Consider the following 111598-nt stretch of genomic DNA (forward strand, 5'->3'; position numbering starts at 1 on the left):
TTGCAAAAGCGTGGAAAACGTACCATGAAACGCTGGGAAATGGGCAAAGATGTTGAATCTTATAGACGTACCGTTGATACTACAGGCATTAAGACAGCTCTATATGCTAAAGGTAAATCAACGAAGAATGACGGCCCTCGGGTTACTTTTGCGGATGTAGAATGGTCGAAAGCGAAAGGTGATCCGGTTGATAAACCTTTAGGAGACATCTATGTTGCTGACCCTGAAGCGCTACATCAATGGGGGTATGACGGAGGAACAAGACATAGAAAAGGATTCTATGACGGCCAGGAAGGTGACCCAGCCACCCTGTTGTTAAATGCATGGAAAGAACTACAAAAACAAAAAGATGCGGTTTATACGTATGATTTTAATGTTTTGCTATTAGAAAAGCTAACGGGGTACTCTCATGAAAAAGTTAGGCTGGGTGATACAAATGCAGCTATTAATCACCGGGTACATCCGAAAAGCGAAGTAGAAACATCAGTAATTGAATTCAGGCAAAACCTGAACGATGAAACCTTATCAGAGGTCACACTTGGTGCTTTTAGACGACAATTCGATACTAATTCCAGGGTACGAAATGTAGAAAAAGGCTACAACCGAAATAAAGGTAAATGGGATGAAAAGGAAACGCCAGAAGGAGCACAATCAAAAGCTGACCAGGCACTTGCCACTGCACGGGAAGAAATTGATGCAGCTGAACAACGAATTAGTCAAGCGGAAACGGACATTTCAAGCGCTCAATCCATCATAGACGAGGTTACAAGCGAAGATTCATCCGGACAGCATGTACTTAATGGAACACTTATAACGAATGAAATCATTGCTGAAAATGCTACTTTGACTGGAACACTTACAGGAAGTAACGCAACTATACTGAATTTAACTACCGATAACATGACCGCCAAAAATGCAACCATACAAGACGCTACTATTACAGGAGACTTTGTGAGCGGTAGTATAAATATAGGAGAAGATGCCACGGTAGGTCAAAACCTTACAATAGGAAATAATGAAAGTACAGGTTCTTGGTACAGCGCTAGTTACCTTAGTTTTGGCGACTATGCGAATATATACGCATCAAGTACAGGTGACATGAGTTTTAACGCAGATAGTTTAAACATATATTCCAACGATATAGTATTACCCCAAATTGTCGAATCATATCCAAATGGAACTGATTTCAACGGAGGTTTTTTCTTTAGTCAAATATCCTTTCAAGGGATAGATAATAACAACAGAATTTACACAGATACAGCCGACAACCAAAGAATGAAATTAGAAACTGACGATACAACTAATAAGACTCAAATATGGGTAGACCCTGCAAGAACCAATGTTTATTTTCTTGTTAACGATATTGTGAACCACACTTTCTATGGCAGCGGTAATAAGGATGGTGGTTCAATAGAGATAGACGGAATTCGTTACGGTATGTCACCTATTGATTCACCGCAGACACTTATATTTGACTTAATTACAGACATTCAAGTAAACGGGGAGACAAAGATTTACTTAGATTCAATCTTATCAAAAGCACTAGAAAACTTTGCTGTATTTCCTAATAACCCAGATGTCAAAGTGATTCAAAAAGGTACAGATTACTTTGTTGTGGATGGAATCGGGTTAGCTGATTTTCAAGTCATAGGTAATAGGATAGGATTTGAAGATGCTTACTTCACAAACCTAACTAAAATGTCAGAAGATTTACAAGCAAAGGAGAGCTTAAATGGTTAATGATTTAGAGTATAAGTTCAGCAAGCCTAAATTAATTGAAATGTCTGAGATTGATAGTGGTGGATGCTTTTTACGAACTGTTCTCATCGAACAAAATCATCCTAATGCAGCTGCATTAATCAAAGGTAAACCACCAGATACATTAAACAATCCCAGATGGATAAATGGTCAATGGAAGGAGGGTTGATATAATGGAAGCCGAAAAAGTATTAAAGTATATGCGAGCTCAAATTGCGACTTTATCGCAACAAAACGCTATTGCAAATGCACAACTAGAAGAAAAAGAAGCCGAAGTCAAAAAACTGAAAGAAGAAAACCGCAAATTGAGAGAGTCTGAGAGCGCCGAATAAGGCGTTATTTTTATGTCTAAGAAAGGAGATTTATTTTAATGGAAAATTTTTTCAAAACAATAGTAGCAGTAGGTGGGGCGGCTGCCTCATTCTTATTTGGGGGTTGGTCGTCCTTGTTAAGTATCCTATTAGCATTTGTATTTATTGATTATGTGTCAGGATTTATTGCAGCTGGTGTAGACGGAAAATTAAATAGTCACGTTGGATGGATAGGGATTGCTAAAAAGGTAGCAATCTTTTTTATTGTTGCTGTAGCTCACATGGTTGATGTGGCTTTAGGTGGAGATACACATATGGTTAGAGATGCTGCAATTTTCTTTTATTTAGCCAATGAAGTTCTTTCAATTACAGAAAACGTGGGGCGTATTGGCATCCCTATTCCAAATAAGCTTTTAGATACTGTGGAGGTTCTTAGAGGAAAAGGTGATAAGTAATGGAACACTTCAAACAAATTCCTAAGTTTAAAAATCTACGAGGGGAAACGGCTCACGATGGTTGGTATAATGTCTATCCACTTACAGTAAAGACAGATATAGCTATCCATCATTCACTAACCGAAGAAGGTGACTCATTCTCATTCGCACGTTACCACGTGTATACGAAGAAGTGGCCAGAGGTCGCTTATCACTTTGTCATTCTTAAAGACGGTACTGTGGAATGGAATCATGATCTCGGGGTACTAAGTTATCATGTGGGCGATTCAAACTATCGTGCGGTTGGTATTTGCCTGGTCGGTGACTTTAGAACTGAAGAACCAACTCAAGCACAAAAAGAATCATTGTACAACCTGCATGAAGCGCTCAAAAAGGACCTTCCAAACTATAAACGCACCAGGGGCCATGATGAATTTCCGGGGTATGCTTGGAAAGCATGCCCTGAGTTTGATTATAAAAAAGTCATCAGTGGTGAATTTAAAAAGGATGGTGATTTAACCGTGTCTCAATACGAAGAGTTAAAGGCAGAGATTAATGAGTTGAAAAAGGCTCTACCTAATACTAAAGCTAAAGAGCCTGGAGACTCCCACAAAGATAGCTGGAAGTGGTTAGAGGATACCGGAATCACGACAGGTGTACGTCCTAAAGACCATTTAACTCGTGAACAGTTTGCAACGCTTCTCCATAATTATTACCAGAAAAACGAAAAGTTACCTGGCTGGATGTATGATGCCATTGTTAAAGTGTTTGACGGGATTGCAGATCAACTAGAAAAGCCGGATGAGTGGAAAGAGCGTATCAAAAACCACGATGTTAGTGTACCTGAATTGCTGGGAATGTTTTTCCTTGCATACCTGAATGATAAGAAATAAGCAAAAGCCTCACCTTAATCGGTGGGGCTTTTTTTATTCCTCATAAAAATTTTCTTCACTCAATTCATATCTATCCTCGTTTATGTATCTGCGGACAGAAAATAAGTATTCTTGCAGCTCCTTATCCCTAATTTTTTTTACTTCACTTTGAAAGTAATAGGAGTATGTGCAGTTTTCAAAGTCAAAGATCAAAATTTCAATATCGTTGTATTTCCTTTCAGTCGAAATGAGCTTATATCTTGGGTGAAAAGGTGGCGACTCCCATGTCATTTTTCATCATCCTCGTATAGATCATCTAAACTAACTACAACTTCTTTCTCCAGCAGCTTTTTTAACTCCACAACCTTTACAAATGGTATTGGCGTTTCTTCATTCATCCATCTCCGAAATGTAGCCTGAGAAGCGTTTAGTCTCGTAGCAATGTGCATCTTTTTGAATCCACTCTGATCTATCAACTCATTGACCTTCTGAGCATTAAATCGAATTCCCATAACATCACCTATATAATCTTTTCCACTCACTTACGAAAACTCCTTCAATCAAAAATGAGCGTTAAAATGTGCAAATATGGAATATTGTCTATCCGGCATACATAGGTATTTATTACAATCGCAATAAAGGAGGGTTGGTATTATTGCATCAGCAATAAAATTCGTATGTGTTTTATTACATCTGAAATAAAAAGGAGGAATCGAATTGATTCTAGGCATTGATGCTGGGAACCACAGAGTTAAAGCTTCTGGTCCATTTGGAGTGAGGTCTTTTTATTCAAACATCTGCGATTGGTTTGAACGTGAAGTAGATGAACAATTTGGAGCCGATGATATGGAATTTGAATATGAAGGGAGGAAGGGGTTTGCTGGCTCTATTGCCATGTATGAGGATGAATTTGGCGGCGGTAACATGATGGGAGATACTAAAGCCCACGAAGATGCGATTATAAGGATTCTCTTAGCTGTGCACCGTTATTGCCCTAACTATGAAGATATCTACCTGGTAACAGGACAGCCGATTAAAAAACATAAAGAACAAGAAAAGCGATTTATCAAAGAAGCTCTTTTAGGATCCAGAAAAATAACTGTAAATCATGAAGTCAAGCAGTTTAATATTCAAGGTGTAGAAGTGGCTCCAGAAGGTTCAGCTGCAATTTGGGCTAAACCTACAAATGGATTAGTAAGGGTGTTAGACGTTGGGAGTGGTACCGTTAACGCAGCCACTCTTCAGGATATGAGACATATTAACACTCAAAGCGATACGTTTCATTTTGGTGTAGAAACAGTACGGAATAAAGACTATGGAGCCATGGCCAGGGGTATCATTAAGAACCTCTCTAAAAAGTGGAATAGGGATGATGTTGTATATATTGTAGGTGGAATAGCAAAGTTGATCGCACCATTCATTCAAAGATACTTCCCTAATGCTGTTGTTCTCCAGCCTGAAATCCAAAAAGCAAACAGACTAACACTGGTAGAGCCTGTATTTTCAAATGCGGTGGCGTTTAACGAGTTAGCCATAAGGAAGTTTTCAGCATGAGAAAGTGTAAGACTGCAAGCTTTGATTTAGAAGATAAGTATGAAACGGATTTGCTTGAGTTTGCGGAAGACCAGGGGAAGTTTAGCAAGTATGTAAAGCGCCTTATTGCTGCAGATAAAGAAAAGAATAGCCAACCTACCGTCATTCAAACTCAGAATCATATCCAGGAACCACAAGAACCAGAAACTGAAGGGGATGTAGACAGCTTTTTCTAGTCCCCCTCTTCCCCACCTGCAGGAATCTATAAGTCTGGGACTCTTGTACTGAGTCCTAGGGATAAATTGATAAAATGGAGGTTTCATAGATGAATAGAGTGGGTGAGCTGAGAAAAATTCGAAGTGATAAAAAACAGGACATCAAACCCCACATTCCGTTTTCTTTGTATGATCTAATTGATCGACTATCCTATATCACTCGAAAGCCGATAAAAGATATTGGTGAGCTTTTATGTATCAAAGGCTTAGATTCATCATTTGTATTAGATAGCTTGTCCTTGTATTTTACGAGGGACTATTCCAGCCAGGGTACCATTTATATAGCTCAATCAGACGATAGCTCCAGGCGAATAAAAATCAAAGCGAAAAAGAGACGTATCAGCCTACGATTTAACCCACATGATCATAACCGACTCATCAACCTATCACACGCCCTGGGATTAACAGTCGCTTCTACAACATCATTGCTCCTCATTTATGCTGCTACAGATATTCACATCATTCAAAATATTGTTCAATCTGAAGGTCATTTAGGTAACAACCGGGTAAAAGAAGCACGTTATGTACTTAAGAAAGCAAAGAAGGGAGTGTGGAAGTATGAAGCAACCCGATAAAGAGTATGCAGCTGGAGCATTTTCAGCTTTATTAGTGATCGGTGGGATTATTTTTTCCTTGTACATTTAAAGTAGGATTTTACCAAAATGTGTAGAATAATGTTAGGTGTGAATAAATAAATATAGGGGGAATCAATTTGAATAAGGAAAAGGCGATGTACTATTTTAAATCAAAATGGGTATGGGCTATTGCTGGGGCTTTTCTTTTAATCGTTATTAGCTCTTCATTCTTTTATCTACAAGGAAAATCAGTAAGTGTCGCGAAAGTTGATGAAAAAATGGTTACTTATGACGAGCTTGTTGAAGAAATTGATATTAAACAATCCAAGTTAAATGCTATAGAAACAACTATCGACGAAAAAACCAAGGAAAGAGATCAAATTTCAGATGAACTTGAAGACAATCAAGAAAAATATGATCGCTTGAATAAAATAGCCAAAAATGAAGAAGAAATCCAAACAAAAATTGAAGAAAAGAAAGATGAACTAACTCAATTAAAAGCTGATATTGTCTCGAACAAGAATAAACTACAAGAATTACAGGGAGGTGTAGAAGAAGCTAAAGGTGAACCAATCAAATTAGGTGCTGGACATTATACAGTTGGAGATGATCTTCCGCCTGGAAGATATAAAATTGAACCTACCCAAGGATCTGGTAATGTATTTATTGACGGTTGGGATGGTTCTTCCAAATTATCAGAAACACTAGGACCAAACCCTGATTATCATATACCTAGTTATGTATTCAATGCAGAAGTTGATGATACTATGGAAATTAATGTACCAGTTAAATTTACGCCGGTAGAATAAATTAAAAAAGGCAGCAATCTTTAATGAGTTAGCTGCCTTTTTATGTCCCTTCATAACTCTGAGAGGCAGACAGGAAGGCACGAAAGGTGTATGCGGAATTACCCATAAATCCCCGATAGCGATAGATCCTCACAGTGGTATGTTTTTCTTCCCGACTACATCTCCCAATAACCCTACATGCGCATGGATTGCCCATTCTCACATTGCACGTATTCATCCATTGGATAAAGGAAGAACAGTCATTGAATTTAAAACAGGACAGGAGATTATTGTTGCTGTATCCCACGGCTCTATGATGAATCAGATTCAGCGTACAGCTCAGTTTCGTTATAAGCTGACCGAGCGTTTGCATTATAAACGGAATAGTGATCATGAGCAGGTGGCTGAGCCTTTTATTTAAGAAACAAGACAGGCCCTGCAGATGCAAGGGCCTGTTTCAGCTAATCCTATTATGTTCCATTTCGCCTGGTGTGCATGGCCCGATACATCAGTTCATATAATAGATTCTGCACTTTTTTCCGTATGGCCGGGTTAAAATAGCGTTTTTCTTCTTCATAGCCATTTCCCAGAAACAGATAAGTGGAAAAGGTATCATTCTTCTGTATAAAGATGACCTGGAGATTTTTCTGCTTCATTTGTTTTTGCAGGTTTTTACGCTCCATACGTGCTTCGTGCTCCATCCTTCTTAACAGTTCTACATAAGGTTCTTTTATTTTAAAATTTCCCGATTCAACGTTCTTAATATCCTGCTCCAATACGACAATGGACATGGTAAGAAATAAAAACCTGGATGCCGTTTTAAACTCTTCCTCATTTAGATATCTCATTTTTCGTTCCCCCACAACCATAATCGAACATTTGTTCTTATGATTATTATATACAATGATCGGCCATTTTAAAACTAAAAAAATTTGGGAACAATAAAAAAGAAATGCAACTAAAATAAAAAAATTCCGAATTATGTGGGCAAAAAGGTCGTTTTTCTTTAAAATGAAAGATATAATAAAAGAATAGGCGACATGTTAGGAGCAGAATGATGATATTTAGTATTGAAAATTTTGATGATATACAGAATATGTTTGAAAATAATACATTTGATGAGTTCATAAAGAAGCTGCTGGAAACGTATGAAAGCTTTGGGCCTTTACCCGGGCTGATTCTTCCTATGCTGGAGGCCCTGTTGCCCTTTTTGCCATTGTTTGTTTTTGTGCTGGCCAATTCTATGGCTTACGGCCTTTTCAAAGGTTTTCTTCTATCATGGATTGGATCAGTAATGGGAGCCATTATTGTCTTTCTGATTATTCGAAAGCTGGGAAATACAAGACCTTTAAAATTTATTCAGAAAAACAAACAGGTGAAAAGAGTGATGCATTGGCTTGAACGACATGGCTTCGGTCCGTTATTTTTACTGCTATGCTTTCCGTTTTCACCCTCATCGGTTATTAATGTCGTTGCAGGTCTATCCAGAATACACTTTCAACAGTTTGTATTAGCCGTTATCATGGGTAAGGCTGTCATGATTTTTACCATTTCGTATGTTGGAGAAAGTATTACATCGTTTGCTCAGCAGCCTGTTAAAACGATTATTGTTGGTGTCTGTATTGCCCTTTTCTGGATTATCGGAAAAATCGTTGAACGAAAGCTGCAAAAGAAATCAGAAGAAGAAGAGGAAGTCATTAAACTTAGCGATCAGACAAATCGTAAGCAGGATGAAGATCCCTCTTCCAAGGCTTCAAAACAAGCCTATAAATAGCGTTTTTCATCTGTGCTGTGACTGATTTTCACACATGGCTATCGCTTTAAAAGGATGAGGCAGTAGAGGTTCCTATCCATTATGATAGGAGGCTACATCCACTGCCTGATCCTTTTTTAGTGTATGGGTGATGAATGCCAATCCGGCAAATACTGTCACAATCCCCAGTATCATCTCCTGAAAAGGTATAAAGGCTGCACAGACACTCCCGATACTTGCCCCAGTTAACAGCGTAAAGGAATATAAAGAAATTGCCCGCCCTTTAGCTTCACCTGCAAATCGTCCGACTAACAGAATCACCATAGGAATGGTCAGGGAAGTGGAACCAATCATACAAATGGACGCGATGATTAAGGTCCATTCATGTAAATAGAAAATCGGGAACAGAAATCCTGCTGACATGAGTAAAAGGTTTGTGACCAGAACAGATACAGGTCCAAATCGTACCTCCAGCCGGCTGGCAAAAAAGGCTGGAATGATTCCGATAAGCCCAATAAAGCGAAAGGTCTGCAAGGAGAACGGGAAGGTTTCATTTCCTGTTGCAAGAAAAATCTCAAATCCACCATAGAAGAGCATAACGGTAAACAGCAGAAAAAATGTAGTGAAATATAATTTTCTAAGGGTCTGATGTCGAATAAGTGTTACAATATGAAGGAGGAGATGGTTCCGGCCACTCTTCCTTTTTTTGGAATACTTTAATGTGATCAAAAGTAAGATAAAACAAGTGAAATAGATCCCGCTAAAGGCGTAAAATAGAGTATGGAATGAAAATGAAAAAACGAAAAAGGCTGATAAAATCTGTCCGAAAATCCCGGCGAACAGAAATCCTGTATTAATTAAAGCAATGGAGATCGTCTGGGTTTTTCCTTCGAAGTTTCTGAAAACATAGCTGAAAGCAGCTGGGGCAAAGCTTGCAGCTAGAATTCCCTGTAAAGCTCTTGCCGCCAAAAAGAAAGAATAGGTGGGAGCAAATGGGATGATAAGAGTAAGAATACTTAAGATCAGCATTCCATAGGTGAGAATCTTTTTTTCATCATATCGGTCAGCAAGGATTCCGAAAGTCAGCAGACCCCATGCATAGAAAAAAATAAAACAGAAGCTGGCCATAGAGGTGGCTTCTAATGAAATGAAATAAGTATCAGCCAGGTAAGCTTGAATAGGAAGCATTGTATAGAGGTTGCTTGCAATAAAAATGCCAGCAACAATAAGTACAGTGCCAGCCGCTCCTGGTTGTTTCAGCATTGGCATCACCCCTGTCATTCTAAAATATAGTAACTAGCCTATGCAGGTGATGCCGGATTGGTTAAGGGAAGGGAGGAGCAAACATGACATTACAATTCATATTAGGCCGAGCAGGTACGGAAAAGAGCCAGCATACATTGGACAGCATTCAAAAACAGTTGAACGATTCTCCTCATGGACCTCCTATTCTATATATTGTTCCGGAGCAAATGACCTTTGATCAGGAATATGCTCTTCTCAAACAGAGCGGGATACAGGGCTCCATCAGGGCTCAGGTGTTCAGTTTTTCAAGGCTTGCCTGGAGGGTCTTTCAGGAAACCGGTGGAGGAATTAAAAAATTTATTACTTCAACGGGTGTTCAGATGATGCTCCGGAAAATTACCGAGGAGCGCAAGGGTGACTGGAAGGTATTCCAGAAAGCGATTGAAAAGCAGGGATTTATGGAACAGCTTGAGGGAATGATTACGGAATTCAAGCGTTACAGGGTTTCACCAGATGAATTAGTGGATCTCACGGAGCAGATGAACGAGTTTAAACATTCCTATCCTGGTGAGAAGACACTGCAGTATAAGCTGGAGGATCTTGCTTATATTTATGAACAATTGACAGAAGCATTAAAAGAGCACTATATGGATAGCGAAGATCAATTGCAGCTGCTGGCAGAAAAAATAGGGGAAGCAGATTTTCTGGAAGGAGCAGATATTTACCTGGATGGCTTCTACCGCTTCACCCCACAAGAGCTGTACGTTCTGGAAGCACTCATGAATAAAGCAAATCAAGTGACGATTTCTCTGACCGTAGATGAAACGCCAACGGGTGAACCAGAAGAGCTGGACTTATTTTACCAGACGAAAAGGACCTATGAACAAATTCGGGAAATGGCCCGGCAAAATCAAATTCAGGTAAAAGAGCCATTCTGGTTACAGCCTGAAGAGGAGAGGTTCCTGGATCGCCCGTACTTTGCCCATTTAGAGCGTTATTTTGATGAGCATCCGGTTGCCCCTTATCAGGAGCAGGTACCGATAAAGCTGGCCCAGGCTGTTCATCCGAGAGCAGAGGTGGAAGGGGTTGCCCAGGAAATTCTTCATTTAGTTCGTGACGAGGGCTTCCGCTATCGTGAATTAGCCATTCTTATAAGAGATGCTGATATTTACCATGATTTAATTCAAACCATTTTTTCAGATTATGGTATTCCGGTGTTTCTTGATGAAAAACGGACGATGCTGAATCATCCATTGGTGGAACTTATCCGTTCGGCATTAGATATGGTTGAGGGACAATGGCGTTATGATGCGCTGTTTCGTGTGTTAAAAACCGACTTTATCCCATCAACCGATCAGAAGACGCCGTTATCCCAGGAGAATATTGACGAGCTGGAAAATTACGTTCTGGAATATGGCATTCGTAATCGTAACCGCTGGCTGGAGGAAAATGATTGGATTTATCAGAAGTTCCGCGGCTTTGATTCTAAGAGAAAGACGGATGAAGAGAAAGAAAAAGAGCAGCGGATTAATCGGCTTCGTAAACAGGTAACCGCATCTCTCGCCTCTTTTGATGAACAAATCCGTTCCCGCCGTACTGTGAAAGAACGATGTATGGCTATTTTTCAATGGCTTGAGGATATTGGGGTACCGGAGACACTGGAAGCCTGGCGCAATGAGTATGATGAGAAGGGGCAAATTGAACGGGCACGTGAACAGGAGCAGGTGTGGGACGCTGTCGTTCAACTGCTGGATGAAATGGTGGAAATGATTGGGGACGAGGAGATGAGTCTCTCCATTTTCCGGACGACACTTGAAACCGGATTTGAGTCCTTAAGCTTTGCGCACGTTCCGCCGAGCATGGATCACGTGATCGTAGGGGATGTGGATCGGTCCAGAATTTCCAACGTTAAGGGCGCCTTCCTTTTAGGGGTTAATGAAGGAACTTGGCCTCTAAAGCCTGCAGGAGAAGGAATGATTTCGGAAGAGGAACGGGATTTGTTGTCTGAACATGGATTAGCCTTGGCTGAGAGCAGTTCCAGACAATTATTGGATGACCGTTTTTATGTTTATGTAGCGTTTACCGCACCAAGAGACTATTTGTGGGTCAGCTATCCTTTAAGTAATGAAGAAGGGAAGACAAAAACCCCTTCCCAGCTGATAAGCCGGATGAAGGAAATGTTCCCGGAAGCAGAAGAGAGATTGCTTTTGGAAGATGAAGACGAAGAAGATCCGATGCGGTTTTTAACGGTTCCGGAAAAAACCCGGGCTGTTTTAACATCACAGCTGGCGCGATATTTACGGGGCTATCCAATTCAGGATGTATTTTGGGAGGCTTATCATTGGTTTGTCGTAAATCATCCGAAGATCAGCAGCTCCCGCAAGGTTTTCCTGAGTCTGTTTTATGAAAATAAGCCTGTGAAGCTCTCTAAAGAAACGGCTCAGAAGCTGTATCCTGAACGGGTAAATACCAGTGTATCCCGTATTGAATCCTTTTATCGCTGTGAATATCAGCATTTTGCTCAATATGCGTTAGGACTGCAGGAGCGATCGGTATATAAGCTGGATGCTCCGGATATCGGTCAGCTCTTTCATGAAGCGCTAAAGCAAATCACCGACTGGATCATTCAGGAGGGCAGAAGCTACCGGGACTTATCTCCGGACGAGGCGGCAGCCTATGCAAGGCGGGCGGTTCAAAAGCTTTCGCCGATCTTGCAGCATCAGATTCTATTCAGTTCAAACCGTTATCAGTATATTTTGCGTAAGCTCGAAAAGGTCATTGGCAGAGCCGCAAATATTCTGGCTGAGCAGGCGAAACGGAGTGAATTCTCACCGGCTGGCATTGAGCTTGGCTTTGGTCCCAAAGAGAAGCTTCCACCTATGAATCTGCCACTTCCGGATGGCTATGAGCTTGTCCTTCGGGGCCGAATTGACCGGGTGGACCGGGCTGATATAGGGGATGACCTGTACTTACGAATTGTCGACTATAAATCAAGTGCCAAAGACTTGAATTTAGAAGAAGTGTATTATGGTTTATCCCTGCAGATGCTCGCCTATTTGGATGTCGTTTTAAGCAATGCAGAACAATGGCTTGGAAAGGGTGCGAATCCTGCCGGTGTGTTATATTTCCACGTTCACGATCCCATTATTTCGGATCCCGCTTCTTTAAATAGAGACACGATAGAAGCAGAAATCTTTAAAGACTTTAAAATGAAGGGGTTGTTGCTGGAGGATGAGCAGGTGGTCCAGCAAATGGACCTGGACCTTTCTACAGGTTCAAGTCCTGTTGTCCCGGCCGGCCTGAAAAAGGATGGTACCTTCCAGAAGTATTCTAAGACATTAAATCACGCTCTTTTTGACCGGTTAAGGACCTATGTTAGATCACTGTTAACACAGGCCGGAACGACGATGACCAGCGGAGAAATCCATTTAAATCCATTCCAGGATGAACAGAAGGTCGCCTGCAGTGTGTGCCCATTCCGGTCGGTTTGCCAGTTTGATGCAACCCTGGAAGAGAACAATTATCGCATTCTGAAAAAGCAGGACCAGGATGACATTTTGGCTGAGATGGAACAACGAGAGGAGGACCAGTAGATGAAGTGGACAGAGGATCAGGAACGGGCGATTTATACAGATGGGACGGATATCCTTGTTGCTGCGGCAGCAGGGTCCGGGAAAACGGCTGTATTAGTCGAGCGGATTATTCAGAAGCTGCTCAACCAGGATCATCCGGTCAATATCGATGAACTATTGGTCGTCACCTTCACAAATGCAGCTGCCCAGGAAATGAAAAACCGGGTTGGGGAGGCGCTTGAGTCCGCATTAAAGGAACATCCTAATTCCAACCATTTAAAGAAACAATTATCCCTGCTGCAGCGGGCACAGATTTCAACCCTGCATTCGTTCTGCTTAAATATTGTCCGTAAATACAGCTATCAACTGGATATCGATCCAAATTTCCGGCTGGCAGATGATCTGGAGGCTGACCTTATACGCCAGGAGGTTTTAGAGGATCTGTTTGAGGAATGGTATGGAAAAGAAGGAGAAGAGCAGGAAAAGTTTTTTGCCCTTGTAGACCGGTTTTCCAGTGACCGCAGTGATGTGGAAATTGAGTCGCTGGTCACAAAGCTTTATGATTTTGCCAGACAAAATCCGTCACCTGAAAACTGGCTGATGGATAAGATGGACATGTATCAGGTAACAGAGGATACAACTCTGGAGGATTTTGACTGGATGAAACTGATTAAGTCCGAAATCGAACAGCAATTGAATGCCATGTTCAAGGAAACCGATTTAGCTTTAAAACTCACCAGGGATAACGATGGACCTTATCACTATGCAGAGGTCATTGATGCTGACCGTGAAAAAATTCAGGAGGCAAAAGCCCGTATTCATGCTCCATGGGAAGAGCTGCAGCAGTTTTTCCAGGAGAACGGAAAATTTCAGGCTCTGTCACGTAAAAAAGTGGTTTGTGATGAAGAGAAAAAGAAAAAGGTTCAATCCTATCGTAAGAGCTACAAAAAACGATTTGAGGATTTGCAGAAAAAATGGTTTTCCCGCAGCCGGGAGTCCTATTTGAAGGACCTGCAGGAGCTCTATCCGGTTATGAAGCAATTGGCGGCCTTAGTACTGGACTTTCACCACCGTTTTCAGGCTCGTAAAAAGGAGCAGGCCCTTGTTGACTTCGCTGATTTAGAACACTTTGCCCTGCAGATTTTAATGGAGAAATCCGAGGAAAGTCAGACTGAACCCTCTGAAATTGCCACACAGTATCAGCGACAGTTTCGGGAGATTTTAATCGATGAATATCAGGATACCAACCACGTTCAGGAAATGATTTTGAAGATGATTACCGCTGGAGAGGATGCCGGCAAGCGGTTTATGGTTGGAGATGTGAAGCAGAGTATTTACCGGTTCCGTCATGCGGAGCCAAGTCTGTTTATTTCCAAATATAAAACATTTGCTGAACAGGATAATGAGAATGTTCGAATTGATTTATCCCGTAACTTCAGAAGCCGCTGGGAGGTCCTATCGGCGACAAACTTTATTTTCCGACAGATATTAGATGAGGAAGCAGGCGAGATTAATTACGACCGGGAAGCTGAATTGATTTACAGTAATAAAATCTATGACGAGCTGATTTCCAACGACACAGACAGTGAGCTTTTGCTGGTGGATAATGCGGATTGGGATGAAGCCCCGCCGGAACCGGAGGGAGAAGAGGATTTCCGCGATTTAAAGAAAGCGCAGATTGAAGCACGAGCTTATGCAGAAAAAATTAAGGAATGGATTGGTGCCGGCGAAAGCTCACCCATGCAGGTAGTCGACAAACAGACGGAAAAGCTTCGCAGCATACAATATCGGGATATCGTGATTTTGATGAGATCCATGTCCTGGGCACCAACAGTTGTTGAAGAATTAAAACAGCAGGGGATTCCGGTTTATGCCGAGCTTTCTTCCGGCTATTTTGAAGCAATTGAAGTCAAAATTATGCTTAGTCTGTTAAAAGTGATCGATAACCCGCAGCAGGACATCCCGCTAGCTTCTGTTTTACGTTCACCGATTGTAGGACTGAATGAGGAAGCTCTTGCGCAGATTCGTTTGGCAGCCCCAAAGGATAGCTATTACAAAGCGTTAAAAGCCTATGTAAAAACAGCAAATGGAGAAACAGCAGAAGCCGCCCAACAGTTTTTAGAACAGCTTACAAATTGGCGTCAGCTTTCCAGACAAGGGGCGCTGTCAGAACTGATCTGGCAAATCTACCGGGAAACGGGATACTATGATTTTGTCGGGGGAATCCCGGGCGGAAAACAACGGCAGGCCAATCTCCGTGCCTTATATGACCGTGCGCGCAGCTATGAAACCACCTCATTCCGGGGCTTGTTCCGCTTCCTCCGCTTTATTGAACGGATGGAAGAACGAGGGGAAGATCTTGGAGCTGCCCGGGCATTGGGAGAACAGGAAGATGTCGTCCGCATTATGACCATTCACAAAAGCAAAGGCCTGGAATTCCCGGCTGTTATTGTGGGTGCCATGGACAAAATGTTTAATGAACAGGACTTGAAAGCCAAGTATCTGCTTCACAAAGATTACGGAATGGGCATGAAATATATTGATCCCGACAAGCGGATTATGTATACAACCTTGCCCTATAATGCCTTGAAAATAGCTATGCGCCGGGAAATGATTGCTGAGGAAATGCGGGTATTATATGTGGCTTTAACCCGGGCGAAGGAAAAGCTTGTCATGGTTGGGAATGTAAAAGATCTGGCAAAACGAAAAGAAAAATGGCAAACCATTGCCGAAGAACAGGAATGGGTATTGCCCCCTTATTTCCGCCTGGAGTCTACCAATTACTTAGACTGGGTGGCTCCCGCCTTAATTCGTCATCAGTCGGGGGGTCCATTGCGTGGTGAGGATGAGACACCTTCTGCTATCCCTGAAGAGATTTGGCAGGATGAATCAAGCTGGAGAATTACGATTCATCATGCCAGTGAGTACGCCAATCCGGAAACCATTACAAAGGATCGTGAGGATCATTTGAAGAAGTCCGTCATGGATTGGGAGCCGTTGGATGATCAGCGAGGCAGCTTATATGACGAAGTAGAACGCAGGCTAACCTTTTCGTATCCTTATGAGAAAGCAGCCTACCATCGGGCAAAACAGTCGGTAACAGAGTTAAAGCGTCAGCGGGAAATGAAGGATGAATACAGCGGCGATACTCTGGTCCGGAGTTTTCAGCACCAGCGTCCAATCATGAAACGCCCGCGCTTTATGCAGGAAAAGAAAACCTTGACCGCAGCTGAAAAGGGAAGTGCCATGCATACGGTCATGCAGCACCTTCCATTTGATAAAGCATTATCTGAAGAGGAAATCGAAACGTATGTACAGAGCTTTGTTTCAAAAGAGCTTCTGACAGAAGAGGAAGCACAGGTCATTGATCTAAAGGCCATTGCTTATTTCTATCAAACCGAAATTGGTCAGAAATTGATTGAATCCAGTAATGTTGTACGGGAAATTCCCTTTAGTCTTGGCTTGCCGGCCGAAGAAGTGTATGCGGATTGGAAGAATAGTGAAGAGCAAGGGGAAAAGGTTCTACTGCAGGGGGTTATCGACTGCCTGGTTCAGGATGATGACGGCTGGATTCTGTTAGATTATAAAACCGACCAGCTGCCAGAGGAGTTAAGCGAAAAGGATAAGGAGAACTATAGAAAGAGATATCGGCTTCAGTTACAGATGTATCGCCAGGCAGTGGAGCAAATCTGGAATCAGCCTGTGAAGGGAGCCTATCTTTACTTCTTTGATCAGGCTCTGCTGCTTGAGGTTGATTAAAGAGAGTTGTAATGAATATATTGTATTGAAGCCCAAATCGTTGGTGATTTGGGCTTTATTTTTAGCTTCACTTTTAAAAACAACAAAAAGAAAATATCGATAAGCTCTTAGGGAATGATTGATTAAAATAGGACTATTTTTGAACCCAAAGCCCCCCTAATAATTATAAAAACAAATCTTAACATCCAAAAAATGTATTAACAATTTAATCCAACTATGCTACTATCATAATAAATAAATGTATGAACGAGTTGTTGCTACAACAATTTGGCCTTATGTATATCATTACTCTAGAGCTAGGTATGAGTCATGGACTAGCGGAGAGATCATAGGTGATAGTGGAAGGGTTTGGGGATGGGATCAAACGGAAGCTAGAAGCGGATATGCTCCGACTAACTTCTATACAGCACATACTTATTGGGGGCGTTAACAATAAAGAGATAGAGATAATCAGTTTTGATTATCTCTATTCTTCTTTATTAATTTAAATATGATTAACAAAAAGTTAATGAAACTAAACGTTCAATATATTATTTATCTATTCTTTATAAATGTGTTTTGTGCCGGAGCATTTTGGGTGCTATCATATTTAGATTACATAAATATGGTGAATAACGGTTATATAAATGAAGATTCGATTATGTTTACTGTAGAGGAATCCTTATCAATTGAGAAAACGGATAGCCAATATATATTATTTCAATTCAATTCAGAATCCTCTAATTTAAAGCACGTTTATTTGAGTGATGATGTCCAACTTCCACGTATTAATTTCCTTGCCTCATATAATTTAGATTTAAATAATTCTAACATTGCTGTGATTGGAAATACAGTAGATAAAAATGTGGTCCCATCAGATTACACAATTATTGGATATTTCAATCATCCAAATTCATATCAATTAATTGACGATGTGTGGCTAATTTCAAACCAAGAATCAGTTAAACTAAATAATGGTAGAGAGTTTATATTTTCTACTCCAAATCCAAATACAAACAAGACTTTAGAGGAAGCTATAAATATAGATTCGTACACAGAAATGAAACGTGAATTATTCGGTACTTATTCGAAGCGTTCAAATCAAATGATCATTATTGGGTTAAAAACAGCTATACTATTTATGGTTATAATATTTCTTGTAATTAGTACAAACTGGTTAATGAATGAAAAATATCTCATAAAAATACTGTTCTTATCAGGTATTTCAAACTACACGATTTATTACACGATATAAAAACATAAGTTGATTCCTTATGTTTTTATATCGCTTCTTTTACTAAGTATTGCATCCTTATACAATCATTTTATGAGTGAGTTTTGGTCAGATGTTTGGTTATCAAATTTCATTATTTTAATCATTGGGTTTATTGTTTATTTATGTATAACTAGCATAATCATAGTTTTCTATTATACGGCAGGAAAAGGCGGGAAATAGTTTTGAAAACCTTACAAGTTCTTTGGAAGCAAAACCGTTTTTTAAATTTATTATATATTCTGGTTTGCATTGGTTTCTTCTCTTTAATCTATGTTTTAATTATTAATTTAAATCATGCAAACATAGAGTCAAAGACTGCCAGAAATTTTGAAGGAAAAAATATATATCAAATATCTGATAATTTAATGGGCGAGAGGGAATCTGATTTTTTTTTAGAAGATAGAGGATATAACCTATTGTTTAACTTTTCTAAATCATTATCTACTTACTCAGGTTTAATCTACTATTCTGCCAAATTACAACCAATGGGTGTGGAAAATTTTCAAGGAACTCAACAGTTCGTTCCTTATTATAAAAGAGGGCAATCTAACCTTTCTAATAAGAAATATACTATGGTTTTGACTATTCAAGCTAATCAAAATGTATTTGAACTTAATAATTTAAAAGTCCATAGAGGTCGGCTCTTTAAAAAAAAACGAATATACGTATGAGACAAATAACACTACAATACCAGTTATTTTAGGAAGTGACTATTCTGGGATATATCAATTAGGGGATAAGCTGGATCTTTTTTTATATAATAAAAGTTTCAGAGGAGAGGTAGTTGGATTCTTGGCTCCTTCTCAAGTAATTATGGGTATGAGTGAACCAGAAGTCCATTTAGACAAATATATAATGATGCCTGCCTTAAATTTTACTGATGAAGCTGTAAAGGAGTTATTACAGGATCCTTCAAATGAATTGTTTGTAAGGGCTACACTTTTTTCCAGGGTAAATAGCCTTCTAATTACTGAAAATTCTCCTCTGGAAACAAAAAAGTTGTTGGATAAGATATCAACTAATACTGAATTTTATGATTATGAAATTATTGGAGCAGATGGTGTCACTATGGATGTCTTAGTTAATATGACTGAAGCTAATCTATATTTAATCATTATCCTTATCTTTTTATTATTTTTCGTTACATTGTGTACTTTAATTTATGTGTTAAAGCTAAAGGTTAGAAAAAATATTGATACCTACACTGTTTTTCTAATTAGTGGTGCTAATATTTTGGATATAACGAAACTTATTCGAAACGAGTTTATACTCTTGACCTTCGTTGGAATAGTTATCCCTATAATCCCTTTTTCCTTCCTTACTGGAGGTTCCTTTCCGTTGCTGCTCCTTTATTCATTTGTTTGCCTTATTGTTGGTTTTACTATTACTTTTATGGGCTCGATGTATATGAATAAAATTTTCAAAAATATTGATATAGTTCAACAGTTGAAGAGGTGGTAATGTGTCTCATATTTCCATGAAAAGTGTAAGTAAGTCCTTTAACCGTTCATTTATATTCCAAAATGTTGATTTGACTGTAGATGCAGGACAAATGATAGCCATAATAGGGAAAAGTGGTGTTGGAAAAAGTACACTACTAAATAATGGCAGGTTTAGAACCATTATCTACAGGTATGTACTATCTTGATAATTTTAAAATGGATGAAAGGAATTTAAATCAACTTTCAAGAATAAGAGGTGAAAAAATTGGCTATGTATCACAATTTAGCCCAATGATTCCTAAACTCACAGTTTTTGAAAACATTTGTATACCGCATTTCTTTAAAAAAAAGGATGAAATAAAATCATATACGGAGAGGATAAAATTTTTAAGTAATAAGTTTGAAATTTATCATCTTCTGGATAAAAGGATAGAAAAGTTATCTGGAGGGGAACTGCAACGAGTAGGTATTGCACGATCTTTGGTCAATAAACCTGAAATTATCATTGCTGATGAACCTACGGGGTCTTTAGATGATGAAACAGCAATAAGTATATTAAATTACTTTCAGGAAATGAAATCATTAGGATTGGTGATTATATTAGCAACTCATAATAATATGGTAGCAGAACAATGTGATAGCATATATCAATTAAAAAGTGAGGGTTTATTTATCACGCATTAAACTGGCCGAAATCCCCTTACTGATGGAATTTTCATCTAATAGTTCTGAAGAAAAAAGCGAAAGAGGCTAAGCAATGCCCTTCCGCTTTTCTATTGTCCAGCTATGGCTCCTAACCGGTCGCCTTCGCTTTTCTACGCATTCCCAACGTTGCCCTGGTCCTGTACGTCTGGGTCGAATGGGTTGGTTGAGCTTAGGCCGTTGTTGGTGACGATGAAGTCGCCTGTGTTAAGGGCACCGGAGCCTGCGTTGGTTTTTGAGGAAGACTTTGGTGCTAAATAGAAGGCATCCCCAAAATTGACGACGCCCCCACCTACACTGTTTATTTTAATGGGTCCAACCATAGAAGGCATTAGACAACACCTGCTTTTTTCGGTTTTATCACGCGTTAACTGGCCGTAATACCCCCACTTCAAGTCTTAAGGGTAACCCAACAAGACTAAGTGGGAGATAAACGGTCAGTAAATTCCTGATAAGTTCAACTAACCATCAGTAGGGAATAGAGAAAACCTCCCACTGATGAAAGTTTCCCTCTATCTGCTGATTGTGAACGTATAGCAAGGAGAACTGGGAATTTTAATGGCTTTTATGCCACTGTGCTTACATGATTATTATATGAACTATACCGGAAATGGTTCTATTCGTTTTCATCAATATCCTGATTTTGTTCCATTCCATCCTCATTTTCATCCGCTAAAATCCGAAAATGCTTTAATCTTGCTTTTGCATCAATCTCTTTTAAGCTTCCTACCTGCATGATTGAGGACCCCGTGATCCCTTCAATGTCTATAGAATGAACATGAATATCGCGGTTTTTGTGGTGGCGGTGCTGCTGAATGGAAACGTCTTCTCTAATTTCCGGAAAAGGCCGGGAAAAGAAGGGGAAATCGGAAAAAGGAAAATCGCCTGTATCGAAAAACGCACCTTCCTTTTGTACAGCTAATGCCCGAATATAAGGATCGGCTTTTATGGCATCACCGATTTGAATGGAGGATGCATAGGCAGTTGAATTAATATACATATGCTGTACCTTAGCATTTCGTTTCATCAATTAGTCACCCCTGCCTGCCCCAAATGGAACAATGGAGCCGAAAATGTAAGATTCGGGTGGCGTATCAAACATGGAAGAAAGCTTAATCGTTTCATTATCGCCAATTAAGAATACGGATGATGATGAAACCCCTGTAATGTGGACATGCCCTACATCAAGTCCCCAGTTGTGTACGGTAAAGTTCATGATGGACCTCCTTTTTCATGATCACCATTGATAAATTTTTGAATCGAATGAAGCATTTCATGTTTTACTTCTTCGATAATCTGTTCTTTTGTATGCTGATTAAGTAAACCGTTCTGATTTTCGGCATGTGAACGGATATGATACTGGATTCGCTCTGGCAGCTGCTTATAGACGTCCTGAATAATCATTTTTTCAAATCCTGGTGGAAAGGATTTTTCTGCTTGTTGAGCGAACTGGTTTACTTTAGATGGTAATTCTTGATTCATAAAGGGCTGCAGCTGCTGCATAATGTCCCGGACGAGTGGCTGGTCACCGCTGGAAGAGCTGGTCTGCTGTTGCTGCTGATTGTCTGGAATGGAAAGGTCTTCTGTGGAGGATAAACCTTCAGGGGACAGTCCAATATTTAACGTTCCTTCTAAGGTTTCAATTTTCAGCTGATCGAATTTGTACTCGATTTTTTCAATATTTGTGGAAGGTTTATCCTGTACAGACTGCAGCTGACTTTCCAGGTGCTGAACTTGTTTTTCCAGCTGCTTCATTTTCTTATCCAATGTGGCTAAATATTGCTGCCAGTCATAATAGTGCATAAGCCCTTCCCTCCTGAAATGGGCGAATATCTAAAGCATCGTATGCATGTTCCTGAATTTTTGTGCATCAGGAAGGAGGAGCCAGTGGAACAAAGGGCTGGTATTCCATACTTTCGCCGATAGGTTCGGCTTCTTCTGCAGGCTGTTCATAACCTCCTGTATTGTATAAATTCGACAGTCCCTGAATCGTTCCGGAGCTTCCAATCTGCAGAACAGACGAATTCGTCACTGAGCCCACTCGGAAAAAGCGAATGGATATATTCTGATAAATTGTACAGCTCATCAATATCACCTCTTAAGCATTACCCATGATGGTCTGATCCATAGTATCTGAATCGGTTACGTACGTATACGATTGATCTAATGAAAGGGTTAATCCGTCCCCTGTATTAAAGGATCCTCCACCAGCGAAGGTTTTCGCAGAGCTTACCGGAGACATGGCATAGACATCGCCAATATGAAAAATGCTGGAGGAGCCGACACTGTTTACCTTTACTGCTCCGACAAATGCAGGCATAACCATCGCCTCCTTTTGTGGTAATGTATGTATATATAAAGGTATTTGTTCGCGGTTATTATTTGATTTGACTGAATAAGGAGAGGAGATTAAATATGCCTTCACCAATGAAACGTTCCCAGCGCCTGCCTTGGATTGACGGAGCACGGGGCTTTGCTTTATTTGGGATTTTAATGGTTAATGTTCCAGCTTTTAACGCGCCATTCTTTCTTTATGGCGGGGAAGAACAGTACTGGAGTGGATCTGTAAACCATGGGTTACAAGATTTTATTGATATCTTCTTTCAAGCGAGCTTTTATCCGTTATTCTCCCTTTTGTTTGGTTTCGGTGTGCAGATGATGTGGGAACGACTCCAAAATAATAAAGTACTGGTCAGACGATTGTTTATTTTACTGGCATTCGGGCTCATTCATGCTTTTCTTATATGGCATGGGGATATTCTATTAAGCTACGCAGGCGTTGGCTTTTTACTCTTTTTCTTTTTTCATCAACAGCCCCGGGTTCTTTCAAGATGGTTCTGGGGACTGCTTATGATTCCCGGTGTTTTGTATACCTGGTTTCTGTATATGTCGAGGGAGTATTTGGGATGGGTGAACAGAGAAGCCATTACAAATGCTTTTAATGGTTATACAAGCGATTCCTATATAACCATTGTGACGCAAAATTTTCAGGACTGGATGTATGCAAACAGCGGTTTTCTTGGACTGCTATTTTTAATCATCTCTTTATTACCGATGTTTTTAATCGGAATGCTCTTGATGAAGAAAAGATGGCTGCATGATGTGGATACTTTTCACCCCATAGTAAGAAGAATTCTGTATGTGTCATTGGCCATTTTTCTTATATTTAAGGCAGGCCCTTATCTGGCGGGGAATCCGGAGTGGCTAAGTTTTATCCAGGATCATATCGGGGGAGCGGCTTCCAGTATTTTTTATCTTACCGCCATTACGCTGTTGTTTCAGCATCAAAAATGGGGTAGGCGACTTCAGTTTTTAACGTATGCAGGTAAAATGTCTCTGACGAATTATCTGAGTCAATCGATCCTATGCTTTCTATTATTCTACGGACCAGGCTTCAATTTGTATGGGAAAGTAAGTCCGATTTGGAGTGTCGCTATTGTTTTCGCGATTTACAGTTTCCAGGCTTTCTTTAGCAAATGGTGGCTGGCACGCTTTTATTTTGGTCCTCTTGAATGGATTTGGCGTTCCTTAACTTACATGAAAAAGCAGCCCATGCGGAGAAGAAAGGAGACAGCATTTTGACACCTTTTACTGAAAAAGTCATAACGATTATACAGGACATCCCTGAAGGAAAGGTGATGACATACGGACAAATCGCAGCTCTTGCAGGAAGCCCCAGAGCAGCACGACAGGTCGTTCGCATTCTTCACTCCATGAGCAAAAAATATCAGCTGCCATGGCATCGGGTGATCAATGCCAGAGGTCAGGTTGCTATAAAAGGGGAAGAAGCATTTTTTGATCAGGTAACGAGCCTGCGTGCTGAAGGTGTGGAAGTAAGTGATGCTGGAAAGGTTGACCTTGAAATATATCAGCTTGTAAACCACTAAGCATGATCTTATTAGCCTCATTCAAAATCTTTTGTAAATAAACAGGGAATCATGCTCTTTTATAGAAATAGATAACTCAATGAAAAAAACGATTAATTTTTTTAAGGAGGCGAATCCTTAAGTGGAAAAAGACAGTTCTATCGCTATTAAGGGTGTGAAGGAAATAAAACCGGAAATGTGGGCTTTGGAGATTTATTCTGAATGGTCCGAAACCGAGGATTAGGTGTACTTATGTGATCCGATTTATTAATTATACTTGATTTGAAAATTAACAATTGCAGAATAGTGATGTTATTACATAAAAAGAATCGCCTGGAAAAATATCAGTATGAATGTTTTGGAATATGGGAGGAACGAATCCCTATGAAAATCTTTCGCGAGCGGTTATCTGATGAGGAACTAAGTATTTTAAAAGGAATGATAGGACTGGAACTGAATGGAATTTTAAGTCCAAAAGTTGATACTAAATATGGAAGTCAAACATACACACTTGATGATTCAGCCTCTTTTAGTCTTAATCAATTACAGAAGAAGTCCTATGTGATTTTTACCAATCACCATAAGGAAACAGATATGGGGGATGATTATTGGAAGTTATCCGTAGAGGAACTTAAACATCCTAAAAATATTGGATATGAGAATGATGAATATGGCTATGGATACGCACTAACAGGAAATTTTGCCGGTATTCATATTTGGTCAACAATAAATAAGATTGAAATTTATACGGTTGATTTATCTGAATATGAAGAAAAGCTGGAATATGACGCAGTACTTGTTTTTCACTTTGAGAATGGACTGAAAATAGCGATGTCTCACCTCGTGTTTTTAATTGAAATCTCCTCTGATCCTGAAAAAATCAATCAGATGACAGAAAACTGTTCTGAAAAATTTGTGCTGGAGTAGATGGTCATTATGTAAGGTAAGAAAAAAGACGCGATAAATGTCGCGTCTTTTATAATGGCCTGGGAGGCGCAGTTGGCCAAACGGGCGGTTCGCCTTTGTTTGTACTATAAAACTTCCTTAACTTTTTCAATGGCCCAGTCCAGATCATCTTTTTCGATTGTAAGTGGTGGAGCAAAGCGAATGACATTTCCATGGGTCTCTTTACATAACAACCCTTTTTCTTTTAGTTCCTCACAGTATTTACGGGCAGGCTCATGGAGCTCTACGCCAATAAACAGCCCCTTCCCGCGAATTTCCTTAATCACTGGGTTGTCGATGCTTTCCAGTTCCTGCTTCAGATGTTTTCCTAATTCGTAGGAACGCTCAGCAAGTTTTTCTTCCTCGATAACTTTCAGTGATGCTACAGAAACCGCACAGGCAAGTGGATTTCCCCCAAACGTCGAACCGTGTGAGCCTGGATTGAATACGCCTAGTACATCCTCGTTTGCAATGACTGAAGAAATGGGGAAAACTCCGCCACCCAATGCTTTTCCTAAAATGTACACATCAGGTTCTACATCCTCCCAGTCGCAGGCAAACATCTTTCCTGTACGCCCAAGTCCTGCCTGAATTTCATCAGCCACGAATAATACATTTTCTTCTTTACACAAATCATAGGCTTCTTTAAGAAATCCTTCAGGAGGAACAACAATCCCTGCTTCTCCCTGGATAGGCTCGATTAAAAATCCAGCCGTATTTTCCGTAATAGCTTCTTTGAGAGCGTCTATGTCTCCATATGGAACGACCTTAATGCCTGGAAGTACCGGCCCAAATCCTCGTTGATACTCAGCTTCAGAGGAAAGGGAAACAGCTGTCATTGTACGACCATGGAAGTTGCCTTCACATGCGATAATTTCTGCTTGATCTTCCTCAATGCCCTTCACATCATAGCCCCAGCGACGTACAGCTTTTATTGCTGTTTCCACGGCTTCAGCTCCGGTATTCATTGGAAGGGCCATGTCTTTATTGGTCAGCTTACAGACCTTTTCCAGCCAGGGTCCAAGCTGATCATTATGAAAGGCACGGGAGGTAAGGGTGACACGATCCGCCTGGTCTTTTAACGCTTGAATAATTTTGGGATGTCTGTGTCCCTGATTCACTGCAGAATAGGCACTTAACATATCTAAGTAGCGATTACCTTCTGGATCCTCTACCCAGATTCCTTCTGCTTTAGCAGTGACAATCGGAAGTGGTGAATAGTTAGGTGCTCCATATTTTTCGGTTTGTTCAATGACATTTGTACTGGTGATCGACAAGAAAATCCCTCCAAACAAATATGTGAAATATTTTGAATATAATCATTATAACAGTTTATTCTGGATATTATAATGAATTATCTGAATTAATTAGCAGATTGGACAAAAAGATGATATGATAGACAATGAATGACTTTGTAAGGAGGAGAGAACGTGACACATTTACATATTACAGCGTGGGTTCTGGCCCTCATTTTGTTTGCGATTGTACTGGCTTTTTCCAATCAATCCGGAAAAGAAAAGCCGGCAAAAATTCTGCACATGATTTTGCGTTTGGATTATTTACTTATCCTGTATTCAGGTGGGGATTTATTCGCTAACTATGGAAGCATGAGTGGAGAATTAATCATTAAGGCTATTGCCGGATTATGGGTGATCATTGCAATGGAGGTCATTGCGGTGAGGAAACAAAAAGGCGGGGCAACAAAATCCTGGTGGACCCAGTTGGTTATTGCCTTTATCATAGCCCTTGTACTTGGCTTCGGCCGTCTTCCATATGGGGTTTCATTATTTGGGTAAAGTTTAGGAAAAGTCTATGTTTACACGAAAAAGGCTTAAATCTTTTATTGAGAGATTTAAGCCTTTTTCGTGTGTTCAAAATAGGATGCGGGTGGACTGGTAGAAAAGGTGCGTACAGACTGATTAGCAAGGAAAAATGACATGAATCAACCTTCAACAAACGGATAAAACGTGTGAAAGGACTGATTCAAACTGGAAATTAACCGATAAATACAGAAACCCGGCGTATATGAGAGCTGGCTCAACATTAATGAACGATATCAACCACAAATAGACGTGAATGATATAAAAATAGATTGATAAAATAGATAAACAGACTGATAGATTTTATAAAAAGACTTCCATCATTATAAAGGGAAACTTCCATCAGTGGGGGGATTTCAATCCCCCACTGATGGTTAGTTGAACTTATCAGGAATTTACTGGCCGTTTATCCCCCACTTATTCTTTTTGGTTTACCCTCAAGACTTGAAGTGGGGTATTACGGCCAGTTAATGCATGATAAATCCATAAAACAATCCATTCCACAGGATTATAAAATCCCATGGAATGGATTTTTTGATATTTTATCCGCTTTTCTACTGTTCAGCTCCGACTCCCAGGCCTAAGCGGTCGCCTTCGCTTTTCTACTAATGCGCGGAGGTTGTTTCTTCTTTATGTAGTTGGAAGAAAAGGTTTCGGTAGGTGGCTGCCGGGATTTCTCCTTTATTGTATTTATATTGACAGAAATCCAGCAGGCTGCTTGGTGATTCCGGCCATTCATTCTTTTCATCGTGATACTCAACGATTAAATCTTTCAGACGCATAAATAATTCCTCCCTTTGTTTCATCATGATGTTTCTTTCATCACCTTCAATTTCATATTCTATCACACAAATCGTTGATAAAAGGCGATATAAAAGAATTCATGCGTGGTAATTTCTTCAGTAAGGGAGGAAGTTTCTAACATCTTATAAAATAAGTGTTAAGAGTCATGAAGTAGGGTAGATTATTTGTAAAGATCATTTAAGAAAAATAATGCAATGGTGCCAGGTCCTGCATGGGCTCCAATCGCCGAACCAATATCACCTATAAGGATTTTTTCAGGCTGATATTTTTCTTTAATGATTGAGGCGAGCTTTTCGGCTGTTTCCAAATCGTCACCATGACTTATAGCAATAGTCTGCCGATTGATTTCATTCCCTCGTTCCTCCATCACTTCAAACATACGCTTTAAAACTTTAGCCTTTTTAGCTCCGCGTATTTTTTCCAGAGGGACGAGCTGGCCTTCTTCAACATGGAGAAGAGGCTTAATATTTAAAAGTCCTCCGAAAAAGGCAGCAGCTTTACTTACTCTTCCACCGCGCTGTAAGTATTCCAGGTTATCAACCGTAAAGATGTGCTCCATATGACTTGCATGAAACTGGACGGTTTTAATGATGTCTTCAGCAGCTTCACCATTTTCAGCCATCTGGGCGGCTTTCAGAACAACTAACCCTTGACCAAGAGATGCACATTTGGTGTCTTCAACAAAAACCTCAGCATCAGGGTGTTCTTCAAGGACTTGCTGCTGTGCAATTTTGGCACTTTGAAAGGTTCCTGAAAGCTCTGATGAAAAGCCAACATACACAACAGGCTGGCTTTGTTCAACATAGGAAGAAAACACTTGAAGAAAGTTTTCGGGAGAGGCCTGTGATGTTTTAGGTACCGCACCTTTTTTCATGGCATCATACACCGTTTTTGACTCAATGTCTTTCACATCACGGTAATCCTGATCATTTACATGGACGGTTAACGGCACCATATCAATATCATAATCTTTATAATAGTCATTTGGTAAATCACAAGAAGAATCTGTAATAATTTTCACGTTCATATTTTCACCCACTATATTTTATGGTATTATTTGTACCTTAGTGTATATTGGAAACGGCCATTCGTCAATGTATATCGTACAAATTCGTGTTCATTCTATTCCTTTTAAAAAAAAACAGAATGATTCACTAGATAGACGATAGCTATGAATGCTGGAAGAGAGGTGAAGACGTTGTTCATATTTGAAGCGAAACGTTTTATTATTGTTATTATCGGAGCCTTATTAAATGCTCTTTCCTTAAATTTATTTTTAATTGAGGCCAATGTTTACGCCAGTGGCTTTACTGGATTTGCCCAAATATTATCCAGTGTGTTTAAAGATTTTATAGGGTTTGATATTTCAACCGGTATTCTTTTATTCCTGTTAAATATCCCAGTGACCATTCTGGGCTGGTTTAAAGTAGGAAGAGGCTTCACTGTATACAGTGCCATTTCTGTGGCCTGTACGACATTCTTTCTGGAAATTATCCCGCTGCAGAACCTTGCTGACGATATTCTGCTTAATGCTGTATTTGGAGGGATTCTGGCAGCAATAGGTATTGGGATTACTCTTAAATGGGGAGCCTCAACTGGAGGAATGGACGTCATTGCCATGATTCTTTCCAAGATGAAGGATCGGCCAATAGGTGTGTATTTCCTAATCATGAACGGGTTTATTATTTTAATGGCAGGTTATCTCTATGATCCGGAAAAAGCACTTTATACATTAGTTACTCTGTATGTCACCACCAGATTTATTGATGCCATTCATACGCGTCACGAAAAGCTTACAGCCATGATTATTACGACTAAGGCTGATGAACTTGAAAAGGCCATCCATGCGAAAATGGTGCGGGGGATTACAACGCTTCCTGCCAAAGGAGCTTTTACAAAAGAGGATAAGAATATGCTCATCATGGTTATTACGCGCTATGAGTTGTATGATCTGGAAAATATTATTCGCGATGTGGATCCAAATGCGTTTACCAATATTGTTCAGACAACGGGGATATTCGGATTTTTCAGGAAAGAAGATGAAAAGGTCGTATAAATCTGTAACGCTTTTGGATGAAGTTCGTCTATTTATGTAACAGACAGTCTTCCAAAAAGGCAGGTTTTTTATGTGAAAAAATATTTAATCGTGACATCACTCATTATGCTTCTGGTTGTTCTTTTTGGGTGCGGTACATCCGGTTCGGTAGATGAGGGTGACCAGACTCAGGCTGACCCTTTACCAGCTGATCAGGATAAACAGAAGAATGAGGGAGATGGGTTAGCATTGTTAAAACAGTTGGCGTATGAAGTGACATCAGAAAAATCGGACGATCAAATAACCTTTCAGATGGAATTGACCAATCCCACGGACGAGCAGGTGAAGATTTCTTTTCCATCAGGCCAGCAATATGAAATTATCATAAAATCTAAAAAATCAGATGAGGTTGTGTACCGTTATTCAGAAGGCAGAATGTTTACACAAGCCATCGTTGATTATGAGATCGAGCCGGGAGAAACCAAAACCTGGGAACAGGCATGGGACTTTAAGGAAGCAGAACCTGGAGACTATACAGCAACGGTTATGCTGCTCCCTGAACCTGTCCATCAGCCTTCTAATGAGAACAATCCCTTCGTTAAGCAAGTGTCGTTGTCTATTGATGGTGAAAAATAATGGTAAGAAATGAAAAAGGAGAGCCACCTACTTTGGCATCTCCTTTTTTTATTTTCTGTCTGCTACAATGAAACTTTTTTGTGTTAAAATAGGTAAGAATGTTTTGAAAATTTGTTCGAGATAGAAAGTAGGAGATTTTACAATGAACGCTTTAAGGCAAAAACTATTCTGGATCATCCCCGTACTCATCATACTTACCGGTTTTGTTTTATTATTTGTAACGAATCTGCAACGTTTTACTGCCCCGCCTGCAGAAGGATGGAGCAGAGGGCTTGAGGTAGCTAAAATGGATGGCTTTCATGATCCACAGGTTGAGGCAGACAAAAATGGAACGGACCTTTATTTTCTTCGTAATGGATCGATTCATCACGTGAGCTATGACGCTGACTTTTCAAAAAAGGGAGAAAACGTCATCCCTGTTGATCGTGAACGTGTGGATAGCTTTTATGTACATGGGGATCACGTCTATTATTTTGATGAAGGCTCGATTATAAATGGAAATACAGGTGAAGTAATAGATGAGGCAGAAATATTCCACAGAGGTGAGGATGGTGTCATTTATTACTCACAGGGACAAAATGTTTTTCAGTTCAATCTAAAGACGGAAGAGAAGAAGAAAATCTTTTCGTCATCCCATCCATTTGAAGAAATCCAGGTATCAGGGCCTTATGTTCTGGTATATACAAGTGATTTAAATAAAGGAATCTTATCTATTTTTAAGTATCAGGAGCAGGAAAAATCCTATACAGAGTTTACTCAAACTACTGTCAATGTGGGTATGAGTAACAGGATGAATGAAATCGTATTTTCTGCCGGGAAGGACAAGCTTCATCTGGCTGTCTCTGCTGAAACGCAAAGCAAGCAGAATAAAGATTTTTATTTTTTCTATAGTTCAGTGGATACAGATAAGCCTGAAATTGAATTAGTGGAACTGCAACCGAAAGATCCCGTTACTCAAACGCCCTTACAGGAAATTTCACAATTTCAACTAAGGACAGATGAGGATGGTAAGCTAGAAGTATTATTTAGAAGTGCCGGTTTTACTTTTACGGATACGAATGATGAACAGGCAATGAATGCTTATCACATGAAGTTAGGTCCGGACCAAAACCTGAAAGTTGAAAGGAGAAGCAATACTTATTCATTAACCTCTCGTCCATTTTTTATCGGGGGAGAAGCCATTGGATGGAAGGACAGAATTGATGGAAGTGAGTATCAGCTGTTGATGTCGTCAAGTCACCCTAATATGATTGAAAAAACAAACAATCGTTCACTGAATGAATACTTAATTGCCTTTGGGATTAGTATTGGTGATCTGTCAACAGCAGCTTTTATTCTTTACTTAGTTTTAATACTGATTCTAATCCCTGTTCTGTACTTTGGAGTGGCAGCTCTTTACTATCGATGGAAAGGTAATCGAGATGGCCTTGAGCGGAATCCGAAAGTTTTCTATGGAGGTATGATTGTTTATACGCTGGGAGCTCTGCTGCTCCGAAATCATTTATTCCCGGATAATGCTTATACCATGGCTCCCGGTTATATTTCCTTTCCTGGAAACGATCTGGTTTTTATCCTTGGATTTTCACTCCTTTCCTTTGTAAGTATTCTGCTTGTTAAAAGGGATTGGGGACTTATAGGGAAGTACAGCTATTTTATAGGCTTACAGTTCTTATTTTATGTACTGTTCTTAGGCCCTTATTATTTCTAAAAAAGCGGAAGCACTTATCATGTGCTTCCGCTTCTATCATTTCAGACAGACTGCTTGTCCTTTATTGTGGCTTTACTTGCTGAGAGTGGTTCCTGCTGACCTTTAATAGCCGTAGTTTTCCAATACTTCTTCAACCTTTGGTGTAAGCTGATCCCACTCTGCATCAAAGGTTTTGTTAACGGTAATAAAGTTCTTGTAGCCAAAGACGTTATCAACACCGTCAAGCGTCATTAACTCATTCAGAATTTCATATTCACTCGTTTGTCCAGGCATGACAGAGATACTGCCTTCTCCTGAAAAAATCGCTTCTTTTGCTGTAAATTTCATTGCATTTGGATTTGGAGTACTTTCTACTAATACGCCCATTTTTTTATCCCTCCCTGACTTTCTTCCTTTATATTAGCATGAAAACAAAGATAGAAAAAGATAATAAGACAAGGTTCATAAAATTTTTAAGCTAAGAATAGGGTAGACCAGAGGCATAATTTATAAACGTGATTCATATAAAAAGAAGGTTTTTTTAATAGAAATGGCGTAAATAGGGAAATGGTTCAGGTTTAAAAATATGCGTAAAGAGGAATATAAGTTTGATGGAGAAGGGGTGAAATGATGGATGCCATCCAAAGCAATATGAAAAAAATAGGGACAAGTGTTGTTGAATGGAGCAGAAACAAGCGGGTATCATTAATGAACTGGTTATCATCAGCAGAGCTGGAGGAGTTTATAAACACGTATCCCTATCGAACGTATTTCTTCCTGCTCATGACACCACTTTTTTTAGTGGTTCCGATATTTACACTTCTGGGATCATTTAGCCTGATGACAAGTTATTTTCTGGCAGGGGCGGGCTTGTTTGCCTTTTCTATTTGCTCCCTGTTTGTCTTTCTTATTTTTCCTGCCATTATTATTTATATAAAATTTAAAGAACATCATCATTGGCGCATCATTTGGACAGGCAGTGCCGTATTAACAGGGATTCTGATGATTTACTGGGGCTTCCACTACTATCAGTGGTTTCTGCCGGAATTATAAAACAGGCTGACATTATACGTCAGCCTGTCTGATCAATTCCTTAAATCCTTCCAGAATACGACTGGTGATTTCGCCAGCCTTTCCGTCCCCGATCTTTTGCTGATCAACCTCCGTTATTGGCACCACTTCTGAAGTGGTAGAAGCGAGAAATGCCTCGTCTATGCTTTCCAGATCACGAATACGCAGCTCTCTTTCTTCAAATGGTATACCAAGCTGATCGCAGACCTTTAAGATTGCTAAGCGGGTAATCCCATTTAAAATGTAGTTGTTGGCAGGGTGGGTGATGACTGTCCCATTCTTAACAGCAAAAAAGTTAGAGGAGGATCCTTCCGTAATATGGGCTTCATCACGATAGAGCAGGGCTTCAAAATGGCCATTTTCCTTCGCCTGCTGTTTAGCCATGACATTATAGAGAAGATTGAGGCTTTTAATATCACACCTGAGCCAGCGTCTATCCTCCAATAAAGTCACACTTACGCCATTTTGTTGTGCATCCACAGGGCTTGATACCGGAATTGGGTACGCATAAAGCTGTGGTGGTGTTTGTTTAGGGTATGGATGACTGCGTGGGGCAATTCCTCTCGTAATTTGAAGGTAAATGGCACCGTTTTTAATCTGGTTCTTTGATACTAATTGATTGAGAAGCGTTCCCAGGTCTTCGCTGTCAGTATCATAAGGAATAGCTGTCTCTGTTAAACTGAACTGAAGACGCTCTAAATGCTCCTTCAGCATAAAAAAAGCACCATTATATACTCGTATGACTTCATAAACCCCATCCCCGAACGTATATCCCCGGTCTTCAATATCAGTTTTTGCATTATCGCGCTGGATAAATTCCTGATTTTTTAAAACAATCATGTTAAGTCCCCTTCTTCATAGAATGTTATCCATATGATAGGTTGAATTTTCAGAAATGTAAAGAGGAAATTTTACAGATATGGATAGTCCTGGCCTGCAGCATTTCAGATTTGAGGATTCAGGGTTCCTAAAGTGTGATTTTGATACTAAAAAACAGGTATGGATTCTTTCCTGATCCATACCTGTTAAGGGATATTATACCAGACGTTTTCTTATTTTCGAGCTGATGTAGTCGATGATCATAACAACGACTATAATCGAGATGATAATAAGTCCCAGCTGCTCCCAGTCCCTGTTGGCGGCGGTTAGAACGATTAATGTACCAATACCCCCCGCACCAACGAGTCCAAGTACGGTTGAAGCCCGGATATCGACTTCGAAACGGTAGAGCGCAAAGGATAAAAATTCAGGTAAGACCTGTGGAAAAATGGCATAAAATAATATCTGAGCTTTGTTTGCCCCGTTTGCTTCCATAGCTTCCACTACGTCCATATCAATGCTCTCGATGACTTCTGCATAGAGCTTACCGAGCATACCAAAGGAGGTTAAGCCAATGGTAAGAACCCCTGCAAAAGCCCCGGGTCCTACGGAAATAACAAAGAAAATGGCCAGAATTAATTCAGGGAATGTACGGTCCAGAATTAAGAACCACTTTCCGGCTGTATTCCATATCGGTGATTTCACCATATTTTTAGCAGCCCAGAAGCCAAAAGGAACCGCCAATACGGCTGCAATTAAAGTTCCTGCATAGGCGATAAATACGGTTTCCAGAATTAATTCTGATACTTTACCTAATTCAGCCCAGTCAGGGTTTGCAAGTCGGGGAACAATTCTCGATAAATTTTCCGATAATTTATCCATAAAGGACCATTCAATGCGATTAGCAACTCCTGAAAAGGCCCAATAATAGATAACGGCCAGTATGAGAGCGATGATGAGATTGCGAACCCGTTTCTGATTGTTTTTAGGCTTGGGTGGCAGCTTGAATCCTTCTCTATCCATCATACAACTCTCCTTCTCAGCGCGTTACTAATGGTTTCAATAACAATAACAGCCACAAGTAACAGAATTAATATAGCCATGACCTTCTGATAGGCCATGAAATTCAATTGTGTATCAATAATCGAACCAATGCCTCCAGCACCTACAAAACCAAGGACCAGGGAGGCGCGTACGTTGAGTTCAAATACATATAATCCATAAGAGATAAAGTTTGGCAGAACCTGAGGAACGACACCATACCAGATCACTTGTATGATATTTCCTCCTGTTGACCTTATGGCTTCCATCTGTCTGGGATCAATCGTTTCAATCGTTTCACTTAAGAGTTTAGCCAGCAGTCCTAATGAAAAAATCGTTAGGGCTAAAATACCAGGAACAATCCCAACACCGAAAAAACTGACGAATATCGTTGCCAATAGAATATCAGGCATGGTACGTAAAATGTTCATGATGTTACGGAAGGTTTGATAAAGATACTTATTTTTCACAATGGTATTTGCTGATAATAGACTCATTGGAATACAGATAATTACAGAGAATGTTGTTGCAACTACTGCAATTTGAATGGTCTCAATGAGTGGATCAAAGGCTGCCTGAATGTAGCTCCATTCCGGTGGAAACATCCGTAAAAGCTTTTCGATTACGAGATTTAACTCTGAAAAGAATTCTAAAAAATCTGCCTCTGTTTCACGCAGGCTATAAAGATAAATCCCGAAGACAATCGCAAAAATCACGGAAATTTGCATTTTCACCTTTTTAGGATAGATGGAATAGACGTTATTCTTACTATCATTCTTTTCTGGCTTATTCTGTTGAAGCTGAGGCATCTTCTTCACTTCCTCTCAAATCTTCTTCCCTAATAGGGCGATTATAGATTTGTTCAAATGTTTTTTCCTCAACTTCACTGACTGGGCCGTCAAATACGATTTCACCATCCCGCATGCCAATAATCCGGTCTGCATATTCCATAGCCATATCGATAAAGTGCAGATTTACAATTGTCGTAATGTTATCCTCTTTATTCACTCTTCGTAAATAGGTCATAACCTGATGGGAAGTAGGCGGATCAAGACTGGCAACAGGCTCATCGGCCAGAATAATGGATGGTTCCTGAGTTAGAACCCGGGCAATACTGACTCGCTGCTGCTGACCTCCACTCAGTTCATCGGCACGGTTATAAACTTTTTCTTCCATATGAACACGTTTCAGGGTTATCGTAGGCTAACTTCTTGTCTTCTTTTGGGTAGAGGTTAAAAATACTTCTAAGCGTACCAGTATGACCCAGTCGGCCACTAATGGTATTTTTGATCACACTGGAACGATTGACCAGATTATAATTTTGAAATATCATTCCTATGCTTGTCCGTAGATTACGAAGATCTTTACCTTTCTTAGGTATAATATCCTCATTATTTACGAGTAACTCCCCGTTCGTTGGTGTTACCATCCGGTTGATGCTGCGAATAAAAGTGGACTTACCGGCTCCTGACAAACCAACAATAACAACAAATTCCCCTTCATTAATCTCAACGTTGATATTTTTTAAACCTTGTGTCCCATTGGGATAGACAAGTGAAACGTCTTTGAAAGTAATCATGCTATCTCCCTTTCTTCCTTTAAAAAATAGGGAGAAGCTGGTTTCTTCTCCCTACTTATGGAACATTTCTGTATATTGACTGATTTATCTCTTAATCCAGTCCAACGTTTCCGCCTAAGTTATTATAGGTTTCACGAACGATATCATAGTCGGAATCCTCTGCTTCAATAATGGCATCCCAGTTATAAACTTCATTCATAATTTCAATCATTTCATCATCCTCATTAAAGCTGAGGAATGCTTCTTCAATTTCCTTAGTAAGATCGTCATCTAAGGAAGCTGGAACAGTGATCGTATCATTTGGAATTTCCTCTGTAGTTCCAATTACTTTCAAGTCTTCCTTAATATTTGGATAATCTTCTTCCATCGTATCCCGAACATCATCAAAGGTTGTAGCGATATCTGCGTCACCATCTAATACGGCTACTGCACTGTTGTCATGCCCGCCTGATTGCAGTACGCCACCAAAGAACTCTTCCTGAAGTGCTGTCGTATCTTCTATATCAAACATACCCATGAGTTGTGAAGCAGGGAATAAATACCCTGATGTAGAAGAAGCGTCTCCATAAGCCCAAGTCATGTCACCTGCATGCTCTTCAAGGTCTTCCAGGCTCTCTACTGGAGAATCAGCTCGTACCAGGTACTGAGCAACGTATGTAGCACCACCATTTCGTTCAGATTTTAGTAGCACGTCAACATCATATTCATTGGATGCAAGAACATATCCAAAAGCCGGAAGAAACCCGATATGAGCTTCATCATTCCCTAAAGCCTCAACAAGGGCGCTATAGCTGGTCATAGTTGTTGCTTCTACTTCCTTATCAATAATTTCCCCTAATTTGTCTGCTAAAGGCTGTGCAGTTTCAGCAATTTCTCCCGAGTCCTGTGAAGGTACAAATCCCATCACAAGTTCGTCCGGGTTCAGAGACTCACCGTCACCATTCCCGCTGGTATCATCAGAACCCCCACATGCAGCCAGTACAAGAACCAGTGCCAAGATGAAACCAAGACCTAAAATTTTCTTCATCCTAATTGCTCCCCCTTTGTAGTATTTCGAAATTTTCAACTTCAAAGATAATTATATAGAATGATTCGTAAGGAAACAACAAAATTTACGATTTTTTTACACAATTTTTTATAAAAAATGGATGAGAAACGATCTTACAGAATTAAAATCCAAACATTTATAGGTTTTAAACACAAAAATGTCCGGCATAGGGGACTATGCCGGACTTACAGCATTCACTTATTTTAAGTGCTGATCAATTTGCTGCTCCAATTGCTGCAACTGTTGTTTTTCTTGAGGGTCAGACTCGTTATAAGCAGATTGAATGACGTTACGGGCAACCTGTGCTTCTTTTTGTTTCTGCTGTTGGTTCATTTGTCCATTGGTTAAGCGATTAACGGCATTTCTGGCTTGTTCCATTAACCGGTTTGCCATCGTTAAACTCCCCCCAACGTATGGTTATCAGCTTCATCACGTTTTCTTTCGGCCTCGGTAAATCGTTCCCGATAAGGAAAACGTTCATCGTGCTTCTCAACTGCCTTAACACCCTGTGAAACAAAACGTTTGGATTTGCTTCGTTTACTCAAGGCATGATCCCCCTCAGATAGCACTAAAAAAGCCTGAACACCTTAAGAAGTGTTCAAGCTTAGTTTGTGAGTTTCTCCCCTTGATATGAGAGTATATTAATGGAAATAAGAAAAGCGTAGGCGACTGTTCAGGTCTGGGAGCTGCAGCTTAATTTACAGTCCTTAAAAACTCATCAAGAAACTGGGCGATACCTTCTTCTTCATTGGTTTTTACGGTGTAATTGGCAATGGATTTCAATTCTTCAATGCCATTGCCCATCGCAACGCCAATCCCCGCATAATCAATCATTTCCAAGTCATTGTCTTCATCACCAAATGCAATAATTCGTTCTTTCGGTATATTATAATAATGAGCAATCTTTTTTAAACCAACAGCTTTACTTAACCCTGAGCGGACAATTTCAATAATATGCCATGGAGCTCCCCATTTCCGGTGGTCAATCACGGAAGCATGTTTCTCATCCAGATGACTACGCAACTCGGAAATATGATCCTCCCTTGGAGAAATTAAAATGGATGTAGGATCCTCTTCCAATGTATTTTTCAGACTGCCGACAGTAACAGGGTATTCTTTAAAGTCTGCATGGAAAATTTCCATAATTTCTTCATCATGTTTGTCTAAATATACATGGTCACGTATTTCAGCCATAACGTTTGGTACATTAAAATCATAAGATGTCTGGACAATGGACTGAGCTGTACGAATGGACATTGGAGAATGAACCACATCCCAGTTTCGATCTTTTGGATGGTGAACAAGTGCACCGTTCATATTTACCATAGGGGTATTAAGTCCAAGCTCGTTATAATATTGTATACTTGCACGCTGAGGTCGTCCTGTTGCAATCACTACAATGTGACCTTTCTCGATTGCCTGGCGCAGGGTATTTTTTGTTTTGCTGCGAATCACCTTATCATCGGAAAGTAAGGTGCCGTCAAGATCTAAAGCGATTAAATGTTTACTCATAAGTTCTCACCTCGATGATACTTAGTTTATATGGATTGTTCAGTTGTGTAAAGGATATTTTAAGCGTTTTTTCATCCTTTATTAAATATTCTGATTTCGGAACTGAAAAAGGCTATTTATATGTCAATCACCCTTTTGTTTTCGTAAAATAGAGGTTGATGTTCCAATTCCCTTAGCTTTTCTTCAGTCATCGTTTCTGTTACATTAATGATATTGAGACATAGAAAGAGGGGATCGATTTGATCAAAATTAAGGATGAGATGATACAGGATATACCCGTTTTGCAGGTAGTGGATGACGCAGATCAGCATTCCCCTTTACCAGTCGTTACATATATTCACGGTTTTACAAGTGCTAAGGAGAATAATCTGCCCTTTGCCTACTTATTGGCAAAAAAAGGATATCGGGTTTTATTGCCTGATTGTCTTGAACATGGAGAGCGCACTTTAGGAAAAACAGCCTTTGAAATGGAGCTGGAATTCTGGAAGATTGTAAAACAAAATCTTAAAGAACTGACCATTTTAAAGAACGATATGGAAGAGCGGGGCCTGATAAAGGATCAGAGGTTTGGTCTGGCTGGAACCAGTATGGGCGGAATTACAACGAGTTCAGCGTTAACGCAGTTCCCGTGGATCAAAGCAGCAGCTGTCCTTATGGGGTCACCAAAAACCATGGAAATGGCGCAATATACTATCAATCAAGTGGAAAAAAGCGGGACAAAGCTGCCTTTTAGTGAAGAGGAATTACAGAAGCAAATTCAATCATTAGAACCGATTGATTTATCTCAGCATATGGATAAACTGAACAATCGGCCTTTACTTTTCTGGCATGGGGATCAGGACCCTACCGTTCCATTTAAGCATTCGGAAAGCTTTTATCATCAGGCTCTTGAACAATATCAGGATAAAGAAAGGCTGCATTTTATTCCGGAAAAGAACCGAGGACATAAAGTCAGCAGAGCTGCCATTCTTGCTGCTGTAGATTGGTTTGAAAAATATTTATAATATGTGATAAATATCATTTTGTCTTTACTGTTATTTGTTTTATACTATGAGTAACAACCTTTTCATTTAAATAAAAAAGGGGGGACTTTACAGATGGAAAAAGAATTGGAAGAAAATTTAATGGGAGCCCTTGAGAACGTCATTGACCCGGAACTGGGAATTGACATTGTAAATTTAGGACTGGTTTATGGTGTTGATTTGGATGAAGAGGGAATCTGCACAGTTACAATGACATTAACAGCAATGGGATGTCCACTTGCCGGTCATATTGAACAGGACGTAAAACGGGTTCTTTCAGATATTCCTGAAGTAAAGGATTCGGTGGTCAACATTGTTTGGAATCCACCATGGTCCAAGGATTACATGTCCCGCTATGCGAAAATTGCATTAGGAATTCCAGATTAAAAAATGGCTGTTTCCGATGAGGGAACAGCCATTTTTGTATAGTCAAGGCTTATATCCGCCTTGACCTAGAAGCCGTAGCTGGACAAACGGGCGCTTCCGCCTTTGATCAGATTAGGCAATATGGGAATCAGGCTTAAATCAGTTCGTTCTCTAAACCTTCTACATCAAGGGCCATGTAGTGGTCGTTCATGTTAAGGATGTATTTCTTTTTCAATTTCGCAATAATCCGATTGACCGTCTTCCTGCTTGAACCTATCGTGTTTGCAAGCTTACGATTGGTGAATACCGTATTTAGTTGTACCCATCCGTCTTGATCTTCCTGTCCTCCATGTAATTTTGCCAGTCGAACCAGAAGCAATACAACCTGCCCATGAGTGTTATGAAGTAATTTTTCCTCAAGGCGATTTTGTAGGCTGCGACTAAAAGAGGTCTTATGTTAAGACAAAGAAAATGATGAGCGCAACGGCAAAACAATACCAGGCAAAATATTTCAGATTTCCACTTTTCATGATATTCATAAACCAGATTAAGGCAAAATAAGAAGCAATTAAGGCCCCAATCAGCGCAATCAGGGAAGGAATCCATAATACATTCCCAGGTTTATCCATCATATCTGAGACGGAAAAAATCATTGTGCCTAAACTGACAGGTATATAAAGTAAAAACGAAAAACGCAGGGCTGTGTCCTGTTTTAAGCCTAAGAGCATAGCACCGACAATGGTTGCTCCCGAACGGCTAATACCAGGCATAAGTGAAACAGCCTGAGCCAGTCCAATAATAATCGCATCCTTTACCGTGATATCAGCCTCTCCTTTATGTCCGCGCAAATTTCGGATTATCCAGAGAGCGACACCTGTTATAAACAGGGTAACACCAACCATACGAATTTTATCGCTAAAAGTAGTACTAATCCATTCTTCCAAAAGGACACCTAAAATCCCGGCTGGAATGGTTGCAATGATTAAAAATAAGACAAAGCGGAAGTCGCTGGCCTTTTCTTTATCACGATTGATGACATAGTTGACACTATTTATGGTCAGTCTTACAATATCCTTCCGGTAAATCAGTAAAACGGCCAGCAGGGAACCAAAGTTTAAAAAGCCTTCAAAGGTAATATTTAAGTTGTCAAGTCCCATTAGGTGGCGCAAAAGTACCAAATGTCCACTTGAGGATACGGGTATGGGCTCTGTAAATCCCTGAAAAATTCCTAAAAACAGATATTCCAAAAGGATGAGTAAATCATTCATGTATGTACCTCCTACTGTTTACGTTTCTTATATATAAGATTAACGGATGACAGGCACGAATCCCTCTATGATTCATAAAAAAGTCCCTATTTTTTGTCAATAGCTATGGAACGTGACAAATATTGAACGAATAGACTATTGATGTATAGAAGGAGGGAATATAAGTGCACAAAACTCAACCACATCATCAGGATTTCTATTCGTTATGCAAGTCGCATATGAATAAGTATGTACTGGCGGAAACATCTGATGGGCGTCAATTTGATGGAATCATCGTTGACGTGGATGCAGAAAATGTTATTCTGGCAGTTCCAATGGCCTCAAATGATATGTCTGTTTATCAGGATTCCCAAATGGCTAATCAGAGACAATGGGGCTGGTATGGATTCTACCCGCCTTATGGTTATTATGGATACGGATTTCGTCCACGCTTCAGCAGACTGGTATTGCCTCTGGCTGCACTAACAGCCCTCAGTGTATTGCCGTGGTTTTAATGTAAGGCAACTGTGATTCAAGAAAAAACAAAGAAGAAGGGTCAGATCAGCAAGAAGGAAAGAGAAATCGTCTGCTCCATAAATGATTTCTCCTGAATCACATACTTGCCTTAATCTGACCCTCACTTTACCATATGGTATAACGGATTGAATCATTCCATTAGTTGGTATCTTCCGTTAAAATACCATCTCCTAAAACCGAAACAACGATTGTGAACACAACGGCTAAAACGAGAGCTGCATTGAGATTAAAATTGACTGCAGCCATGTTTGAGATTACATAAACAACGGTTGAGCTTAATAGTATACTCCAGATAAATGTCCAAATGATTCGCATGGTTTCACCTCGTTTGTATCATTCTGTTCTTAGTTTACCAAAGAGACCTTTAAAAATAAAGAATATTTCATTTAGGAATGGGGGGGTATAATTGAATGTAGTGGTGTTCGATTGCTTTAATTGGAAGGGGTATCATTTTGTTGAAAAGTATTTAAATGAAGGTATAGAGGTTATTGGTGTGGGAGAAATCACAGATTCACAGCAGGAGTTTTTATATAGTTTAATTGGACGGAATGCACTCTTTACCTGGAAGAAGAATTTTCAGGAGCTTACAGTTGGAGATAGCCGAACCATCGTTATATCTCTTCAAAAAACACCTTCAGAAATGAAAGAAATCGTAAATTCCTGTTTTCCAAAAGGAGAATACTATATGTTAATGGAAGAAAAAGATAGGGAAAAAGTGCAGGATCCGGCTCATAATGAGTTTATTATTTTGATTCCCCCAACGGTTGGCCCTTGGATGAGTGAAGAGGAATTTGAAAAAGTGTCAAAAAATGATTCCGTTTTATTTGTAGACGATTTAGTTCATAGCGTTTATGATTTAACACAGGAAAAGAATAAGGAAAACTTGTTACATTTTACTTATCAGGAGGATACGGATTGTTTTTATCTTGGGAAGAGGGAGGCTTCTACATTCTCAAGTGATCAGGCTGTCCAAAAAGTCTTAAACCATATCGAACAATGGAAAAATGTCTATTATCGTTTGAAATAACTACATTTATGGGTAAACTAAAGAGATACGTAAAGGCTTTACAAACCGTTATTCATATATCTGAAATAGAGATAGAATTGGGAGTGCAGCAGCGTGAAAAAAATAGGAGCTTTAATTTTTATCATTTTCCTTTTATTAACAGGCTGTTCAAATGTTTTAGAGACCGGAAATATTCAAAATGCCGGATTGCTGGTGGAAGGTTCCATACATGATCAGACATGGGGAAAGAAAGGATATTTAGGCCTCTTAAACATTCAGGAGAATATGGATACTAATGTTTATTTTAAAGAAGGGGTCAACACGCAGATGAAAGTCAACGAGGCCGTTGAGACTTTTGCCAATAAGGGTGTGAATTTAATTTTTGGACATAGCAGCAGCTATGGACAATATTTTTCTGCCATTGATCAGGATTATCCGGATATACAGTTCGTCTATTTTAATGGCGATACATATAGCGAAAATATCACCAGTATTAAATTTAATGCTCATGCAATGGGATTTTTTGCCGGAATGGTAGCAGGAGCTATGACAGAAACCAATAATGTTGGTGTACTGGGAGCCTTTGAGTGGCAGCCGGAAATTGACGGTTTCTATGAAGGGGTGAAATATCAAAATTCGGAAGTGAATGTGGAAATTCGCATGGTCAACCATTGGGATAGTTCAGAACAGGCCCTCAATCGATTTCAGACTCTGAAGGAAGCGAATATCGATGTCATTTATCCAACAGGGGACGGGTTTAGTGTGCCCATTGTGAATGAGGCAAAGGAGTCAAATATATATGCCATCGGTTATATTTCTGATTTGATTGATATGGGAGAATCAACAGTTCTTACAAGTACTGTACAGCATGTTGACCGGTTGTATCCCATTATAGCCAAAAAATTTAACAAAGGTGAACTCCCATCAAAAGTTATGAATTTTGACTTTCGTGATGATGTGATCACAATGGGAACATACAGTGATGAAGTACCGAAGCATGTAAGGGAGGATGTAGCTGAAGCTATTAATCAATACAAAGAAACCGGAGACTTACCCAATCAGATTAAATAGGATGGAAGGTTCCCTGCAAAAGGGAGCCCCCACGGCGTCATTTTTCAAATACTTGAAAAATGATTTTTTTTACATTAAAATTAATACCAGGTCATAATAATAAGTAATAAAAAAGATTGATTTGACCTTTTTGCCGGAACAGGAAAAGCGGAGGCGACTGTTCAGGTCATGCGGGATAAGACAAAGACATGGAGTGGCATGGTTTTGGCCACGGAAAGGCTTTGACTTATATCCGCCTTGACCTAGGAGCCGCAGCTGGACAATGGAAAAGCGGAGGCGACCGGTTAGGCCTGAGAGCCGCAGCTGGATAAAGAAAGCGGAAAACCTTTTAAGGGGATGAATATATGAATGCAGGATTAATAGGAATCGGTCATTTTGTACCGGACAAAGTGGTTACGAATGAAGATTTGGAGAAAATTGTAGATACCAGTGATGAGTGGATTCGCACTCGTACGGGTATCGAAGAAAGACGCATTGCAGATGATGATATGGATACATCTGATATGGCCTACCGTGCAGCGGAAAATGCGCTTAACGATGCAGGAATTAGCGGGGAAGAGCTTGATTTAATTCTGGTTGCAACCGTAACACCAGATCAGCCTTTTCCATCTGTTGCGTGCCGCTTACAAGAGCGATTTGGGGCCAAAAAGGCAGCGGCTATGGACATTAGCGCAGCCTGTTCAGGATTTATGTATGGTTTAGCCACAGCCCAGCAGTTTATTAATTCAGGTGTATACCAAAATGTACTTGTGATTGGCGTGGAGAAGCTCTCGAAAATCACAAATTGGGAGGACCGCAATACATGTGTACTGTTTGGTGATGGAGCAGGTGCAGCTGTTGTCGGTCCTGTAGAAGATGGCAAAGGAATTCTTTCGTTTGAATTAGGATCTGATGGAAGTGGAGGAGATCACCTGTATCAGGACGAATATATCGTCATGAATGGCCGGGAAGTCTTCAAATTTGCCGTTCGTCAAATGGGTGAATCGGCAGTCAATGTTGTAGAAAAAATCGGTTTAAAGAAAGAGGATGTAGACTACCTAATTCCACACCAGGCAAACATCCGAATCATGGAAACTGCCAGAGAAAGATTAGGCATTGAGAAGGAAAAAATGTCCAAATCTGTTCACAAATATGGAAATACTTCAGCAGCTTCCATACCAATTGCTTTGTCAGAAGATGTGAAGAACGGTAAAATAAAAGAAGATGACCTCGTCGTCCTAGTAGGATTCGGCGGAGGTCTAACCTGGGGAGCCGTAGCCTTAAGGTGGTAGGCAGAAAAGCGGAGGCGACTGTTCAGGTCATGCGGGATAAGACAAAGACATGGAGTGGCATGGTTTTGGCCACGGAAAGGCTTTGACTTATATCCGCCTTGACCTAGGAGCCGCAGCTGGACAAAGAAAAGCGGAGGCGACTGATCAGGTCATGCGGGATAAGACGAAGACATGGAGTGGCATGGTTTTGGCCACGGAATGGCTTTGGCTTATATCCGCCTTGACCTAGGAGCCGCAGCTGGACAAAGAAAAGCGGAGGCGACTGATCAGGTCATGCGGGATAAGACGAAGACATGGAGTGGCATGGTTTTGGCCACGGAATGGCTTTGGCTTATATCCGCCCTGACCTAGGAGCCGCAGCTCTAAAAAGAAAAAGCGGGTGACCGTTAAAGTGAAAAAAGGAGGAAGGTGAAGTCCATGGATAATCGTCGCGTAGTGGTTACGGGAATGGGAGCAGTTACTCCTGTTGGAAATAATGTAGAAACAATGTGGGATCAGATTCAAAAAGGTCAATCTGGTATTGATGGCGTAACCCGGGTGAATCCAGATGATTTTCCTGCCAAAATTGCAGGTGAAGTAAAAGATTTTGACCCTGCGGAGTATATGGATAAAAAGGATGCCAAAAGAATGGACCTTTTCACCCAATTTGCTGTTGCATCATCCATGATGGCTGTGAAGGATGCGAATCTGGAGATTAATGATAAAATCGCAGACCGTACAGGGGTATGGATTGGTTCAGGGATTGGCGGAATGGCTACATATGAGGAACAATTCCGGAAATTTATAAATCGGGGATACAAAAGAGTCAGTCCGTTTTTTGTACCCATGATGATCCCGGATATGGCTGCCGGACAGGTATCGATTTTACTTGGCGCCAAAGGGATAAATTCCTGTACAGTAACCGCCTGTGCATCAGGTGCGAACTCCATTGGGGATGCGTATAAAGTTATCCAGCGGGGAGATGCAGATTACATGATTACAGGTGGTGCAGAGGCTCCGATTACGAATATGGCATTTGCAGGCTTTTCAAGTGCCAAAGCATTAAGTACGACTGAGGATCCAAAGACAGCAAGTCGTCCCTTTGATTTAAACCGTAACGGATTTGTAATGGGAGAAGGAGCTGGAATTCTCGTTCTTGAGACTCTGGAATCTGCTAAGAAACGTGGAGCAAAAATTTACGCGGAAATTACAGGGTATGGATCAACAGGAGATGCCTATCATATCACAGCACCAGCCCCTGAAGGTGAAGGAGCAGCAAGGGCCATGCAACAGGCAGTGGAGGATGCTGACATTGAAAAAACGGATATCCAATATATTAACGCGCACGGAACGAGCACAGAATTAAACGATAAGTTTGAAACCCAGGCAGTTAAAACGGTTTTTGGTGATCATGCCTATGATTTATCTGTCAGTTCCACAAAGTCAATGACAGGTCATTTATTAGGTTCAGCGGGTGCAGTAGAATCCATCATTTCGATAAAGGCCTTAACAGATGGTGTACTTCCGCCAACGATTAACTACGAAACAGAAGATCCTGACTGTGATCTGCATTATGTACCGAATGAAGCGATTGAAAAAGATGTTGATGTCGTGATGACGAACTCGTTAGGCTTTGGTGGGCATAATGTATCTTTAATCTTTAAAAAATACAGTGAATAATAGGACCCCCCTGATTAGCAGGACAATCAGGGGGTAAAAAAATCGGCCCAGGGCCGATTTTTTTATGTGTCCGTATTTTCATTTAAAAATTCCTGCATGATTCCTCTCATTTCTGATTCATTAAACTCTAAAACATCTCCTACTCCTTCATGATGGGCATCCCATGCCTTTTCACGAACGGGGATTCGGAGGGTCTCAATCTCATCAACAGGATTCAGAAGAAAATCCTTTCCTAAAGAAATGATCTTCCCGGTATCCATATTCGTTTTAATATAAGGCTGCAATGTTCCGACTAAGCGTGGCAATTTTAATACGCCCGAAAACGAAATGACTTTATCCTTTAATTTCCTCATAACCTTCTGCTGTCTTTCCACACGTTCAAAGTCACTATCACTATAGCGGTATCTTGCATATCCTAACAATTCCTTACCATTCAGGGTTTGCCGGCCTGGCTCTAGGGTAACACCGATATGGCGTGACATATGTTTTTCAACATTGATTTCTACTCCATCAGGTGCGATGGTATTTACTATTTTTACAAACCCCTGAAAGTCGACAATTGCATAATACTCTAGATCTATGCCAAAATTTCTTTTAATTGTTTTTCGTAATAGTTCAGGTCCGCCAAAGCCAAATGCTGCATTAATTTTTTTGTACCCATGTCCTGGTATGTCGACATAACTATCGCGCATAATGGAGACTAATTTGGCTGTTCCTTTTTCAGGGTCATATTGTCCAATCATGATGGTATCGGATCTTGCATTTTCTTCCCCTCTGGAGTCACTGCCTAATAGCAGAACATTGGTTTTTTTGAGTCCATCATCGACCCCTTTAAATTCCTCTTCGTACTGCTTACTTTTTTCACTTTTTTCGTCATTTCCAACGTCTTCCATTGCTGCATTTTTTCCAGCCATATATTCATAAGTTACATACGTTGCCATGCTTAAAAAAATCAATAGAACCGAAAACAGAATCCACTTATTCCGCTTTTTTCTTCTTAATTTTCTTCTCGTTATACGATTATCATCCATCACTTATCTCACCTTTAAAATAGCCTTCATTGATTCGAAAATAAAAGACGTACAGACTGCTAATTATTAATGTACCTTTTATCCATTCAATAGTAAAGGGAATTTCTTATATTTCCCCAGTTATAGTTTATTTATTTGAACATATATATATATATAATAGATGGACATGCCTGGGGGAAGAAAAAATGATTTGGATATTCTGGTTCTTTGTTGGATTTGGATTGACCGTAGCTGGAGGAGTATCGCTGATTATTTATTTGAATATCATTCCAGTCGGATTAGGATTTATCGATTACCTTATATTTATAAAGGACAAGCCCGAAAGTTATTTGCTTCTCGTTGGCATTCTGATTATAACGTTCAGTTGTTTTTTTTATCCATCCGACTGAGGTAAAGATTGGCTCATATAGAATAAAAATGCCAAACATGGCCATAATGAACAATAGAAAGGATGAAATAGTAAAGCGAGGGTCTTGGATGATGTATTTACATGATGTGTGGGTAAACTGGTTTGAAGGGGAAGAAAACGGCTATAATGTATGTCATTTTCACGAATGGAGAAAAGAAGACGGAATTGAGCTTTTAGACCAGGTTCCATTAGTTTATGTAACAGAAACATTATACGATTACATTGAAAACGACCTGCAGGATCTTCCAAAAGAATTACTGGATTCTGTTTATCAACGGGCCTATCTGCGTAAAAATCAGGAACGTATCCCGCTTGAATATGCCTTTGTTGCCACTGATGGAAAATCCATTGTTACGATCGATACGATGGGTTATTCACTGCCAATACGCAAAAGCCGCCTTATTCCAAGGCAGGAACGATTAGTATACGATATGATTGAAAAATTAGAACCAGTATCCTATTCCTTTTCACCCGAACAATACGTCAAAGAATATCATACGCTTTCTCTTCCACCACATGAAATGATTGGATTAACAAGGAAGGAAAGACAATTAAAACAATTACTTATGATGATGCTGGACCAAATGAGACAGACCTCCCATGTATCCGAGTTACGCTATTGGCTAACAGAATGGGCTCCGGGAAATTATGAAAGCATTCAGCAAATGGATTTTGGAGAAGCATGGCAGGAGCTGTATGAGGGATTAAAGCAAGGATGGACGAAAACACACGAAGAAATCTGCCGAAAGATGACAAAGGGACAGCCTTTTTTTGAAAAGCTTTGGGAGCTTGAAACAGGAACAATGAATTCATCGTCAAATCAAGCCTATTATTGACAGATTGCCAAAATAAATAGATGGACCGGCTTACGTAAGCCGGTCATTTTTTAGTTTAAATACATTTACTTTTTATGAAATCGGCCTAAGCCCATCGCTTTCTTAGCTTTTTTCAGCATTTTCCCTGCTTTGAATTCAGCTTTATCAGCGCCAAGATCCAGAACCTCATCCAGCTTGTCTGATTCAATAAGCTCATAGTAACGTTCCTGTAATGGGTTCAAGGCATAAATTACTACCTCTGCCAGATCCTGTTTGAATTCCCCATAGCCTTTTCCTGTGTACTTTTCCACGATTTCATCAATGGATTGACCAGTGAAACTGGAATAAATCATAAGCAGATTGGAGATACCCGGCCGGTTTTCCTTATCATATTCAATCGTACCTATAGAATCAGTAACAGCACTCTTAATCTTCTTCTCAATTTTCTTTGCATCATCCAGTAAAAAGATGGTAGCCTTTTGATTTTCATCGGATTTACTCATTTTCTTCGTTGGATTCTGCAGAGACATTACTCTTGCGCCAACCTTTGGAATATGGGCTTCAGGAATCGTAAAAATATCATTATATTTACGATTAAACCGTTCAGCTAAATCCCGGGTTAATTCAATATGCTGTTTCTGGTCATCACCAACTGGAACGAGGTGGGTACTATATAATAAAATATCCGCAGCCATCAATGGAGGATACGTTAACAACCCGGCAGTGACAGCCTCTTTCCCTTCTGACTTATCCTTAAATTGTGTCATTCTCTCCAGTTCCCCTGTATAGGCCACGCATTGCAGCATCCAGCCAAGTTCAGCGTGAGCAGAAACCTCTGATTGAATAAATAATGTTGATTTTTCAGGATCAATCCCGGCAGCAAGATAAAGTGCGGCCAAAGAACGAATATTTTCTCTTAATTTCAGCCGATCCTGAGGTACCGTGATGGCGTGTTCATCCACGATACAAAAATAACAATCATATTCTTCCTGAAGGTCAACAAAATTCCGAAGAGCTCCAAGATAGTTCCCGATGGTAAGGGATCCACTTGGTTGAATCCCTGAAAAAATGGTTTGCATTCTTTATCACCTCAATAGTTTGTTCATTCTCAAAATTTTTCATTAAAAAAAGCGATTCAGCACATCCCAAAAATAAGGGACGGATGAACCGCGGTACCACCCTTGTTATCTTAACATGTTAAGATCGCTTCATTCGGTAATCAGCTCCAAAGTCCAATTCCAATTCGCCTTGATGCTTGTTCACACCACCCACAAGCTCTCTGAAAATCAGCGGGCTATTGTACTGCGCCTTCTTCACAGCTAATGATATTTAGTTGTTTCTTATTATATAAAGTCTGGAGGAGGAATGCAAGGTGGAAGGTAGGATGATGAGTAATTGCATTAGTCAAAACGTTACCAATAAGCAATAAGTATGTCGTCCGTACATCGGCATGGAATACAACGTTTACATATAATAGATAAAAAGCAACAAAATCATTAAAATGAGTAAACTGAGAGCCTGGAAGGAAAGGGCCTTTAAAAATCGAATACTAATCTTTTCAGATGGAAGGGGTCGTTCCTTCCATTCCTCCATATAATCCTTCTTTGACATTTCAGCCCAGAACCTCCGAAATCCGAACGTTATCCCGTCGAAAAAACGTTCCCTTGTTACGTAGAGAATAAGAGAGAGCATGATATAGGGAAAACTGACATAAAACAGACTGTTAATCAAATATTTCAGGGAATGACCTGGTGCAGCATTGTAAAAAAAGACAAAAAGAGTAATAAGGATATTGATGAATAGGAAGAACCATTTATTTTTTATTATGTACATAATCGAACACCTTTTTTTATTTTAAAAACTGCTTATTATTATACCATGCTCTGATCCTGAATAAACAATAAAAGTATATCGGCCTGAATTTACAAAATATTTCGCCTTTACCAACAAATGAATAAATATTGTATAAAAATAAAAATCTCGTCCATTTAAAAAACATTCCTAAATTTTTATTCATTTGACAAAATTTTCAGTAATCTAGGGGGTGGGTTTGCTGTGACGATAATGGGTAAATAGTCCTATTTTTTGTTATGCAAAAGTAATAATATCAACAAATTTTTAAATTTATATAAAAAAGTTGATGCAAAATGTTTAGAAAACTTGTATAATTCTAAGCGTAGATCATTCATCTACAAAAAATTTAGAAAATTAAATCTTAAGGGGAGGTCATTTAAACCATGAAAAAGTCAAAATGGTCACTGCTCTTAGTACTTGGTCTGGTACTAAGTCTATTCCTGGCTGCATGTTCTGGTGGAGATGATGGTGGAGACACTTCAGACGACGCAGCAGATGACAGTCAGGATTCATCAGAAGAAGGTTCTTCAGAAGAAGTAGAACAAACGTTTAACTTACTTAATGGTGACACGATTCCAACAATGGACTCTTCTATGGCTACTGATGAATTTGCATTTCAATTCTTAGGGGCAACTATGGAAGGTCTTTATCGTGTTAAGGATGGAGAAATTGTAGAAGGTATTGCAAAGGACCATACCGTTAGTGAAGACGGGTTAACCTGGACCTTCGAATTGCGTGAAGATGCAAAATGGTCAAATGGTGATCCTGTTACAGCTCACGATTTTGTTTATGCATGGAGACGTGCTGTAAATCCTGACACTGGATCTGAGTATGGCCCATACATGATGGGTGGCGTAATTAAGAATGCTACAGAAGTAAACAATGGTGATGTACCAGTTGAAGAGCTTGGTGTAAGTGCTGATGGAGACTACAAATTAGTTGTAGACCTTGCGAACCCAACACCATACTTCGAATCATTAGCAACTTTCGGTACATTCCTGCCGTTAAATAAGGACTTTGTTGAAGAACAAGGTGATGCTTATGCAACAAGCACAGATACTTTACTATTCAATGGTCCATTTACATTAGATAACTGGGAAAGTACAGCTAGTTCCTGGGAATTAAACAAAAACCCTGAATATTGGGATGCTGAGACAGTAAAACTTGAAAAGCAGACTTATCAGGTTGTTAAAGATCCTCAAACTGCTGTAAACTTATATGAAGAAGGTGAAGCGGATAGAGCTGGTCTATCCTCTGATCTGGTTGACCAATATTCTACTCATGACGATTACACAGTAACTCCTGAAATGACTGTCTTCTACCTGAAGATGAACCAGACTCGTAATGAAGCTCTGGCAAATGTGAATGTTCGTCGTGCGATTTCAAGAGCGTTTGATAAGCAGGGCATTGTTGATACAATCCTGAACAATGGATCTATGGTAGCGAATGGTCTTGTACCTGAAGACTTCTATCAGCACCCTGAAACAGGTGAAGATTTCCGCAGCATTAATGGTGATCTTGTAACCTATGATCCAGAACAAGCTAAAGAATACTGGGAGCAAGGTTTAGAGGAACTAGGTACAGATTCTGTTGAACTTGAATTCCTTGCTGGAGACAGTGAAACAGCTAAATCAATGAATGAATTCATTGTTAATGAACTTGAAAGTAACCTTCCAGGGTTGGATCTTACATTAGTTCAAGTGCCGTTCGAGCAGCGTTTAGATGCTGATACAAACATGGATTATGATATCCAATTTGCCGGATGGGGCCCTGACTACATGGATCCATATACTTGGTTAAACCTCTGGTTAACAGATGGTGGAAACAATAAGATGGGTTACTCCAATGAAGAATATGATGAGCTAGTAGAATCAACAAAGAATACTACTGACATGGTAGCTCGTATGGAAGCTTTCTTAGAAGCTGAGAAGATTCTATTTGAAGATGCAGCCATTGCACCGGTTTATCAGAGTGCACGTGCTCAGTTAATTAGTCCTAAGGTTGAAAATGTTTACAGCAATTCCTTTGGACCAACTTATGAGTACAAATGGGCTGAAGCTGTTGCTGCTGAATAAGATTAATCATTAATCTTAATCGAATAGGCTAGCTTAAGATTGGGAGGAGAGTATATAGACCATTAAGGTGGCGTATACTCTCTTTTCCATTGTTGGAGAGTTTTTTGGCAATAATGAACTTTCAGTCAACTTACAACAAAATTCGATAAACTTTTTCAGGAGGTGTTGGAAATGGGACGTTTTTTACTGAAGCGGATTGTCTATATGCTGATTACTTTATTTATCATTGCATCCATTACGTTCTTCTTAATGAAGATTTTACCTGGTAGTCCGCTGAGCGCTGAAAATAAACTATCTGAAGAACAGCAGGAAATTGTTCTCGAAAAATACGGTCTGAACGACCCCATTCCTGTACAATACGTCAATTATCTGGTCGGGATTGTACAATTAGATTTAGGACTTTCCTATAAATTTGACTCAACGCCGGTAACTAAAATTCTTGCTGACAGAATTGGACCATCTGCAATTTTAGGTGCTGAGTCTTTAGTGATTGGTGTACTTTTAGGGATTTTACTTGGCTTGATAGCTGCGATCTTCCACAATGGAGTACTTGACTTTACTTCTACTATTATTGCCGTGCTAGGAACTTCGATTCCTTCCTTCGTATTCGCAGGATTACTGCAGTATGTATTTGCGGTTAAATTAGGCTGGTTCCCGGTAGCGCTGTGGAAGGGTGGTCTTGAGTATCATGTTCTCCCGGTAATAGCGCTAATGATTTTCCCTATGGCGATTTCAGCGCGTTTTACGCGAACAGAAATGCTCGAAGTATTGGGATCCGATTATATTACAACGGCCAGAGCAAAGGGTGTAACTCAGGCAGGTGTTGTTTTTAAACATGGACTGAGAAACGCATTAATTCCTTTAATTACAGTAATTGGACCTATGGCTGTAGGTTTAATTACAGGTACGCTTGTTATTGAAGAAATATTTGCTATACCAGGTATTGGTGAACAATTTGTTAACTCAATTATGGTAAATGATTATCCAACAATTATGGGAACGACTTTGTTCTATTCCGTATTATTTGTGGTAATCATCCTGGTAATCGACCTCCTATATGGAATTATCGACCCTAGAATCCGACTGTCAGGAGGGGAGAAATAATGGCTAATAATCAAAATAACCAATATAATGAAAATAATTTGCCAGAAGAATTATTTGAACCCATAGAAAGAACGGAAGACACGAGTGAAAAAATCTCCAGAGAAAGCAGAACCTTTTGGCAGGATGCAAGAAGGACATTATTTAAAAACATACCAGCGATGCTTTCGCTATTTGTATTGATTGCGATTATCATTATGAGTTTCGTTGGCCCTGGTATGAATAAATATGGATATAACGATCAGGACTTGTCCGTTTCCAAGATGCCGGCACGTGTACCCGGATTGGAGAATATTAGCTGGCTGGGCTTTGACGGTACGTTCCAAAGAACTTTTGAAGGGGACACAGTGGAAGAAGCGTCTCAGAAAGCTATTCAACGCTTTGGTAATAAAGAAGAATTTATGGACATTGAGGTAATTAATGAAGGAGATGGAAGTGAAGATTCCGCAAAAGTATCAGGAACCTTTCATCCTTATGAAGCGAAAGGAATGGAAGATACCTATTTCTGGTTAGGTACGGATGAACTGGGACGTGACCAATGGACTCGTGTCTGGCAGGGTACACGTATATCTCTGTATATTGCCTTTTTAGCGGCTACCATTGACCTGTTAATTGGTGTCGGCTACGGTGGTATTTCCGGTTACTTTGGCGGACGTATTGACGATGTTCTTCAGCGGATTATCGAAATATTAACTGGAATTCCAAACCTTGTTGTTATACTTCTAATGACTGTTGTGCTTCAGCCGGGGGTATTATCGATTACCATTGCCCTGACGATAACTGGATGGACAGGTATGGCCCGTATTGTCCGTGGAGAAATACTCAAGCTGAAAACTCAGGAATTTATACTGGCAGCCCGAACCTTGGGGACACCTGACCGAAGAATCATATCGAAACACTTAATGCCGAATATAAGTGGAATCATTATCATCAATACGATGTTTACCATACCAAATGCGATTTTCTTTGAAGCCTTTTTAAGCTTTATCGGTCTTGGAATTGTTCCACCTGAAGCATCACTTGGTACGTTAATTAACACAGGTTTTGATTCTTTAAGACAATATCCATTTTTACTAGTATTCCCGGCGATTCTCATTTCTGTTATTATGATTGCCTTTAATATTTTAGGTGACGGATTTAGAGACGCATTTGATCCTAAGATGCATAAATAGAAAGGTAGGTGTTTAATTATGGATAAGTTACTAGAGGTGAAAGACCTTAAAGTTTCCTTTGATACGTTTAGTGGAGAAGTACAGGCTGTACGTGGTGTCAGCTTTGATGTAAAAAAAGGAGAAACCCTTGCAATTGTTGGTGAATCAGGTTCAGGTAAATCCGTTACAACAAAAGCTTTAATGCAGCTTCTCCCTAAGCCACAGGGATATGTGAAAGATGGACAAATTCTTCTTGAGGGAGAAGATCTTGTCCAAAAATCAGAGAAAGATATGCAGAAGCTTCGTGGGCAGGATATTTCAATGATTTTTCAGGATCCTATGACTTCGTTAAACCCTACAATGAAAGTAGGTACTCAAATTATGGAGCCCCTCGTTAAACACCAGAATATGAGCCGGGCTAAAGCAAGAGAGAGAGCGATAGAATTACTTGAACTGGTTGGAATCCCGGATGCAAATACCCGGATAAAACAGTATCCTCACCAGTTTTCCGGTGGTATGCGTCAGCGTGTAGTCATTGCCATTGCATTAGCGTGTGATCCTAAGCTGCTAATAGCCGACGAACCAACGACAGCACTTGACGTTACCATTCAAGCGCAGATTTTGGAATTAATGAAGGATATTCAGCGAAAAACAGATAGCTCAATTATCTTTATTACTCACGATCTCGGTGTCGTGGCCAATGTTGCTGACCGTGTGGCCGTTATGTATGCAGGAAAGATTGTGGAAATTGGTACAGCTGATGAGATTTTCTATAATCCAAAGCACCCATACACATGGGGATTACTTGGTTCCATGCCGACATTGGATAATGATGGCTTAGACCTTGTAGCCATCCCTGGATCACCACCGGACATGACAAATCCTCCAAAAGGGGATGCATTTGCACCACGTAATCAATATGCACTTAAGATTGATGAGGAGCTTGAACCACCGATGTTCAAAGTATCAGATACGCATTATGCTGCTACCTGGTTGCTTCATGAAAAGGCTCCGAATATTGAACCACCGGAATCGGTCAAACGTCGTATGCATGGTATTGCCAGTACAGGTACGATTCCGGGTGTAGCTAAGGACGGTGAAGAATAATGGCATCTAATGAAAAGTTACTCGAAGTAAAAGATTTAAAACAGCATTTCCGTGTCGGACGTAAGGGTGTCGTAAAAGCCGTTGATGGTTTAACATTTGACATCTACAAAGGAGAGACCTTTGGGTTGGTGGGAGAATCCGGTTGTGGAAAATCTACAACAGGAAGAACGATCATTCGGCTATACGATGCCACAGATGGCCAGGTGAAGTTTAATGGCGAAGATGTTCATGGAAAAAAATCCAACACTGAACTTAAAAAGTTTAATCGGAAAATGCAAATGATTTTCCAGGACCCTTATGCATCCTTGAATTCCCGTATGAATGTGCAGGATATCATTGCAGAGGGAATCGACGTCCATGGTCTTGCGAAAAATGAAAAGGAACGCAAAGAAAGAGTACAGGAATTATTGGAAACAGTAGGATTAAATAAGGAGCATGCCAGCCGCTTTCCCCACGAGTTTAGTGGTGGACAGCGTCAGAGAATCGGTATTGCCCGGGCGCTAGCCGTTAAGCCGGAGTTTATTATTGCTGATGAGCCTATCTCAGCTCTTGATGTATCTATTCAGGCTCAGGTTGTAAACCTTCTGAAGCAGTTGCAGGATGACCATAACTTAACCTATTTATTTATTGCCCATGACCTCTCCATGGTAAAATATATTAGTGACCGAATTGGGGTAATGTATTTTGGACATATGGTTGAATTGGCGGATAGTGAAGAGCTGTACCGTAATCCGCTTCATCCATATACAAAATCTTTACTTTCAGCGATTCCTCTTCCAGACCCTGATTATGAGCGTAGCCGTAAACGAGTGGAATATGATCCATCTATTCATAATCAAGATGAGGAATTTGAATTTCGAGAAATCACACCAGGACATTGGGTAAGATGCACCCCAACCGAATTCGAAAAATATAAAAGAGAATCAGAAAATAAATAATATCCGTTTCTTTTACATGTATAAAGTGTAATAAGAGGTAAATCCCTGTTATTTTATAATATAACAGGGATTTTTTCGTGTCTGAATAATAAAGGCTGTGATTGGTTTATAGCATACCATGAGAGGCCACGTCCGGATTCAGCACCATTGACAAGGAAACATCCTCATTTTGGCCTTGTCAATAGGTGAATAAAATATTTTTCCCGGAGAAAATTAAAAAAAGCCAACAAAATAAAACAAACTTCTAATATAATATAGACATACAATAAAAAATGGGAGTTTGATCAAATTGAATAAACCAAGAAGAGAGAAGGCAAGAACCGACATCCATCCGCTTGGGGTAAATTTATCAGGAGAGGAATTCAATGGCAGTAGGGATGATCTGACCTGGCACCCGTTGCAACCGGGAAAGATACTTTTGATGGCTATTGTAACTCTGATTCTTTCCTTTTTCCCACAACTCATTGTGAATGCGGAAGAAGAAGTGCAATCATTTACTGCAAAAATTCATGATTCATATCAAGTACAATTGAAGCAGCGTTCTCTTCCTGAAGATCCGATTGCACGGTTCCTGTACGACTCGGGTCTTCAATTTGAGTATCCGGAAGCTGTAAGGGGCATTTATGTAACAGGACCATCTGCAGGAGGAAGCCGTTTTGAAGAACTGCTGAATCTGGTTAATCAAACAGAATTGAATTCCATGGTTATTGACATTAAAGACGACTATGGAGATCTAACTTTCGATCCTGGAGAGGACTCGCCATATTCGGATATTGGTAAGAATTATATCAGTGATCTAAGAAGTACACTTGAAACATTGGAAAAAGAAGGGGTATATCCGATTGCACGTATCGTGGTGTTTAAAGATACGAGGCTTGCTGAAAAAAGACCGGAATTATCCTTTAAAGAGAATGGATCAATTTGGAAAAATGGACGAGAGGAAGCCTTTGTTAATCCATTCATGAAAGAAGTCTGGGAATATAACCTTGAAATTGCCAAAATGGCTGCTGAAGCAGGGTTTAAGGATATTCAATTTGATTATGTAAGATTTCCGGAGGGCTTTGAAAAGCGGGATGATATCCTTCAATACAGTGAAGGTGAGTATGCAGATTTAGACATGGATAATGTTCAGAAGCGTGTCAAAGCGGTTACGGACTTTGTATCCTACGCTAAAGAGAAATTGGCCTATTATAATGTTGATTTATCTGTAGATATTTTTGGTTATTCTGCAACAATTCCGGAAGCTCCTGGGATTGGACAGAACTTTTCCAAGATTTCAAGCAATGTCGATGTCATTTCCTCCATGGTCTATCCAAGTCATTGGACCAGTTATTTCGATATTCCATTCCCAGACAAGGAACCCTACAAGCTGGTTAAGGAATATGTAAAGGTGGAAAATGAACGCTTGGGTGAACTTGAGAACTCCCCTGTTTCAAGACCGTGGATTCAGGACTTTGAAGCTCCATGGTTATATTCAGGAGCACCAACCCAATATGGGAAGGCTGAAGTGGAAGCCCAAATTAAAGCATTGAATGAAGGCGGGGTTCATGAGTTCCTTCTCTGGAACCCATCAAATAAGTATACAAAGAATGTGGATTATACCCCACTAGATTAATTAATAAAAAAGGACAATTCTGCTCAGGAAGTGTCCTTTTTTCTCATTAATGATTCAAGTTTGATGCTTTCCGCCAACCTGTTTCCAGTTTGATTGGATGGAGTGAGACTGTGAGGAATAGTGATTTTTTGTTTTTCGACCAAATAGCCTTTCACCGGAAAATTGAACAATAACAGCAGAGAAAGCGGTTAATCCAATGATTAAAATCCCCAATAATGATAACTCTAAAACAAAGGAACCCATAACTTCCGACCCCCCCTACAGTCATCTTATAATTCATTGTATGCTATCAGCGGCGGTTTGAAAAGTCTGAAAATAATTCTCAAGTAATCCCGGAAATATTTCACTTTTACAAGAGGTTTCGTTATAATAAAAAAGGACAAATGGAGAAGGAGTAGATTTATGAACTGGTATGAAAAGCTCAGTAAGTATTTTCCCGTTGAGGAAATGAAATCAAAAGAGCATATGGAAAGACTTCTTGAAGAAAAAGGAGACGTCTATTATAAGGATGAGGGTGAGCATCACGTTATGATGTATGCGGAGTTTGACACCTTCATTTTTATTGATTACGTCTATGTTTCCAGTGCTTCCAGAGGAAAAGGGATTGGGCATCAATTGATGGAGAAGCTGAAAGAAAAAGGGAAGCCCATCATTCTGGAAGTGGAACCCATTGATTATGAAGATACGGATACAGAAAAGCGACTGCATTTTTATCAAAAAGAAGGGTTTCAGCATGCAAGATCGATAGGTTATACAAGAAGGTCATTGGCAACAAATGAAATAAATGAAATGGAAATTCTTTATTGGTCCCCTGAACATGAAACAGAAGAAGAAATTTTTGAGAAAATGAAAAAGATGTATAAAAGTATTCATACCTATAAAGATAAAGAATTCTACGGTGAATCCTATGAGCCTGTTGATAAAGTACTGACCTTTGATGAGAGCAGAAATGACAATATCTTTGACGAACTGGATGATTAAATTTCTGAGCGAATTGAAAAAACCTCCCGCCTGAATGATAATGAACGTTTGTTATTTCTCCCTAAAAAATGGTTTAGGGGATGAGATAATAGGGAATAATAACTAATAATAGTGGCGAAATATTGAACAATATTTAAACAATTCCAATACCCTCTATCCTCATTTATCATTTTGTAGTATACTTAGTATGTAGTATTTTAGATTATATTAATTATAATCTAATAAAACTTTTTTTGTTTCTGGAAGCAATCCTTTTAAAGGAGTGAAACATATGGTAACCTTATTCACATCTCCAAGCTGCACATCTTGTCGGAAAGCAAGAACCTGGCTTGAGGAGCACGATATTCCATTTAAGGAACGAAACATTTTCTCTGAATATTTGACCATTGATGAAGTCAAGGAGATACTGAGAATGACTGAAAACGGGACAGATGAAATCATCTCTACTCGTTCAAAAGTGTTTCAGGAATTAAATGCGGACTTAGATCAACTGCCATTGAAGGATTTAATTGATTTAATACAGAAAAATCCTGGACTTCTTCGTCGCCCGATTATTATGGATGAAAAGAGACTCCAGGTAGGGTATAACGAAGATGAAATTCGTCGATTCCTGCCTCGAAAAGTACGTTCATTCCAGCTGAAGGAAGCGCAAAGACTTGTCAATTAATTAAAGTTCAGGGAAATGAAATTAAAAGGTCCGATTCCTTACATTCATATATATGAGAGGCTAACTGCCACTCATGTATATGAAAAGAATCAGACCTTTTTTCTTTTAATCAGACCTTTTTTCTTTATTCAGGTACTTTCATTATTTAACGGTTTTGATTTTACGCTGATCAACGTTGTAACCAGTGATAATGACAAACAGGATCATTACGATTGGAAGTATATAGTGGAGTATGCTGAACTGCTCAAAAATTGGCTGCAATCGTTCCTCGCCAAGGATCATCTCACTTGCTGTGTAAGCCAGAATACTTGCTCCAATATAAACCAATACAGGGAATTTCTCCATTGTAAATAGAATAATTTTGCTTCCCCAGATGATAATAGGTACCGAGATGATTAAACCAATGATAACAAGGATGATGTTTCCGCCGGATGCACCTGCAAGCGCAATGACATTATCAAATCCCATAACTACATCTGCAAATACAATCGTTTTGATAGCTGAGAGCAGGTTATCACTGCCCTTAATATCCGGGTCGTCCCCGTCATCTGTAAGTAAATGGATAGCAATATAAACAAGAAGAAGCCCTCCGACAAATTGTAAAAATGGGATTTGTAATAGATAAAGTGCTACGGCAGTTAACAAGATTCTGATACATATAGCTAAGCCTGTCCCCCAAATAATCGCTTTATTCCGCTGGCTTAAGGGGAGATTACGACTTGCAAGTGCAATGACAATGGCGTTATCACCACCGAGGACCAAATCAATACCTATGATTGCAATAATGGACTTAATGAATTCAAAATCTAAAAATTCCATGGATAATACCTCCCCAAACAGGTGACAAATAGAGTGAAATACGGTAAAATAATAAATCAAACCTTAGCACATAAGGAGCATGATGTTTAGCTTTTTAAATGCAGGGTAACTAATTTGTAAGGTTTAGATATATGGACTCACGTTTGTTTTTTAAAGAACGAGCAATATAATTTTCATTTTATTTAGTTTTATCATAAAATATAACAAAAGTAGTTTATTTTAAGGGGTTAGTTTTCCCTTCAATTGATAAATGAAAACCAGAAGGGAGAGTTTTAAAATGGAAATCGAGCGTATTAATGAAAACACAGTCAAGTTTTACATCTCCTATATGGATATAGAGGATCGCGGTTTTGATCGTGAAGATGTCTGGTATAACCGGGAAAAAAGTGAACAGCTCTTCTGGGAAATGATGGATGAGGTGAATGAACAGGAAGAATTTACTGTAGATGGTCCATTATGGATTCAAGTACAGGCAATGGATAAAGGCCTTGAGATTATTGTTACGAAGGCCCAGTTATCCAAGGATGGCCACAAGCTTGAGCTTCCAACTGATGAAGGAAAGTTATTGGATTTACCAATAGATGATAAAATGGAATCATTATTAGATAAAGGCCACTTTTTGAATGGTGAGCAGACAGACACAGAGGATCAGGATGAGGAAAATGAGGATGATCAGGAGGAATTTTCCATTGTTCTGAAGTTTACCGATATTGAAAACGTCATACAGTTAGGTCATTCCATCCGTGATTCATTTGTATTTCATGATGAACTTTATCACTATGATCAGGCCTACTATTTGTTTATTCAGTTCAAAGATGATTTGCTGGACGATGATGAACAGGAAGATGTCATTAGCCACATGCTCGAATATAGTGAAGAAAGCAGTATGACCATTCACCGATTAAGTGAATATGGGAATCAGATTTATGAGCAAAGTGCATTGGAACAAATCAAAACCCATTTCCCTAATTTATAGAGGTTCAAGGACATTCCAAAAATATTGGAATGTCTTTTTTTGTGGTTCTAAAATATATATGGGGGTGGGGGAGATAAGGGAAAAACTCTCTGAGTAAATGGTGATAAGGATGTATGATGCTTGTTTTTATTGAAAAATTACATTAGATTAGAAGTGTGAGGTCATTAATCTGAAACAATATTCCAGCTAAAATCGTAGAGGAATTTATCACGTATTAACTGGCCGTAATACCCCCACTTCAGGTTTTGGGGGTACCCCAACAAGACGAAGTGGGGGATAAACGGCCAGTAAAAACCTGATAAGTCAACTAACCATCAGTGGGGGATGGAGAAAACCCCCTACTGATGGAAGTTTCACTTTATAACAGTTAAGGAAGGTCTATCTATGTTTAAACGTATTCAACTTTTCGTATTCTTGATTATGGTCGTCGGTTTTCTCTATATCGTAACCGAATTCTGGGGAAGTTGGATTGTTACGGCTTATTCTATTTTTATATCCATATCCGTCGTTTTTATCTCGTTTTTAATTTTTATTGAGAATCGTAATCCCAGTCAGACTTTAAATTGGCTGCTTGTTCTGGCCGCCTTCCCGGGTGTTGGTTTTTTCTTTTATCTTTTTTTCGGTCAGAACTTTCGTAAACGTAAAATGTTTAAGCAAAAGGCTGAATTGGATCTGAGAGCGTTCAGGCAGGTTGAGGGCAGTCGCTTTCTGAATCAGAGAGAACTTAATCATTTGGGAGATTACCAGCGACAATCCTTTCGTCTGGCTCAGAGGCTTGGACATTCTCCTATTTCATTTCATACGGATACAAGAGTTTTAACAAATGGTTCCGAGAGTTTTCCTGCTATGCTGGAAGAGCTGAAGCAGGCGGAACACCATATTCATTTAGAATTTTATATTGTAAGAGATGATCAATTGGGAAATGAATTTAAGGATGTCCTGGTAGAAAAAGCGAAAAATGGCATCGAAGTTCGTTTCCTTTATGATGCAGTAGGGAGCTGGGAGCTTTCTAATGGTTTTAAAGAGGAACTGAAGCGTGCAGGTGTGGAAATGGTTCCTTTTTCTCCGGTTAAACTGCCATTTCTGAACAATAAAATTAATTTTCGTAACCACCGAAAAATTGTTGTGGTTGATGGAAAAATAGGGTTTGCAGGTGGATTAAATATCGGGGATGAATATATTGGCCGAAACAAGTACTACGGGAATTGGCGTGATACCCATTTATATGTTCGTGGTGAAGCGGTGCGAAGCCTTCAGACGATTTTTCTGCAGGATTGGTATTATATGACGGGAAAAGCTTTGCTGAAGCCTGCCTACTTATCCCCTGAATACATCATTGAAAATAAAGGGGGAGTTCAGCTCGTTGCGGGTGGACCGGATACGGAATGGGAGACCATTAAAATGCTGTTCTTTTCTCTCATGACATCTGCACAGCAGTCAATCTGGATTGCCTCACCCTATTTTATTCCGGATACCGATATTCTCTCAGCCATTAAAACGGCTGCTCTGAGTGGGGTTGATGTGAAACTGCTCGTTCCCAATCGGCCGGATAAAAAAATCGTTTTTTATGCTTCTCAATCCTATTATCCTGAGCTGTTAGAAGCGGGCGTGAAAATTTATCGTTATAATGAAGGGTTCCTACATAGCAAGGTCATGATTGTCGATCAGGAACTGGCATCCATAGGAACGTCAAATATGGATATGAGAAGCTTTCACCTGAATTTTGAGGTCAACGCCTTTCTTTATAAGACAGACAGCGTAGAGCAGCTTGTAACGGATTTTGAGAAGGATCTTCAGCATTCCACTCAGCTGGAACATTCCAGATTTTTAAAGCGCCCGATTTTTATGAAAATATACGAGTCAACCTGTCGGCTCTTATCACCACTATTATAATTTAACGAAACATGTATTTCTCGAAATGAGAGGTACATGTTTTTTTAATTACTCTAGTAAAATTTCAGATTTTATACGTGTTCCTGCCTTATACAAAAGCAAAATAGTCTTTTTACAGATAAGATTTCGTTGTTTATTCTAAGTGAAAGGAATATTCAGACGGAGAGGTGATGGATTTGTTAAAAGCTGTAGATAAGAATGGAACACCTATATTACTTATCAATAAAACCAGGCAGGAGCTGGCAGATTTAAGACAGGAAATCTTTTATTGCCCTCAATGTAATGAACAGGTATTTATCAGGGCAGGGGAAAAGGTGATGCCTCATTACGCGCATTTCCAGCAAAGCTCCTGTCCTAATCGTCATAATGGGGAGGGGGATTACCATTCGAAAGGAAAAGCTGCTTTATTTCAGTGGTTTTCTACTCAAGGAATACCAGTGGAATTGGAATATTATCTCTCTGCTATCCGGCAGCGTCCTGATTTGCTGGTGAAATGGAATGATTGCTACTTTGCTATTGAATATCAATGTGCTGTGATTTCACCGACAATTGTCAGGGAGCGTACAAGGGGATACAGGAAAGCGGGGATTTTTCCCATATGGATACTTGGAGAAAACCGGTTAAAAAGAAGAGGGACCAGCCAGATTAAAACTACATATTTTGATTCCTTATTTATTCAGAAGTTCACGCCTGATACCCAGCCCCAAATCCTCTTTTATAATCCTGTAACCGACCTAATGACCTCACTCGTTTCCCCAAGCCCAATAAAATCCAGAATGTATGGCCGCTTACATTCATGGGTTCTGTCGCATTCAGGTTTTCAGCACTTCTTTTTAAAATCCCAGGTTCTGAATCATCAAATATATGAATATTGGTTAAATGAGAAGAAGAGATTCCGTGGTCTGCGAGCCAAATATGCAGGTTCATCGGACAGGCGGTTTATTTCCTGGCTATATTCAAAAGGACTGCATCCCCAATACTTACCGTCAGAGATTCATTTGCCCGTAACCCATCATTTCTTAATTGAAACACCTACGTATATATGGCAAAGCAAAATTTTATTGGAAATTATTAAACCTTTATCAGTTGGGAAAACTTTTATGTATAATGAGGTGCAATCCACCTTACAATCCATACAAATAAGACGTCCACTGGCATCCATCTATCTCGAGGAATCTGTGGCTGTTATAGAGTATTTGTATCTGCTGGAAAGGCTTCAGATCCTTTCACGTGTAAATGAATATACTTTCAGAAAGGAGAAAGAGGTTGTATTTCCCCGGACTTTGGAAAAGGCTATAAACAGGGATTCCCAATTATTGAATCAATTAGTAAAGTTGGAAAAACAAACCCGACTTCATGTAAAATAGATAAATGAGGATACAGGATGACTTGCAGGATAGATGATTATTGTATACCCATTTATCACGCATGAATTGGCCCCCACTGATGGAAGTTTCACTTTATAAGAAGGAGGACATTGACCGTGGCGAAAAATACAAAAGAATTGCCAAAGAGAGAAGACATTCCAGAAGAACGCACCTGGAAGCTGGAAGATATATTTGAAACGGACGAGGCCTGGGAAAACGAATTTAAAGAAATACAGAACCTTTATCCGAAAATGACTGAATTTCAAGGCAAAATTACAAACTCTGCTGATCAGTTATTAGAGATGCTAAAGCTGCAGGATGAAATATCCAACCGATTAGGAGAGCTGTTTACATATGCGCACATGCGGTATGATCAGGACACAACCAATTCCTTTTATCAGGAGTTAAACACCCGTGCTGAAACATTGATCACGCAGGCTTCAAGTGCAATGAGTTTTATTGTCCCTGAATTATTGACATTAACCGAGGATCAGGTTAAAGCGTTTTTATCTGAGAATGAAGAGTTAAAGACTTACGAGCATTATCTGGAGGATGTTCTGCGGCAGCGCCCACATATCCTAAGTGAAAAAGAAGAAGAGCTTCTTGCTGAAGTTTCAGAGGTTACAAGCAGTCCTGAGCAGACATTTGGAATGCTGAATAACGCGGATATAGATTTTCCTTCTGTAAAAGATGCAGACGGAAATGAAAAGGACCTTACGCATGGACGTTTTATTCAGTTTATGGAATCTAAGGATCGTAATGTAAGAAAAAATGCCTTTGATGCTATGTATGATACTTATGGAAAATACAAAAATACCCTTGCTTCTACACTTAGTGGCGCGGTGAAACGGGATAACTTTAATGCTAAGGCCCGTCATTATGATTCAGCAAGACAATCCTCACTGGATGCCAACAATATTCCGGAGAGTGTTTATGATAATCTGGTGGAAGCGGTAAACGATAGAATATCATTGCTTCATCGCTATGTAAGCTTACGCAAGCAGGTATTGGATGTAGAGGAACTGCATATGTACGATTTATATGTTCCTCTCATTGATGATGTGGATATGGAGGTAAAATATGATGAAGCCAAGGAATATGTTCTAAATGGATTGGCCCCATTAGGTGAGGAATATCAGGAAATCCTGAAACAAGGTTTTGAGAGCCGCTGGATCGATGTTGAAGAAAACAAAGGGAAAAGAAGCGGTGCCTATTCCTCAGGCGTTTATGGAACCAACCCATATATCCTGTTAAATTGGCAGGATAACATTAACAATCTCTTTACGCTTGCCCATGAATTAGGGCATTCGCTGCACAGCTACTATACACATAAGCATCAGCCCTTCCGTTACGGCAACTATTCAATTTTCGTAGCTGAAGTGGCATCTACCTGTAATGAAGCGTTATTGAATGATTATCTGCTAAAGAATACGAATGATAAAAGAGAGAAGCTTTACCTGTTAAATCATTTCTTAGAAGGCTTCCGCGGGACAGTATTCCGTCAGACAATGTTTGCTGAATTTGAACATGATATCCATGTTCGTGCACAGAACGGAGAAGCGCTAACTGCAGAAAAAATGACCCAGCTTTACTATGACCTTAATAAAAAGTACTTCGGTGACGATATAACGATTGATGATAAAATTGGTCTGGAATGGGCTCGTATTCCTCATTTCTATTACAATTATTACGTTTATCAATATGCAACAGGCTATTCGGCCGCAACAACACTTGCCTCTCAAATCCTGAATGAGGGAGATGAAGCTGTGGAAAGGTATTTAAACTATCTTAAAGCAGGAAGCAGTGACTATCCAATCGAAGTTCTGAAGCGTGCCGGAGTAGATATGACTTCCAAGGATCCAATTCTGTCAGCATTAGACGTATTTGAAGAAAAGCTCAATGAGTTTGAAGAGCTTTTAAAGTAAATGATTGAATGAGTATAGTCACTTTCAAAAAAGAATCAAAAAAGTCCCTGTTGAGCAAGTAGCTAACAGGGACTTTTTTTGTCCCGAAAAGGGTGTTTTTGATGTTTTGTGACTAACGATTCTATGGGGCACTTCCGCCTCTGTATTGTCAGAGTAACCTTCTCCTTTTTCCACGATATGCTTTCCTGAAAACGAAAGTATAAATGAGCATATAGGTGGAAATAAACAATAAAGGTAAGGTAATCAATCGTGGGACCATGTTCATCATACCAAGGAAGTTAAGCCAAAGCATAAACAGGAAAATACCTGATACAATGATGAGCTGAATTTTCATGCTGATCACCTCTCGTTTTTGTTAAAATATATGCTAGTACAATCGCATACATAACAGAAAAATGAATATTTTTAATGGCTGCTCAATTATTTTGTGACAGATGTGTGAAATAGTTCACCAATCTATTGCGTTCATTGGACATCCTTGTTATTATATATACGTGAAAGATATCACAATTTAAACAAAACCCCTTTTGTTTGTAGTGAACTTTCTCCCAACCCCCTTTGTCTTGATGAAATAAAAAGGAAGGATGATTATAAATCATCCTTCCTTTTTTACTAATTATTTTTTTCACGCATTAACTGGCCTTAATATCCCACTAATATCCCACATAAATGCTTAATTTCCGATATAACGCCAGAATGTATCATACTTTGCCGGCATTTTTTCTACCAGCCTCTTTATCTGAAGCTTTTTCATTTCCTTTTGTGTCTGTTCACTGCTCCAGTTAAAAACAACGGAAATTTCCTTGGAAGCCACAAAATGGTAGTATTTTAAAAACTCTTTTAATGGCGGTTTTACAGCTGGATTTGGCTCTGATCCGAGCATTTCAAATAATACCTTTACATAAACGTCGTATGGATAAAGTCCTGATACTTTTATGCCTTCCTGTTCATCAGACTGATTAAATAAAACAATCGCCGGTATTTCGTCAACTTCCATTTCCCTTGTAAGCTTTAAATCACACTGTAAGGCTTTTTTTGCTGTTTCACCTGATAAATCCTTCTGAAATTCTTCGAGGTCAAGATTCACTTCTTTAGCACATTGGATCAGAATTTCGTCATTGGATATATTTTCTTTATTTACAAACAAATGCTCCTGGAGCTTACGCAAAAAGGAAGCTCCGGCTTTTCCGCCCTGGAGCTCTGCTGCCTTAATAGCAATGGAGGGCAGCCAAGGTAAAGAAACAGGGTTTTCCAGCCATAAGTCTCCGTCACAGCTCATTCCAGTTCGACTTGCTGTTCGATTCCAGGCTTTAGCCAAGTCTTTTGGATTCTTCGTTTTAGCAAGGTTCAGGGAACTCAGCTTTCCACTTATAATCGGTTTAATTTTAAAGAAGCGTCCATATTCGAGCCTCAGTTTTTTTAGATAGGGCTCCAGTGACCAGCATTCAGGGCACAATGGGTCAATAAATGTATAAATTTCAATTGGTTTATTTAATAAGTCAGAAAAACCATACTGGGTATTATCAGTTTTTGGTGTGCTGCTGGTTGTTGCCCCAGTACTTTTGCGAATCACTTGGATTCTCCTTTCTCATTCTCAGGTGTGTTCATCATGTGGGTTGCGGTCATAGAAAGCTTTTCTAACATTACAGTACGATAGGGTTCTTCAATGCTGGCTTCCTCTAAAGCATTTGTCATACAGTCTACCCAGGCATTTCTTCTTGCAGGGGTAATTTCAAATGGTATGTGGCGAGCTCTAAGTCTAGGATGCCCTCTTTCCTGTGAAAATAAAGGAGGACCACCAAAAAACTGAGTTAAAAACATTTTCTGTTTCCTTGCAGTCTCTGTTAAATCATCAGGAAATATCGGAGTAAGCTTTGGATGTTTTCCTACTCTCGCATAAAAAGCCTCAACAAGCTCTTCAATTTTTTTATAGCCACCAATAGCGTCGTAGATATTGCCTTGTATATCACGCATGGTTATACTTACCCTTCTTCCCGTTATTTTATATTGAAATTAAAAAATGAATGAAAAATGAATAAAGGGAGATTTATTCATCAACTGTTCTATAACAACCTAAGCTTCTTGAGTCTATTGTAGCAACCTTGTTTTGATTCTGGCAACTCATCTGTTTTATCACGCATTAAATGGCGTCAAAGAAACGTTGAATTTTATTTTTGGTTGGTTTTTCTTTAATATTAAAGTCACGAAGAAGCTGGTCAAATACTTCTCGCCCGTATTCAAGGCCGGGGGCTTCAAGTTCCAGTTCAAAATCCTCAGTGTCTGCGTAGAAACTATGATCAAATACGAGAAGACAGGTACGCCATTCTTTCTCAAGTCGTAACGTTTGAAGCTCGCCCATGTATTTTAATTGGTCAACAGGGATTTCCAGCGCTGTAAGTCGTTTTTTTATATTTTCAGGTATCAGCATTGTTCCGTTCTGACAGCTTGTTAAATCGTCGTTGGATATGTCGGCATGCGTTTCAAGCAGTCCATCTGGATGTGGTTCCTTTAAAGTAAATTTGTAATTTCCGTTTTTTTCCCGTATTCGTAAGGCTGAACCCTTTTCCTTCAAGTGGAGGTTATCCGTTTCGAAATAATGATTTACTTGCTTAAAAGCTGTTTGTTCATTAAGATGAAAGGCATCCAGGAGATTATGATATTCAGCTCTGGTTAACATATTTTTAAATTCAATTTCAATTTCCTCATGCATAACATTCAGCTCCCGTAACAAAGTATATGCATCATTATGGACATTTCAGGACAGCATGTAAAGCGAAGATGACCGAATGAATAACTGATAGAATAAACAGATTATGATACAATAAGATTCGATGTAAAAGCTATGTTCGGATGACTGTGAGATGAAGGTGGGATTTAATGTGAATTGGGAAGTACTGCTTGCCCCGTATGCTCAAGCAGTAGATGAATTAAAGGTGAAACTTCGCGGAATGCGGAAACAATATGAAAATGAGTCCAGTCATTCTCCTATTGAATTTGTTACTGGCAGGGTCAAGCCCATTTCGAGCATTATCGATAAAGCCAGGCGAAAGGAACTCCCCATTGATCAAGTGGAAAATGAGATCCAGGATATCGCAGGCTTACGTGTTGTCTGTCAATTCGTTGATGATATATATGCTGTGGTAGAAATGTTAAGAAATCGCAAGGACTTTATTATTTTGGAAGAAAAGGACTACATATCTGATAAAAAGGAAAGTGGCTATCGTTCTTATCATATGATTATTCATTATCCGGTTGAGACGATAAAGGGAGAAAAAATGCTCTCCGCTGAATTACAGATCCGGACCTTAGCCATGAATTTCTGGGCAACGAATGAGCATTCGTTAAACTATAAGTATTCCGGGCAAATACCAGTTGAAATCCAGAGCCGGCTTAAGCGGGCAGCGGAAGCGGCTTTTCGATTGGATGAAGAGATGTCAGCAATTCGTCATGAAGTACAAGAGGCACAAAAAATTTTTCGCAAAAAAAAGGAACGGGATAATCGTGAAACGTGAGAATTGGGGAAAGGGGTGACAGGCAGATATGAAATTTGCCATTCAATGTAAAGGAGATCAGACTTCCAGGGAGATTAAATTAAAGATTAAAAATTACTTACAGGAATTCAATTTGGAATATAACGAACAAGAGCCGGATTTAGTCATTTCCGTTGGCGGGGATGGAACGCTCCTGGAAGCCTTTCATTCCTACAACCACCGTCTTAAGCAAACCGCTTTTATAGGGATTCATACTGGACACTTGGGTTTTTACGCAGATTGGCTGCCAAAGGAATTGGAGAAGCTTATTATTGAAATTGCCCGCACACCATTCCAGGTTGTGGAATATCCCATTCTTGATATTAAAATTCATCCCAAGAACGGCGAAAGTGAAGATCATTACTTAGCCTTAAATGAAGGTTCTGTGAAAACATCAGAGGGATCAGTCGTTCTGGATGTTGAGATAAAAGGAGAGCATTTTGAAACCTTCCGTGGAGACGGGTTATGCATTTCAACCCCTTCCGGAAGTACAGCCTATAATAAAGCATTAGGAGGAGCCATTATTCATCCTTCGTTAGAGGCGATACAGATTACAGAGATGGCCTCCATTAATAACCGGGTGTTCCGTACGGTAGGTTCACCACTTATATTACCGAAGCATCATACGTGTATGTTAAAACCGCTGAATGATCGAAGCTTTTTAATAACCATTGATCATCACACATACTCCTATAAAGATGTTAAAGCGATTGAGTGCAGAGTAGCGAAAGAAAAAGTGAAGTTTGCCCGTTTTCGCCCATTTCCGTTCTGGAAAAGGGTGCATGATTCATTTGTGGCTGATGAGCGTCAATAAAGCAGGTGAAACGAAAATGAAATGGACAATTGAACATAAACATGAGGGGATGCTCGTACGCGATTACTTAACTTCGGTACGGGCATTTTCACGGCGAATGATAAAAACCGTAAAATTTTCGGATGGTATTAAAGTGAATGGCTGCTCTGTTACGGTAAGGTATAACCTGACAAAGGGAGATCTTCTCGAAATTTCCTTCCCTGAAGAGCAGGAGAACAGTCGGCTTGGGCCTATGGAGATTCCTTTGAATATCGTTTATGAAGACCGGGATGTCCTGGTATTGGATAAACAGACCGGTATTCCGGTTATGCCAAGTCCCCATTCGAATGCCGGATCGATTGCGAATGGACTTGTAGCGTATTATCAAAAACGGGGAGAAAAGTATACAGCACACATTGTGACAAGACTTGACCGTAATACTTCCGGGTTAATGCTCGTTGCCAAGCATCGGTTTAGTCATTCACAGTTATCCTTTCAACAGCAGCAGGGAAAGGTGAAGCGGGTTTATATCGCTATAGTGGAAGGTTTTATGGAGAAGAGACAGGGTGAAATTCATGCGCCCATAGGACGAAAGGAAGGCTCGATTATTGAGCGGGAGGTTCGAACCGATGGGCAGGAGGCAATCACCCTGTATGAAGTGGAAAAGGAATATGCCCCGGGATTTTCCTGTGTCAATGTTTCGCTTCAGACAGGGAGGACACATCAGATTCGTGTCCACTTTTCGTGGATGGGTCACCCCCTTTTAGGTGATGACCTGTATGGTGGTCCTGTAGACAGAATGAATCGCCAGGCTTTGCACTGTCACGAGTTGACCTTTTATCAGCCTTTTAAACAGGAGTGGCTTCATTTTACTTCCGGATTCCCGGATGATATGAAACAGCTTATTCCTGAACAGAATTAATCCTCAAATGAACGGAATTTCTCTTCAATATAGGGCTGGTTGGAAGAAACTGAGACCAGCTTCTTTTCGGGTAAACGGAAGGCGGTAAGCTTTCCGCCGAACACGCAGCCCGTATCAATATTTGCAGTTTTTTGCTGAAAACGGGGCTCTTTTACAGGGGTGTGGCCATAGACGATCCACTGATCACCTCTGTAATGCTTTGCCCAGTCACGTCTCTCAGGTCTGCCCTGTTCATCTGTTTTTCCAGTGATATCTCCATACAAAACAAAGGTCTTTACTTTTTTTCCCTGCTTACCAATCATTTCTTCTTTTATTCCGGCATGTGCAACAACTGCATGGACTTCAGGAAGTCTTAAGTATAACGGTGCACTTTCGTATAACTCCATGAACTTTGCTTTTATGGATGCCTTCTCTTCCATAGTGCATTGCTCATATTCTGCGACCGTTGTCTCCAGTCCATGCTTCTGTTTAACTGGATTACCGAGAAAATATCGGTACAGCTTATCACAATGGTTGCCGGGTATATATTTTCCTTTCTGCTTTCCAATAACCAGTTGGTATACCAATTCAATGACATCCAGAGAATTTGGTCCTCTGTCCGTTAAATCCCCTAAAAATACAGGAATACGTGATTCTGGATGTTCGGGAATCCCATTGGTCCACTGATAGCCGAGCTTCGTCAACAGCTCCGTTAATTCCTCATAGCATCCATGAACATCACCAATGACATCAACCTTCATACGCCTTACCTCCTGAATATATAAAAAGAGTGGAAGACAATAGTATCTTTCCACTCCATGCTTCATCTAATAAATCCTTTAGCACGTTAATGCTTTAGTGAATGTGGGGACAGTCCCCGACTAGTCATCAAACATATAGCTCCGGATGCGTGAACGGATGTTTAAAATGAGTCCTATTGCCATCATATAGGCAATCAGGGAGCTTCCGCCTGCACTGATAAATGGAAGAGGAAGGCCTGATATGGGGAGGATTTTTAGTGACATCCCGATATTCTGGATCACCTGATAGGTAATCATGCCAACCACTCCCGCACAAATATAGCTTCCGAATGGATCCTTGCAGGCAAGAGCTGTCTGTATAATCCGGTAAATTAAAAAGAAAAACAAGATAATAACAATACTTGAACCGACAAATCCAAACTGCTCACCGATAACTGAAAAAATCATATCAGATTCCCTGACTGGAATATTGGTTACATCAAAGTTATCAAACCCTTTACCAAACAATTGTCCGGATCCAATCGCAAGGAGGGTATTATTAATTTGATAGCCGGACCCCTGAACATTTTGCTGAGGATCAAACCAGGCTTCCAATCTCTCGAATACGTGACTGAATATCGTATCATTCAAATAGTTCTGGACAAAATCGGGAAATAAAAAATACAGGCCAATGAAGGCGCCGATAATGAGTCCAACCAAACCTGTGATAACCAGCAAAATTCGCCAGCGTATACCAGATACTAAAATCATAAAGGCAACAATACAGGTCAGAACAACAGCTGATCCCACATCAGGCATACCAAATACGATCAAAACGGGGGGCAATGTTACAAGCCCAACCTTTGCAAGTAACCAGACATCATCTTTAAATCCAGGGTTTAACCGCTTCTCATTGTGGGTGGTGATGACGTGTGCAACAGTCAATATCAAAATAATTTTCATAAACTCGGCTGGCTGCACCGTCCCAACTCCAAGATCGTACCATCCCCTGGCATTGTTTAATTCAAGGGAAAACGGCAGAAAATAAACCCCTGCTAATGCAAAGAGTCCAATACCGTATAAGATCCAGGTCATTTTCCGGTAGTTGTCATAATCCAAAAACATCATCGCACCTATAACAATAAATCCTAATACATACCATATAATTTGCTGTTTATAAAAAATGGTATTAGAGTCTGTTAAAAGAATATCCTGCACTGTATATAATGAAATAACACTTATAGCTCCAAGTGCAAGAATAATAAATATTAAGATGTAATCAATATTAAACCGTTTATTATCCTTTTCCATTTTAATTCCCTTTCTATGGTAAAAAACAAAGAAGTTGGACATGATTCGCTAAAATATACATTCTTATTCTATTATATATTGTTCATGAAAATTCACGATTCGTCAATTATAAATATAGACGTCCCACAAGTTGACAAACCCTACAGACCGTTTTACGATAAAGTGAAACTTCTATGAGGGTTCACTGATGATTAGTTGAACTCATCAGGGATTTACTGGCCGTTTATCCCCCACTTCGTCTTGTTGGGTTGCCCTCAAGACTTGAAATGGGGGTATTACGACCAGTTAATGCGTGATAAAACGGTTCCGATGAAAACATACGGGAAACGAAACAGAACTAAGGGGGCTGTAACCTATGGAAAAGTTAGATGAACATACCCTCCCGCACTGGTGGAAAGATGTACAGAAGGCACTGGAAACTGAAAATATAGATGAATTTCGTTCTGAATTCATCAATCTTCACCCGTATGATCAGACACAAATCTTTTTGGCTCAGGAAAAAAAGGAACGAATGCTGATTTATACATACTTGTCACCAGAAGAAATGGCAGATATCCTGGAAAACATTGAATTAGACCGGCTTGATCCGATATTAACGGAAATGGATGCCCGTTATGCTTCTCAGGTATTGGGGGGGATGGCGACGGATGATGCCGTTGATGTTCTGAATACGCTGGATCAAAATGAAGTGGCAAGCTTTTTAACGATTATGGATAAAGAAGATGCTGAAGATATAAAAGGCCTGCTTCATTATGAAGAGAAAACAGCCGGAAGTATTATGACAACCGAATTTGTAGCCATTGAAGCGGCCATGACGATTCGGGAAGCAATGGTACACCTGCGGAACGAGGCACCAGACGCAGAAACCATTTATTATGTCTATGTCGTCAATGAAGATAAACAGCTTGTTGGAGTCATATCCTTACGAGACCTGATTATTTCAGAAGAAGACAGGGCCATATCAGATGTCATGAGTGATCGAATAGTATCCATATCCGTTGGAGAAGACCAGGAGGAAGCGGCTAAGATGATGCGTGACTATGATTTACTTGCGCTTCCTGTTGTGGATTTCCAGCAGCATTTATTAGGAATTATTACGGTCGATGATATTATGGATGTTATGGATGAAGAGGCAAGCGAGGACTATTCAAAGCTTGCGGCTGTATCGGATATGGAAACCCCTGATACAAGTGCATGGATGGCTGCAAAAAAAAGACTTCCATGGCTGATCGTTTTACTATTTCTGGGTATGCTTACCGCAAATTTAATTGGTCAGTTTGAGCAGGCGCTGACCAAGGTTCCCTTACTTGCCGTATTTATACCGCTCATTGCAGGGATGGCAGGAAATACCGGTACCCAGGCATTGGCCGTTGCGGTACGTGGAATTGCCACAGGGGAATCGAGGGCAGATGGAAAAATACGAATTTTGCTGCGTGAAGCGATGACCGGTTTAATTACGGGTATATCCTGTGGTGTGGTCATTACAGCGGTAATCTATCTGTGGCAGGGAGAATTTTATCTTGGATTGCTGGTAGGACTTTCAATTTTAGGATCATTGGTTGTAGCAACCATTGCCGGTTCGTTTATTCCATTGTTAATGCACAGACTTCATGTTGATCCTGCAGTGGCTAGCGGACCTTTTATTACAAGTATTAATGATATTATCTCCATTTTAATTTATTTTGGAATGGCTACCCTGTTTATGGATATGTTAATTTCCTGATGAAAATAGGGGTAATAGCACACACGAAGTTGACCTGGCATATAGTGGAGGGTAGAAAACCATTTAAGAGAAGGGGAGAAATTATGTCCACTAACGATAAAATGGCACAGAGTCCTCTGCTATATATCACTCAGCCGAGGGATGTCCGTGTACAGGCCAGTATGCAGGAGTATTCTGTTTATAAGAAAAAAACACAGAATCAAAAGAAAGATCCGGAACAAGGGGAGGAAAAAGTAAGCGGGGAAGAGGCTGAAACAAAGCTTGAAGATAAAAAATTCCGCGACATGACGGTAGAAGAGAAAATCAGCTACTTAACCCGCCTGCCTTCCCAGATGCCGAAAATGAAATGTGAAGTTCTTACTGAAGATCAGCGTTATCGTGGTCTGATTCAGGACTTTAATGATGACACGATTCGAATGAGAACGGTTCAAAAACCTTACCGTGTTGAACTTAGCCTTTCAGACATTGAAGATGTAAAATTAATGGGCTTCTAAAAGGAATCATTTTACAAAGGTATGGTAAACAATTTCCCTGATTTAGGACATTTAACCAAACACCGGGGAGTACAAACGCATAGACTGTATCTTGAAATGACTACTATCTTAAAGGAGTTGAAGTCCATATGTCTGATCGTAAAAGAGAGATTCATGTTAAAGACTTAGTCATTAAAGCAGATAATGTGGTATTTGAACCACCAAGAAGACGTTCGGCCGATCCATTTTTCGGACCGCCACGCCATCAACAGGAAGAAAATGAAGCAGAATCCAATACAGAAGTAGATGTAGACGTGGATGTGGATGTAAAACAGGAGGATGACTCAGAGGACGAAAGAGAAGGAAGACGCCCACCATTCTCATGGATCTAAACCAAAGGACAGTCTCAGTAAATGAGACTGTCCTTTTTCATTCAGGAAAGGAAGTTATTATGAAAGAAAAGGATCTAATTCGATTTCTTGACGCATTTGAACGTTTTCTCGGACGGAATGAACACTGGCTTCAAAAACCAGAGGAAAAAATTAAGCAATTTGAAAAAGATATGAACGAATGGGATCAGGACTTTATAAAACAAATCGGCAGTGTAGAGAAAATCATAAAAGAGCTGGAAAAAAGAATGGAATGACAAAAATCAGCAAACTTTTTTTGAACCATCCATTACAATGATAGAAAGCAGGCTTACACTCAGGCCTGCAAGGGTATAGATAAATAAGAAGGGAGTGTTATTTATGGGGTACATTCTGCCGATGCGACCTCTGCAGTATGACACTTACCATCAGCGAGTAAACAAAAAGGAAAACGGACCCTATATCATTGAAAAACCTCACCAGGTACTTCATCATAAACTGAACAGCCACGAATATCGCTCGACCAGATATATAAAGCCCGCTAAATTATATTCAGAAACAGGATCAAAAGAGGGAATAAACAATATCCCTGAGACAGCTGCCCGTAAGCTCGTAGCTGGCTTAACCGGGAAAGGGAAGCATATAGACAAAATTGTTTAGAACGAAAAAAGGGGAGGTTAATATGCCTCCACATATAAACCTTCCCCTTCTTTCCATTCAGCGTAGAATACTTCCCTATAATCCTTTATTTCCTGTTTGGAAAGTTCGTCCTTTAACTGGTCTTCTGTAAGCTGAACCTCCTTTAAATTGTCCTCCACAACCTCTCCGTCCAAAATGACACTGTAAGGGAGAGCCACACTTTCCGGTTTTGCATTTACATCGGCGCGCGTCGCCTGCTGCTGCATGGACTTTTTCAGTACTGAAATCGTGCCATCTGTTTCAAAAATGGCAAATTCAACATCCTGAATGGAAAATGTATCTTTGGAACGCAATAAATGCTGTAATTGATTCAGATCCAATTTCGCCTTTTTCATTTGATCTCTTTGCAGTTTGCCATTGCGTATGACAATAGAAGGTTTCCCTTCCAGAAGTTCTCTTGACTTGGACACCTTTTGCGTAATCATTTCAGTTATGTAAATGAGGGACCCCCATAGCAGTACAGCGTATAAAATAGCGAGTATACCCGCATTTTTATCAAACAACGCATTTCCCACTAATTCACCGAGAATCAGTGCGGCAATAAAGTCAAAGGCAGTAATTTGTGTAATCTGTGATTTTCCTAAAATTTTTGTAAGTATAAATAAAGCAATAAAACCAACAATGGAATCAATGGTTAAACTGACAAAATTCATATGTATCCCAACCTTTGTTTAACAATTCTTCCGTACATTTTTTTAGTTTGCTCAACCGGCTGGTTTCCATACAAAATGACATAAAAAAATGACTAACCTGTTTAAAGTTAGTCATTTCGATTAAAGAGTTTTCACCATGGTGACATGCGGGATTCCTGCATCCATAAATTCATCTGAAATCGTTTCGTAACCAAGTGACTGATAAAATTTCTCTGCGTGGGTCTGGGCATTGAGCTTTGATTTCCTGATATGATTTTCTTTTATGACTTCTTCCATAGCTTCTATCATTTGTTTCCCAAAATGCTTTCCCCGTTCCTCTTTTAACACACAGATCCGCTCCAGCTTGCCGTAATCGTCAGCATACCGGAGACGACTGGCAGCAACAGGCTCTCCGTATTTATATCCAACGAAATGAACGGCGTTTTGGTCATGCTCATCCATTTCGAGTTCAGGAGAAACGCCCTGCTCATCAATAAAAACAATTTGCCGGACTTTATAGGCATCCATTAATTGATCATCATTTTGAACAACGTGAATCTGCATGTGGCTCATTTATTTTGTCTCTCCAAATTTAAAGGTTTCGTATACGGTCCAGGAGCCATTTTCTAATTGATAGAGAAGCTGAAAACGGTCAATGGTTTCTTCAATATCAAACTGATGCATTTTCAGGCTGCCATAAACATCTGAGTGTTCCTCAGTGGATAAATCCTGACCAATCGTAATGTGGGGAACGAAAGCAAATTGACGTTCATTCGGGAATTTTTCACTATACAGTTTGTCACTGAGTTCGACCAGCTCCTCAACAGGCTGAACCTTTAAATAGACGGTATTGGTAACTGGATAGAAGGAGCTGACTTTATTAATAATTAAGGGGAATGGTTTCGTTTCCTTTGCTACATTTCTAAGTTCCTGTACAATATCATCAATCTGAGAATCTTCAGCATCAAAGCGTTCCTTAATCGTCACATGAGGAGGGATTAATGCATAGCTGGGGTCATAACGCTTACGATATGAGTTGGCAATATCCTGAACCTCTTTTGATGGAAAAACAGCAATTCCATATTTCATAAATGGTCCTCCTTTAAATCCTTTTGATCCTGTTTAACAGTGAAACTATTTCTATTATAGCAAAAAATAATCCTTCATTTCTAAAAATTTCATCATGATTTTCCAAATGTGGAAATGATGGCGTCAGGTAAATCCTTTTGCCATGTCTTCCATGTATGACCACCTGGTCGTTCATGATAGGTATACGCTGAAGTTTTTATCTGAATCAGCTGGCTTAATTGCCGGTTCGGTTCCAGAAAATTTTCTGTCCCGCCGGTTGTGGTTTGTACCTCTGTTTCTTCCTCACCGATTGTGTGATAGATTTTGATTAAAGAAAGATTGTCGGATGCTTTTGCTGCTTCCAAAACTTTTTCATTTACATATGGTGATTGCATAATGACGTTTCCAAATGTGTTTGGGTAGGTAAGAGCTGTCAAAAAAGAGACGGTTCCTCCCAGAGAATCTCCCATTAATGTACGGGCAGCTCCGAGATAATAGCCGGGCAGGATGTCATCCAGCAGCGGGACAACCTCAAACCGCAGAAATTTTATGTATGGATTGTTTTTATGACCATCAGGGTGATATTTTGCCTGACGATCGTACTTATCCTTATAGTGTATTCCCACAAAAATCGTAGTATGGATTTCACCTTTTTCATGCAATCGATCGCTAAGTGTCGCTGCACGTCCAAGCTGATAGTAGTCATTGCCATCCTGCATAATGCAAATATGGTATTTATATAAAGTGGAAAAATTTTCAGGCTGATAAATTCTTAAAGTTATGGTCTCTTTTAAGTACTGGCTATGGATATTTCTATCAAACATTGTACCCTTTCTGCCCATGTTTACACCCCTTGATTCTGATAGTTGTATTATTTATTTTAACATATCAGAAAATTATGTCGTACAATGCTTTTGTCCCAATGTTATAATAAATCTATGAAAGGAAAGGAGGAGTCGGAGTGTCTGATTTAAAGCAGGTACCAAGTCAGGAGGTTGAACAGGCAGCAAGAGCCGCACTGACCAGTCGGGGAGTACTTATAGAGGATATTGCTCAAATTGTCTATGATATGCAGCATCCTTATAATGAGGGATTAACCATAGATGAGTGTGTTCTGAGTGTAGATCGGGTATTGGAAAAACGGGAAATTCAGCATGCCATCCTGGTAGGCATTGAACTTGACAAACTGGCCGAGGAAAAAAAGCTTTCAGAGCCATTACAATCAATTATTGAAACTGATGAAGGATTGTTCGGTGTTGATGAAACGCTGGCTTTAGGTGCAACCTTCAGCTACGGGAGTATAGCTCTGACAACGTATGGTTATTTGGATAAAAACAAAGTAGGGATCATTAACAAATTGGATACGAAGCGAAGCAATCAGGTCCACACGTTTTTAGATGACATAGTGGGAAGTATTGCAGCAACAGCTTCGAGTCGTTTGGCTCACCGTCTTCGTGATGCTCAGGATGAGGTACCAAGAGAGGAAGCTGAACGAAGAGACGAAGAGGATCGTCTTGGCTGAGACTAAAAAATAAAAACAGGAATGAACCAGCTGTCAGCTCTGCCCCGAGGCTGAGGATGGCAGGTTCATTCCTGTTTTTTATTGTGGAGAAATTTATAATAGTAGATTAAGTATGAAATCAGGTGAGGCCACATCCGTCGCTTGCGCCTTTGTAATTTCCATGAATTTTTATGACTAAAAAAACGAAGAAATTCAAACACTATTTATAAGTACGTCTTAACTAGGAGGTCATGAATGAAAGCCAACGCACTTACCTGGTTCATCATTGCTATTTCTATATTTACATACACCGTGGAGACTCCTCTTATTGTCCAGGCTGAACAGCTGCATCTCCCCGATATGAAAGCATCTTCAAAAGCTGAAGATTTAAGCATTACGTATGAGGAAGTAAAGGAAACCGAGCCGGAGTATAAAATAAATGTAAAGATTCCTTCTATTAAAGGGATGAAGGATGATGTTTTTCAGATGAAGTTTAATGTTGGAATCAAGGCAAAGGCTGAGAAAAAGATCGGGGAATTCAAAAAAGAAGCTGTACAATTTGCTAAGGAATTAGAGCAAAAAGGTCAGCCTTTGCGTCCTTTTCAATTACAAGTGGATCCAGCAGTTAAAAAGAAAGGAGAGCTTATCTCCATCTTAAACGAAGTTTTTGTGTATAAGGGGGGAGCTAACGGTATTCAAAAGGTTCAGACCCTTAATATATTAAACCAGAATCAGGCCAAAAAGCTTTCCTTTTCTGACATTTTTAAAGAGGGTGCGGACTATAAGAAGAAAGTCAATGAGCTTGTTAAGCAGGCTATTGAAAGAAGGAGGGAAGCAGGGGAGGCATTCTTTGAAGGTGAAGAAGGTTTTCAGACCGCAACAAAGGACCAGTCCTTTTATTTTGAAGACCGGAAGCTTGTACTTGTGTTTGATGAATATGAAATTGCGCCCGGAGTAATGGGAACGCCGGCATTTCCAATTTCCCTGGAGGATATTAAGGATTTATTAAAGCCGGAGATATACAATGCTGTTCTTCATAGCTGATTGATTTGTGGTCACCTGCATATACAAAGAGACTGAACCTGTATGTGGTTCAGCCTCTTTTTCATTCATTTCAATCATTAGGAAAGCGAACCGAAACTAAACTGGATCATGTCAGTCTGATTTCCTATTTAGCCTTCTTTACAGGTTTAGTTGGAACCTTCCTTTACGCTGGAACATCAGTGTTCCGAGACGCTGGCTGTCCATCTCCCTGAATGGGTTGGTATATCCCGGCATGGCCTGCGTTTGGGCAACAAGCATCATGTCCTCGTTATAAAGACCAATTTAAGGTAGACCATCGAAAAACAACAAGAAAAATGATACCGACAAAAAGCATGAGCATGACGCTAATAAATAGTTTAGCCTCCTGCAGCATTGAAAATCCCCCCTAATTAAATCCCGTTCTGAATTTATCTTACCGGTAAAAAAGTCGTGCAATAGTGACGGAACTCACGTATTAAATGTGAAAATAATCAATCTTTTTTACTATGAAGGGAGTGTAAAGGGGGCAGAGAGGAATGAAATGCTGCCTGCTTGAAATCTAAAGCTGATGAAGGACAAATCCGAGCGGGAATAACGGGTAATTTCATAGAGTGAGACGTTTCCTATAAAAATAGCAGGCCGAGAATAAAAAGCTCTCAACCTGCTAAAGTGCAATTTTTGGCTATCAAAATATCTGTGTACAAGGGAGTACTGTAATAAACTTACTTATAACTGATCGCCTGGTTTCCAAATTGGTTCCAGCCGGCAATAAACTTGTCTTTTGCTACTTTTCGATTTTTCATATTAGCTAAAGGATCATTGAAGTAAACATAATGATCATCATAGCCAGTGATTAAAACAGAGTGCATTTTATACGTAACCTTAACCTTTCCGGACGGTGTGTTCCACGTTTCCCAATAAGACTCTGGAACATAGGAGAACCAGCTGGTTGTGAGCACCCATACAGGCTTTCCTTTATCAATTTGATTTAATACACGGTCGAAGCTATTTCCAGTAAGGTCAACGATTCTCCCGGGTAAGTATTTTTCACCTAAATCCGCAATGGGGTCATGAAATACTCCAAGTCCGGGTTTATCAAAGGTATACATATTTCCAACAAATCCATTATTAGGATGACCGAAATGGACCTGCCCATTTTTTTTGCTGAAAGGTGTTGGATCCTTTCTGACCTCTTTAGCTAATGTCATTTTATCCACATTAACTCCCGCATGAGCTAACATCATCGATAGCGTTGTTACTTCACAGCCTCGTGGCAATTCAGGCATCTGAGAAACCAGAGGAGCAGATAACAGCTTTCTGTCTGATTGTTTTTCTCTGGCTTTCTGTTTGGCCTGCGGATCATAGTCTTCCACAATATTGGAGGAAATCCATCCCTTATTCTGATCCCCAAATTTAACATGGTACCAGGTTATATCTTCTACTTTCGCTTTTTCAAAGACATCCAGCTTTGTATAACGTTTTAGTGTAGTTATCTTAGAATAACTGGTATGTGGACCTTTTCGAATATTTGCAGCCTGAACGGCAATTTGCTTCGTGTCTTTATGTTCTGTGAGGTTAAAGGATAGCTGTTGGATTTGTTGCTGTTTTTCCTTTTTTGCTGCTTCCTTCTGCTGATTATTCTTGTTGTCCTTCTGTTTTGCAGCAGCAGATTCCACCTCTTTGCTTGATTCTTTCTCTTGACTCTTCATCCTGAGGAGATCCGTCTGTTTCGCTGCAGGGCTTTCACTCTTTGTCATTAGTTGCCCGGCGGTTAACGGATTTTCTGTCTGCTTCCCGGCTAACGTTCTCTCATCTGCCTGCTTTGCTGTATTGCAGCCTGTTAATAGAATAAATAAAAATATGAATACTATGACGAAAAAACGATTCATCATATACGCCTCCTATTTTTGTATATTTAATAGTGCAAAAGACTACAAAATTATTTTTTCACAATAAAATAAAGGATGGAAGTAGTTTACTAGAAGGCTATAATGAAGTCAACTAAATGTGTGTAAAAAACCCCTTAATTGAAAGGGGTTAGAACATAAGCATTTCTTTAGCTCGCCGACTCATTTTGTCGGGGGTCCATGCCGGTGTCCATACCAGATCCACCTCCACATTCTGAACCTCATCTGTACTGTACAGAACTGTCTCAACTCCTCCAACAATTGTGTCGTGAAGCGGACATCCTGGAGTAGTCAGAGTTAACCGGACATAGACTTCACTGTTTTCTTTTACTTGAACCATATAGACAAGACCTAAATCCATGATATTCATGTTCAGCTCAGGATCGATAACTTCATACAAAGCTTCTCCAACCTGTTCTTCTAAACTCACTTTGCTCATCTCCTATTCCTATTTCAAGGGCAGAACCTGCTTAATCCAGATAAACCAGAACCTGTTTGAATTAACCTTTAATATCATCAGTAGGAGATTTTCTATTTTGTTAGAATTCGTCCTATTGAAATACTGAACGCAAGGGCAAATAAAAACCAGATTCCCTGAAACACCTGTAAACCTGTCACACTGTTGAAAAAGGCAGCGATAACATTTCCAAATGTTGCCGCCACAATGCCGGAATAAATGATGACACTTGATTTTTCCCGGATTAAATCCTTTAACATGGGCACTTTTTCCTTACCAACACGATCAGCATATTTTAATGTCCACCATAGGACCGGAACAATTTTCTTGAGGTATCCCAGTGTGCTGAATAGTATCCAGGAAACCAGATACAGGTAAATGAGCAGCCCCCAGATTTTTGAATGGCCGGGTAAAAGGATACTTACTACGAATGTTAGAAAATGAATCGTTCAGCCAAAATATACAGAAATCATGGCAAAAAGGGTAAGAAAGGCCACTGGAACCAGCTGATACATAGCCCCCATAACGACCATAACGGGCAAACCCCAAAATGAGTAAATGAAAGGCCATCCACAGCGCGGGGGTTCGATAATAGCCTTCAGCAATCAAATCAGCATTTTGAAATAAAATCCATTGGGAGACGACTAATGCAATCATACTGCTTAATATAAAAGAAAAAGGAAGCTTTAAATTGACTTTTGTTTGCTGAAAACTCATTGTACATCACCTTTATTTATAGATCGTAATGATAAAGCCGCCATCCTCGTAAGGCTCACATTCATAGCGGATTCCCTGTTCGTCCAGTTCCTGAAACAGAAACATAGGTCTGCGATCGTTAATGATGGAAAGCTGTTCTCCTGGCTCTAATTCCTCGAACTCTAATTCCTCGAGCTTATCCAATGTACGTATCATTGGCTGTGGAGGCTGTAATCCCCTATTATCTAATGTGGTCATTTTTTTCACCTTCCCTTTTTCGGAATGTTACTTTCCAATGCTTTTTTTCAAGCTTTTCTTCTTCATGATCAAATCCCTTTCGATCCAATACTTTAAAAAGGGGGATAGGCTTAAATGGAGCATGTAAAATTAAACCCTGACCTTCCTCCAGATTTTTAATGGCATTCATGATTTTATGAAATGGCTCCTTATTTAAGCGGATATCCTCGCGAACGTCTACTTCAACAAAGGATTGCAATTCCTGTTCAAGCTGATCAATGTTTATAAATAAATTTCCTGTCGCTCCGGAATAGATAATTTTCTTTTTCTTTAATTGAGTCAGAGTCCGGCTAACCGATTTCCGGGTTCTGGATTAAAAATTGCTCAAAGGAGAAGATGGGAATAAAAATTAATATACCATCCTCAATCATTTCTGAATGGACAGGGTAGTTATCTTTACGGAAAAATCCTGCATGTGGAAAAATATCTCCTGGTTTTAAAACATTAACGATCTGTTCCTTTAATTCATCATTCTTATCATCCTTTCAACCCACTTTAAAACAGCCTCTAATATAGTGATACAACGAAATGAAATCGTATGAAGTGATAAAAATCATAGTTGATGCTTGCGTTATCTCACATCATGGCTGTAAAACATCGATTATGATGAATATGTAAAATAACAAGACGAGCTGAAAAGAGCTTAATGAAAATAAGGAGGGAATAAAAATGATTGAACAACAACACGAATTTGTAACAGAGATTATGGCTCCGGAAATTGAACCAAGAATTCGCCACTCTAAGATTTTTGAAGCCTTTGATGGATTACAATCCGGAGAGGTCATGAAATTAGTCAACGACCACGATCCACGTCCACTTCATTACCAATTCATGATTGAGCGTGAAGGAGAATTTACCTGGGAGTATCTGCAGGAAGGACCAGCTCTTTGGAAGGTCGCAATTGTTAAAAATAAACAAATAAATCAAACATACTTCATATGTCAGCATTCCTGAAATGGGATGCTGATTTTTTTGATTCAAGCGCACGATTTTAATTAGACTCAATTGTAAAAAATTAGCTAAATAAAATAAAAAAGGTTTATGTAAAATAAGCATGTGAATGAAGAAAAGCGTAGGCGACTGTTCAGGTACGTAAGCTAGATAAAAGAAAAGGAAGGATAGGACATGAGAAATTTCATGCTTAAGCTATGGCTGTATTTTGATCCCCTGTATTTCCGATTTACACGGTTAAAATATATTGGAATGCACCGGGGGAGTACGAGTAATATTTTCCGGGTTAGATTGACCCGATTTAAAGGCGGGCCCATTCGCCTATCTGATGGAACCGTTATAGAAAAAAATGATTTACTGCTCAAAATTCATCTGCATAATGTCCGTTTACTTCATGATTTAAAAAATGAGGCCAGCGAAGTGAAAAAGGCATTTATGGTCTATGAAAGAGTCAGGGATTCCATGCCGGGACTGGCAACCTATGTGCTTACACATAAACGTCATCAGGAAATTAAGGCTGTGATGGGAATTACATCACTCAATAAGGGGGCCGGTCGGCTTGGGTTTGAAATCAATCATATCAAAAGCCCGGCTTATAAGTGGATGAAAAAAATGACGTTTTATCCAATTCATATATTATCCCTGTCTGAACCTTCCTTAAATAATATGATCAATCAGCCTTCCCCCAATTATATTTTAATGTCCAAAAATCAATTATTGACGAATTATATACACAGACCGCTGGAGAAGGTGATAAGAAACAGAAAAAAAGCCGCCAGAAGCTCAATGTCCTGAGCTTAAGGCGACTTTTTTCATATGGTGTGGCTAACTGACGGCATTCGCTTTGGAAACCGCCGGAATGGAAATACGGTGAAAAGTTACTTCAGGGCGGCTGCCGATTCTGATGTTGACGCCTGTCTGTCCTAACCCCTCGCTGATGTAGAAGCTTTTTTCCTGATAGCTTTGCAGTCCTTTAATCATATTCATTTTAGGCAACTTGCCCATTTTAGCCAGATGATAGGCTTTAGGGTACAGAATCTGCCCACCATGAAAGTGACCGGATAACAGATAATCAAAGTCAAAGTCCTTCATATGAAGCACAGCGTTGGGATCGTGGGTCAGAACCAGATTATATCCGTCCGCCAGCCCATCATAAGACTTTTCAAACTGACTGCGTCCCGTACTAAAGTCATCAATCCCAATGATATTTACCTTTTCTCCGTTCACATGAATAGAGGCATTTTCATTTTGCATAGTGTAGCAATCATAATTCTCCAGCGTCTCTTTAAGTTTTTTAAAGTTTTCCTCATTTAGAACATAATCATGATTGCCAAAAATCGCATAGGTACCGTGTACTGGTTTAAGTTTTTGAAATACCTTCAAATAAGGAATAAGCTTCGGAATTGTTCGTTTTCGGTCTAAAAAGTCACCGGTTAAAGCTATGATGTCGATGGATTCATTTTTCAGTTTTTCATAGAGTTGTTCCGGGGATATGGAAATATGTTCCAGATGCATATCGGAAATGTGAAGTATATTAAGCTGCGTAGTGTTTGTTTGAGAGGATCCATCATGATTAAGGGTTATATGATTCATGGCGATGCTTTGGGTATTCTTATAGGCTTTATAGAAACCGATAATAATCGGAATGATAACCAGAAAAATAAGCAGTAGATTCATAGAAACACCTCCTTAATCATTATACTAGGAATTTGGCCTCAATGAAGTGGGAATTACAGGGGCAGGCTCCATAATATGGATGTTATTATCTTCTCCCGCAAACTTGAGGTTAACCGTTAATTGGTAACGACGAGACAGGGTTACTTCGGCAGGAAATGGTGTTAAAGCCTGAGGTTTGTAATTTTACTTAGGATAGTACAGGATCAGGAACACATACTAAAAAGGCGAAAGCAAGCAGTTTTCCATTGTATAAGTATCACTTAATCCTTATAACAGGAGCATGATGATCATGAAAAAGGTATTGTTTCTTCCGTTTTTACAAATTTCCTCGGGGCATCATCAGGTTGCCGATTCGCTAAGGGACGGGCTCAAGGAACTCGATCCTGCTATTGAATGCGATAAGGTCGATATTCTGCACTATGGTTATGGAAGGATCGAGCGGATGATCTCAGCCATTTATTTAAAATGGATTGATTCTTTTCCGCAAGTTTACAGCTGGATCTACCGCAAAATTGTCGTTGAAGGTCAGTATGAAGAGAAACGGTATCGGCATTACGAATGGTTGTTTATTCGGGTTATCGAGGACATATTAACTGAAAAACAGCCGGATCTGATCGTCTGCACCCATGCGCTGCCTTCTTATTTATTAAGCAGGTTAAAAGAGCGGAAGAAAATTTCAACTCCTGTTGTGAACGTGTATACCGATTATTTTATCCATCAGCTATGGGGAACAAGGAATATTGAATTTCACTTTGTTCCTTCCCTGAGAATGAAGGAATATCTGCTTAAGAAAGGGGTCACTGAAAATCGGATTTTTGTAACAGGCATCCCGGTTCATCGGAAGTTTTCACCTGTGAAGGACCAGCCTCATCAAGAGCGAACCAGGCTCAACCTTATGATTACAGGTGGAAATTTAGGTGTAGGCTTAATTGAAAACTTTGTGGCCAGGGTAAAGAATGAAAGCATTCAGTATCGGGTCCTTTGCGGCAAAAATCAGTCCTTATATCAACGGTTGAACGAGCTTCACCATTCTAATGTGACGCCTATTCCTTATATATCCTCCCGTGAAGAAATGGATTCCATGTATGAGACCTGTGATGGAATTATTACAAAACCGGGGGGCGTGACCATTAGTGAAAGTTTGTTAAAAAGAGTGCCCATATTTGTTTATCATACCCTTCCCGGGCAGGAAGAGTTAAACATGGAACAGCTACGGAATCTTGGTTTAGCTACCAGCTTTCAAACCTGGCAGTCTAATCAAAACTTTGAAAACATGCTGGTAAAGTTTTATGAGAATGACAACACGATCATTAGATACAATCAAAAGCTCAATCAATATCATGCAAGCCTCGAACCAGAATCCCCGGAGGAATTGCTTTATAAGTTGGGGACTGTCCCGCACTCCATTAACGCGTTAACGCGTTAATGAACGTGGGGACAGTCCCTGCATAAAATTCCAGTGCCTGACACATGATAAGATTCAAAGACGTGTCGTGGAGGTTTGGGGTATGAAGAAGAAGTTTCGAAGTTTAATGGGAAAGTCTAAATCAAAATCTGCGAAATCAAAGAAAGCTCAGCAGCAAACCTCCTCCAATCATCAACAGCCACTGACGGGTGCAGTCAATAACGATGTACAGTATATCCAAAACGGGATGGGAAACAGTTCCGATCTTGTCACTCGTTTATTTCAAATTGGAACCGATTATCCTGTTCAGGCAGCGGTAATTTATACAGATGGACTCGTGGATAAAAATTTTGTTCAGAACTTCATCATGGAAACCTTAATGGTGGATATCCGTGTGTCTGACCAGGGACAGAACCCTCTTGAAATGAAAGATATCTTAACCCAAATGAAGGATCGTTCCTTAGCCACGAGTGACATAAGAGAACTTACGGATTATCAAACGGTTTATGAGGAAATTTTATCAGGGAACACTGTCCTCTTATTAAACGGATTTATGATAGGGTTGGCGATTTCTTCCCCGGGCTATGAGAGCCGAAGCGTTGAAGAACCCTCATCACAGCCGGTAGTCCGCGGGCCCAAAGAGGGTTTTACCGAAGTATTATGGACAAACACGAGTCTTATACGGAGAAGAATTAAGGATCCGAATCTTTGGATTGAATCGAAAAAAATCGGAAAGAAATCAAACACTGATGTTGCCGTCTGCTATATAAATGGAGTCGCCAATGATGATATTGTTCAAGAGGTCCATCGCAGGCTGGATAAGATTAATATCGACGGAATTCTCGAAAGTGGTTACATAGAAGAACTGATTCAGGATGAAACGTTTACCCCTTTTCCAACCTTGTATAATACTGAGCGGCCGGATAGTATTTGTGCAGGTCTGCTGGAGGGGAGGATAGCTATTTTAGTAGATGGGACACCATTTGCATTATTGGCACCTACCGTATTTATTCATTATTTTCAGGCAACTGAAGATTATTATCAGCGATCGGATATCGGATCGTTAATGCGCCTGCTTCGATTTCTCTGTTTTTTTCTCGCTTTATTAACCCCATCTGCTTATATTGCATTAACCACGTTTCATCAGGAAATGATTCCTACCCCATTGCTGATCAGTCTGGCTGCCCAGAGAGAGGGGGTTCCCTTTCCGGCGTTTGTTGAAGCCTTCATGATGGAGGTTACTTTTGAAATTTTAAGAGAAGCAGGAACAAGAATGCCCAAAGCCGTTGGTTCTGCTATACAGGTCGTTGGAGCTCTAGTGATAGGTCAGGCCGCTGTTGAAGCAGGGATAGTATCCTCGGCAATGGTCATTGTTGTGGCCTTAACCGCAATCAGCAGTTTTGTCACACCTGCTTTCAATATGACGATTTCCATACGAATCATTCGTTTTGGCTTCATGATGGTAGCTGCAGTGTTTGGTCTCATTGGGATTATTTTAGGATTGATTATCTTAATTTTGCATTTATCCAGTTTACGCTCCTTTGGGATTCCATATCTTGCGCCTATGGGACCGTTCATTGCCAGTGATCAGAAGGATGTCCTTTTACGTCTGCCTTTTTGGAAAATGGGAGAAAGGCAGAAGCTGATTAACAAAAAGAATGTTGTCCGGGGTAATACTTCATCTCCAAGGCCTCCGAACAACAAGAATGATCAATAGGAGATTATGCTTATGATCAAAAAGCTTCAGGGAATTGGCTTATGTTTAATAGTAGCTCTGAGCATTTCGGGCTGCTGGAGTTCCAGAGAATTAACAGATATTGCTATTGTTACCGCACTCGGGATCGATAAGGAAGGGGAAGATATAAAAGTAACGGCTCAGGTGATTAATCCAAGTGAGAATGCCGGTCAAACGTTTACCACACGAACAGCTGTCACCACTTTTACATCCACTGGACAGACCTTATTTGAAACCATCCGGCGGTTAACGACATTGGCCCCAAGGAAGCTTTATTTGAGCCATATTCGAATGATTATTTTTGGTGAGGAATATGCAAAACAGGGGATTGGCGACAGCCTCGATTTTATCTCCCGTGATCACGAAATGAGAACGGATTTTAACTTTGCGATTGCTCGAAATTATGATGCAGAAGACATTATCAACATTTTAACCCCTATAGAAAAGATTCCGGCGAACAAAATCTTTTCCACTTTAAAGTCTTCACATAATTTCTGGGCCCCAACAAAGGTAGTCCAGCTTGATGAACTGATTGCTTCCATGACATCAAAGGGGAAAGAGGCGGTTCTGACTGAATTAGTCATATTAGGGGATGTGAACCTGGGTCAAAATCTTGAAAACGTACAGAATGTCCCTCCTTATGCCTCCATTAAGTCCAGTGGTCTTGGTGTCTTTCAAAATGATAAATTGGTGGGCTGGCTGGATGAGGATCAAAGCAGAGGGTTTAACATCATTACAAACAATATTCAAAATACTACCGGAGTCGTTCCTTGTGGAAAAAATGGGGAATTATCAGTTGAGGCATTTAAAAATTCTACAGAACTGAAAGGAACGATTAAGGGCAATAAACCGAAAATGAAAATCAAGTTTACGTCAGAAGCCAATATCGCTGATGTATCCTGCAGCATTGATTTTACGAATCAGAAGACAATAAAAAAATATGAAAAAAAAATGGAGAATGAAGCGAAAAATGTAATAAAAGCCAGTGTGAAAAGGGCACAGGAACTAGAAGCGGATATATTTGGCTTTGGAGAGGTGCTTAGCCGCTCGAACCCAAAGAAGTGGAAAAAGATTCAGAAAAATTGGGAGGAAACATTTGTTCAAGATTTAGAAGTGGATGTGAAAGTGGATGTGAAAATAAGAAGGACCGGAACGATAACCCAGCCGTTTATGAAAGACATTTCCGGGAAAAAACAGGGTGATCAGTAATGCTTAAGGTGATTTCGCTGCTTGTCGCTGCAGTTATTGTATTTAAGATTGATTATTCATCGGTAAAGACTGGTAAGAAACGGGAGCGCCGGGTTTACATGGCTTTTTTTGCCATTAGTTTAGGTCTGCTCATGCTTCATATATTGGATGTGCAGATTCCTTATGTGGTCCACGGAATAGGGGAAATTTACCACCCAATTTTTGAATCGTTTAATCAGAGACTTGATCAGCACCAGAGCTATAAAATGAATTAAAGGATACTTTGACGTGAGGAGGGATGGTTATGATTGAAAAAGGCAAAATTGACGCACGCCAGTTTACAGTATTAGTCGTCATGTATTCACTGGGGACATCAATTATTGCCATCCCGTCCACTATTTCAACATATGCACAGGAAAATGCCTGGATAACTATAATCCTAACTACTCTTATAGGCTTAATGATTGTTTTTTTACTGAATCAGGTGAACCGGATCAATAAAAATAAAAATCTTTTTGAACTGTTTGAATACGTTTTTGGAAAATGGATAGGAAAAAGCGTTACCGTCCTATTTCTTACCTTTGTCTATATCGTATCAGGAAAAAATTTAAGGCAGATCGGGGACTTCATCACAACACAGGTAATGGTGGAGACACCCATTCAGGTGATTATGCTCATTTTTGTATTAACCAGTCTATATGCTATTAAACTTGGAATTGAGGTTATAGGACGAACAAGTGAAATCTTTTTTCCATACGCATTCACCTCGCTGATGCTCCTGATTATTTTTGTGGCACCACAGGCAGATTTTAAAAACATACAGCCAGTATTGGTAAATAATATTGAGGGTGCTTTTTTAACGGTTTTTCCTACACTGGGCACACCCTATTTTGAATTAGTTGTTTTTTTGGCCTTATTACCGTACGTTAATCGGATCGGACCAGGGAGAAAAGCCTTTTACATAGGTGTTGGAATCGGCTCATTTCTGTTATTTGCCGTTACTTTAATGTCATTACTGGTGCTTGGGCCTGATTTTAGTGCGCGTAATGTCTATCCGACCTATATCCTCGGGAAAAAAATAAGTGGTATACAGTTTCTTGAGAGAATCGAAATATTAGTGGCTATTGCATGGTTTTTTACGATATTTTTTAAGATATCCATCAATTTTTATGTTTTGTCACTGGGTATGAGTCATTTGTTTCAGTTAAGGTCACCAAAAGTTTTATCTACTCCACTGGCGTTCCTGATTCTGATTGCGGGCGTGTACCTGGCTCCCAATATGATTGCCTATCAAAACTTTCTGGCCCATGATCTTGCGCCTCTTGCAGGTACATTTGGAATTGTGCTGCCGGTCCTGTTAATTATCGTAGCCCGACTCCGGAAAAAAAATAAAAAAAAGAAAAAGCGAAAAAAGAGGAAATAGCACTTTAACGCTTTAAAGGATGTGGGGACAGTCCCAAAAAAGGCCGCCTGTTTTCAGGCGGCCTTTTTTGGGATTTATTAATCGTAATTAACAACGGTAGCTCCGATAATAATTAATAGGATGAACAGTACTACAATAAGCGCGAAGCCTCCGCGGAAGCCGTGGCCAAATCCACCATGGTCATAATAGCAGTAGTCTGGTCCTGCAAATCCATGATGCATTCCGCCGACGCCAGGTCCTCCAAAACCTGGTCCGCCAAAGTCATGTGCTCCGGCAACATTCTGGTTATATCCGTACATGTGTGACATGAGAACTCCTCCTTTTTAAGAATGTATCAACCGCTCATTTATTTAAAAGAGACGATTAGTAACCGTATCCAAAGCCAGCACTACCTGCGCCGACGATAATTAGCAAAATAAACAGTACGACAATCAAAGCGAATCCACCTGTATATCCGTGTGACATGATTCATATCCCTCCAAATTTTTGGCTTATCATGGTTCATTCAACCATTACACTAATACCCTATGAATTAGGGAAAATGTCTGTATAGGCTAATGCATGAGAATGACGAAATTTATGAGTGAGTAATGACTGGAAAAGAATCAATCCTTTCCCAGTCATTACTTTTTCCATCCCTTACCAAGGATGATAGCCGAACCCGGGACGAGGACGCGGACGTGGACCGTATCCGAAGCCTGGACGTGGTCTGCCATACCCGTAGCCGAATCCAGGCCCATATCCGTAACCAAATCCTGGTCCTGGTCCTGGTCCGTACCCGTAACCTGGACCGAAAAAGTCGTCAAAAACTGCGCCTGCAGCTGCGCCAGTTAAAAATGGGACTGCAAATCCTCCCCAGATTCGTTCATCATTTTCATATACAGGTTCATGTGGCTGAGGTAAAAAAGGTGGTTGTTGATCGTACATAATTCCCCTCCTAAATATGATAAAGTCATGTCTCATTCAAATGCTGTACGTACTGAAATGGATCTATTGTTAAGCCTGTTAAGCTTTATACACAAGCAGCTCCTACGATGATAAGCAGAATAAATAAAACAACAATCAGCGCAAAACCGCCTGAATAACGATGTGACACAACAGATCCCTCCTTGTTAACTTTCTGAAATAGTCTGATTAACTATCTCTACAGTCAACGTATGTACCTGGTATTTTTGTGTATAGGACACATAACCAGGATAAGAGGATTTTTTAAAAACTTTTTAAGTAAGACTGAGTTAAAACACTTTGGTCGATGAAAAAATTTCCGCCATAACTTAATACAACGTTAAGTAAGATTCTAATGAGCTTTCCAGAGACGGATATCAAGTGAAACAATGAAAAAGGAGAGCAGGCGGAGAACCTTTTTTTATCACGCATTAACTGGCCGTAATAGCCTCACTTCAAGTCTTGAGGATACCCCAACAAAACTAAGTTGGGGATAAACGGCCAGTAAATTCATTATAAGTTCAACTAACCATCAGTATGGGATAAGAAAACCCCCACTGATGGAAGTTTCACTTTCTACAAAAATATAAGAGGCCACCTATTCAGGTGGCCTCGGTTCAAAACATATGATTATCTATCATTTATTAACCAACATAAGCTGCCCCAACAATAATGAGTAGGATAAACAGCACTACAATTAACGCAAATCCGTTGTTGTAACCGAATGACATAATGAAGCATCCCTCCGTTGGTTAGTTTGAAATAGCCTCATGAACTATTTCTACTCCCACCCTATGTAGCAGAAAGAAAAGTGTTCAGGGCAAACACCCAGATCCGAAAAAAATTAATACTTTATCGGTTTAAAGCATGTGGGGACAGTCCCGGCGCATATTCCCCACCCACTCGAGCAAACTAAAATAAGGAAATTCAGAACTCTTTTTGGGGACAGTCCCTCACCCCTTCACCGCGTTAACGCGGTAGCAAATGTGGGGACTGTCCCCACAAAAAGAAAGGATGAGCCACGTGAAGGTTGCGGAGTTATTTGTAAAATGCCTGGAGCAGGAGGGTGTGGAGTATGTGTTTGGTGTTCCAGGTGAGGAAAATATAGATTTAATGGATGCTTTCAATGACTCAAATATTGAGTTTATCGTAACCAGACATGAGACAAGTGCAGCTTTTATGGCAGGAGCTTATGGCAGGCTGACTGGTAAACCAGGTGTCTGTCTCGCAACCCTGGGCCCTGGTGCGACCAACCTTCTTACAGGTGTAGCCAATGCGAATATGGATCACTGCCCACTCGTTGCGATTACCGGACAGGCTGGACTGGATCGTCATCATAAAATATCTCATCAGCACTACGATTTAATATCCATGTACAAACCGGTAACAAAATGGAATGCACAGATTAAAAAAGGTGAAATCACTCCTGAAGTCGTTCGAAAGGCATTTCAGGTTGCTGGTCAGGAGAAATGGGGAGCGACCCATATTGATTTACCAGAGGATATAGCGGAAATGGAAATTGAAGCACATCCACTTGAACCGACCGAACGTCCACACACCACAGCTGGTACTCAGATGATTCAGGAAGCGGCTTCCCTGATTGAAAAAGCAGAACACCCTCTCATCCTTGCTGGAAACGGAATTACAAGACAACAGGCAAAGGAAGAATTAGGCAAACTAATAGAGAAAACCGAGATTCCTGTGGTACATTCGTTTATGGGAAAGGGGGCTCTTTCCTGGAAGGATGATCTAAGTCTTATGACAGCTGGAATTGGAGGACAGGATTATATTACTTGCGGGTTTACAGGAGCAGATTTAATCATTACGATTGGTTTTGATATTGCCGAATACCCGCCAAAAAATTGGAACCCCGAAAGGAAGACCCCTATTTTGCACATTGATACCGAAGAGGCGGAAACCGATAAACACTACCCTGTTGCTTTAAATGTGTTGGGTGATTTAAAACTCAATTTGGACAAACTTCAGCAGGCCTTATCCAAGACTGGCAGAAACAATGATTGGGTTATGAATGTTCGAAAACAGGCCTTAAACGAATTGGAAATGTACAAACAGGATTCAGGTTTTCCTGTAAAGCCGCAAAAAATTATTGCTGATTTACGCTCCGTTTTAAATGAACAGGACATCGCGATCTCAGATGTCGGGGCTCACAAAATGTGGATGGCAAGGATGTATCATACGTATGAAACGAACACCTGCTTAATTTCAAATGGCCTTGCCTCTATGGGTGTTGCTGTTCCGAGTGCGATTGCGGCCAAAATGGTGCACCCTGAAAGAAATGTCGTCGCTGTTTGTGGAGATGGTTCTTTTCAAATGACCGGAGCTGAAATGGAAACAGCCAAGCGACTGAATCTCCCCATTGTTGTGCTGATGTGGAGGGATGAAGGCTACGGTTTAATTGAATGGCATCAGAACAAAAAATTCGACCGGGCTTCCTATATCAAATTCGGTAACCCGGATTACGAGCTTTTGGCAAAATCATACGGCTTTGAATTTATGAAGATTGAAAAAGCAGAAGATTTACAGTCATCATTAGAAAAAGCCGTTTCTTTAAATCAACCTGTTTTCATTGATTGCCCAGTTGATTACCGCGAAAATATGAAGCTAACTGAAAAGCTGGGAAACATCATTTGTTAGCTTCCAATAGAGGAGGAAAAAACATTGATTGGTTCCATTATTAACGGCAAAGAGCTTACAAGTGAAAACACTATGCCTATTCACAACCCTTATTCAGGAGAAAAAATCGATGACATCGCACTCGCTACAGAGCAGGAGCTAAATGAGGCCATTGATGATTCCTATAAAGCCTTTCATGACACGATGAAAAAAATGCCTGCGCATGAACGTGCCGATATTTTGCGAAAAACGGCTGATTTACTGGAGGAGCGAACGGAGGAATTTGCCCAGACCGTCGTTAAGGAAGCCGGAAAACCGATTAGTGCCAGTCGCGGTGAAGTGCATCGTGCCATTCAAGTTCTGAGATTTGCTTACGAAAAAGCGAAAGACATTACTGGTGAAGTTATTCCTATGGATGCAGCAGTTGGCGGAAACGGAAGAATGGGCTTTGCCAAGCGGGATCCGCTTGGGGTAGTAGCGGCTATTACTCCCTTTAATTTTCCATTAAACTTATCCCTTCATAAATTGGCACCAGCGCTGGCAGCCGGAAATGCAGTGATTTTTAAACCGGCCGAAAAAACACCGATTTCCGCCTATAAATTAACGAAGCTCTTTCATGAGGCAGGACTTCCTGAAAGTGCATTAAATTTAGTCATGGGAACCGGCAAGGAAGTGGGCGATCCACTCGTAAAGCACGATAAAATCCATAAAATATCCTTTACAGGAAGTCTGCCGGTCGGACGCTCCATTAAAGAATCAGCCGGGTTTAAAAAGGTCACTCTTGAACTGGGTTCCAACTCCCCTAATATTATTTTTTCGGATGCAGACCTGGATCAGGCAGTGAAGAGCTTAGTAACCGGAGCCTTTGCTTTCTCGGGTCAGGTTTGTATTTCAGCTCAGCGAATTTACGTACAAAAAGAAGTGTATGATCAGTTCCTCAAAGAGTATGTAAGCCTGACAGAATCGTTGAAAGTAGGGGATCCTGCTGAAGAGGGAACGGATGTAGGTCCAATGATTAATGAAAAGGAGGCTGAACGTGCTAAGCAGTGGATTGATGATGCGGCTGAAAAAGGCGCTACCATTGCTGCCGGGGGTGAACGGAACGGAGCTATCCTTAAACCTACCATTATGACAGATGTGGATGAAAATATGAAAGTGATTGCTGAAGAGGTTTTCGCACCGATTGTATCCATTATTCCATTTGATACTGAAGAAGAGGCTGTGAGGTTTTCCAACAACTCCATTTACGGTCTGCAGGCAGGCGTGTTCACGAAAGACATTAACCGCGCCTTCCGTGTAGCTGAAAAACTGGAAATGGGCGGCGTATGGATCAACGAAATCTCCACCTATCGCCAGGATAATATTCCCTATGGCGGGGTTAAGAAGAGCGGGTTTGGCCGGGAAGGGGTTAAATACGCGATTGAAGATATGACAGAATTAAAATTTATCGGCGTAAAACTGGAGCAATAAAGAAAGGGCTGCCTTGTGCAGCCCTTTTAAATTGCGTGAGTTGGTTCAGTGCTGAATTTTTTACATCAGTGACAGTTTCAAAAATAACCCCGGCTGGCCAAACGGGGGATTAATGTCTAATATCGTATCATTCCACATCCATACGTTCCTTTACCCATCCACGTGCATGGAAAGCCTCAACCAGGTGTTTAATCGCAGTTGTATAAGCGGCATCACGCATGCGGGATTTTTTTTGTTTCTGAATTTCCAGGACTCTGTTAAATCCTTCAACCATCCGTTCTTCCAGCTGTTTATTAACCTCATCCTCTTTCCAGTAATAGTTCATCGCATTTTGTACCCATTCAAAGTAGGAGACCGTGACCCCGCCAGCATTACAAAGGATATCAGGTATGACAAAGATTTCTTTTTCCTCTAAAATTTTGTCACCTTCCGGGGTTGTGGGACCATTTGCAGCTTCAGCCAGAATTCGAGCCTGAATTTTCGGTGCTGTTTCTTTTGTAACCTGGTTTTCAATCGCAGCAGGAATGAGTACATCGACGGGAAGGGCAAACATTTCTTCATTGCTCATTGAATCGGCTTCTGTATAATTGGATGCGATATTTCCTTTATTAACAAACTCCAGTAATTTCGGAATATCCAGGCCGTTTTTATTATAAATTCCACCTTTGGCATCTGTAACTGCTACAATTTTCACTCCAAGCTGATGCAAAAATTTTGCCGTCATACTCCCCACATTTCCAAATCCCTGAATGGCTGCAGTTGCCTCTGTCAAATCTAAATTCAGATGGCGGGCAGCTTCACGGATAGTAAACACAACTCCACGTCCGGTAGCAGCGATACGCCCCTGAGAACCACCAATGATAAGAGGCTTCCCCGTTAAAATGCCCGGAATATTATACCCTCTTAATTTGTCAAATTCATCCATCATCCAGCCCATAACTTCCGGATTGGTGTTGACATCAGGTGCCGGAATATCCTTCTGGGGGCCAATAACGGGAGTGATGGAGCGGATATAAGAGCGACTGAGCTCTTCAAGTTCCCGCTCATTTAACTCATTAGGATCTACAATCACGCCACCTTTACCACCGCCAAACGGGATATCCAGAATTGCTGACTTCATCGACATCCAAATGGAAAGCGCCTTGACCTCATCCAAGGTTACAGATGGATGGAAACGAATCCCGCCTTTGGTTGGACCCAGGACATCATTGTGCTGAGAACGATATCCGGTAAAATTTTGGATTTCTCCATTATCCATACGGACAGGTACCGATACCTCCATTACACGCATCGGTTTTTTCAATATATGATAAACATTTTCATTCAACCCGAGATTTGAGACGGACTCTTTAATAAGATCTTTCACAATGTCATATGGATTTTTATGATGAGTGGTAATATCAGCTTCCGGCTTATGCTGTTCCTTCATGTTCATACCTCCAAACATTTTATCCCTATTAGTAAAGTCCCTCGTTCCTGCGTTTTTATGTATGGTTTGGGACTGTCCCCACACCCTTTAAAGCGTTAACGCGTTAATAAATGTGGGGACAGTCCCAAACATGAATAATTAAATTCCCTCCTGAGAATAATAAAAATGGTTTTATGTTTAGTACCTTCATTACATTAATGAATAATTAAGGGGGGATTGGTATGAGGAAATTTTTTATCTGGATGATAATTTTTATGGTACTTATCATTATTCTGGGCTTCAGAATAAAAAAGCTTACCTACTGGTTCTATTATTTAAGAAGAAATATGATGTTATTTTTCAGAGACCGATTTTATTATCTAAAAGACAAAATACGCGCTTCGATAAACGTTAACTAAAATTTAACTAAAATTTAACTGAACTTAGAGGTTGTGAACTATGAGAAAAAGATCAACAGAAGAGAACCAAAATTTGACACCAACTGAAATGGGAAAAATGTGGGCTACATATACCGGAAATACGATGGCCATTTGTGTTCTGAAGTATTATCTTCGTCATGTGGAGGATCCGGATATTAAAAAGGTTTTGCAGCATGCGTTACGCTTAAGTGAGCAAATCGTCAATCAGATTCAGATTTTCTACAAAGAAAGTCATTTTCCGGTGCCCAAAGGGTTTACGGAGGATGATGTGAATTTAGATGCTCCAAGGTTATTTGAAGATGTCTTTTATCTTTATTATCTTCAGTATACAGGAAAAGCAGGGTTAAGTATTTATAATGCAGGCATACCTTTGTTGACGAGAACAGATATCCGTGACTTTTTTATCCAGACCCTCGATTCAACCATAAAGCTTATTTCAGAAGTGAATGATGTTTTACAAAAAAAGGGTTTCTTAATAAATCCTCCTGTATCAAGTCCCCCTGATCAAGTAGATTTTGTCCATAGACAGAGCTTCCTGAACGGTATGTTTGGAGATATCAGACCATTACACGGATTAGAGACAGCACACATTTATGACAATATAAACAACGACATGACCAGTAAAGCATTGCTGATTGGCTTTAGTCAGACAGCCAACCGTGAGAAAGTAAGAAGATATTTTTTAAGAGGAAAAAATATAAATGATAGACATATCGGAACGTATAAGAAAAAGCTGGAGGAGGAAAAAATCCCGACACCAAAATCCATTGATCATCTGGTGACCAATTCAACTACCGCTCCATTCTCTGATAAACTGATGCTCTATCACAAAATTGATATGTTCTCGATGAAAGTACGGACCTATGCCAATGGGGCATCCCTTAACGGCCGGCGTGATATTGGCGGAATGTACGCAAAATTTCTTTTAGATGTTTCTTTATTTGTCGAGGATGGGGCCAATATCATGATTGACCACGGCTGGATGGAGCAGCCGCCCTTAACGGATTATACAAAACGAGATCAGTCAGAATAACAGGAAAAGATCGCCAGGGTGGCGGTCTTTTTTTCTTGTTTTAAGCAATCTCACAAATCATTCAGAAAAATGATAAAATTCCTATATCTATATGTTAAAATAATGGATGCAATCATTCTGAGGTAAGTACCATGTACCGTGCAAAAACATCACTTCCTTAAAAATTTTAATGAAGGAGTTTATCATGAATTTTCAGGAATTTGGCTTCATTCTTTTTGTAGAAAACTATGATGAATGTGTGTCCTTCTACAGGGATCAATTACAGCTGGAAGTAAGAACAGTAAAAGACTCACTCGTTATTTTTAATCTGCCACAGGGATATTTGATGGTCGAACAGGGAGGTGTGTCCGCGAATCAGGAAAAAACAAGAGAACAGAATCCTGCCGTTATTCGTTTTAATGTAGATAATCTTAAGGAAACGGTCCTGCAGCTGGAAGGAAAAGGGGTTCCGTTTTCGAACAGAGAGTTGTCGTTTGATTGGGGGACGATAGCCGTTTTTCATGATCCCGATGGTCACCGATTAGAGTTATTTGAAGTTCACTAGTTAAATAGAATACATATGAGCAAATGTATAAAAAGATGGATGGTATGGAACGGTCACTGTCAGGAGTAAGTCTTTTTTATCACGCATTAACTGGCCGTAATACCCCTACTTCAAGTCTTGAGAGTATCCCAACAAGACTAAGCGGGGGATAAACGGCCAGTAGATTCCTGATAAGTTCAACTAACCATCAGTGGGGGATGAAGAACCCCCACACTGATGGAAGTTTTACTTTATAAAATTCAACAATGACTGGAGGGGTTGCAAATGATTGAATTAGAGCACTTTGAGCGATCAGATTTTAAGCAGTTGATTGAGTGGATAGAGTCGCCGGCATTTATGCTGCAGTGGGGGGGTCCCCATTTTGATTTTCCGCTAGATGAAGGACAGCTGGAAGAATACATAAAAAATGCGAATCATAAGGATGCCGATACAATGGCATATAAAGTCATCGAGCAGGAAACAGGGAAGGTCGTCGGACATATTGCATTAAAGCAAATTAATAAAAAGACAAAATCGGCCAGAGTAAGCAAGGTGCTCGTAGGAGATAAGCAGATGCGGGGAAAAGGAATCGGCCAGCAGATGATCAGGGAAATTTTAAAAATTGCCTTTGATGAGCTTGAACTACATCGAGTAAGTCTGGGAGTATTTGATTTCAATGAATCAGCCATTGCCTGCTATGAAAAGTGTGGTTTTGTAAAAGAAGGCTTACGGAGAGAGGTCGTACAAAATGGAGGTCGTTACTGGAGTATCTATGAAATGAGTATGCTGGAATATGAGTGGTCTAAGGTTAAACAGATTACATAATGCTTCGTGCCTATTTTTCCATGTGCCCATGAACTCACCATCCTTCCCGCATAGTTTAGTAGTAAAAAAAGGAAGGGAGTGGTGGAGGATGGGTTCAAATCGAAAATATCGCCCAAAGCGTCTGAATGATTCACCATTTGAAAATCTGATGCAGCAGATGGATCAGTTTTTCCAGGAGTCGATGAAAAATTTTGATAGCCTGCTTCAGCCGAATTCGTTTCAGGTTGACATGTACGAGGATCAAACCCACGTGGTTATTGAGGCTGATTTATCCGGTTATAAAAAAGAACAGATTTATGTCAGACCAAATGGCCATCAGTTAAAAATCGCCGTAGAGGATTCAAGTGTTTTTGAAGAAAAAAATGATCAAACCTCCTATATCCATCAGCAGCAAACATTTCAGCGGATGGAAAGGAGTATTGCTCTCCCATTTCCCATTTCAGAAGAAGACACGTACGCATCCTTTAAAGATGGGCACCTTAAAATAAAGATTCCAAAAAGAAATCCGCATACAGGCTATATAGACATAGAAGGTTGAGCAGAAAAATGCTCAACCCTTTAACGCTTTAAAGCATGTGGGGACAGTCCCAAGATTCCAATTAATAACAGCACACTTGCAGTCAGGAACCCTTCATTGTATAGGGGGAGCACTCCATATCCCAGCCATCCAAACAGACTTTGCAGAAAAAGAAGTCCTTCATTCAGCAGGAAGCCTGCCAGGAAAATCCATAGTCTCAAGCGTTTTGAACGGTTAGCCTCAATCAGGTTCAGCATAAAATAAAGAGTGACTATAAACAGGCTTACAAATCCGAGTAGAGTAAGATGCAGGTAACCAATGATTTCAAACGTATTGACAATAATATAAAAACAAGTTATATTTATTTTTGTCGATATAAATAACTACATAGGACTCCGTAGCTCAGTGGGAGAGCACTTGCTTGACAGGCAAGGGGTCGGTGGTTCGAAACCACTCGGAGTCACTGCGAAAGATACCCTCATCCATAAACGCTATGGATGAGGGTGTTTTTATCACGTATTAACTGGCCGTAATACCCCCACTTCAAGTCTTGAGGGTAACCCAATCAAGACTAAGAGGGGGATAAACGCCCAGTAAATTCCTGATAAGTTCAACTAACCATCAGTGGGGGATGGAGAAAACCCTCACTGATGGAAGTTTCACTTTATTTGGCTTCCCCTTCCTCTGCTGCTTCCAATTGTAATTCCTTGTTCAATGAGTCTATCATTCCACCACCCAGACCTTCATTAATCATGCGTTCTACATCGAAAAAGCTGGTTTTATTATTGTCCTTTTGCTGACCCATAGAGCTTCCCCTCCAATCCATGTGATTTATATCAACGAATATTTGGAGAGGCTGTGCTATGGTTGTGATGACAGGAAATTTTATAAAGATCAATTCAGGAATCAAACTTTAATTACAGGAAGATATTTTAATTTGCAGGGGACAGGAAAGTGAGGATCATTTAAGAAGGTTTTATAAAAATGGAAAAGAAGTCCTTGGACAATTTTACAAAATTTAAAGAGAATCGGTTTACCAAAAAGATGGTTTATAAAAAGAACGGACATAATGCTTTTGTATAAAACTTTTTGCCGGGACAGGAGCTGCCGCCTCATAAGCATCCAGGTATGAATTTATTTATACATGTGCTTAACGGATCAGGACTCTTCATCACGGATGACACAGAAACAGAAATAAACGAAAATGACATCCTGGATATTGAAGAAGACGAAATGCTTTCCGTTCAAAATAATAGTCAACACCCTTTATAAGTCTATATGTAAATTTGAGTAAAAAAGGGTAACGGAAGAGGAACTGACGGAGCTGCCGGTGTTAAGTGAGATACGAGAACTTTCAGGAAAAACTTTCAGGAAATGAAGAAGAGGGATAAATAATAAATAGCAAGGGCAACGAAATCTGAAAATGACTTTGTGCCCTTGCTGCTTCATAAAAATAGGATTCGAATGATTAATTAAGTTAGCTGGCAGCCTGTTGAACGGCCTTCTTATCTGGAAATACTAAGCTGAATACAACTCCAACAATCAGACAGACAAAGAAGGTTCCTGCCCTGGCTGACACTACAGCCTCCAGCGGGGACAGTGTCCAGATAATTGCACTGAAAAAGCCTGTTATGATGGTCGCAATGACTCCAATTCCGGAAGTTTTCTTCCAAAAGAATGTCAAAAGAACGACGACTGAAAATGTATTACCGATTCCTGCCCAGGCAAAGCCGACCACACCCCCGACAAATGAGTCAGATAATAATGAAATAATGATTCCGAGGATTCCGCCAATAATAACGGTTATTCTTGATATTTTAACAATGGTGCTTTCTTTGGCTTTAATTCCAAATGTTTTGTGGATGATGTCTTCACTAATGGACGTTGTAACCACCAGCAATTGAGAAGATGCAGTCGACATAATTGCAGCGAGGATTGCAGCAAAGATAATCCCTGCGATCCATGGTGGCAGCAATTCAGAAACCATATAAGGAAGAATCATTTCCGAATCTGTAATCGTGTCCTGTTTGTAGAGGACAGATCCCAGAATGCCTACTAAAAATGCTCCAATATAGACGACAATGGTCCAGAAAAAGGCCACCCATTTTGCCGTCTTTAACTCTTTTTCACTTTTAATCGCCATAAAACGTGAACTGAGCTGAGGCTGTCCTCCAAGAAACCCGAAGAACCACGAGAAGTTCGTTAATAACATGGCTCCGAGTGCCAGGCCGGAAAGACCGCCAAACCACTGGTCAGCTCCATTTCCCATAGAGGCCAGGGATTGACTGATGGATAAATCACTTTGCTGGATTTCCATAAAAGCAGCGATAGGCACAATGATAAATGCCAGTACCATTAACGCACTTTGAACCGCATCCGTCCATACTACGGACATAAATCCCCCCATGCATGCATAGGCAATGACAATAATCGCAACGATGATTGTTCCCCATGTAATATCAATTCCGGATATGGAATACAGTGTTTTACCAGTCCCGGAAAACTGCCCGGCAATATAAAACAGGGAGAAGGCTCCCATTATAATGGCAGATAATAAACGGATGATGGTCGCATGCTCAGGAAATTTCACCGCAAAATAATCCGGTAATGTATACACATCATATTTTTTTCTTTCATTAATAAACCTTCTTGATAAAAATAGCCATGAAAAAATAACACCAAAGAACATCCCTGATAAAAGCCAGATCCCGGAAAGACCTGCTAAGTATATAAATCCAACCGCCCCAAGAAACATGTAGGCGGATTCTGCTGTTGCTCTTTCAGAAAAGGCCAATACCCATCCAGGCAGTTTATCCCCGCCCAAAAAGTACTCTGAGGAATTGAGTTTTTTTCTGCTGAAGTAAATTCCTATTCCCAGTACAATGAGTAAATACACGGCAATTTCCACATAAATGATTATACTGTCTGCTGTTAAATTCATGATTTCCTCTCCCTTAAATCCTATTAAACTGATATGTTTTACAGTATTTATTGATTTTAATATAATATATGCAGAGAGAACTGTTTGTCAATCTATTAATGATAAAGGATGTGCAGAAGCATGAATGAAACAAAAATCAATATACCACCATTGTCTATGGACGGGATTACGGCCAAGCTGTTTACGCATGTGGAAAAGTCCGTCATTCAGGATTTTGGACAGGAGGGTAAGAAACTCATTGAGCAGGGGGTTGAAAATTTTGGATATAAGGATGCTGAAGAAATCGCGAAGCAGGCTACAGTTGACGGAATCAATCACAGACTATTCAGCTATATTCCTAGGAATCACCGTGCAGATCGAAACTATGATGAAAATCTAACAATCTATGCTTTAATGGCGAAACTGTTTGCACAAATTGCCAAAGCCGTTGTTGCTCAATTCGGTGAAAAAGGAAAGGATGCCATTCGTGAGGGTGTTCGAACCTTTGGCGAAGAACGGGGGCGTGGCATTGCACAGCGAGCGCGAGCAAATGGAGAAAATAATGCGAGGGAAAACTACCTAACCAACTATGATATGCCAAGAAGTGAATTATTTACTTTTTCCACAGAATACAAAGAAGGTGAAATTGAGCAAAACTTTACTGTGTGCCCGTTTGGACAACAATGGGCGGACGACAGCATGCATGAATATGGGATTCTATATTGCCAAATGATTGATCCTGCTGTTGCGAAAGGGTTTAACCCGAATTTTGAAGTGGAACATGATCAATATATTTTAAGAGAAGGGAATTGTCATTTCCGATTTAAACTAAAGGATGAAGACCATGATTAATCGCAAACGTTTAATAAACCATATTGAGGAACTTTCCCAGATTGGAAGAACAGAAAACGGAGGAATCAACCGGTTTTCATTTACCGATGAAGAAAAGAAAGCTAATAAACTGGTTGAAGACTATATGAAAGAGGCCGGACTAAGTGTCCATTATGATGCGATTGGCAATCTTATTGGATCTGTGGAGGGTACAGAGGATCTGCCGGCCATCCTCCTGGGTTCGCATATCGATACAGTACCTGACGGGGGAAAATACGATGGCCCTGTAGGCGTTTTATCGGCCATTGAAGTCATGCATACGTTAAAAGATCAGGGGATAAAACCGAAGCATCCTGTTAAAGTTATTTCCTTCAGGGATGAAGAAGGAACGAGATTTGGCTTTGGGATGATAGGAAGTCGGGCCGTTGCAGGAACCTTAACGACAGAAGATCTCCAAAGAGAGGATCAGAATGGAATAACAATCGAACAGGCGATGAAGGATGACGGTCTGGAAATCGATCATCTTGACACGGCACAATTAGAAAACATAAAGGCTTATCTGGAAATACACATCGAACAGGGAAAAGTCCTGGAATTCAATCATACAGGTGTAGGCAATGTAACAGGTATTGCCGGTCCATTATGGCTTAAATTCCATCTGGAGGGACTTGCCGAGCATGCAGGAGCTACACCGATGGATCAGCGCCACGATGCACTTACAGCTGCCAGTCACATCATAACGGAGATCGAAAAAATTGCAAATCAGTTTCAGGATGCTGTAGCAACCGTTGGAAAAGTAGCAGTGAAGCCAAACGGTGTGAATGTCATTCCGGGCGAAGTGGAGTTTACAGCCGATATCCGAAGTATTGATGAAAGTGAAAGAAACTCTATCGAACAAAAAATAAAAGATTTTGCACAAAACATAGCAAATGATAGAAATGTATCCTTGCAAATTTCTGAACTGCAGCGTGTTGAACCGGTCCTATGTGATGAGGATATTCAAAAAGCAATTAAGGAAAGCATCCATGAACTGGAAGAGAACGTGGTAAGTCTTCCGAGTGGAGCAGGTCACGATGCAATGCAATTTAAAAATAACTTTCCAGTCGGGATGATTTTTGTCAGGTCTGTTAATGGAATCAGTCATAATCCTAAGGAATATTCCCTGGACGAGGATATCGAACAAGCAGCCAATGTCCTTTATAAAACGTTAAACCGTCTGTAACAGCCTGAAATGAATCATAAGTATTCAGGTTTTTGCAGCAAGAGCTATTCTCCAGGAAGGGGAGTAGCTCTTTTTGTTGAATAGGAAAAGTGGTAAATCTTTTACAGAAAATGGAGGGGCGGAATATGGAGCCACATCTGAAGAATTTTACCGAGATGCATGACCAGTTTCTCCTGGATTGGAACAAAGCTATGCAATCCGGGGATACTTCAGCATTAGAAAGGATGGCTGAAGACTATTATGTAGTTTTTTTTAATAATGGAGCTGCTAAGCCGATGATATTCAATCGGGAAGAGGCGATTCAGGGGATGAAGCAATCCGTTCAGCAGCATTCAGGGGCCAAAAAGAAATTTCATAACAGGGTGATTCGGTTGAAGGAACATGGCCATGCTGTGGTATTCTATGAACAAACCCTTGAAAAGGAAGGAACGATATTGGCGAGGCTGTTTACGATTGAAAACTGGCAGTTGATCAGTGGTGAATGGCTGCTGGTGCGGGAAACCGAAGAGCCTGTAAGTTAGTTTATTCCTTCCTCTATTATCTAAGGGGTTAGCCAATAATTAATAATCCTGAGGCAATAATAGTAATGGATAGCTATGTGTAATGAGGAGGTTGCAGTCGTGCGAACGTTATTAATTGTGTCACATCCAGACATTATCGAGTCCTACAGTCAGCAGTATTTTCTAAACGGAATAAAAGATTTCAGCAATATAACGGTTCACCATTTAGAAAATCTTTATCCTGACTGGAATATTGATGTCAGGAAAGAACAGGAGCTTCTAAGAGAACATGATCGAATTATTTTTCAGTTTCCTTTCTACTGGTACAGCTCCCCGCCCTTATTAAAGCACTGGCAGGATGTTGTTTTAGAAGAAGGGGTGACCCATGGCCCTCGTGGCGGAATCTTGGAGGGTAAGGAATTTGGATTAGTTTTAATGATTGGCGTATCAGAAAAAGAGTATCGGGCTGGCGGCAATGAGCAATTTACCATAAGTGAACTGACAAAACCTTTTCAGGCCATGGCGGGTAAAACTGGAATGCACTATCTTCCTCCGTTTGAAATATACCAATTTGTCTACACGGAGGATGACAGGAAAATGGATATTCTGATTCCCTATTGGCAAATGCTTACGATGGAGAATAATGACAGTCTGGCAACTCGTGAAAATTGGCTGATGGACCTTCTGGAAGACGTAATTAACACCAGTGAAGGCACAGATGAACAGAACATATTGGAGTATGCGAAAAACATTATTGAAGAAAATCAATCAGAAATAGAGGATTTAAAAATTGTCCTGAATCAGATGTATCATCGTTAAGAGAGGTGGATAAACATGGAACAAAACGCATGGATTCATGAACAATTACAGCACTTATTTACGAACACCGATGACTATAATCGGCGTACACTGATCAAAGCGGCCCAGGACTTGATCAGAGAACAGGAAAAACGTATTTACCAGATGGAAGGAGAAATCGAAGGAACCATCTGGAGCCCGAAAAGATGGGGAGAGTAAATGTGGAGTGGGATATGGAGGGATAGGATGAAAGATTTGATACAAATAGATGGGGAAGAAAAAACAATGCATACGTTAGCGAATCTTTACCAAAAGGTTTGGGGACTAAAGGATCATCAATCTATTTATAAAAACTTTTTAAAGCACACAACCTATGAGGGGTATAAAGGGTTAGCTGCTGAAAATAGAGAAGGCGAAATAATCGGTTTTGCCTATGGGTACACATCTCTGCCAGGGCAATATTATAACAGTTTACTAATCAGGGAGTTCCGTTCAGAAGAGAAAGAAAAATGGTTTTGTAACTGCTTTGAATTTGTTGAGCTGTTGGTTGATCCATTGTATCGAAAACAAGGCTATGGCAGGATGTTGGCAAGTCATTTGTTGGAGGGAATCAACCATAAAACAGCTATACTTACCACTCAGGCAAATAACCATGCTGCACAGCATTTATATAGACAGCTGGGCTGGCAGGTCATAAAAGAACCCTTTTTTCCGAATGAGCCGAGTGAACCATTTGTGATTATGGGGAAGGAACGAACAGAACACTCCTGATTAGTAAAACGTTGAGGTTGGGGAATGAGATCACATTGCTTTACTCGAGATAAGACACACCATAATTCGCAAAATGATTAATCATCACAGCCATTTCTTCAGGGGACTTTCCCATGTTCCCCTCAATCCAATCCTTGATGACATTAATAGCCCCGCTGACAACAAAGGTACTGAAATAACGGGATTGTTGCTCGTCTAACTGATTGGCCGATCCCCAGTTTTT

General features: G+C 40.0%; 132 protein-coding genes, 1 tRNA gene, 2 pseudogenes and 1 other annotated feature (2 of these 136 cut by a window edge). Of the genes and pseudogenes, 79 read left to right on the forward strand and 56 right to left on the reverse strand.

What is annotated here, in order from left to right:
• The 5 genes in view from ACZ5OK_RS04785 to ACZ5OK_RS04805 are tightly spaced (at most 38 nt apart) and all read left to right on the forward strand, a layout consistent with a single transcriptional unit that may run on beyond the window.
• On the forward strand, nt 1-1740 hold the 3' portion of the coding sequence (locus ACZ5OK_RS04785; protein WP_343839743.1) for a phage tail spike protein. Its footprint begins 882 nt before the window's first position; the window shows 1740 of its 2622 coding nt (coding positions 883-2622); its start codon lies off the left edge, out of view; it ends in the stop codon at nt 1738-1740.
• Nucleotides 1733-1927, forward strand: coding sequence for a hypothetical protein (locus tag ACZ5OK_RS04790; RefSeq protein ID WP_343839745.1), 195 nt, complete (start codon nt 1733-1735; stop codon nt 1925-1927). Before ACZ5OK_RS04785 ends, ACZ5OK_RS04790 begins: the two co-directional genes overlap by 8 nt.
• Before the next feature lie 4 nt (nt 1928-1931).
• On the forward strand, nt 1932-2090 hold the full coding sequence (locus ACZ5OK_RS04795; protein WP_343839747.1) for a hypothetical protein: 159 nt from the start codon (nt 1932-1934) through the stop codon (nt 2088-2090).
• Between the two features lie 38 nt (nt 2091-2128).
• Nucleotides 2129-2524 (forward strand): phage holin family protein, encoded by a 396-nt coding sequence (locus tag ACZ5OK_RS04800; protein WP_343839749.1) that lies wholly within the window; start codon nt 2129-2131, stop codon nt 2522-2524.
• Nucleotides 2524-3396 carry a peptidoglycan recognition protein family protein gene (locus tag ACZ5OK_RS04805; protein ID WP_343839751.1) on the forward strand — a complete coding sequence of 291 codons (873 nt, stop codon included), beginning with the start codon at nt 2524-2526 and terminating at the stop codon, nt 3394-3396. Before ACZ5OK_RS04800 ends, ACZ5OK_RS04805 begins: the two co-directional genes overlap by 1 nt.
• Nucleotides 3397-3662: 266 nt before the next feature.
• Here the strand turns inward: ACZ5OK_RS04805 and ACZ5OK_RS04810 are convergent, their stop codons facing one another.
• Nucleotides 3663-3917, reverse strand: a complete 255-nt coding sequence (locus ACZ5OK_RS04810; protein ID WP_343839753.1) for a hypothetical protein — start codon at nt 3915-3917, stop codon at nt 3663-3665.
• A 175-nt stretch (nt 3918-4092) separates the two neighbouring features.
• On the opposite strand from ACZ5OK_RS04810, the gene ACZ5OK_RS04815 reads away from it, so the two are divergent.
• From ACZ5OK_RS04815 to ACZ5OK_RS04835, 5 genes are all read left to right on the forward strand, one after another.
• Nucleotides 4093-4929, forward strand: a complete 837-nt coding sequence (locus ACZ5OK_RS04815; protein WP_343839755.1) for a ParM/StbA family protein — start codon at nt 4093-4095, stop codon at nt 4927-4929.
• The gene (locus ACZ5OK_RS04820; protein WP_343839757.1) at nt 4926-5144 is read left to right on the forward strand and encodes a hypothetical protein; all 219 of its coding nucleotides are present in this window, start codon (nt 4926-4928) and stop codon (nt 5142-5144) included. The genes ACZ5OK_RS04815 and ACZ5OK_RS04820 overlap by 4 nt, the downstream gene beginning before the upstream one ends.
• An 89-nt stretch (nt 5145-5233) precedes the next feature.
• A complete protein-coding gene (locus ACZ5OK_RS04825; RefSeq protein WP_343839759.1) occupies nt 5234-5758 on the forward strand; it encodes a hypothetical protein in 525 nt (174 codons plus the stop codon).
• Nucleotides 5759-5895: 137 nt separating this feature from the next.
• A complete protein-coding gene (locus ACZ5OK_RS04830) occupies nt 5896-6567 on the forward strand; it encodes a hypothetical protein (protein WP_343839761.1) in 672 nt (223 codons plus the stop codon).
• Nucleotides 6568-6625: 58 nt separating this feature from the next.
• Complete coding sequence (locus ACZ5OK_RS04835; RefSeq protein WP_343840296.1) at nt 6626-6967, forward strand: competence protein ComK; 342 nt, start codon at nt 6626-6628, stop codon at nt 6965-6967.
• Nucleotides 6968-7016: 49 nt separating this feature from the next.
• Here the strand turns inward: ACZ5OK_RS04835 and ACZ5OK_RS04840 are convergent, their stop codons facing one another.
• On the reverse strand, nt 7017-7394 hold the full coding sequence (locus tag ACZ5OK_RS04840; RefSeq protein WP_343839763.1) for a YhjD family protein: 378 nt from the start codon (nt 7392-7394) through the stop codon (nt 7017-7019).
• Nucleotides 7395-7600: 206 nt separating this feature from the next.
• Here ACZ5OK_RS04840 and ACZ5OK_RS04845 point away from each other — a divergent pair, with 206 nt between their 5' ends.
• A complete protein-coding gene (locus ACZ5OK_RS04845) occupies nt 7601-8320 on the forward strand; it encodes a TVP38/TMEM64 family protein (protein ID WP_343839765.1) in 720 nt (239 codons plus the stop codon).
• Between the two features lie 72 nt (nt 8321-8392).
• Here the strand turns inward: ACZ5OK_RS04845 and ACZ5OK_RS04850 are convergent, their stop codons facing one another.
• Nucleotides 8393-9562 (reverse strand): MFS transporter, encoded by a 1170-nt coding sequence (locus tag ACZ5OK_RS04850; RefSeq protein ID WP_343839767.1) that lies wholly within the window; start codon nt 9560-9562, stop codon nt 8393-8395.
• A gap of 83 nt (nt 9563-9645) precedes the next feature.
• Between ACZ5OK_RS04850 and addB the strand changes: the two genes are divergently transcribed.
• From addB to ACZ5OK_RS04885, 7 genes are all read left to right on the forward strand, one after another.
• On the forward strand, nt 9646-13137 hold the full coding sequence (gene addB, locus ACZ5OK_RS04855; protein WP_343839769.1) for a helicase-exonuclease AddAB subunit AddB: 3492 nt from the start codon (nt 9646-9648) through the stop codon (nt 13135-13137).
• A complete protein-coding gene (gene addA, locus ACZ5OK_RS04860) occupies nt 13138-16875 on the forward strand; it encodes a helicase-exonuclease AddAB subunit AddA (RefSeq protein WP_343839771.1) in 3738 nt (1245 codons plus the stop codon).
• A gap of 640 nt (nt 16876-17515) precedes the next feature.
• Nucleotides 17516-18109: a hypothetical protein gene (locus ACZ5OK_RS04865; protein ID WP_343839773.1), complete on the forward strand. Its 594-nt coding sequence runs from the start codon at nt 17516-17518 to the stop codon at nt 18107-18109.
• 203 nt (nt 18110-18312) lie between these two features.
• The gene (locus ACZ5OK_RS04870; RefSeq protein ID WP_343839775.1) at nt 18313-18801 is read left to right on the forward strand and encodes a hypothetical protein; all 489 of its coding nucleotides are present in this window, start codon (nt 18313-18315) and stop codon (nt 18799-18801) included.
• A gap of 142 nt (nt 18802-18943) precedes the next feature.
• Entirely contained in the window at nt 18944-19591 is a 648-nt protein-coding gene (locus ACZ5OK_RS04875; protein ID WP_343839777.1) for a hypothetical protein, read from the forward strand.
• Between the two features lie 91 nt (nt 19592-19682).
• On the forward strand, nt 19683-19778 hold the full coding sequence (locus ACZ5OK_RS04880; protein WP_343840299.1) for a hypothetical protein: 96 nt from the start codon (nt 19683-19685) through the stop codon (nt 19776-19778).
• Complete coding sequence (locus tag ACZ5OK_RS04885; protein WP_343839779.1) at nt 19735-20256, forward strand: ABC transporter ATP-binding protein; 522 nt, start codon at nt 19735-19737, stop codon at nt 20254-20256. Before ACZ5OK_RS04880 ends, ACZ5OK_RS04885 begins: the two co-directional genes overlap by 44 nt.
• Nucleotides 20257-20387: 131 nt before the next feature.
• Here ACZ5OK_RS04885 and ACZ5OK_RS04890 read toward each other — a convergent pair whose 3' ends face one another.
• From ACZ5OK_RS04890 to ACZ5OK_RS04915, 6 genes are all read right to left on the reverse strand, one after another.
• Nucleotides 20388-20606: a spore germination protein gene (locus ACZ5OK_RS04890; RefSeq protein ID WP_044161490.1), complete on the reverse strand. Its 219-nt coding sequence runs from the start codon at nt 20604-20606 to the stop codon at nt 20388-20390.
• Nucleotides 20607-20890: 284 nt separating this feature from the next.
• Nucleotides 20891-21301, reverse strand: a complete 411-nt coding sequence (locus tag ACZ5OK_RS04895; RefSeq protein ID WP_343839782.1) for a spore germination protein GerPE — start codon at nt 21299-21301, stop codon at nt 20891-20893.
• Between the two features lie 3 nt (nt 21302-21304).
• Nucleotides 21305-21490, reverse strand: a complete 186-nt coding sequence (locus ACZ5OK_RS04900; protein WP_343839783.1) for a spore gernimation protein GerPD — start codon at nt 21488-21490, stop codon at nt 21305-21307.
• On the reverse strand, nt 21487-22077 hold the full coding sequence (gene gerPC, locus ACZ5OK_RS04905) for a spore germination protein GerPC (RefSeq protein ID WP_343839784.1): 591 nt from the start codon (nt 22075-22077) through the stop codon (nt 21487-21489). The genes ACZ5OK_RS04900 and gerPC overlap by 4 nt, the downstream gene beginning before the upstream one ends.
• A 67-nt stretch (nt 22078-22144) precedes the next feature.
• Nucleotides 22145-22360, reverse strand: a complete 216-nt coding sequence (locus ACZ5OK_RS04910; RefSeq protein ID WP_343839786.1) for a spore germination protein GerPB — start codon at nt 22358-22360, stop codon at nt 22145-22147.
• 12 nt (nt 22361-22372) lie between these two features.
• Nucleotides 22373-22594, reverse strand: coding sequence for a spore germination protein (locus ACZ5OK_RS04915; protein WP_343839787.1), 222 nt, complete (start codon nt 22592-22594; stop codon nt 22373-22375).
• 107 nt (nt 22595-22701) lie between these two features.
• On the opposite strand from ACZ5OK_RS04915, the gene ACZ5OK_RS04920 reads away from it, so the two are divergent.
• The 3 genes from ACZ5OK_RS04920 to ACZ5OK_RS04930 all read left to right on the forward strand — a co-directional run bounded on the left by ACZ5OK_RS04920 (nt 22702) and on the right by ACZ5OK_RS04930 (nt 25067).
• On the forward strand, nt 22702-23856 hold the full coding sequence (locus tag ACZ5OK_RS04920; RefSeq protein ID WP_464758529.1) for a DUF418 domain-containing protein: 1155 nt from the start codon (nt 22702-22704) through the stop codon (nt 23854-23856).
• The gene (locus ACZ5OK_RS04925; protein WP_343839789.1) at nt 23853-24161 is read left to right on the forward strand and encodes an MGMT family protein; all 309 of its coding nucleotides are present in this window, start codon (nt 23853-23855) and stop codon (nt 24159-24161) included. Before ACZ5OK_RS04920 ends, ACZ5OK_RS04925 begins: the two co-directional genes overlap by 4 nt.
• Before the next feature lie 363 nt (nt 24162-24524).
• Nucleotides 24525-25067 carry a hypothetical protein gene (locus ACZ5OK_RS04930; protein WP_343839791.1) on the forward strand — a complete coding sequence of 181 codons (543 nt, stop codon included), beginning with the start codon at nt 24525-24527 and terminating at the stop codon, nt 25065-25067.
• A 104-nt stretch (nt 25068-25171) separates the two neighbouring features.
• Here ACZ5OK_RS04930 and ACZ5OK_RS04935 read toward each other — a convergent pair whose 3' ends face one another.
• Nucleotides 25172-26362 carry an ornithine--oxo-acid transaminase gene (locus tag ACZ5OK_RS04935; protein WP_343839793.1) on the reverse strand — a complete coding sequence of 397 codons (1191 nt, stop codon included), beginning with the start codon at nt 26360-26362 and terminating at the stop codon, nt 25172-25174.
• A gap of 153 nt (nt 26363-26515) precedes the next feature.
• Between ACZ5OK_RS04935 and ACZ5OK_RS04940 the strand changes: the two genes are divergently transcribed.
• Complete coding sequence (locus ACZ5OK_RS04940) at nt 26516-26881, forward strand: YisL family protein (protein WP_343839795.1); 366 nt, start codon at nt 26516-26518, stop codon at nt 26879-26881.
• Between the two features lie 629 nt (nt 26882-27510).
• On the opposite strand, the gene yppF is transcribed toward ACZ5OK_RS04940, so the two are convergent.
• Both yppF and ACZ5OK_RS04950 read right to left on the reverse strand, forming a co-directional pair.
• On the reverse strand, nt 27511-27714 hold the full coding sequence (yppF, locus tag ACZ5OK_RS04945) for a YppF family protein (RefSeq protein WP_343839797.1): 204 nt from the start codon (nt 27712-27714) through the stop codon (nt 27511-27513).
• Nucleotides 27715-27869: 155 nt separating this feature from the next.
• Entirely contained in the window at nt 27870-28736 is an 867-nt protein-coding gene (locus ACZ5OK_RS04950) for a DegV family protein (RefSeq protein ID WP_343839799.1), read from the reverse strand.
• 171 nt (nt 28737-28907) lie between these two features.
• On the opposite strand from ACZ5OK_RS04950, the gene ACZ5OK_RS04955 reads away from it, so the two are divergent.
• From ACZ5OK_RS04955 to ACZ5OK_RS04965, 3 genes are all read left to right on the forward strand, one after another.
• Entirely contained in the window at nt 28908-29765 is an 858-nt protein-coding gene (locus tag ACZ5OK_RS04955) for a YitT family protein (protein ID WP_343840302.1), read from the forward strand.
• Between the two features lie 72 nt (nt 29766-29837).
• Nucleotides 29838-30380 carry a BsuPI-related putative proteinase inhibitor gene (locus tag ACZ5OK_RS04960; RefSeq protein ID WP_343839801.1) on the forward strand — a complete coding sequence of 181 codons (543 nt, stop codon included), beginning with the start codon at nt 29838-29840 and terminating at the stop codon, nt 30378-30380.
• A 142-nt stretch (nt 30381-30522) separates the two neighbouring features.
• Entirely contained in the window at nt 30523-32088 is a 1566-nt protein-coding gene (locus ACZ5OK_RS04965) for a hypothetical protein (RefSeq protein ID WP_343839803.1), read from the forward strand.
• A gap of 102 nt (nt 32089-32190) precedes the next feature.
• Here ACZ5OK_RS04965 and ACZ5OK_RS04970 read toward each other — a convergent pair whose 3' ends face one another.
• Complete coding sequence (locus ACZ5OK_RS04970) at nt 32191-32454, reverse strand: NifU N-terminal domain-containing protein (protein WP_343839805.1); 264 nt, start codon at nt 32452-32454, stop codon at nt 32191-32193.
• A 264-nt stretch (nt 32455-32718) separates the two neighbouring features.
• Here ACZ5OK_RS04970 and ACZ5OK_RS04975 point away from each other — a divergent pair, with 264 nt between their 5' ends.
• A complete protein-coding gene (locus tag ACZ5OK_RS04975) occupies nt 32719-33120 on the forward strand; it encodes a hypothetical protein (RefSeq protein WP_343839806.1) in 402 nt (133 codons plus the stop codon).
• Nucleotides 33121-33132: 12 nt separating this feature from the next.
• Here ACZ5OK_RS04975 and dat read toward each other — a convergent pair whose 3' ends face one another.
• The 8 genes and pseudogenes from dat to ACZ5OK_RS05015 form a co-directional block, all read right to left on the reverse strand.
• Entirely contained in the window at nt 33133-33978 is an 846-nt protein-coding gene (gene dat / locus ACZ5OK_RS04980) for a D-amino-acid transaminase (RefSeq protein ID WP_343839809.1), read from the reverse strand.
• A gap of 195 nt (nt 33979-34173) precedes the next feature.
• Complete coding sequence (gene phnE, locus ACZ5OK_RS04985) at nt 34174-34983, reverse strand: phosphonate ABC transporter, permease protein PhnE (protein WP_464758533.1); 810 nt, start codon at nt 34981-34983, stop codon at nt 34174-34176.
• Nucleotides 34980-35807, reverse strand: a complete 828-nt coding sequence (gene phnE / locus ACZ5OK_RS04990) for a phosphonate ABC transporter, permease protein PhnE (RefSeq protein ID WP_343839813.1) — start codon at nt 35805-35807, stop codon at nt 34980-34982. The genes phnE (ACZ5OK_RS04985) and phnE (ACZ5OK_RS04990) overlap by 4 nt, the downstream gene beginning before the upstream one ends.
• Nucleotides 35785-36577, reverse strand: a pseudogene (gene phnC / locus ACZ5OK_RS04995) (phosphonate ABC transporter ATP-binding protein). Before phnC ends, phnE (ACZ5OK_RS04990) begins: the two are co-directional and overlap by 23 nt.
• 91 nt (nt 36578-36668) lie before the next feature.
• Nucleotides 36669-37604, reverse strand: a complete 936-nt coding sequence (locus tag ACZ5OK_RS05000) for a phosphate/phosphite/phosphonate ABC transporter substrate-binding protein (protein ID WP_343839815.1) — start codon at nt 37602-37604, stop codon at nt 36669-36671.
• Between the two features lie 219 nt (nt 37605-37823).
• On the reverse strand, nt 37824-38018 hold the full coding sequence (locus tag ACZ5OK_RS05005; RefSeq protein WP_044160892.1) for a DUF3813 family protein: 195 nt from the start codon (nt 38016-38018) through the stop codon (nt 37824-37826).
• Between the two features lie 2 nt (nt 38019-38020).
• The gene (locus ACZ5OK_RS05010) at nt 38021-38170 is read right to left on the reverse strand and encodes a hypothetical protein (protein WP_343839820.1); all 150 of its coding nucleotides are present in this window, start codon (nt 38168-38170) and stop codon (nt 38021-38023) included.
• Between the two features lie 148 nt (nt 38171-38318).
• A complete protein-coding gene (locus ACZ5OK_RS05015; RefSeq protein ID WP_343839822.1) occupies nt 38319-39137 on the reverse strand; it encodes a Cof-type HAD-IIB family hydrolase in 819 nt (272 codons plus the stop codon).
• Between the two features lie 239 nt (nt 39138-39376).
• Between ACZ5OK_RS05015 and yjfP the strand changes: the two genes are divergently transcribed.
• Together yjfP and ACZ5OK_RS05025 are read left to right on the forward strand one after the other, a co-directional pair.
• Entirely contained in the window at nt 39377-40141 is a 765-nt protein-coding gene (gene yjfP, locus ACZ5OK_RS05020; RefSeq protein ID WP_343839824.1) for an esterase, read from the forward strand.
• Nucleotides 40142-40234: 93 nt separating this feature from the next.
• Entirely contained in the window at nt 40235-40546 is a 312-nt protein-coding gene (locus ACZ5OK_RS05025; protein ID WP_343839826.1) for a metal-sulfur cluster assembly factor, read from the forward strand.
• A 133-nt stretch (nt 40547-40679) separates the two neighbouring features.
• On the opposite strand, the gene ACZ5OK_RS05030 is transcribed toward ACZ5OK_RS05025, so the two are convergent.
• Together ACZ5OK_RS05030 and ACZ5OK_RS05035 are read right to left on the reverse strand one after the other, a co-directional pair.
• Entirely contained in the window at nt 40680-40904 is a 225-nt protein-coding gene (locus tag ACZ5OK_RS05030) for a helix-turn-helix domain-containing protein (protein ID WP_343839828.1), read from the reverse strand.
• A gap of 73 nt (nt 40905-40977) precedes the next feature.
• Nucleotides 40978-41793: an undecaprenyl-diphosphate phosphatase gene (locus ACZ5OK_RS05035; protein ID WP_343839830.1), complete on the reverse strand. Its 816-nt coding sequence runs from the start codon at nt 41791-41793 to the stop codon at nt 40978-40980.
• A gap of 218 nt (nt 41794-42011) precedes the next feature.
• Between ACZ5OK_RS05035 and ACZ5OK_RS05040 the strand changes: the two genes are divergently transcribed.
• Complete coding sequence (locus ACZ5OK_RS05040) at nt 42012-42287, forward strand: hypothetical protein (protein ID WP_464758537.1); 276 nt, start codon at nt 42012-42014, stop codon at nt 42285-42287.
• Nucleotides 42288-42447: 160 nt separating this feature from the next.
• Here ACZ5OK_RS05040 and ACZ5OK_RS05045 read toward each other — a convergent pair whose 3' ends face one another.
• Complete coding sequence (locus ACZ5OK_RS05045) at nt 42448-42624, reverse strand: DUF2929 family protein (protein ID WP_343839832.1); 177 nt, start codon at nt 42622-42624, stop codon at nt 42448-42450.
• Between the two features lie 91 nt (nt 42625-42715).
• Between ACZ5OK_RS05045 and ACZ5OK_RS05050 the strand changes: the two genes are divergently transcribed.
• From ACZ5OK_RS05050 to fabF, 4 genes are all read left to right on the forward strand, one after another.
• Nucleotides 42716-43336, forward strand: a complete 621-nt coding sequence (locus tag ACZ5OK_RS05050) for a hypothetical protein (protein WP_343839833.1) — start codon at nt 42716-42718, stop codon at nt 43334-43336.
• 93 nt (nt 43337-43429) lie between these two features.
• On the forward strand, nt 43430-44386 hold the full coding sequence (locus ACZ5OK_RS05055; RefSeq protein ID WP_343839834.1) for a BMP family ABC transporter substrate-binding protein: 957 nt from the start codon (nt 43430-43432) through the stop codon (nt 44384-44386).
• A gap of 344 nt (nt 44387-44730) precedes the next feature.
• Entirely contained in the window at nt 44731-45657 is a 927-nt protein-coding gene (locus ACZ5OK_RS05060) for a beta-ketoacyl-ACP synthase III (RefSeq protein WP_343839835.1), read from the forward strand.
• Between the two features lie 417 nt (nt 45658-46074).
• On the forward strand, nt 46075-47316 hold the full coding sequence (fabF, locus tag ACZ5OK_RS05065) for a beta-ketoacyl-ACP synthase II (RefSeq protein WP_343839837.1): 1242 nt from the start codon (nt 46075-46077) through the stop codon (nt 47314-47316).
• Between the two features lie 62 nt (nt 47317-47378).
• Here fabF and ACZ5OK_RS05070 read toward each other — a convergent pair whose 3' ends face one another.
• A complete protein-coding gene (locus tag ACZ5OK_RS05070; protein WP_343839839.1) occupies nt 47379-48347 on the reverse strand; it encodes an LCP family protein in 969 nt (322 codons plus the stop codon).
• 185 nt (nt 48348-48532) lie between these two features.
• Between ACZ5OK_RS05070 and ACZ5OK_RS05075 the strand changes: the two genes are divergently transcribed.
• Together ACZ5OK_RS05075 and ACZ5OK_RS05080 are read left to right on the forward strand one after the other, a co-directional pair.
• Entirely contained in the window at nt 48533-48736 is a 204-nt protein-coding gene (locus ACZ5OK_RS05075; protein ID WP_343839841.1) for a hypothetical protein, read from the forward strand.
• Nucleotides 48737-48824: 88 nt separating this feature from the next.
• Complete coding sequence (locus ACZ5OK_RS05080; protein ID WP_343839843.1) at nt 48825-49592, forward strand: YjbA family protein; 768 nt, start codon at nt 48825-48827, stop codon at nt 49590-49592.
• A gap of 65 nt (nt 49593-49657) precedes the next feature.
• Here the strand turns inward: ACZ5OK_RS05080 and trpS are convergent, their stop codons facing one another.
• Nucleotides 49658-50650: a tryptophan--tRNA ligase gene (gene trpS, locus ACZ5OK_RS05085; RefSeq protein ID WP_343839844.1), complete on the reverse strand. Its 993-nt coding sequence runs from the start codon at nt 50648-50650 to the stop codon at nt 49658-49660.
• A 72-nt stretch (nt 50651-50722) separates the two neighbouring features.
• Nucleotides 50723-50897 (reverse strand) — a binding site (T-box leader).
• Nucleotides 50898-51035: 138 nt separating this feature from the next.
• Nucleotides 51036-51404 (reverse strand): DUF3899 domain-containing protein, encoded by a 369-nt coding sequence (locus ACZ5OK_RS05090; protein ID WP_425542203.1) that lies wholly within the window; start codon nt 51402-51404, stop codon nt 51036-51038.
• Between the two features lie 404 nt (nt 51405-51808).
• Here ACZ5OK_RS05090 and ACZ5OK_RS05095 point away from each other — a divergent pair, with 404 nt between their 5' ends.
• The 6 genes from ACZ5OK_RS05095 (at nt 51809) to ACZ5OK_RS05120 (ending at nt 59412) form a co-directional block, all read left to right on the forward strand.
• Nucleotides 51809-53500 carry a peptide ABC transporter substrate-binding protein gene (locus ACZ5OK_RS05095; protein WP_343839845.1) on the forward strand — a complete coding sequence of 564 codons (1692 nt, stop codon included), beginning with the start codon at nt 51809-51811 and terminating at the stop codon, nt 53498-53500.
• 171 nt (nt 53501-53671) lie between these two features.
• Nucleotides 53672-54604 carry an oligopeptide ABC transporter permease gene (gene opp3b / locus ACZ5OK_RS05100; protein WP_343839847.1) on the forward strand — a complete coding sequence of 311 codons (933 nt, stop codon included), beginning with the start codon at nt 53672-53674 and terminating at the stop codon, nt 54602-54604.
• Nucleotides 54604-55773 carry an oligopeptide ABC transporter permease gene (gene opp3C, locus ACZ5OK_RS05105; protein WP_343839848.1) on the forward strand — a complete coding sequence of 390 codons (1170 nt, stop codon included), beginning with the start codon at nt 54604-54606 and terminating at the stop codon, nt 55771-55773. The genes opp3b and opp3C overlap by 1 nt, the downstream gene beginning before the upstream one ends.
• Nucleotides 55774-55791: 18 nt before the next feature.
• Nucleotides 55792-56859 (forward strand): ABC transporter ATP-binding protein, encoded by a 1068-nt coding sequence (locus tag ACZ5OK_RS05110; RefSeq protein WP_343839849.1) that lies wholly within the window; start codon nt 55792-55794, stop codon nt 56857-56859.
• Nucleotides 56859-57797 (forward strand): ABC transporter ATP-binding protein, encoded by a 939-nt coding sequence (locus tag ACZ5OK_RS05115; RefSeq protein WP_343839851.1) that lies wholly within the window; start codon nt 56859-56861, stop codon nt 57795-57797. The genes ACZ5OK_RS05110 and ACZ5OK_RS05115 overlap by 1 nt, the downstream gene beginning before the upstream one ends.
• 421 nt (nt 57798-58218) lie before the next feature.
• On the forward strand, nt 58219-59412 hold the full coding sequence (locus ACZ5OK_RS05120) for a putative glycoside hydrolase (RefSeq protein ID WP_425542208.1): 1194 nt from the start codon (nt 58219-58221) through the stop codon (nt 59410-59412).
• Between the two features lie 54 nt (nt 59413-59466).
• Here ACZ5OK_RS05120 and ACZ5OK_RS05125 read toward each other — a convergent pair whose 3' ends face one another.
• Nucleotides 59467-59655, reverse strand: a complete 189-nt coding sequence (locus ACZ5OK_RS05125) for a hypothetical protein (RefSeq protein ID WP_343839855.1) — start codon at nt 59653-59655, stop codon at nt 59467-59469.
• Nucleotides 59656-59814: 159 nt separating this feature from the next.
• Between ACZ5OK_RS05125 and ACZ5OK_RS05130 the strand changes: the two genes are divergently transcribed.
• Together ACZ5OK_RS05130 and spxA are read left to right on the forward strand one after the other, a co-directional pair.
• On the forward strand, nt 59815-60393 hold the full coding sequence (locus tag ACZ5OK_RS05130) for a GNAT family N-acetyltransferase (protein WP_343839857.1): 579 nt from the start codon (nt 59815-59817) through the stop codon (nt 60391-60393).
• A gap of 271 nt (nt 60394-60664) precedes the next feature.
• Entirely contained in the window at nt 60665-61060 is a 396-nt protein-coding gene (gene spxA / locus ACZ5OK_RS05135; protein ID WP_343839859.1) for a transcriptional regulator SpxA, read from the forward strand.
• 141 nt (nt 61061-61201) lie between these two features.
• On the opposite strand, the gene ACZ5OK_RS05140 is transcribed toward spxA, so the two are convergent.
• The gene (locus ACZ5OK_RS05140) at nt 61202-61879 is read right to left on the reverse strand and encodes a TerC family protein (protein ID WP_343839860.1); all 678 of its coding nucleotides are present in this window, start codon (nt 61877-61879) and stop codon (nt 61202-61204) included.
• A gap of 277 nt (nt 61880-62156) precedes the next feature.
• On the opposite strand from ACZ5OK_RS05140, the gene mecA reads away from it, so the two are divergent.
• From mecA to pepF, 4 genes are all read left to right on the forward strand, one after another.
• Nucleotides 62157-62855, forward strand: a complete 699-nt coding sequence (mecA, locus tag ACZ5OK_RS05145; protein ID WP_343839862.1) for an adaptor protein MecA — start codon at nt 62157-62159, stop codon at nt 62853-62855.
• 384 nt (nt 62856-63239) lie between these two features.
• On the forward strand, nt 63240-64748 hold the full coding sequence (cls, locus tag ACZ5OK_RS05150; protein WP_343839864.1) for a cardiolipin synthase: 1509 nt from the start codon (nt 63240-63242) through the stop codon (nt 64746-64748).
• Between the two features lie 170 nt (nt 64749-64918).
• On the forward strand, nt 64919-66115 hold the full coding sequence (locus ACZ5OK_RS05155) for a competence protein CoiA (protein WP_343839866.1): 1197 nt from the start codon (nt 64919-64921) through the stop codon (nt 66113-66115).
• 116 nt (nt 66116-66231) lie between these two features.
• Nucleotides 66232-68040 carry an oligoendopeptidase F gene (pepF, locus tag ACZ5OK_RS05160; RefSeq protein ID WP_343839868.1) on the forward strand — a complete coding sequence of 603 codons (1809 nt, stop codon included), beginning with the start codon at nt 66232-66234 and terminating at the stop codon, nt 68038-68040.
• A gap of 673 nt (nt 68041-68713) precedes the next feature.
• Here the strand turns inward: pepF and ACZ5OK_RS05165 are convergent.
• The 3 genes from ACZ5OK_RS05165 to ACZ5OK_RS05175 form a co-directional block, all read right to left on the reverse strand.
• Nucleotides 68714-69613 (reverse strand): ClpXP adapter SpxH family protein, encoded by a 900-nt coding sequence (locus ACZ5OK_RS05165; protein ID WP_425542204.1) that lies wholly within the window; start codon nt 69611-69613, stop codon nt 68714-68716.
• A complete protein-coding gene (locus ACZ5OK_RS05170) occupies nt 69610-70014 on the reverse strand; it encodes a globin domain-containing protein (RefSeq protein ID WP_343839870.1) in 405 nt (134 codons plus the stop codon). Before ACZ5OK_RS05170 ends, ACZ5OK_RS05165 begins: the two co-directional genes overlap by 4 nt.
• A gap of 166 nt (nt 70015-70180) precedes the next feature.
• Nucleotides 70181-70750, reverse strand: coding sequence for a CYTH domain-containing protein (locus ACZ5OK_RS05175; RefSeq protein ID WP_343839871.1), 570 nt, complete (start codon nt 70748-70750; stop codon nt 70181-70183).
• Between the two features lie 169 nt (nt 70751-70919).
• On the opposite strand from ACZ5OK_RS05175, the gene yjbM reads away from it, so the two are divergent.
• From yjbM to ACZ5OK_RS05190, 3 genes are read left to right on the forward strand one after another with little or no spacing between them, the layout of a single operon-like run.
• Nucleotides 70920-71552, forward strand: coding sequence for a GTP diphosphokinase (yjbM, locus tag ACZ5OK_RS05180; RefSeq protein WP_343839873.1), 633 nt, complete (start codon nt 70920-70922; stop codon nt 71550-71552).
• A gap of 28 nt (nt 71553-71580) precedes the next feature.
• On the forward strand, nt 71581-72384 hold the full coding sequence (locus ACZ5OK_RS05185; protein WP_343839875.1) for an NAD kinase: 804 nt from the start codon (nt 71581-71583) through the stop codon (nt 72382-72384).
• Entirely contained in the window at nt 72371-73285 is a 915-nt protein-coding gene (locus tag ACZ5OK_RS05190) for an RluA family pseudouridine synthase (RefSeq protein WP_343839877.1), read from the forward strand. Before ACZ5OK_RS05185 ends, ACZ5OK_RS05190 begins: the two co-directional genes overlap by 14 nt.
• Here the strand turns inward: ACZ5OK_RS05190 and prpE are convergent.
• The gene (gene prpE, locus ACZ5OK_RS05195; RefSeq protein ID WP_343839878.1) at nt 73282-74025 is read right to left on the reverse strand and encodes a bis(5'-nucleosyl)-tetraphosphatase PrpE; all 744 of its coding nucleotides are present in this window, start codon (nt 74023-74025) and stop codon (nt 73282-73284) included. The two genes, ACZ5OK_RS05190 and prpE, sit on opposite strands and share 4 nt — an antisense overlap.
• 120 nt (nt 74026-74145) lie before the next feature.
• Complete coding sequence (locus ACZ5OK_RS05200) at nt 74146-75315, reverse strand: FtsW/RodA/SpoVE family cell cycle protein (RefSeq protein WP_343839879.1); 1170 nt, start codon at nt 75313-75315, stop codon at nt 74146-74148.
• 355 nt (nt 75316-75670) lie between these two features.
• Here ACZ5OK_RS05200 and mgtE point away from each other — a divergent pair, with 355 nt between their 5' ends.
• The 5 genes from mgtE (at nt 75671) to ACZ5OK_RS05225 (ending at nt 78539) form a co-directional block, all read left to right on the forward strand.
• Entirely contained in the window at nt 75671-77038 is a 1368-nt protein-coding gene (mgtE, locus tag ACZ5OK_RS05205) for a magnesium transporter (RefSeq protein WP_343839880.1), read from the forward strand.
• Between the two features lie 83 nt (nt 77039-77121).
• On the forward strand, nt 77122-77532 hold the full coding sequence (locus ACZ5OK_RS05210) for a CotO family spore coat protein (protein WP_343839881.1): 411 nt from the start codon (nt 77122-77124) through the stop codon (nt 77530-77532).
• A gap of 128 nt (nt 77533-77660) precedes the next feature.
• A complete protein-coding gene (locus ACZ5OK_RS05215) occupies nt 77661-77903 on the forward strand; it encodes a hypothetical protein (RefSeq protein WP_343839882.1) in 243 nt (80 codons plus the stop codon).
• Between the two features lie 59 nt (nt 77904-77962).
• Entirely contained in the window at nt 77963-78157 is a 195-nt protein-coding gene (locus ACZ5OK_RS05220) for a hypothetical protein (RefSeq protein WP_343839883.1), read from the forward strand.
• A 103-nt stretch (nt 78158-78260) separates the two neighbouring features.
• Complete coding sequence (locus tag ACZ5OK_RS05225) at nt 78261-78539, forward strand: hypothetical protein (RefSeq protein WP_343839884.1); 279 nt, start codon at nt 78261-78263, stop codon at nt 78537-78539.
• A gap of 17 nt (nt 78540-78556) precedes the next feature.
• Here ACZ5OK_RS05225 and ACZ5OK_RS05230 read toward each other — a convergent pair whose 3' ends face one another.
• The 4 genes from ACZ5OK_RS05230 to ACZ5OK_RS05245 all read right to left on the reverse strand — a co-directional run bounded on the left by ACZ5OK_RS05230 (nt 78557) and on the right by ACZ5OK_RS05245 (nt 81120).
• Nucleotides 78557-79231: a DUF421 domain-containing protein gene (locus ACZ5OK_RS05230; RefSeq protein WP_343839886.1), complete on the reverse strand. Its 675-nt coding sequence runs from the start codon at nt 79229-79231 to the stop codon at nt 78557-78559.
• A gap of 120 nt (nt 79232-79351) precedes the next feature.
• A complete protein-coding gene (locus ACZ5OK_RS05235) occupies nt 79352-79774 on the reverse strand; it encodes a GNAT family N-acetyltransferase (protein ID WP_343840307.1) in 423 nt (140 codons plus the stop codon).
• A gap of 9 nt (nt 79775-79783) precedes the next feature.
• Nucleotides 79784-80299, reverse strand: coding sequence for a YjcG family protein (locus ACZ5OK_RS05240; protein WP_343839888.1), 516 nt, complete (start codon nt 80297-80299; stop codon nt 79784-79786).
• A 92-nt stretch (nt 80300-80391) separates the two neighbouring features.
• Nucleotides 80392-81120: an alpha/beta hydrolase gene (locus tag ACZ5OK_RS05245; protein ID WP_343839890.1), complete on the reverse strand. Its 729-nt coding sequence runs from the start codon at nt 81118-81120 to the stop codon at nt 80392-80394.
• Nucleotides 81121-81239: 119 nt separating this feature from the next.
• Here ACZ5OK_RS05245 and ACZ5OK_RS05250 point away from each other — a divergent pair, with 119 nt between their 5' ends.
• A complete protein-coding gene (locus ACZ5OK_RS05250; protein ID WP_343839892.1) occupies nt 81240-81800 on the forward strand; it encodes a phosphatidylglycerophosphatase A family protein in 561 nt (186 codons plus the stop codon).
• Nucleotides 81801-82034: 234 nt separating this feature from the next.
• Nucleotides 82035-82823, forward strand: coding sequence for a DUF3298 and DUF4163 domain-containing protein (locus tag ACZ5OK_RS05255; protein ID WP_343839894.1), 789 nt, complete (start codon nt 82035-82037; stop codon nt 82821-82823).
• A 701-nt stretch (nt 82824-83524) separates the two neighbouring features.
• Here the strand turns inward: ACZ5OK_RS05255 and ACZ5OK_RS05260 are convergent.
• From ACZ5OK_RS05260 to ACZ5OK_RS05290, 7 genes and pseudogenes are all read right to left on the reverse strand, one after another.
• Entirely contained in the window at nt 83525-84694 is a 1170-nt protein-coding gene (locus ACZ5OK_RS05260) for a C39 family peptidase (RefSeq protein ID WP_464758546.1), read from the reverse strand.
• A gap of 145 nt (nt 84695-84839) precedes the next feature.
• Complete coding sequence (locus ACZ5OK_RS05265; protein WP_343839896.1) at nt 84840-85148, reverse strand: metal-sulfur cluster assembly factor; 309 nt, start codon at nt 85146-85148, stop codon at nt 84840-84842.
• 92 nt (nt 85149-85240) lie between these two features.
• The gene (locus ACZ5OK_RS05270) at nt 85241-85426 is read right to left on the reverse strand and encodes a hypothetical protein (protein WP_343839898.1); all 186 of its coding nucleotides are present in this window, start codon (nt 85424-85426) and stop codon (nt 85241-85243) included.
• Nucleotides 85427-85451: 25 nt separating this feature from the next.
• Entirely contained in the window at nt 85452-85883 is a 432-nt protein-coding gene (locus ACZ5OK_RS05275) for a hypothetical protein (RefSeq protein ID WP_343839899.1), read from the reverse strand.
• Nucleotides 85884-85895: 12 nt separating this feature from the next.
• Nucleotides 85896-86120: a DUF2249 domain-containing protein gene (locus tag ACZ5OK_RS05280; protein WP_343839900.1), complete on the reverse strand. Its 225-nt coding sequence runs from the start codon at nt 86118-86120 to the stop codon at nt 85896-85898.
• The gene (locus tag ACZ5OK_RS05285) at nt 86104-86358 is read right to left on the reverse strand and encodes a DUF2249 domain-containing protein (protein WP_343839901.1); all 255 of its coding nucleotides are present in this window, start codon (nt 86356-86358) and stop codon (nt 86104-86106) included. Before ACZ5OK_RS05285 ends, ACZ5OK_RS05280 begins: the two co-directional genes overlap by 17 nt.
• A gap of 91 nt (nt 86359-86449) precedes the next feature.
• Nucleotides 86450-86614 (reverse strand): annotated as a pseudogene (locus ACZ5OK_RS05290) (Crp/Fnr family transcriptional regulator); the annotation flags it as partial.
• A gap of 250 nt (nt 86615-86864) precedes the next feature.
• Here ACZ5OK_RS05290 and ACZ5OK_RS05295 point away from each other — a divergent pair.
• Nucleotides 86865-87113, forward strand: coding sequence for a DUF2249 domain-containing protein (locus tag ACZ5OK_RS05295; protein ID WP_425542209.1), 249 nt, complete (start codon nt 86865-86867; stop codon nt 87111-87113).
• 183 nt (nt 87114-87296) lie between these two features.
• Nucleotides 87297-87905 (forward strand): YkoP family protein, encoded by a 609-nt coding sequence (locus ACZ5OK_RS05300; protein WP_464758769.1) that lies wholly within the window; start codon nt 87297-87299, stop codon nt 87903-87905.
• A 30-nt stretch (nt 87906-87935) separates the two neighbouring features.
• On the opposite strand, the gene ACZ5OK_RS05305 is transcribed toward ACZ5OK_RS05300, so the two are convergent.
• On the reverse strand, nt 87936-88787 hold the full coding sequence (locus ACZ5OK_RS05305; protein ID WP_343839905.1) for a metallophosphoesterase: 852 nt from the start codon (nt 88785-88787) through the stop codon (nt 87936-87938).
• 289 nt (nt 88788-89076) lie between these two features.
• On the opposite strand from ACZ5OK_RS05305, the gene ACZ5OK_RS05310 reads away from it, so the two are divergent.
• From ACZ5OK_RS05310 to ACZ5OK_RS05330, 5 genes are all read left to right on the forward strand, one after another.
• Complete coding sequence (locus ACZ5OK_RS05310) at nt 89077-90213, forward strand: MGDG synthase family glycosyltransferase (protein ID WP_343839907.1); 1137 nt, start codon at nt 89077-89079, stop codon at nt 90211-90213.
• Between the two features lie 82 nt (nt 90214-90295).
• Nucleotides 90296-91909 carry a spore germination protein gene (locus tag ACZ5OK_RS05315; RefSeq protein ID WP_343839909.1) on the forward strand — a complete coding sequence of 538 codons (1614 nt, stop codon included), beginning with the start codon at nt 90296-90298 and terminating at the stop codon, nt 91907-91909.
• Between the two features lie 12 nt (nt 91910-91921).
• Complete coding sequence (locus tag ACZ5OK_RS05320; protein WP_343839911.1) at nt 91922-93136, forward strand: Ger(x)C family spore germination protein; 1215 nt, start codon at nt 91922-91924, stop codon at nt 93134-93136.
• The gene (locus ACZ5OK_RS05325) at nt 93136-93390 is read left to right on the forward strand and encodes a hypothetical protein (protein WP_343839913.1); all 255 of its coding nucleotides are present in this window, start codon (nt 93136-93138) and stop codon (nt 93388-93390) included. Before ACZ5OK_RS05320 ends, ACZ5OK_RS05325 begins: the two co-directional genes overlap by 1 nt.
• 29 nt (nt 93391-93419) lie before the next feature.
• Nucleotides 93420-94538, forward strand: a complete 1119-nt coding sequence (locus ACZ5OK_RS05330; RefSeq protein ID WP_343839915.1) for a GerAB/ArcD/ProY family transporter — start codon at nt 93420-93422, stop codon at nt 94536-94538.
• Between the two features lie 77 nt (nt 94539-94615).
• Here ACZ5OK_RS05330 and ACZ5OK_RS05335 read toward each other — a convergent pair whose 3' ends face one another.
• From ACZ5OK_RS05335 to ACZ5OK_RS05355, 5 genes are all read right to left on the reverse strand, one after another.
• Nucleotides 94616-94837 (reverse strand): YjcZ family sporulation protein, encoded by a 222-nt coding sequence (locus ACZ5OK_RS05335; RefSeq protein ID WP_425542210.1) that lies wholly within the window; start codon nt 94835-94837, stop codon nt 94616-94618.
• A gap of 64 nt (nt 94838-94901) precedes the next feature.
• Nucleotides 94902-95003: a YjcZ family sporulation protein gene (locus ACZ5OK_RS05340; protein WP_343839918.1), complete on the reverse strand. Its 102-nt coding sequence runs from the start codon at nt 95001-95003 to the stop codon at nt 94902-94904.
• A gap of 174 nt (nt 95004-95177) precedes the next feature.
• Complete coding sequence (locus ACZ5OK_RS05345) at nt 95178-95465, reverse strand: hypothetical protein (protein ID WP_343839920.1); 288 nt, start codon at nt 95463-95465, stop codon at nt 95178-95180.
• An 85-nt stretch (nt 95466-95550) separates the two neighbouring features.
• On the reverse strand, nt 95551-95634 hold the full coding sequence (locus tag ACZ5OK_RS05350) for a YjcZ family sporulation protein (RefSeq protein WP_343840313.1): 84 nt from the start codon (nt 95632-95634) through the stop codon (nt 95551-95553).
• A gap of 493 nt (nt 95635-96127) precedes the next feature.
• Nucleotides 96128-96214, reverse strand: coding sequence for a YjcZ family sporulation protein (locus ACZ5OK_RS05355; RefSeq protein ID WP_143060138.1), 87 nt, complete (start codon nt 96212-96214; stop codon nt 96128-96130).
• Between the two features lie 283 nt (nt 96215-96497).
• Here ACZ5OK_RS05355 and ACZ5OK_RS05360 point away from each other — a divergent pair, with 283 nt between their 5' ends.
• Together ACZ5OK_RS05360 and ACZ5OK_RS05365 are read left to right on the forward strand one after the other, a co-directional pair.
• Nucleotides 96498-98138 (forward strand): acetolactate synthase large subunit, encoded by a 1641-nt coding sequence (locus ACZ5OK_RS05360; RefSeq protein WP_343839922.1) that lies wholly within the window; start codon nt 96498-96500, stop codon nt 98136-98138.
• A gap of 24 nt (nt 98139-98162) precedes the next feature.
• Entirely contained in the window at nt 98163-99587 is a 1425-nt protein-coding gene (locus tag ACZ5OK_RS05365; RefSeq protein ID WP_343839926.1) for an aldehyde dehydrogenase family protein, read from the forward strand.
• 127 nt (nt 99588-99714) lie between these two features.
• On the opposite strand, the gene ACZ5OK_RS05370 is transcribed toward ACZ5OK_RS05365, so the two are convergent.
• Entirely contained in the window at nt 99715-101016 is a 1302-nt protein-coding gene (locus ACZ5OK_RS05370) for a Glu/Leu/Phe/Val family dehydrogenase (RefSeq protein ID WP_343839928.1), read from the reverse strand.
• Between the two features lie 221 nt (nt 101017-101237).
• Here ACZ5OK_RS05370 and ACZ5OK_RS05375 point away from each other — a divergent pair, with 221 nt between their 5' ends.
• From ACZ5OK_RS05375 to ACZ5OK_RS05395, 5 genes are all read left to right on the forward strand, one after another.
• Nucleotides 101238-101414: a hypothetical protein gene (locus ACZ5OK_RS05375; RefSeq protein ID WP_464758550.1), complete on the forward strand. Its 177-nt coding sequence runs from the start codon at nt 101238-101240 to the stop codon at nt 101412-101414.
• Nucleotides 101415-101454: 40 nt separating this feature from the next.
• Complete coding sequence (locus ACZ5OK_RS05380; RefSeq protein ID WP_343839930.1) at nt 101455-102468, forward strand: DUF3231 family protein; 1014 nt, start codon at nt 101455-101457, stop codon at nt 102466-102468.
• A gap of 184 nt (nt 102469-102652) precedes the next feature.
• Nucleotides 102653-103012, forward strand: coding sequence for a VOC family protein (locus ACZ5OK_RS05385; RefSeq protein WP_343839932.1), 360 nt, complete (start codon nt 102653-102655; stop codon nt 103010-103012).
• Nucleotides 103013-103276: 264 nt separating this feature from the next.
• Entirely contained in the window at nt 103277-103816 is a 540-nt protein-coding gene (locus tag ACZ5OK_RS05390) for a GNAT family N-acetyltransferase (protein ID WP_343839934.1), read from the forward strand.
• 88 nt (nt 103817-103904) lie between these two features.
• Entirely contained in the window at nt 103905-104354 is a 450-nt protein-coding gene (locus tag ACZ5OK_RS05395) for an Hsp20/alpha crystallin family protein (RefSeq protein WP_343839936.1), read from the forward strand.
• A gap of 20 nt (nt 104355-104374) precedes the next feature.
• On the opposite strand, the gene ACZ5OK_RS05400 is transcribed toward ACZ5OK_RS05395, so the two are convergent.
• Nucleotides 104375-104590 (reverse strand): hypothetical protein, encoded by a 216-nt coding sequence (locus tag ACZ5OK_RS05400; protein ID WP_343839938.1) that lies wholly within the window; start codon nt 104588-104590, stop codon nt 104375-104377.
• Nucleotides 104591-104724: 134 nt separating this feature from the next.
• Between ACZ5OK_RS05400 and ACZ5OK_RS05405 the strand changes: the two genes are divergently transcribed.
• Nucleotides 104725-104796, forward strand: a tRNA-Val gene (locus ACZ5OK_RS05405).
• Between the two features lie 201 nt (nt 104797-104997).
• On the opposite strand, the gene ACZ5OK_RS05410 is transcribed toward ACZ5OK_RS05405, so the two are convergent.
• Nucleotides 104998-105138, reverse strand: coding sequence for a hypothetical protein (locus tag ACZ5OK_RS05410; RefSeq protein ID WP_343839940.1), 141 nt, complete (start codon nt 105136-105138; stop codon nt 104998-105000).
• A gap of 284 nt (nt 105139-105422) precedes the next feature.
• On the opposite strand from ACZ5OK_RS05410, the gene ACZ5OK_RS05415 reads away from it, so the two are divergent.
• Nucleotides 105423-105605, forward strand: a complete 183-nt coding sequence (locus ACZ5OK_RS05415) for a cupin domain-containing protein (protein WP_343839942.1) — start codon at nt 105423-105425, stop codon at nt 105603-105605.
• A 205-nt stretch (nt 105606-105810) separates the two neighbouring features.
• Here the strand turns inward: ACZ5OK_RS05415 and ACZ5OK_RS05420 are convergent, their stop codons facing one another.
• Nucleotides 105811-107274 carry a sodium/proline symporter gene (locus ACZ5OK_RS05420; protein WP_343839944.1) on the reverse strand — a complete coding sequence of 488 codons (1464 nt, stop codon included), beginning with the start codon at nt 107272-107274 and terminating at the stop codon, nt 105811-105813.
• Between the two features lie 120 nt (nt 107275-107394).
• Here ACZ5OK_RS05420 and ACZ5OK_RS05425 point away from each other — a divergent pair, with 120 nt between their 5' ends.
• The 6 genes from ACZ5OK_RS05425 to ACZ5OK_RS05450 all read left to right on the forward strand — a co-directional run bounded on the left by ACZ5OK_RS05425 (nt 107395) and on the right by ACZ5OK_RS05450 (nt 111375).
• On the forward strand, nt 107395-108105 hold the full coding sequence (locus ACZ5OK_RS05425) for an L-2-amino-thiazoline-4-carboxylic acid hydrolase (RefSeq protein WP_343839945.1): 711 nt from the start codon (nt 107395-107397) through the stop codon (nt 108103-108105).
• Nucleotides 108089-109306: a Zn-dependent hydrolase gene (locus ACZ5OK_RS05430; protein WP_343839946.1), complete on the forward strand. Its 1218-nt coding sequence runs from the start codon at nt 108089-108091 to the stop codon at nt 109304-109306. The genes ACZ5OK_RS05425 and ACZ5OK_RS05430 overlap by 17 nt, the downstream gene beginning before the upstream one ends.
• A 125-nt stretch (nt 109307-109431) precedes the next feature.
• Entirely contained in the window at nt 109432-109827 is a 396-nt protein-coding gene (locus ACZ5OK_RS05435) for a DUF4440 domain-containing protein (RefSeq protein ID WP_343839947.1), read from the forward strand.
• A 99-nt stretch (nt 109828-109926) separates the two neighbouring features.
• Nucleotides 109927-110625: an NAD(P)H-dependent oxidoreductase gene (locus ACZ5OK_RS05440; protein WP_343839948.1), complete on the forward strand. Its 699-nt coding sequence runs from the start codon at nt 109927-109929 to the stop codon at nt 110623-110625.
• Nucleotides 110626-110640: 15 nt separating this feature from the next.
• Nucleotides 110641-110823, forward strand: coding sequence for a hypothetical protein (locus ACZ5OK_RS05445; RefSeq protein ID WP_343839950.1), 183 nt, complete (start codon nt 110641-110643; stop codon nt 110821-110823).
• A gap of 27 nt (nt 110824-110850) precedes the next feature.
• Nucleotides 110851-111375, forward strand: a complete 525-nt coding sequence (locus tag ACZ5OK_RS05450; RefSeq protein WP_343839951.1) for a GNAT family N-acetyltransferase — start codon at nt 110851-110853, stop codon at nt 111373-111375.
• A gap of 40 nt (nt 111376-111415) precedes the next feature.
• Here the strand turns inward: ACZ5OK_RS05450 and ACZ5OK_RS05455 are convergent, their stop codons facing one another.
• Nucleotides 111416-111598, reverse strand: the end of a protein-coding gene (locus tag ACZ5OK_RS05455; RefSeq protein ID WP_343839952.1) for a TetR/AcrR family transcriptional regulator. Its footprint extends 384 nt past the window's final position; 183 of the gene's 567 nt are visible here — the last part of the coding sequence; its start codon lies off the right edge, out of view; it ends in the stop codon at nt 111416-111418.

The sequence above is a fragment of the Salinibacillus aidingensis genome (assembly GCF_055393355.1).

Excerpts from the sequence above, each read along its gene's own strand:
- ACZ5OK_RS05380 (WP_343839930.1), top strand. The coding sequence starts at position 101,455 with ATGAGAAAAAGATCAACAGAAGAGAACCAAAATTTGACACCAACTGAA.
- ACZ5OK_RS05235 (WP_343840307.1), bottom strand. The coding sequence starts at position 79,774 with ATGCAGATTCACGTTGTTCAAAATGATGATCAATTAATGGATGCCTAT.
- ACZ5OK_RS05140 (WP_343839860.1), bottom strand. The coding sequence starts at position 61,879 with ATGGAATTTTTAGATTTTGAATTCATTAAGTCCATTATTGCAATCATA.
- ACZ5OK_RS04975 (WP_343839806.1), top strand. The coding sequence starts at position 32,719 with ATGAAAAAAATAGGGACAAGTGTTGTTGAATGGAGCAGAAACAAGCGG.
- ACZ5OK_RS04865 (WP_343839773.1), top strand. The coding sequence starts at position 17,516 with ATGTTTACTGTAGAGGAATCCTTATCAATTGAGAAAACGGATAGCCAA.
- ACZ5OK_RS05345 (WP_343839920.1), bottom strand. The coding sequence starts at position 95,465 with ATGTACGATCAACAACCACCTTTTTTACCTCAGCCACATGAACCTGTA.
- ACZ5OK_RS05410 (WP_343839940.1), bottom strand. The coding sequence starts at position 105,138 with ATGGGTCAGCAAAAGGACAATAATAAAACCAGCTTTTTCGATGTAGAA.
- ACZ5OK_RS05210 (WP_343839881.1), top strand. The coding sequence starts at position 77,122 with ATGTCCACTAACGATAAAATGGCACAGAGTCCTCTGCTATATATCACT.
- ACZ5OK_RS04970 (WP_343839805.1), bottom strand. The coding sequence starts at position 32,454 with ATGGGCGTATTAGTAGAAAGTACTCCAAATCCAAATGCAATGAAATTT.
- ACZ5OK_RS05080 (WP_343839843.1), top strand. The coding sequence starts at position 48,825 with ATGATGTATTTACATGATGTGTGGGTAAACTGGTTTGAAGGGGAAGAA.
- ACZ5OK_RS04890 (WP_044161490.1), bottom strand. The coding sequence starts at position 20,606 with ATGCCTTCTATGGTTGGACCCATTAAAATAAACAGTGTAGGTGGGGGC.
- ACZ5OK_RS05340 (WP_343839918.1), bottom strand. The coding sequence starts at position 95,003 with ATGTCACACGGATATACAGGTGGATTCGCTTTGATTGTCGTACTGTTT.
- ACZ5OK_RS05060 (WP_343839835.1), top strand. The coding sequence starts at position 44,731 with ATGAATGCAGGATTAATAGGAATCGGTCATTTTGTACCGGACAAAGTG.
- ACZ5OK_RS05375 (WP_464758550.1), top strand. The coding sequence starts at position 101,238 with ATGAGGAAATTTTTTATCTGGATGATAATTTTTATGGTACTTATCATT.
- ACZ5OK_RS05155 (WP_343839866.1), top strand. The coding sequence starts at position 64,919 with ATGGATTTGTTAAAAGCTGTAGATAAGAATGGAACACCTATATTACTT.
- ACZ5OK_RS05170 (WP_343839870.1), bottom strand. The coding sequence starts at position 70,014 with ATGCGTGATATACAAGGCAATATCTACGACGCTATTGGTGGCTATAAA.
- ACZ5OK_RS05265 (WP_343839896.1), bottom strand. The coding sequence starts at position 85,148 with ATGAGCAAAGTGAGTTTAGAAGAACAGGTTGGAGAAGCTTTGTATGAA.
- ACZ5OK_RS05315 (WP_343839909.1), top strand. The coding sequence starts at position 90,296 with ATGAAGAAGAAGTTTCGAAGTTTAATGGGAAAGTCTAAATCAAAATCT.
- ACZ5OK_RS04850 (WP_343839767.1), bottom strand. The coding sequence starts at position 9,562 with ATGCTGAAACAACCAGGAGCGGCTGGCACTGTACTTATTGTTGCTGGC.
- ACZ5OK_RS05325 (WP_343839913.1), top strand. The coding sequence starts at position 93,136 with ATGCTTAAGGTGATTTCGCTGCTTGTCGCTGCAGTTATTGTATTTAAG.
- ACZ5OK_RS05005 (WP_044160892.1), bottom strand. The coding sequence starts at position 38,018 with ATGGCAAACCGGTTAATGGAACAAGCCAGAAATGCCGTTAATCGCTTA.
- cls (WP_343839864.1), top strand. The coding sequence starts at position 63,240 with ATGTTTAAACGTATTCAACTTTTCGTATTCTTGATTATGGTCGTCGGT.
- mecA (WP_343839862.1), top strand. The coding sequence starts at position 62,157 with ATGGAAATCGAGCGTATTAATGAAAACACAGTCAAGTTTTACATCTCC.
- ACZ5OK_RS04790 (WP_343839745.1), top strand. The coding sequence starts at position 1,733 with ATGGTTAATGATTTAGAGTATAAGTTCAGCAAGCCTAAATTAATTGAA.
- ACZ5OK_RS04840 (WP_343839763.1), bottom strand. The coding sequence starts at position 7,394 with ATGAGATATCTAAATGAGGAAGAGTTTAAAACGGCATCCAGGTTTTTA.
- ACZ5OK_RS05075 (WP_343839841.1), top strand. The coding sequence starts at position 48,533 with ATGATTTGGATATTCTGGTTCTTTGTTGGATTTGGATTGACCGTAGCT.
- opp3C (WP_343839848.1), top strand. The coding sequence starts at position 54,604 with ATGGCTAATAATCAAAATAACCAATATAATGAAAATAATTTGCCAGAA.
- ACZ5OK_RS05395 (WP_343839936.1), top strand. The coding sequence starts at position 103,905 with ATGGGTTCAAATCGAAAATATCGCCCAAAGCGTCTGAATGATTCACCA.
- ACZ5OK_RS05335 (WP_425542210.1), bottom strand. The coding sequence starts at position 94,837 with ATGTACGGATATAACCAGAATGTTGCCGGAGCACATGACTTTGGCGGA.
- ACZ5OK_RS05295 (WP_425542209.1), top strand. The coding sequence starts at position 86,865 with ATGGCTCCGGAAATTGAACCAAGAATTCGCCACTCTAAGATTTTTGAA.
- ACZ5OK_RS04900 (WP_343839783.1), bottom strand. The coding sequence starts at position 21,490 with ATGAACTTTACCGTACACAACTGGGGACTTGATGTAGGGCATGTCCAC.
- ACZ5OK_RS04875 (WP_343839777.1), top strand. The coding sequence starts at position 18,944 with ATGGGTATGAGTGAACCAGAAGTCCATTTAGACAAATATATAATGATG.
- addB (WP_343839769.1), top strand. The coding sequence starts at position 9,646 with ATGACATTACAATTCATATTAGGCCGAGCAGGTACGGAAAAGAGCCAG.
- ACZ5OK_RS05175 (WP_343839871.1), bottom strand. The coding sequence starts at position 70,750 with ATGCATGAGGAAATTGAAATTGAATTTAAAAATATGTTAACCAGAGCT.
- ACZ5OK_RS04930 (WP_343839791.1), top strand. The coding sequence starts at position 24,525 with ATGAAAATCTTTCGCGAGCGGTTATCTGATGAGGAACTAAGTATTTTA.
- ACZ5OK_RS05190 (WP_343839877.1), top strand. The coding sequence starts at position 72,371 with ATGAGCGTCAATAAAGCAGGTGAAACGAAAATGAAATGGACAATTGAA.
- ACZ5OK_RS05045 (WP_343839832.1), bottom strand. The coding sequence starts at position 42,624 with ATGCGAATCATTTGGACATTTATCTGGAGTATACTATTAAGCTCAACC.
- ACZ5OK_RS05425 (WP_343839945.1), top strand. The coding sequence starts at position 107,395 with ATGAATGAAACAAAAATCAATATACCACCATTGTCTATGGACGGGATT.
- ACZ5OK_RS05025 (WP_343839826.1), top strand. The coding sequence starts at position 40,235 with ATGGAAAAAGAATTGGAAGAAAATTTAATGGGAGCCCTTGAGAACGTC.
- ACZ5OK_RS05015 (WP_343839822.1), bottom strand. The coding sequence starts at position 39,137 with ATGAGTAAACATTTAATCGCTTTAGATCTTGACGGCACCTTACTTTCC.
- ACZ5OK_RS05360 (WP_343839922.1), top strand. The coding sequence starts at position 96,498 with ATGAGCCACGTGAAGGTTGCGGAGTTATTTGTAAAATGCCTGGAGCAG.
- ACZ5OK_RS04885 (WP_343839779.1), top strand. The coding sequence starts at position 19,735 with ATGGCAGGTTTAGAACCATTATCTACAGGTATGTACTATCTTGATAAT.
- ACZ5OK_RS05275 (WP_343839899.1), bottom strand. The coding sequence starts at position 85,883 with ATGAGTTTTCAGCAAACAAAAGTCAATTTAAAGCTTCCTTTTTCTTTT.
- ACZ5OK_RS05035 (WP_343839830.1), bottom strand. The coding sequence starts at position 41,793 with ATGAATGATTTACTCATCCTTTTGGAATATCTGTTTTTAGGAATTTTT.
- ACZ5OK_RS04825 (WP_343839759.1), top strand. The coding sequence starts at position 5,234 with ATGAATAGAGTGGGTGAGCTGAGAAAAATTCGAAGTGATAAAAAACAG.
- phnE (WP_343839813.1), bottom strand. The coding sequence starts at position 35,807 with ATGCCTCAGCTTCAACAGAATAAGCCAGAAAAGAATGATAGTAAGAAT.
- ACZ5OK_RS05240 (WP_343839888.1), bottom strand. The coding sequence starts at position 80,299 with ATGAAATATGGAATTGCTGTTTTTCCATCAAAAGAGGTTCAGGATATT.
- ACZ5OK_RS05370 (WP_343839928.1), bottom strand. The coding sequence starts at position 101,016 with ATGAAGGAACAGCATAAGCCGGAAGCTGATATTACCACTCATCATAAA.
- ACZ5OK_RS05225 (WP_343839884.1), top strand. The coding sequence starts at position 78,261 with ATGGGGTACATTCTGCCGATGCGACCTCTGCAGTATGACACTTACCAT.
- ACZ5OK_RS04910 (WP_343839786.1), bottom strand. The coding sequence starts at position 22,360 with ATGAGCTGTACAATTTATCAGAATATATCCATTCGCTTTTTCCGAGTG.
- ACZ5OK_RS05420 (WP_343839944.1), bottom strand. The coding sequence starts at position 107,274 with ATGAATTTAACAGCAGACAGTATAATCATTTATGTGGAAATTGCCGTG.
- ACZ5OK_RS05110 (WP_343839849.1), top strand. The coding sequence starts at position 55,792 with ATGGATAAGTTACTAGAGGTGAAAGACCTTAAAGTTTCCTTTGATACG.
- ACZ5OK_RS04795 (WP_343839747.1), top strand. The coding sequence starts at position 1,932 with ATGGAAGCCGAAAAAGTATTAAAGTATATGCGAGCTCAAATTGCGACT.
- fabF (WP_343839837.1), top strand. The coding sequence starts at position 46,075 with ATGGATAATCGTCGCGTAGTGGTTACGGGAATGGGAGCAGTTACTCCT.
- ACZ5OK_RS05215 (WP_343839882.1), top strand. The coding sequence starts at position 77,661 with ATGTCTGATCGTAAAAGAGAGATTCATGTTAAAGACTTAGTCATTAAA.
- ACZ5OK_RS05245 (WP_343839890.1), bottom strand. The coding sequence starts at position 81,120 with ATGGGCAGAAAGGGTACAATGTTTGATAGAAATATCCATAGCCAGTAC.
- ACZ5OK_RS05270 (WP_343839898.1), bottom strand. The coding sequence starts at position 85,426 with ATGTTAAAGGATTTAATCCGGGAAAAATCAAGTGTCATCATTTATTCC.
- ACZ5OK_RS05330 (WP_343839915.1), top strand. The coding sequence starts at position 93,420 with ATGATTGAAAAAGGCAAAATTGACGCACGCCAGTTTACAGTATTAGTC.
- gerPC (WP_343839784.1), bottom strand. The coding sequence starts at position 22,077 with ATGCACTATTATGACTGGCAGCAATATTTAGCCACATTGGATAAGAAA.
- ACZ5OK_RS05070 (WP_343839839.1), bottom strand. The coding sequence starts at position 48,347 with ATGGATGATAATCGTATAACGAGAAGAAAATTAAGAAGAAAAAAGCGG.
- ACZ5OK_RS05450 (WP_343839951.1), top strand. The coding sequence starts at position 110,851 with ATGAAAGATTTGATACAAATAGATGGGGAAGAAAAAACAATGCATACG.
- ACZ5OK_RS04895 (WP_343839782.1), bottom strand. The coding sequence starts at position 21,301 with ATGAAACGAAATGCTAAGGTACAGCATATGTATATTAATTCAACTGCC.
- ACZ5OK_RS05095 (WP_343839845.1), top strand. The coding sequence starts at position 51,809 with ATGAAAAAGTCAAAATGGTCACTGCTCTTAGTACTTGGTCTGGTACTA.
- yppF (WP_343839797.1), bottom strand. The coding sequence starts at position 27,714 with ATGATGAAACAAAGGGAGGAATTATTTATGCGTCTGAAAGATTTAATC.
- ACZ5OK_RS05310 (WP_343839907.1), top strand. The coding sequence starts at position 89,077 with ATGAAAAAGGTATTGTTTCTTCCGTTTTTACAAATTTCCTCGGGGCAT.
- ACZ5OK_RS04965 (WP_343839803.1), top strand. The coding sequence starts at position 30,523 with ATGAACGCTTTAAGGCAAAAACTATTCTGGATCATCCCCGTACTCATC.
- ACZ5OK_RS05130 (WP_343839857.1), top strand. The coding sequence starts at position 59,815 with ATGAACTGGTATGAAAAGCTCAGTAAGTATTTTCCCGTTGAGGAAATG.
- ACZ5OK_RS04805 (WP_343839751.1), top strand. The coding sequence starts at position 2,524 with ATGGAACACTTCAAACAAATTCCTAAGTTTAAAAATCTACGAGGGGAA.
- ACZ5OK_RS04920 (WP_464758529.1), top strand. The coding sequence starts at position 22,702 with ATGAAACGTTCCCAGCGCCTGCCTTGGATTGACGGAGCACGGGGCTTT.
- ACZ5OK_RS04880 (WP_343840299.1), top strand. The coding sequence starts at position 19,683 with ATGATAGCCATAATAGGGAAAAGTGGTGTTGGAAAAAGTACACTACTA.
- ACZ5OK_RS05400 (WP_343839938.1), bottom strand. The coding sequence starts at position 104,590 with ATGCTGAACCTGATTGAGGCTAACCGTTCAAAACGCTTGAGACTATGG.
- ACZ5OK_RS04845 (WP_343839765.1), top strand. The coding sequence starts at position 7,601 with ATGATGATATTTAGTATTGAAAATTTTGATGATATACAGAATATGTTT.
- ACZ5OK_RS05200 (WP_343839879.1), bottom strand. The coding sequence starts at position 75,315 with ATGGAAAAGGATAATAAACGGTTTAATATTGATTACATCTTAATATTT.
- dat (WP_343839809.1), bottom strand. The coding sequence starts at position 33,978 with ATGATTGTTTTAAAAAATCAGGAATTTATCCAGCGCGATAATGCAAAA.
- ACZ5OK_RS05300 (WP_464758769.1), top strand. The coding sequence starts at position 87,297 with ATGCTTAAGCTATGGCTGTATTTTGATCCCCTGTATTTCCGATTTACA.
- ACZ5OK_RS05280 (WP_343839900.1), bottom strand. The coding sequence starts at position 86,120 with ATGACCACATTAGATAATAGGGGATTACAGCCTCCACAGCCAATGATA.
- ACZ5OK_RS05000 (WP_343839815.1), bottom strand. The coding sequence starts at position 37,604 with ATGAAGAAAATTTTAGGTCTTGGTTTCATCTTGGCACTGGTTCTTGTA.
- mgtE (WP_343839880.1), top strand. The coding sequence starts at position 75,671 with ATGGAAAAGTTAGATGAACATACCCTCCCGCACTGGTGGAAAGATGTA.
- ACZ5OK_RS05390 (WP_343839934.1), top strand. The coding sequence starts at position 103,277 with ATGATTGAATTAGAGCACTTTGAGCGATCAGATTTTAAGCAGTTGATT.
- ACZ5OK_RS05230 (WP_343839886.1), bottom strand. The coding sequence starts at position 79,231 with ATGAATTTTGTCAGTTTAACCATTGATTCCATTGTTGGTTTTATTGCT.
- ACZ5OK_RS05445 (WP_343839950.1), top strand. The coding sequence starts at position 110,641 with ATGGAACAAAACGCATGGATTCATGAACAATTACAGCACTTATTTACG.
- ACZ5OK_RS04915 (WP_343839787.1), bottom strand. The coding sequence starts at position 22,594 with ATGCCTGCATTTGTCGGAGCAGTAAAGGTAAACAGTGTCGGCTCCTCC.
- ACZ5OK_RS05430 (WP_343839946.1), top strand. The coding sequence starts at position 108,089 with ATGAAGACCATGATTAATCGCAAACGTTTAATAAACCATATTGAGGAA.
- ACZ5OK_RS05385 (WP_343839932.1), top strand. The coding sequence starts at position 102,653 with ATGAATTTTCAGGAATTTGGCTTCATTCTTTTTGTAGAAAACTATGAT.
- addA (WP_343839771.1), top strand. The coding sequence starts at position 13,138 with ATGAAGTGGACAGAGGATCAGGAACGGGCGATTTATACAGATGGGACG.
- ACZ5OK_RS05320 (WP_343839911.1), top strand. The coding sequence starts at position 91,922 with ATGATCAAAAAGCTTCAGGGAATTGGCTTATGTTTAATAGTAGCTCTG.
- ACZ5OK_RS04800 (WP_343839749.1), top strand. The coding sequence starts at position 2,129 with ATGGAAAATTTTTTCAAAACAATAGTAGCAGTAGGTGGGGCGGCTGCC.
- ACZ5OK_RS05260 (WP_464758546.1), bottom strand. The coding sequence starts at position 84,694 with ATGATGAATCGTTTTTTCGTCATAGTATTCATATTTTTATTTATTCTA.
- ACZ5OK_RS04950 (WP_343839799.1), bottom strand. The coding sequence starts at position 28,736 with ATGAACGTGAAAATTATTACAGATTCTTCTTGTGATTTACCAAATGAC.
- opp3b (WP_343839847.1), top strand. The coding sequence starts at position 53,672 with ATGGGACGTTTTTTACTGAAGCGGATTGTCTATATGCTGATTACTTTA.
- ACZ5OK_RS05305 (WP_343839905.1), bottom strand. The coding sequence starts at position 88,787 with ATGAATCTACTGCTTATTTTTCTGGTTATCATTCCGATTATTATCGGT.
- ACZ5OK_RS05435 (WP_343839947.1), top strand. The coding sequence starts at position 109,432 with ATGGAGCCACATCTGAAGAATTTTACCGAGATGCATGACCAGTTTCTC.
- ACZ5OK_RS04820 (WP_343839757.1), top strand. The coding sequence starts at position 4,926 with ATGAGAAAGTGTAAGACTGCAAGCTTTGATTTAGAAGATAAGTATGAA.
- ACZ5OK_RS05220 (WP_343839883.1), top strand. The coding sequence starts at position 77,963 with ATGAAAGAAAAGGATCTAATTCGATTTCTTGACGCATTTGAACGTTTT.
- ACZ5OK_RS05115 (WP_343839851.1), top strand. The coding sequence starts at position 56,859 with ATGGCATCTAATGAAAAGTTACTCGAAGTAAAAGATTTAAAACAGCAT.
- ACZ5OK_RS05120 (WP_425542208.1), top strand. The coding sequence starts at position 58,219 with ATGGCTATTGTAACTCTGATTCTTTCCTTTTTCCCACAACTCATTGTG.
- trpS (WP_343839844.1), bottom strand. The coding sequence starts at position 50,650 with ATGCAAACCATTTTTTCAGGGATTCAACCAAGTGGATCCCTTACCATC.
- ACZ5OK_RS05185 (WP_343839875.1), top strand. The coding sequence starts at position 71,581 with ATGAAATTTGCCATTCAATGTAAAGGAGATCAGACTTCCAGGGAGATT.
- prpE (WP_343839878.1), bottom strand. The coding sequence starts at position 74,025 with ATGAAGGTTGATGTCATTGGTGATGTTCATGGATGCTATGAGGAATTA.
- spxA (WP_343839859.1), top strand. The coding sequence starts at position 60,665 with ATGGTAACCTTATTCACATCTCCAAGCTGCACATCTTGTCGGAAAGCA.
- ACZ5OK_RS05090 (WP_425542203.1), bottom strand. The coding sequence starts at position 51,404 with ATGTACATAATAAAAAATAAATGGTTCTTCCTATTCATCAATATCCTT.
- ACZ5OK_RS05125 (WP_343839855.1), bottom strand. The coding sequence starts at position 59,655 with ATGGGTTCCTTTGTTTTAGAGTTATCATTATTGGGGATTTTAATCATT.
- ACZ5OK_RS05355 (WP_143060138.1), bottom strand. The coding sequence starts at position 96,214 with ATGTCATTCGGTTACAACAACGGATTTGCGTTAATTGTAGTGCTGTTT.
- phnE (WP_464758533.1), bottom strand. The coding sequence starts at position 34,983 with ATGATGGATAGAGAAGGATTCAAGCTGCCACCCAAGCCTAAAAACAAT.
- ACZ5OK_RS05040 (WP_464758537.1), top strand. The coding sequence starts at position 42,012 with ATGAATAAGTATGTACTGGCGGAAACATCTGATGGGCGTCAATTTGAT.
- ACZ5OK_RS05255 (WP_343839894.1), top strand. The coding sequence starts at position 82,035 with ATGAAAGCCAACGCACTTACCTGGTTCATCATTGCTATTTCTATATTT.